The following is a 115,343-nucleotide window of genomic DNA, read 5'->3' on the forward strand; positions in this document are numbered from 1 at the left end:
TATTCCTAATAAATCTACTTCTGGAAATATAGGGACTAACATCAAAGCTATGAAAATAAGAAATATTACAGTATCAGTTTGATTAGAGTTTCCATTAATAATCTCATTGATTCTATGACATAAAATATATCCTGATACTAAAATAAGTATTAACCACCAAGTAACCTTAAACCAATTAGGAAATTTCATAACTTACTATTTTTTTGCAAAAATACGATAATCGATTAAACCCTTAAAAATGATGAGTATAAAAAATCATCCATAATACAGAATTTATCCAATTTCCATTTGGAATCTAAGGTTTCACACATAAATCTGACTCCTTCTCCAAGTATAATAGGTACAGTATAAACGGTTAAACAATCTAATAAATTAGTTTTTATCAAAGACGTGAGTAATTTACTACTGCCTATAACTAATAAATCATTTTCTTGTTTTAATTTATATACCTGATTTAGCGGTTTATTTGTCAGAAAATCCACACCACAATTTGGTGTAACATTAATATCATTGCTGGACACAACAAAAGAACGCTTTCCTTTATATGGCCATCCTCCCCAATGTTCGAAAATGTAGGTGTAAGTATTTGTTCCTATCAAAAGTGTATCAGCAGCTGCAATTTCTTTTCCAATCTGTGATTTTACTGACTGTGGTATCCAGTCCAATTCATAGTCTGGGGTTGCAATAAATCCGTCAAGAGATACGGCAATGTGCGCTTTTATTTGTTTCATACTATCAGGTATTTAACAGTTTAATATTCGTATTCAACTGTCCGCCAGTACCCCAAAAAAGCGTGGTTCTTACACTGCTTCAATGCGAGGTACTGGCATACCCAAATGTGGAAACAGGCAAGACCACGCTATGACAAAGCATAGCATATCCTGCGCTGAATATCCCCACATTTTGAAAAGTGCCAGTTTTCGCATCGGGACGTTCGGCGGAACGCTAATTTTCAATATTATATATAAAGACGAAATCACAGTCAAAACTGTTCAATCGCCGCTATTCTCTTGTACTACTTTTGCAAATGTAGTGAAAATCATTGAGAAATCATGGCGTATAATAAAAAATCCCGCCGTGTTATCACAACAAGGCAGGACAAGGTTAATTGAATGATGACAAAAAACACTGTCTAATCCGTGCGCTCACGAATAAGCCTGTGTATGTCGCTTGCCCGATAGTAATATTTTCCGTCCAGAAGAAGATAGGGCAATATGCCTTTCTTCCGGTAACGCTGCAAGGTCTTGACGCTCACTTTGAGCATAAAGCATAAGTCCTGATTGTCGAGCAGCTTTTCACCGTTCAGGCAGTTGTGGCTGTTCATCAGACGGTCTATCTTTTTATCCTGCATGTCGAGCCTGTCCATGATACGCTCCATCCATGCCACGAAGTTGTCATTGTCTATATACATAAGCTACCCCCGATTGAAATTAAATGAGACCTATCATAAAATAACTCTGGTTTGCTGGGTCTTTCAGGATGATTTCTTTCTCCCGCATGAAACGGATATAGTTCTTGGCTGTCCGCTCCTTGATGTCCAGCACCTGTTGCAACTGTTCGCAAAGGTCAATGTAGGTGATGTGTGTCTGCCGTCCGAAAATATCACGGGCTACACCCACCAGTTCCCTTTCCTTGCGTTTCTCTTTTTCTTCACGTGGCTTTTCGCCCCGGTACGTGTGCATCCCGGCTTTCTTGTCCCATGCGAAAAGCATCAGCGGCACGTCCAGCGGGCTTCCGTCCCTTACTTTCAGGGCTTTCACTACCGATTGCGTGGGTTCATCGTCTTTTTCGATTGACAGGATGGTAGCTGCCTTCCTTTGTAGTTCGCTTCCAAGATGTCCACGCAGCTTTAATCCGTTCGGGACAAAATGAAGCACGCAAAGTATGCAAGTGTTATAGATACCCGCCAACCGATACAGTTCATCTATCACCGCCACGCTTTCCGCTTCATCGTTGGCACTCTTTACGAGGTCGGCGATGCCGTCAATGACAACCAACTGGATGCCGCCATACTGGTAGTAGAACTTATCCATGCTTTGTATTATAGCGTTCAACCGTTCCTTTCGGGACATTCCCGTAAGGCAGAACGCTTTCAGTTCTTCCGGCTTTTCCTTTTGCCCCGCACGTGCCAGCAGGTTGCTTACGTTCTTGAAAAGCTGTACTTCCGACTGTTCGGTATCATAGAACAAGACCGCCTTGTGACTGTCGTTAGCGGTTATCCGTATGCCCAGCGTGTCTGTTTCCGTATCGGGAGGGCTGATACAGCCTGCCACGATTGCGGCTACATAGTTGCTCTTGCCAGTTCCCTCGCCCCCGGTGATGCCGAACAGGTTGCCTTGTGTTCCCAGTGGAACATCGCCCGCCGATATGATGACCTGTGCTTTGACGGGCGGATTGTTGAAGTCTATCTCGCATGATTTAAGCATAATCAGTGTGTCGCTATATAGATCGTCTAAAAATCTGATAAACAGTTTCAGGAAATCTTCACGGGTGTTACCCGCCTTGAAATAATCCGATATGTCCTTTTCCTCTTTCGTGCCCGGAAGCGGTAGAGAAAGGCGTTTCACGCCAAATTCCCCCAGCAGTCTTTCCTGCCTGCTTGAACTCTCCCTGCCTGTCTTGTCCATGTCGAAAAGCAGGACAATGTGCTTGAAACGGAACGTCAGCCGATAAACCAGCGTGGACGGTATCGTTACCGTTTCACTGTTGAAGCAGATGGCATGAAAGCCATGTGCCGCCAGTGAAAGTACGTCCTTCTCGCCACCCGTGATAAACAATGTGTCACCTTTGGCGGGCAGTTGCTCCAATCCGAAACAGTAGTTTTCCCCGAAGCTGCCGCCATATAGGAAACGGGGTGTGGAAAAGGGACGGTACAGCTTAATGTACTGTTTGCCCTTGTAGCCGTACATCGGTTCTGTCGCCGATGAAATGTAGGTGTATGGCTTTCCCTCTGCCGTTTCACTGCTGTATTCCCGGAGTGAGCAGACCTTGTAATGCTCCAACACTTCGGGAGTGATGCCGTACTGCCGCCAGTATTCCATTTCTGCGGTGGAAAATTTCTGCTCCCTGAACTGGTAAGGCTTGACAGGCTTTTCGGGCGGTTCAACAGGTGTGTTCGCCACAATACGTTTGTCGGTAGTCTGGGATATAGGAACGGGTGTCCCGGAAGATAAGCCCAATCCCAAGTCCCGGTCGATGGTTTCCAGTATCTCAATGAAGTCCAAAGCCCGATTACAGTCCAACCCTTTCAGTTGTCCCACGAGGAAAAAGCAGTCGCCGCTGTAATTGTCGTTGCCGAAGTCTTTCATCTTGTACATACCGCTATGGCGGTCGAAGTAGATGTTGCAGGAAGCCTTGCTGTCTTCATACAATGGATTGAGAAAGTTTCTACCGATGCGCCAGTTGCCGGACAGGTAGTGTTTGAACACCGACAAGCCGTTATTTGTCCTGCTTAGTATTTCTTCTTTCCTTAGCATACAATTCATGATTGGTTATCAGGTTACGCATACATTCGTCATTACTCTTTATCAGCCGTTCTTCCAGCAGGCGTTTCAGTTCGCCTATCTTGTAATAACACCGTCCTCCAATGTTAGAAAAAGCGACTACACCTTTTGCACGCAAACGTTGCAATGTTCGGTCGCTGATTTGGAGAAATGTGCAGACCTCGTAACTGTCCACCCAGATTTCATCCTCGTTTTTCGTGTCCTCCTGTGAAAACACATAATTGGCTATCACATCTATCTTAGCCACTATCTCCTTATAGGCTTTTGATTCAATTGTAATCACATCCATATTGTTAACTAATTGATTTTGCTGCAAAGTTCGGGATATGAAAATGATTAAAAGTCATGGTTCATACCGTCATGGTAAAAATATTTTTAGTGTATTTTAGGACTGTTTTTAATGAGATTTCAGCTTAAAGAAGTACAGCCAAGCTAGTTTTGAGAACAAAACAAGATGAAAATAAAAATACCGTGTCGGTATGAACACGGTATTTTATAGATAAGAATATCAGATGATTATCTCTTATTGTCATCTTCTCTCATTCGTTTGGATAGTTTTTCTGCCAGCAAATTCAAGTAGGCAGTCTGGTCTTTTCGTTCTTTCATGGCGATATACGCATCATAATAGCCGCCTAAGTCTATGTTGAATATGGAACTAAGGTATTTCATAAACTCCTTAATCTCTATATTGCCGTGATTTATATCTCCGGAAGAAACGAGGGCATAGCCTAATTCTATCAAGGCATTCTTTTTCCCTGTAAAACGAATTGGAATCTTTGTTGTAACGGTTTGTTTATCCTCTATGTAACTGTCGCATTCAAGTTTTTGTAATCTCTTGTTCAGATAAATGCGTAACATTTCATTAGCAAGTATTTTTGCGACTTTATAATCATATCCGGTTGAAAAATTAGGGTCTTTATCAAATTGCGCACTATCGGTACATAAACGAATGTCTGTTCTACCACGCAAAAAATAGTGCTCATCATGGATTGTTGAATGAGAACGGTAATATTGGTAGAAGTCTAAATTTCGATTGAAAAAATAAGTCAGACTATCCAGTTCTTTATTGATATAGAGCCTTATTACTTCATTACTCCCTGTCGGGCATTGCGTTTCTATACGATATATTTTATAGAAATACAATAATCTACCTAATAATTCAGGTTTCTGATTTTTGAAAAAGAATATTTCTTCCTCTTTTGAGGAAAACACATAGGTTTGTAGTTGGTTTCTCAAATCAGTTAGAACACTTTGTAGCCGAAGTACCATTGAAAGAGAAGTTTCGATAATATCGAAGTCGTAGAGATCGATTTTATCAATCTCTTCATTAACTTGTGCCAATATTTTATCAAACACTTCTTTCATATATATTTATATCATGATTGCTTGCTCCATTTTATAATAGCTCGTTTGAATAAATAAGCAATAATAATCCTATGAAATAACCATATTGCTGCAAAATAAATTCTACCTAAAATATTTTCATATTTAACAAATGTACTTATGCTTATTATTTGTTTATTATCACTCAAATTGGAACAAAATAATGAAACATGAAATGTCAAATGCTTGTCATTTGTTCCTATAATTATTTCATTATTATTTTGCTCTACAATTATATCCTCAAATGATTTATTTGTTTTTAATCCAAACGGTTTCACTATTATATCACGTAACTTTAATAACCATAATACCCATTGAGGATATTGGCGAAATATCAAGTTAAATAAATCTTTAACAGACATATACGGTTTATTCACCATCGTTTGGCTGAAGCAATCTTCATAATTTACAGGTAAATACTTCTTAATTAAGCTATTCTCTTGTATCATTATATGAATATTATTCGACATTTGTTTCAAATCTTTTAATTAACATATTTTGAAGCTCATTGAAATCACTGATAGGAATTTCAGAACATATATGTTGTAAACCTATTAATAAACCGTATTGTATTATGGCTCTTTTATGCGCATATTCAGCCTCATATCCACAATTCTGAAATAACTTTGTCAAATAGTCTAATCTCAATTTATCTACTTGCTTTACATGTTGTTGCACGATATTATTTGTATAGCTCCATCCTCTAATTCTTCCCTCACATTTATATTTAGAGGAAGCTGACATGTGCGATAAAGTATATAGCTTCTCTTTTACAGTATCTAATTTCTCGACATCCTCTATAAAATTAAGTGTATTCTCTTTTACCCAAAAAGTCATAAGAGCATCTATATATCCGTCAATATTCTTAAAATGATGATAAAATGCTCCTTTTGTGATTTCTAATAGATTACATAAGTTATCTATTGTAATTTTAGAAACTCCTTCATTTTCTATGATTTGAAGCCCCATAATGAACCATTGTTTTTTCTCTACTTTTTTCATATTTTCTTTTTTGTAGTACCATACTGTATGGTATGCAAATATATCAAGTAAATGCTAAATAAGCAAATAACAATACAATAAAAATAATTAGTAGGAGAAACTTTAGTGCAAGGTGCAAGTCTATATTTATATATATAGCTTGCACCTTGCACTAACCGTAGAATATTTATTTTCAATAATTTGTGTATTTGAAAACAAAGTAGTATCTTTGAACCGAAGATAAAGGCAGACACAATCCTGACAAGGGAAGTCAAATGTTCTTTGAAAAAAGTGCCTAATTCGTACCCCCCTTAAAGATTGAGGTACGCTAAAATATTGATTTTAAGACTTGTGAGCCGCATGGTTCAAGACCCAAGCGGATCACCAAAAAGAGTTACTTCTTAGTAACTCTTTTTTTATTTACTCTTTTTACATTCCAAATCAGCAAACCAATACGTAAACTGCCGTATACTGCCATCTTCCATCCGAATATCATAACTTTCAGAAAAAGGTCTTCCCAACTGAAACGGCACAGGCCAGCGATACATCGGACCATCATAACAAAAAGTATGATACTCCCCATTTTCTCCATTCGGGTCTACATAATCCGGTAAAGAATCTACAAAACAACGGTCAATCAGTTTTCCTATAGCAGCTTCCCCCAACCCGTCTGCCATAGTGGTAACAACAACAGTTTTCAGACCTGAAGATAGAAAGTCATCCATTATCTCTTTCGAAGTTTTTCCCCAAAGCGGTTCTACCACTTCAATGCCATAAGGAACAAGTTGCCGTTCTCTATAACCACGTACATCCTGCAAAAAGATATCACCGAAAATAAAATGTGTAACTTCCTCTTCCTTAAAATGCCTTACCGCATTTTCCATAGCCGAAGAATAATCCTCCATTCCTCCTTGAGGAGTCAAATCGACTATATATAAAGGTAATCCTATACTTTCCGCCTGTTTTTTCAGTAGAGACAAAGGAATACCATGCATAGTAGAACGATGTGTATCACGATTTACAGTGGTAAGTAAAGCTACAACTTCATACTCTCCCGTCTGCATTATTTTCCACAAAGCATGAGCAGAATCTTTTCCTCCACTCCAATTGAATACAGCTTTTATTTTATTCATCATCAAAACTTTTATAGTGTACAATCAGATACGAATATAAAAAAATTTGACGACCAAGAAAACATTTCTACACTTCAGACTGTCTATTTATCTGAAAATACAGTCAAAACAACGTATTCGGAGAAAACTCTAAAAAAGAATTATGTGCTTTGAATAATAATCAATAAATTTGCCACCCATAAATAATTTTTGCTACATGAATATAAAAAGCAAGCATATTACGTATATTCTTAGTTTTCTGTTTATCCTAACAAACATTCCTTTTTCTTTACAGGCCCAACAAACATTCACCAACCGGTACGAATCCGATATTCTTCCGTCCGATTCGATATTTGCCCGGTATCTTCACAAACAAAATATTCCTATTACAGCCAACAACGAACTAACTTTACTAACTAGCGGAAAGGCCAAATTCAATCATCTGTTCAAGGAAATAGACAAGGCAAAAGATCATATTCATCTGGAATACTTCAACTTCCGTAATGACTCCATAGCTAAAGAACTTTTCACCCATCTTGTACACAAAGCTAAAGAAGGGGTAGAAATCAGAGCCATGTTCGACGCGTTCGGCAACATGTCAAACAATCGTCCGCTCCGCAAAAAGCACCTACAAATGTTACGTGAACAAGGGGTAGAAATCGTTACATTCGACCCAATCCGTTTTCCCTATCTCAACCATATAGGCAGCCGTGATCATCAGAAAATTGTAGTAATAGACGGTATAGCCGGATATACGGGAGGTATGAATATTGCCGATTATTACATCAACGGTCTTCCTAAAATCGGAGCATGGAGAGACATGCATGTCTATATAAAAGGTCCTGCAGCCGAAGAGCTACAAAAGGCATTTCTTACAACTTGGAACAAAGAAACCAAAGAGCATATTGAAGGAAGTGAATTTTTTCCTTACACACGCGACTCACTGATTCTTCCACCGGCTCATGCAGGCGGGCAAGTGGCTATTGTACAGCGTATACCCAAGAAGGCTCCTAAAGCTATACGCCATGCTTACATTGCAGCAATTGATGCAGCTCAATATAAAATTCAAATTATCAACCCCTACTTTACCCCAACAAGAAGCATCCGGAAAGCTATCAAACGAGCCGTTGAACGGGGAGTACGGGTCGAAATTATGATTCCGGGGAAATCGGATATTCCATTCACCCCAGATGCAGCCTTCTACATTGCTAATAAACTGCGAAAAAAAGGAGCACACATCTATGTATATAACGGAGGATTCCATCATTCCAAAGTCATGACCGTAGACGACCGCTTCTGCACAGTAGGTAGCACAAACCTGAACAGCCGGAGTCTGCGATACGACTATGAAATCAATGCATTCATTTTCGACCTTAATATCACAGATGAGCTGAATCAGCTATTCAAAAAAGACAAGTTGAATAGCACAATATTGACAAAAGAGGAATACAAGAAACGCAGTACATGGAAACGGTTCACAGGATGGTTTGCCCATCTGTTTACTCCTGTACTTTAAGTTCAATATAATCTTCTAAAAACATACAGACAGAAAGACCGAATACCTCGGCTTTCTGCCTGTATGTTTTCTTTTATAAACCCGGACACGTCTTTCGATGTCACCCTTTAGGCTTAAGCCGGATATAACAAAGTCCTTATCTCCCGCATGAAAACTACAGAATCGCTATATAAATAATTACACAACTCTCATTCTGTAGCCAAAGAGTATCATCCACAAGCAGCTGAAGGTCTGCTTATTCTTTACAGTCCGCATTTTTTAGCTGACATATCCCCTATAAATATAATATTTTTCTTATTTTTGCCTACTATGTTATATTAGCCTTAACAGGCACAAAGATGATAGAATGAGAGTTATAGATTTAATAAAATCAACAGAAAAAACAGCATTTTCTTTCGAAGTACTGCCCCCTTTAAAAGGAACAGGAATAGAAAAACTATATCAAACCATTGATGCATTACGCGAGTTTGACCCTAAATATATCAACATTACTACTCACCGAAGTGAATATATCTATCAAGAATTGGGAGATGGATTGTATCAACGTAAACGTATTCGCCGTCGCCCGGGAACAGTAGCAGTAGCTGCTGCTATCCAAAACCGCTACGGTATTACAGTAGTACCCCATATATTGTGTAGTGGCTTCTCTCGCGAAGATACAGAATATGTACTGCTCGATCTGCAGTTTCTTGGCATTACCGACCTGCTGATACTCCGTGGCGATAAAGCCAAACATGAAAACGTATTCGTACCCGAACCAGGAGGATACTCACATGCATTGGAGCTTCAACAGCAAATCAACGATTTTAACCAAGGAGTATTCGTGGACGGTTCTCCTATTAAAGCACCGGTACACAAATTCAGCTATGGAGTAGCCTGTTATCCGGAAAAACATGAAGAAGCCCCTAACATCGATCAGGATATCTACTGGTTAAAAAAGAAAGTAGAAGCTGGGGCAGAATATGCTGTTACCCAATTGTTTTATGATAATCAGAAATATTTCGACTTTGTAGAACGAGTTCGTAAGGAAGGCATTCAGATTCCTATTATTCCGGGTATCAAACCATTTTCCAAGCTGTCTCAGCTTACGGTTGTACCCAAGACCTTCAAGGTAGATCTTCCTCAAGAACTGGCACAAGAAGCATTGAAATGCCAGACTGACGAACAAGCCAAAGCTTTGGGTATAGAATGGTGCATCAACCAATGCAAAGAATTGATTGCACACGGAGTTCCCAGTATTCATTTCTACACAGTAGGTGCTACTGACAGCGTACGCCAAGTAGCTGCACAAATATATTAATATAGCTCATGTTTTTTAAGGACGTAACAGGACAAGAACAGGTCAAAAGACAATTAATAGAATCAGTACAACATAAAAAAGTGGCTCATGCCCTTCTGTTGTGCGGACGACAAGGGAGCGGGAAACTGCCTCTTGCTCTTGCCTATGCCCGATACTTGTGTTGTGAATCTCCTAACGAACATGATGCCTGCGGAGTATGTCCTTCATGTGTAAAAATGAATAAACTGATTCATCCCGACATACATTTTGCTTTCCCCATCGTCAAGCAAAAAGCCGGAAAAGATAGTGTATGCAATGACTTCCTGCCTGCATGGAGGGAAATTATCTTACATTCTCCTTACTTCGGTCTTCCCGACTGGTTGGAAAAAATGGGAGCAAGCAATCAACAGGCACAAATTTTTGTACGCGAAAGCGACGAAATACAACGGAAGTTGGCACTAAAGGCCAGTCAGGGACAATTTAAGGTGATGCTTATCTGGCTTCCCGAAAAAATGAATGCCGAATGCAGTAACAAACTACTGAAATTACTGGAAGAACCACCCGCAGGCACCGTTTTTCTCTTGGTAAGCGAAGAACCGGAATTATTGCTTCCTACTATTCGAAGCCGTACACAACGCATCAATCTGCCTCCACTGTCTGAACACGAAATCGCTCAGGCTTTGGAAGAGCGATATAGAATTCAGCCCGATGATGCACGTGAAATAGCTCACCAGGCTTCCGGTAGCATGCTACAGGCACTAGAAGCCATCCACCTGAGCGAAGAGCACAAGGTATTCTTCGATTTGTTTATCAGACTCATGCGCTCCTCATATGCACGGCGTATTGTAGAGATGAAACAATGGAGCGAGCAAGTAGCATCTATGGGAAGGGAAAGACAGAAAAACTTTCTTGTTTACTGCCAACGCATGATACGAGAAAACTTTATCTACAACTTCCATCTTCCGGATATGAATTACATGACGCAGGAAGAACAGCAGTTTGCCGTACGTTTCTCTCCTTTTGTCAACGAGCGAAATGTGATTGGCATTATGGAAGAACTGGCAGAGGCTCAAACACACATCGAACAGAATGTAAACGCAAAAATAGTATTTTTTGATTTTGCACTGAAAATGATTGTATTACTGAAAGGCTGAAAAACAAATTATAGACAGAAAGCCGACCATATCGGCATTAAAATATATAAACTATGAGCAAATTCTTACTAAAAAACGGAAGCGGCTCCTTGTGTTGCAAAGGCTGCGGACGACAAGATAACAAACTCAACACTTACGACTGGCTGGCGGATATACCCGGAAATGCCGAAGAACAGGATATGGTTGAGGTACAATTCAAAAATACCCGAAAGGGATATTACAAAAACAGCAACCGCCTTCCATTGGAAAAAGGTGATATTGTAGCAGTAGAAGCCAGTCCGGGACATGATATCGGCACCGTAACACTGACGGGCCGACTGGTTCCTCTACAGATGAAAAAGGCTAACATCAAACCGGATGCAGAAATTCGCCGCGTATACCGAAAGGCTAAACCGGTAGATATGGAAAAGTACGAAGAAGCCAAATCGCGCGAACATAATACCATGATTCGTTCACGTCAGATTGCAGCCGACTTGGGCTTGCAAATGAAAATTGGTGATGTGGAGTATCAGGGAGACGGTAACAAGGCTATCTTCTATTACATTGCAGACGAACGTGTAGACTTTCGTCAGCTGATTAAGGTGCTGGCAGAAGCGTTCCGTGTGCGTATCGAAATGAAACAAATCGGTGCCCGACAGGAAGCCGGACGAATTGGAGGTATCGGTCCCTGCGGACGTGAATTGTGTTGTGCAACCTGGATGACAAACTTCGTATCAGTATCTACCAGTGCAGCTCGTTATCAAGATATCTCGCTGAATCCACAAAAATTAGCTGGGCAATGCGCAAAACTGAAGTGTTGTCTGAATTACGAAGTAGACGCCTACGTAGAATGCCAGAAACGTTTACCAAGCAAAGAACTGACGCTGGAAACTCTGAATGGCACATATTATTATTTTAAGGCAGACATTCTGAAAGGTACCATCACCTACTCTACCGACAAGAGTTTCCTTGCCAATGAAGCCACTATTACAGCCAAAAGAGCTTTCGAAATCATCAATATGAATCGCCGTGGTGAAAAACCAGAAAAGCTGGAAGATATTTTCAGACAGGACAATGCTCGTCCAAAAGATTTGCTTGAACAGGAAAGTCTGACCCGTTTTGATAAGAGTAAAAACAGCAAAAACAAAAAGAAAAAGAAAGCTGAAGCTGCTCCTATAGAAAAAAGCGGTAATAAACCTGCAACTCAGCCAGTAAAAGAAGCACAAGCAGATAAACCCAAAGAAAACCGTACACGGGATAATCAGCCAAAAGAAAAGAATCGTCCTCCACAGCCCAAAAGTAATAAGAACAAAGATGATGTGACAATAAAAGCGGCAGAAAGACAGGAAACTGCAGGCGAAAGTACAGAAGAAAAGACACAACGTCCAGTACGCAATAACCGTAACCGTAATAATCGCCGCCCGAAAAACAATAATCGCAATCAGGACAAGGAAAAGAACAATTCCGGACAAAATACAACAGGAGCCTCTGAACAAGGCAATACAAACCATGAAGAATAAATGGATATTCTGCCTCTTCTCAGTACTGTTTGGTATCATAGGATGTAGAAACAGTACGGTTTATCATACTTACCAGCCAACCACCGAAAGGGGTTGGCTGAGTAAGGATACACTATATTATGCTTTACCTACTGATATTCTTCCAAACAACTTCAAGCTAAATATCGGTATACGACATACAGAATTATATCCATACAAGGATATATGGGTTGCAGTAGGATGCAAGGAAAATCCAGCAAAAAAAGATACATTTCATTTATATCTGACCGACCAGAAAGGACGTTGGACCAGCAATACCACCGGACGTTTATATCAGTGCAATTTTGATAAAGGAAATCTGAATCTATCTTCTCAAGACAGTACTCTATATATTATCCACTTGATGAGCGACTCGATACTGACAGGTATTCATGATATGGGAATCCGTTTATCGCTCCCGAGCCGCATCAATACGGAGGAAAACAAAAAGTAAGATTGTAAATCCCCATAAAGAAGAACCTCCATAACTGAAGAAAGGAAGCGGAATACCAATTACAGGTGTCAATCCAAGCACCATACCGATATTGACGAACAGATGGAAAAAGAAAATACTCAATACTGAATATCCATAGATACGCCCAAACCGGGAAGTCTGCCGCTCTGCCAACATAATGAGGCGACAAATCAAAATAACAAACAGAAGAATAACAGCAGATGAGCCCAAAAATCCTTGTTCCTCACCTACAGTACAAAAGATAAAGTCTGTATCCTGCTCCGGTACATACTTAAGTTTTGTCTGAGTTCCATTCAGAAAACCTTTGCCAGCAAATCCTCCAGAACCAATCGCAATCTTACTTTGGTTTACATTATATCCGGCTCCGGTAGGATCATCTTCCATCCCTAACAAAACTTCAATACGAATCTGCTGGTGCGGCTCCAGTACATTATTGAATACATAATCAGCCGAGAAGAAAAAACCTATCGAACAAATAGAGAACAACATAACATACAGATAGTTGGCAAATCGTTCACGCAAAAAGAGATACAGTAAATAACCCACTAAAGCCACACAAACAAAACCCTGCAACCAAGCCACATCGAATGGAATGACATACAAAGAAAAAAGAAGTCCCAGAAACACTGTTCCCCCTCCATAAAGTAGAATTATATTTACCGCTTTCTGATTACGGCAATAAGCCTTAACCAATAAAGCAGAAAATAAGATTATCAAGCTAAATACCGAAAAGGCTCCCCACGACGTACATTCATCCGGCATCATCACTGCGTTAAATCGTATTCCTACAATAAAATAAATGACAGCACAAACTCCTGCAAATAGTACAGAACCCGTCATTCCTTCACGATACAAAACCAAAAAGAAGGCAAAATAGACCAATGCAGAGCCTGTTTCCCGCTGAAGAATAATCAAGATCATCGGAACAAATATCATACCCAAGCATATCAGCATATGCTTAGTACGCTCAATTGAGAAAGTATATTCGCCCATAAACTTGGCCAATGCCAAGGCCGTCGTAAACTTTGCAAATTCAGCAGGCTGCAAACTGACAGGTCCCAATACAATCCACGACCTGGAGCCTTTAATTTCGTGAGGATTGAAGATTGTACCAAAAAGCAACAGCAGCAGAATACCATAAAATAAATAAGCATACGTATCGTAAAAACGAGCATCCAGCATCAGAAGAACAAAGCCAAGCCCCAACGAACAGCCAATCCACATCAACTGTTTACCGGCACGTGTCGTAAAGTCAAAAAAGTTAGGCTCTCCATAATCATAACTGGCTCCACACACACTCAACCATCCACATAAGACAAGAATCAGATAAAGTCCGATTGTCCACCAGTCTACTGTTTTCCAGATACTATCTCTCGTGTATACCATAATCTATTCTTCGTTGTTGGATGTCAGTAGCCAACACCTCATCTTCCGGTGACAGCTTTCCTTTTAAATATTTCTCAATCATCAGTTTTCCGATAGGAACTCCATAAGTAGCTCCCCATCCTCCATTTTCAACATACACGGCAATGGCTATTTTCGGATTGTTCATCGGAGCAAATCCCATAAAAGCAGAGTGGTCTCTTCCATGGTTTTGTGCAGTACCGGTCTTACCACAAACTTCTATATCCGGAAGATTCGCAGCCCGACAAGTTCCACCCAATACTGCATTTCGCATTCCTTCGACTACCTCATCGTAATGCACCTTATCTACCATGGTATATCGCTTTTCCTTATATTCTGGAGCAAGAGGCTCTCCTTCTATCTGTTTTACCACATGAGGGGTAATAAAATAACCCCGATTAGCAATGGTAGCTCCCAAGTTAGCAATCTGTAAAGGCGTTGCAGTAACCTCCCCCTGTCCGATAGCAATACTAATGATGGTCAGTCCATTCCATGATCCTCGATAAGCCTTGTCATAATAACCCGCATTAGGAATCATACCTCGCTTCTCTCCTGGAAGATCAATACCCAATGTATATCCAAATCCCATCGACACCATATAATCACGCCATGTATTCATTGCTTTCTGTACAGAGCCATATTTTTGGCGTGCTCCTATCATATAGTACAACCCCCAGCAAAAATAGCCGTTACATGAAGTAGCAATAGCCGGAATCAGCGATAGTGGAGAAGGATGACCGTGACAACCTACGTGCAGACCTCTATACGAAAAGCCACCTACACAAGAATAAGAAGTACCTGTCGTAATGATTCCTTCCTGAAGAAAAGTCAACGCCTGAGTAGTCTTGAAAGTAGAACCCGGAGGGTAAGTTCCCATAATAGCACGATTCAGCAAAGGTTTCCATGGATTGCGCGCCATTTCCAGATGATTTTTCCCTCGGTTACGTCCCACCATCAGACGAGGATCATAAGTAGGAGAAGAAACCAGACACAAAACTTCACCTGTAGAAGGCTCAATAGCCACAATACTGCCAATCTTACCTTCCAGCAATCGTTCTCCCAGCATCTGCAGCTCAATATCCAAGCTTAATGTCAGATTCTTTCCCGGAACAGATGGTTTATCGAAAGCACCATCCATATAGTTTCCCTGAATACGTCCATGAGCATCACGCAGCAAAACTTCTACACCTTTTTCTCCTCGCAGTTGTTTCTCGTAAAAACTTTCCACTCCCAATTTCCCGATAAAATCTCCTGGAGCATAGTATTCATCCGCTTCCATTTCCGATTTAGAAACTTCTGCAATATCGCCTAAGATATGAGCACCCGCATTGTAATTGTACTGCCGTATCGTTCTTCGCTGTATATAAAAGCCCGGAAACTTAAATTGTTTCTCTTGAAAAACGCCACATTCCTCGGCAGACAACTGAGACAGGAAGACCTGATTAGTATAAGGAGAATAGCCCGGATTAAGTTTTCTATTCTTCAAGTCACGAAAACGTTTCCTCAGAAAATCGGGTGTTATCTGCAATGTACGACAAAGATCCAATGTATCCAAAGAAGTGATTTCTTTCATCACCACCATAATATCATAAGCCGGCTGGTTATAAACCAACAGTTTATCAGTACGATCGTATATCACCCCCCGACTGGGATATTGCACTTTTTTCAGAAAGGCATTGCTGTCTGCATGTTTCTTATAATCATCGCTCATAATCTGCAAGACGAACAGACGCACAATAAAAAGCAGTGCTACGACAAGCACCGCACCACCTATCACGTATTTTCTCCGTTCCAGATTATAATCTCTTTTCACTTCTTTCCCGAAATATAATTAACACACAAAATAAACAAAACAGTCATAGCCACATCGGATACCACTTTCAGCATAAACAATTTCCAGCTGAACAAAGAAAATGTATCGAGAAGATGCAAAATAAATACATAGAGAAACGTACAAGTCAATACATACCTAAAATAAGGCAAGAAACCTATTTGCCTCATATCAGGAGCTGCTTCTTCGGGTATATCACGTACTGTCTGTATACGCAGAAGAGGATGACGTACAAAAGCAAGAAAAGTAGCTGCTGCAGCATTCATCCCCGGTGTATTACAAAAAAGATCGATAGTCAATCCAAGGAAGAAAGCCCAACACAGCAATGCGTTTCGAGACACATTTACATCCAGACTAAATATAAAATAGATGTAAAATAACGGAGTGGCATATTCATAAATATGGATATGATTGAGCACCAGTACCTGAAGCAGTACCAAGCCCACAAACCATAATAAGCGTTGCATAAACTGTACCATCGCTATCTATCCGTTTTTTTAATTCTTTTCTACACTTCGTTCCAATTCATTCAACTCTTCTCTGCCGGTAGAGGCTATCACTTGTACACTATTCAGACGTGCAAAGTTAGTGAAAAGCTTGACTCTCAGCCAATATGTCAGACCATCATGACTATCCTTCATATCATCCACAACTCCAATTGGAATACCTTCAGGGAATACCGCACTATGCCCACTTGTCACTATTGTATCTCCCAAAGAAAACTCAGAATGACGAGGCATATCTTTTACTAATGCATACTGAGAAGACCCTCCTTCCCACTTTAAAGCACCCAAATATTCTGTACGCTTAATCTTACAACTGATACTACTCTTGGCATTCAGTACGGAAAGTATCAACGAATAATGAGAAGAAGTCTGATACACAATACCGACAACTCCATTCCCATCAATCACTCCCATTTCCGGGCGGATTCCATCTTTCTCTCCTTTATTGATAGTAATATAGTTATTCAGACGAGTAATGCTGTTATTCACCACGTCTGCCGGATAGCATTGATAATCCCGTAACACATCTTCTTGCAGGCGTGCAATGGAAGTAGTATCGGCTGTATAATGAGCCAGTTCCTTTTTCATTTGTTCGACCAGTAATTCCAGCTCCGTATTTCTTGCAACCAATGCCTTGTTTACTGAACGAAGTCCAAAATAAGAAGTAATATCACTTACTTCTTCACAAATCATGCCAGATAATGAGTTTGCCGAAGTAAAAAATACGCTTCCCTGATAGCTGTTAAAACGAAACAACAAGACAAAACTGATCACTTCCAAGAGAAAGAAAAGTAACCAGTAATTATATTTCAATAAGAAGCGTAGCAGATTTTGCATAAACAAAAAAGATTTTAATCACTTTAAGCAGTGCAAAGGAGATTATCATGCAATCTCTTTTACACTGCTTAAAGAAAAAAGGAAGAAGAAAGATTATCTCATCAAGAATGAGAAACGGTCTACATTCTTCAATGCAATACCCGTACCCTTTGCTACACTCAGCAACGGATCTTCAGCTATATGGAAAGGTATGTTAATCTTCTCTGTCAGACGTTTGTCGAGTCCGCGAAGCAAAGCACCTCCACCAGCCAAATAAATACCATTGCTTACAATATCTGCATAAAGTTCGGGAGGAGTATTTTCCAAGGCATTCAGAATAGCTGTTTCTACCTTTGCAATGCTCTTTTCCAGACAATGTGCAATTTCCTGATAACATACAGGAATTTCCATAGGCAAAGCTGTAATACGATTCGGTCCTCTCACGATATAATCTTCCGGAGCATCATCACCCAAATCGGTCAACGCAGCACCTACATGCAATTTGATACGTTCAGCCATACGTTCACTGACCTTGACATTATGCTGACGAGCCATATATTCCTGGATATCAGCAGTCAGATCGTCTCCAGCAACACGGATTGAACTATTCGAAACGATACCACCCAAGGAGATGACAGCAATCTCCGTAGAGCCACCACCTATATCAACAATCATATTACCTTCAGGAGCTTCCACATCAAGACCAATACCTATTGCTGCAGCCATCGGCTCAAAAATCAGATAGACATCACGTCCACCTGCATGCTCTGCGCTATCACGTACAGCACGAAGTTCAACTTCGGTAGAACCGGAGGGAACCCCAATCACCATACGAAGTGAAGGAGTAAACAAGCGGCGTCCGGTGCTGGCTTTCTTAATCAAACCACGCATCATCTGCTCACATGCATTAAAGTCTGCAATCACTCCATCTCTCAACGGACGTACAGTACGGATATTCGGATTTTCTTTTTCATACATCAGTTTTGCACGTTCACCTACCGCAATCATTTTTTCCGTACGGCGGTCGAGTGCTACTACTGAAGGTTCATCTACTACAATCTTGTCGTTGCTAATAATAATGGTATTAGCAGTTCCAAGATCCATTGCTATTTCTTGTGTAAAGGAGAATAAACCCATTTTTTATCTTTTGAACTATTTACAAAACAGACAATGAAAGTATCTTGTTCAAATGCACAGGCAATTAAAACAAGACACTTTCACTGCAAATATTAATGTTTAAAGTGACGAACTCCAGTGACCACCATGGCTACCCCATGTTCGTTGCAGTACTGGAATGTCAATTCATCTTTTACTGATCCACCCGGCTGAATCACTGCCTTGATACCTTCTTTATCTGCAATTTCCACACAGTCTGGGAAAGGGAAGAAAGCATCGCTGGCCATCACAGCTCCATTCAAATCAAAGCCAAATGATTTAGCCTTTTCAATAGCCTGCTTCAAGGCATCTACACGTGAAGTCTGTCCCACTCCACTTGCTACCAGCTGTTTGCCTTTTGCCAAAACGATAGCGTTACTCTTGCTGTTCTTTACAATCTTATTTGCAAACAACATATCATCAATTTCAGCTTCCGACGGAGCCTTTTCTGAAACCTGCTTCAAGTCTTCACGAGTTTCAATGCGAGTATCTTTATCTTGTACCAATACTCCATTCAACAAAGAACGGAACTGTTTGCGAGGCATTTCAGCTGCTTTACGTACCAAAATAATACGGTTCTTCTTCTGAGTAAGAATCTGCAATGCATCCACATCATAATCCGGAGCAATAATCACCTCGAAGAACAATCCGTTGATTTCTTCTGCTGTAGCACGATCTATCGGAGCGTTTGTAACCAACACACCACCAAAAGCAGAAACCGGATCGCCAGCCAAGGCAGCCTTCCATGCTTCGAGTACAGTTTCACGTGAAGCCAGTCCACAAGCATTATTATGTTTCAGAATTGCAAATGTAGTTTCGTCGAATTCATCAATCAAATCAATAGCGGCGTTGATGTCCAACAAGTTGTTGTAAGAAATTTCCTTACCGTGAATCTGATCGAAAACCTTGTTTAAATCGCCATAGAAATAACCTCTCTGATGAGGATTCTCTCCATAACGTAAAGTTTTCTGATCTTCTACCGCACAACGGAAAGCTGAGCCTTCTTCTCCATCGAAATAGCCGAAAATAGCAGAATCATAATGAGAAGAAACGGCAAAAGCCTCTTTCGCAAACCAGCGACGTTCTGCCAATGTAGTGACTGCACCGTTTTCATTCAGGATATCGGCAAATGGTTTATATTGAGCCTTGCTGGCAACAATTACCACATCATTGAAGTTTTTGGCAGCTGCACGAATCAAAGAGATACCACCTATATCAATCTTTTCAATAATAGCCTGTGCATCGGCACCCGAAGCCACAGTATCTTCAAACGGATACAAGTCTACAATCACCAAATCAATCTCAGGAATCTCATATTGTGCAATCTGCTGAAGGTCTCCTTCCAGGTCACGACGACACAGAATACCTCCGAAAATTTTAGGGTGAAGAGTTTTTACACGTCCTCCTAAAATAGAAGGATAAGTAGTCAAATCTTCTACTGCCTTACAAGGATATCCCAGTGACTCGATAAACTGACGGGTACCTCCTGTGGAAAGGAATTCTACACCTTCTGCATGCAACTTTGTAATAATCTCATCCAGACCATCTTTATGATAAACCGAAACTAATGCGGTTTTGATTCTTTTTGACTCTGCCATCGCTATAACTTTTTAAAATATTTGGGCACAAAGTTAGAAAAAATCGGTTGTATCTCATATAGTAATAAGGGGAAATATTATTTATTAAACATCATTATGGAAATATCCATCAATTTTAATATACTCAAAGAACGGATTTACCATTTAAACACCTTATCTATAATTATATATTCTGTATCCGACGGGTTTTGTAACACAAATGTAACACATATGACACTTCAATATAATATGCCTGAGATATTTTTGCACGCATAAAAACAGTACTAACAATATTATATGGAAACAGTTTATCTAGGAATTGTGATATTCCTTTTCATGCTGGCAGTATTCGACCTGCTGGTAGGTGTCAGTAACGATGCTGTAAACTTCATGAATTCCGCAGTCGGAGCGAAAGTTGCACGTTACAGAACAATCATTATTGTAGCAGCAATCGGAGTATTTGCCGGTGCAGTCATGAGTAACGGAATGATGGATATTGCCCGTCATGGAATCTTCCAGCCGGCCAATTTCAGTTTCTACGAAATCATGTGTATTTTATTGGCAGTCATGGTCACTGACGTGGTACTGCTGGACGTATTCAACACATTAGGTCTTCCCACCTCTACTACCGTATCCATGGTATTCGAACTCTTAGGTGGTACATTTATCTTAGCTATTCTTAAAATAATCGGCGACGAAAGCGGACTTCTTTCACTGGGCGATATGATGAATACAGAAAAAGCGCTGTCCGTCATTATGGGTATCTTCCTGTCCGTAGCCATTGCTTTCATTGCCGGAACATTCGTACAATACATTTCCCGTCTGATTTTCAGTTTCAATTATAAGAAAAAACTTTCCTGGACAATCGGTATCTTCGGAGGTATTTCTGTAACCGCTCTTTCTTACTTCGTCCTGATAAAAGGTTTGAAAAGCGCTCCTTTCATGACACCGGAGTCATTAGCATGGATTCAGGAAAACACCACCATGCTTGTTATCGGATGTTTTGTATTCTTTACAGCCTTAATGCAAATCTTGCACTGGTGTAAAGTGAATGTATTCCGTATCATCGTCTTATTGGGTACATTCTCTCTGGCTCTGGCTTTTGCCGGAAATGACTTGGTGAACTTTATCGGTGTGCCTTTGGCTGGTTTTTCTGCCTACACAGATTATGTGGCCAACTCAAACGGTGCAGATATACACAGTTTCATGATGACTTCGCTCATGTCGTCAGCCAAAACTCCGGTAATCTTCCTGTTTGCTTCGGGAGTTATCATGGTATATGCTCTGGCAACTTCTAAAAAAGCCAAGAACGTAATCAAGACTTCTGTCGATTTGGCCCGTCAGGAAGAAGGTGATGAAATGTTCGGTTCATCGGCACTGGCCAGAACCATTGTACGTCGTGCAACCAACATTAACGAATTCCTGACTCGTGTAATTCCGGCTAACGTACGCCAGTGGATAGACAGCCGTTTCAACAAAGATGAAGTGATACTGGAAAATGGTGCAGCATTCGATATGGTACGTGCTGCTGTCAATCTGGTATTGTCTGGTCTGCTGATTATTATCGGTACAACCATGAAACTTCCTCTTTCTACTACATATGTAACCTTTATCGTAGCCATGGGTACTTCATTGGCAGACCGTGCCTGGGGACGTGAAAGTGCAGTTTATCGTATTACCGGTATGCTGTCAGTTATCGGTGGATGGTTTATCACTGCATTCGTAGCATTCACCATCTGTGCTCTGGTTACAGCCATCATGTTCTACACAAGTTTCGCAGGTATGTTTGTCTTCATCTGTGTAGCAGTCTTCCTCCTTGTGCGCAGTAACATCCAATACAGCAAGAAAGAAAAGACCGAACAACAGGACGATACATTCAAGCGTATGATGTCTACTAAAGACAAGAGTGAAATCCTTTCACTGTTACGCCAGCATGTAAAAGAAACCATGACAGACTACATCGAATACAGTCGCAACGCATACATTCAAGTAACAGATGGCTTTATCAATGAAGACTTGAAACTTCTGAGAAAAGTCATCAACTCAACCGACGAACAGAAAAAGATGCTGAAGAAACGTCGCCGTAAGGAAATTCTGGGATTACGACGCATTCCTATCACCATCGCAATAGAAAAGAACACTTGGTTCCACTTGGGAAGCAACAGCTGCGAACAGATGCTTTACTGTTTGAAACGTATCGGCGAACCTTGTAAAGAACACGTGGATAACAACTTCAACCCTATTCCACAAGTTTGTATCGAAGAATTTATGCCTATACGTCAGGAACTTTCCCAACTGATGGAACGCACTCGCACTGCTATCGATCAAAACAACTACGACAGTGCAGACGAAATTCTGAAGCAGGGAGATGATTTGAAAAACAAAATTTCAGCTCTCCGCAAGCAACAAATGAACCGTATGCAGGAAGCAGACACGACCAATCTGAAAGCACTGATGGTATACTTGAATATCTTGCAGGAATCACAAGAGTTGGTAAGCATCTGGCGTCATTTGCTGCGTGCAAGCCGCTTCTTCCAGCTGGACTATGTACCACAGGAAATGCCTCATCTTGCCGCCACAGAATAAACACACAATATCCCTAAAAAGAGAAACCCTGTAAAAGTTGTAAAGCTTTTGCAGGGTTTTCTCTTTATGCATCTCCTTGATATCTTACTGACAAAATGTAAATATCCAATTTATTCTGCTGGTGCGATTATAATGAATGACAAAATGTCAAATCAGAGCCCCACAGGCAAGCAAATCTGGAACTATATACAGAGTTTGTGAAAACGAAGGCCGTTTTTTAACAGATACGATTTTCCATAAATTAAGCGGAAATCGAACTCACGCAGCAAATGTATAGAGCACATGGCCACTTTCCTCATAAACGCCACAAAATGCACAGATATCAAGTACAGATTATCATGATAAAAATCACCTGATTTATCGGCAAAAAACATCAAAAAACGGCCTTATCAAAATAGAAAATCAGGAATTCATAGAAAAAACGAACATTTCAGAGGAAGAAGTCGACGTGACTAATCACATAAGCCTGCGCGATTAGTTGCGTAAGCCACCGATACTTGTATCGTCAGGCATCGATTCAAGTCACAAATTCGTTTATTTCCAGTCCCAAAACATGCCATACAGCATATTTCAAGCGTGTTATAAAACAGGAAAAGCCCTCTTTTAAATACAAGAGTCGCATTTTTCTTCAAAATGCCGGTTAGCTAAAACCAAGAATAATCAGAATAATGACACATAAATTGCGTTTCCTCTATCAATATAACATTCATCTATAAACAAAAAAACGGCTGCCTTTTACAGACAGCCGTTTCTCTATAATGTGGAAATATTATTCTTTAACTTCCCATCCCAATGCAGAAGCACCCAATACAGCAGCATCCGCATCTTTCAATTGAGAAAGCAACAACTTAGTCTTACCTTCGTAAATCTTAAGTACATTCTTATCGATAGCTCTCTGGATCGGTTTCATCAGATAATCTCCAGACTTAGCCAAACCACCGAACAGGATAATAGCTTCAGGGCTTGAGAATGCGATGAAGTTTACCAAAGCTTCACCCAGGATAGTACCTGTATATTCGAAGATATCCAAAGCCAGTTTATCACCTTTTACAGCAGCATCGTATACGTCTTTTGATACGATATCTTCTACCGGAATGTTTCTCAGCAAACTTGGTTCAGTACGCTGTACCAGGAATTCACGTGCTGTACGTGCTACACCGGTAGCCGAGCAGTAAGTTTCAAGACAGCCTTTACGACCACAACCGCACTGACGTCCTTCCGGATTCACAATTACATGTCCCAATTCACCGGCAAAACCATCGTGACCGTAAACCAACTGACCGTTGATTACAATACCACTACCTACACCAGTACCCAATGTAATCATGATAAAATCTTTCAAGCCACGTGCTGCACCATAAGTCATTTCACCGATAGCAGCTGCGTTTGCATCGTTTGTCAAAGCTGTAGGAACACCTAACTTTTCTTCGAACATGGCAGCCAATGGAATAATTCCTTTCCATGGAAGGTTTGGAGCAAACTCAATTGTACCATTGTAATAGTTACCGTTCGGAGCACCTACACCCATACCTTTGATTTTTTCAGCACCACCTACTTGCTGCAACAGAGGAAGAAGTTTTTTGCAGACAGCATCTACATAATCTTCTACTTTGTCGTACTCCTGAGTCTTTACAGAATCAGAAACCAATACATTTCCACGAGAATCTACGATACCGAACACTGTGTTTGTACCGCCGATATCCATACCTACCACGTAGGGTTTTTCCATGTTTATTGTCATGACGATATATTATTTTAGGGTTAATTTATTGCGACAAATGTAACGAATACGTAAAAAACGCGCAAATTTTTTATTCATTTTATGACAGACTCTTGTAACTTTTCCTACCTTAGCAACGTCTAATGAGGTATAAAACGAACAGAAGACAGAAGTATGATACACTTACACGAAATCAACAAAACCTATCATAACGGAGCACCGTTGCATGTTCTTAAAGGTATAAACCTGGATATTGAAAAAGGAGAGTTTGTATCGATTATGGGAGCATCCGGCTCGGGAAAATCTACTTTACTTAACATTTTAGGTATTTTAGACAACTATGATTCGGGAGAATACAGACTGAACGGAGTATTAATCAAAGACCTAAGTGAAAACAAGGCAGCCGAATACCGTAACCGGATGATTGGTTTCATATTCCAGTCATTTAATTTGATTTCATTTAAAAATGCCATGGAAAATGTGGCATTACCTTTATTCTATCAAGGGGTAAACAGAAAGAAACGGAATGAGCTGGCGATGGAATATCTTGAAAAACTCGGACTGAAAGAATGGGCTCATCACATGCCCAACGAGTTATCGGGTGGACAGAAGCAGCGTGTAGCTATTGCCCGTGCCTTGATTTCCAAACCGCAGATTATTTTGGCAGACGAACCAACCGGAGCATTGGACAGCAAAACGTCGGTAGAAGTTATGAACATTCTGAAAGAACTTCACGAAAAAGAAGGACTTACCATTGTGGTGGTAACCCATGAAAGTGGTGTAGCCAACCAGACCAATAAGATTATCCACATAAAAGATGGAATAATCGAACGCATCGAAGACAATATTGACCACAACGCTTCTCCATTCGGACAAAACGGATACATGAAATAACATTATGCTCGACCTAATTCAAGAAATATATGCGACCATTATGCGCAACAAATTGCGCACGGCACTGACCGGTTTTTCCGTAGCATGGGGAATTTTTATGCTTATTGTGCTTCTGGGCGCCGGCAACGGACTGATTCATGCATTTGAAAACAGTTCGAAGGACATGAAAATGAACTCTGTCAAAATTTATCCCGGATGGACTTCCAAACCATATAAAGGATTAAAAGAAGGAAGAAAAATTTCCCTCAACGAAAAAGACCGCAAACTGACTGAAAGATCTTTCTCCGATCATGTAATCAGTACCGGAGCTACAGTCAGCAAAAGTGATGTCGTTCTTACTTACGAAAAAGAATTCCTTACCATCAATACGGATGGAGTTTTCCCAAGCTATCCGGAACTGGAGGCTATAAAGCTAAAGAAAGGACGTTTCATCAATGAACGGGATATGCAGGAAAAACGTAAAGTCATGGTACTTCACGAAAAGTCGGCTCGTATTCTGTTTCCCCAAGCAGAACCTATAGGGAAATATGTCAATGCACAAGGAGTTGCTTATCAAATTATAGGAATCTATACAGACAAAAACAGTTTTTCTCCGTCTGCACTGGTGCCTTTTACGACCCTGCAATTAGTATACAGCAAAGGAGACAGTATTGATGATATCGGTTTTACCACCAAAGGGCTGACCGATATGGCCACTAACGAGCAATTCGAAAAAGACTATCGGAAAGCACTTGGAGAACAAAAATTCTTCGATGCAGAAGATGACGGAGCCATCTGGATATGGAATCGCTTTACCCAATATCTCCAACAGCAGCAAGCCAATGGCATACTTCATACCGTGATTTGGGTAATCGGAATCTTTACTCTACTAAGCGGTATCGTAGGGGTCAGCAATATTATGTTGATTACCGTACGAGAACGCACACACGAATTCGGTATCCGCAAAGCACTAGGTGCCAAACCTTCCTCCATTCTTTGGTTGATTATATCAGAAAGTGTGGTAATCACTACTTTCTTCGGATACATTGGTATGGTAGCCGGCATTGCCACAACCGAATATATGAATGTCATTGCAGGCAAGCAGACAATGGATATCGGAGTGGCTTCTATTACGGTATTCGAAAATCCTACTGTGGATATCAGCATCGCTATTCAAGCCACACTGACACTTATCATTGCCGGTACGCTGGCAGGGTTATTCCCGGCAAGAAAAGCAGTAAAAATACGCCCGATAGAGGCACTTAGAGCAGATTAAGTATGAGAAAGTTCGATTTAGACACATGGGAGGAAATACTTGTCACCATCACCCGCAATAAAACACGAAGCCTGCTGACTGCATTTGGTATTTTCTGGGGTATCTTTATGCTGGTATGCTTAATGGGGGGTGCACAAGGTACACGGGATTTATTGTCAAGACAGTTCAAAGGATTTGCTACCAATTCCGGCTTTCTGGCCTCCAACCAAACCAGCAAGGCATACAAAGGTTTTCAGCAAGGACGGTATTGGGATTTGGAAAATAAGGACGTGGAGCGAATCAGACGCAATGTAATTGGTATTGATGTCATCACTCCTAACCTGACTCGCTGGGGCATCAATATAATACACAAGGAGAACAACATATCCGGTACTTTAAAAGGTTTATATCCTGTTTATGAAAAGATAGAAACGCCTCAAATAGTGTTCGGACGTTACTTGAATGATATGGATATCAGAGATAGAAGAAAGGTATGTGTAATCGGACAGCGTATTTATGAAAGTCTGTTTCCCGACAAGAGTGATCCTTGTGGAAAATACATTCAAATAGATAGTATTTATTATCGCGTAATTGGGGTGAATGCTGCATCGGGCAACATGTCTATCAACGGACAGTCGGAAACATCGGTAGTTATCCCTTTTACGACCATGCAACAAAATTATAACTTCGGGAAAAAGGTACAGTTGCTCTGCTACACGGCCCGTAAAGGATATCGAATCAGTGAAGTGGAAAAAGAAGTGGAACAAATAGTAAAACAAGCCCACATGATTCACCCAGACGACCAGCAAGCTATTATCCAGGTCAATGCAGAAGCCATGTTCAGTATGATGGACAATGTATTCGAGGGTATACGTATCTTGGGGTGGATGGTAGGACTGGGAACGCTGCTCGCCGGAGCCATCGGTGTAAGTAATATCATGATGGTGACAGTAAAAGAGCGTACTACCGAAATCGGTATCCGCCGTGCCATTGGCGCACGCCCCAACGATATTCTGCAACAGATTCTATCGGAGAGTATTGTATTAACTATTCTGGCGGGTATGATTGGTATCTCTTGTGCCGTATTCATACTTAACATTGTAGAAGAAGCGACAAGTACTCCTATAGATCCCGTTCATTTTCAAATCAGCTTTTGGACGGCCATTGGTTCCTGTATCTTATTGATGATATTGGGTGTACTGGCTGGACTGGCTCCTGCCTACCGTGCCATGGCTATTAAACCGATAGAAGCCATCAGAGACGAATAATTATAATTCAACTAATCCGAAAATCAAAACAATCTTAAATATGAAAAAGTACATCAAAATTGCCGTACTGGTTCTGATAGGAATCATCATTATCGGAACGTTTGTTTTCCTTTACCAAAAATCACAACCAGAGGAAACCATGTATCACACCATGAAAGCAGAAAAGACCAATCTGGTGCAAACTACCGTTGCGACGGGAAAGATAGAACCGCGCGATGAGGTACAAATCAAGCCTCAGATTTCGGGTATCATTTCTGAAGTCTATAAAGAGGCAGGTCAGACTGTAAAGAAAAACGAAGTAATAGCCAAGGTAAAGGTAATTCCCGAATTGGGAACACTGAATGCAGCCGAAAGTCGTGTCCGCCTGGCAGAGATGAATGGGAAACAGGCAGAAACAGATTTGCAACGTATGGAGAAACTCTACGAAAGCAAACTGGTAAGCAACGAAGAATACGAACAGACACTGCTTGCAGCCCGTCAGGCTCGCGAAGAAATACAGGCCGCTAAAGACAATCTGGAAATCGTAAAAGAAGGAATCACCAAAAACAGCGCTTCATTCAGCAGCACACTGATTCGTTCTACTATCAACGGATTAATTCTGGACGTTCCCATCAAAGTGGGTAACTCTGTAATCATGAGTAATACATTCAACGACGGAACAACCATTGCGACTGTAGCCGATATGAGCGACCTTATCTTCCGAGGAAATATAGATGAAACAGAAGTGGGACGCATCCATGAAGGTATTCCTGTAAAGATTACCTTAGGAGCTTTGCAAGACATGAAGTTCGATGCAATACTGGAGTATATATCTCCTAAGAGTGTAGAAAATAATGGTGCCAACCAATTCGAAATCAAGGCAGCCATTACCGTTCCGGACAGTGTAACTATCCGCTCCGGATACAGTGCCAATGCCGAAATAGAACTGCAACGTGCCGAGAATGTACTGGCTATTCCGGAGAGTGCTGTAGAATTCAGCAACGACTCTGCCTTTGTATATATACTGAAAGACAGTACCACTACACAAGTATTTGAACGCAGACTGGTCAAAACCGGAATCAGCGATGGCATAAAAGTGGAAATTAAAGAAGGACTGAAAGCCAATGAAGTGGTACGCGGAATGAAAAAAGAAGCCATATGAGAAAGCAATATATCACCTTTGTAACGATAGCAGTTCTGTCTGCCGGCTCTGCCATGGCACAAAAACAGTGGAATCTGAAGCAATGTATAGAGTATGCCATCGAGCATAATCTGACCATCAAGCAGCAGGAAGCAGCCAAAGACGAGAGTGCAGTAGACCTAAATACAGCTAAATGGAGTCGGTTACCCGACTTGAATGGTAGCGCATCGCATTCGTTCAACTTCGGACGAAGCCTGCAAATGGATAATACCTACCAACAGCTGAATACACAGAATACCGGTTTAAACCTCAGTACCAGTATTCCTTTATTCACAGGTATGCAAATCCCTAACCAGATTGCCCTAAGCAAACTGAATCTGAAAGCGGCTGTAGAAGATTTAAACAAAGCCAAGGAAGACATCAGTATTCAGGTCACCTCTGCTTACCTGCAGGTATTATTCAATGAGGAGTTAGCAAAAGTAGCTCACGAACAAGTGGCCCTCAGTGAAGAAATGCTCAAACAAAAGACCGCTTTCTTCAAGGTGGGAAAAGCTTCCGAAGCGGAACTCTACGAAGCCAAGTCGAGAGCAGCACAAGATCAGTTGTCTGCCGTACAAGCCGACAACGAATACCGTCTGGCTCTTCTGGACTTGAGCCAATTGCTGGAATTGCCAAGTCCAGAAGATTTCAGTATTGTCGCTCCGTCTATCGACGAAGGCAAAGATTTTTGCATACTCTCCTCTCCTGCCGATATATACAGCGAGGCCTTACTGATTAAGCCCAGCATCAAAGCTGCGCAATATCGTGTGGAAGGAGCTCAAAAAAGCATACGTATTGCTCAAAGCGGATATTATCCCCAACTCAGTCTGGGAGCCGGTATAGCCACCAGCTATTACAATGTTTCAGGAAGAGAGAACGGCAACTTCGGGTCACAATTGAGAGATAATTTCAGCCAATACATCGGATTATCACTCAATATCCCGATCTTCAATCGCTTCTCTACACGCAATCAGGTGAGAAAAGCCCGCATACAGCAAACGACTCTCAACTGGCAACTGGAAGATGCCAAGAAAGCCTTGTACAAAGAAATACAACAGGCATATTACAATGCAGTCAATGCAGAAAGTAAATTCGAAAGCAGTCGTACCGCTGATGAAGCAGCAAAGGCTTCATTCAATTTGATGAAAGAGAAATATGCCAACGGCAAAGCGACTTCAACCGAATTCAATGAGGCTCGTACAAACTGGCTAAAAGCTGTATCCGACCGTATTCAGGCTAAATACGATTATCTGTTCCGTACCAAGATTTTAGACTTCTATAAAGGAGTACCGCTGACCTTGGAATAAGCGATGTACACTCGTATCATCAGACCATATATTATACAATAAAATAATCCCTTCTACTGACAGTTTTTCAGCAGAAGGGATTATTTATTCTATCAATCATACCAAGGAAGCCCCCGTTACTCGCCCAGCAGACGAATACCTTCCTCCTCCAACACTATCAGGCGTTTCTTATACAAATCGCCGACAGCCTTCTTGAATGTTTTCTTACTGACTCCAAATGTATTATAAATGGTTTCGGCATCTGTTTTATCATGAATGGAAGAATAACCGTCATGATCCTTCAGATACTGCAACAAGACTTCTGTAAAATCATCTACCTTACGAGTTCCTCCCGGCTGAAGCTGCAAATCAATCTTACCATCTTCTCTCACATGCTTCACATAGGCTTTCAGCTTCATTCCCACTTCTACCGTCTGGAATATCTCGTTGTGGAATAACATTCCGCTAAAGCGATTGTCGGCTATTACCTTAAATCCCAAGTCAGTTTTCTGCCATACCAAGACTTCCACTTCTTCTCCGGCACGATAAACCGGACGTTCTTTCGACAGATAACGCTCTACCTTGGCCGAAGCGACAATACGGTAACTTTCCTCATCCAGATGCACATGAACAATATAACGGTTACCTTTCACCATCTTCATCTTTTGTTCGCGGAACGGTACAAACAAATCTTTCATCAGTCCCCAATCCAGAAAAGCACCAAACTGGTTTACCCATGCCACTTCGAGGCAAGCAAATTCGCCTACCTGTACATACGGATGAAGTGTAGTAGCAACCAGACGTTCATCCATATCCAGGTAAATAAATACATTCAGCATATCGCCCGGCTTGCAGCCTTCGGGCACATAACGTTTGGGTAAAAGGATTTCACCGTCTTCGCCGCCATCAAGATACATCCCGAAGTCGACTTCCTTTACCACCTCCAACTGATTATACTTTCCTAACTGTATATGACTCATATTTTCTTATTTTGCCGTAAAGATAACAAGAATTTTCATTTAATTTGCATGCCAATACATAGAGCATTTTTGTTTCCATGAAAAACATTAACTAATAAATACAACCTTATATGAAAAATCTGATTTTATCACTGACTGCCGGAGTGGCCTGCTTCATGGCTGCTTCTTGTACCCAACAACCCCAAACCACACAACTTAACTGGGGAACATTCAACATCCGTTACGATAACCCGGAAGACAGCCTCAACAACTGGCAATACCGCAAAGATACTGTAGCAGCTTTCATCAAAGCACAAAACCTCGACATCGTAGGTATGCAGGAAGTATTATATAATCAGCTTGAAGACCTGAAAGCACGTCTGCCGGAATATGCAGAAGTTGGTGTAGGACGTGAAGACGGAAAAACCAAGGGAGAATACTCTCCTCTGTTCTATAAAAAAGACCGCTTCGAAGTTCTCGACAGCAATACCTTCTGGCTTTCACAATATCCGGACAGTGTAGGCTTTATAGGCTGGGACGGAGCATGCTGCCGCATTGCTACATGGGCCAAGCTGAAAGATAAGAAAAGCGGAAAAATCTTCATGGCTGTCAACACACACTTTGACCATGTAGGAGTAGAAGCCCGCAGAAAAGGAGCATTACTCATTATCGATAAAATCAAGGAAATTGTAGGCGACCAGCCTGCTGTTCTGACCGGTGACTTTAATGTATCGGAAGAATCGGAAGCCTATCAGACTATTACCAGCAACGAATTTGTATTGAAAGATGCAATGAAAATTGCCAAAGAGACCGATGGTGTAAAATATACTTTCCACGATTTTGGACGGGTACCTCAGGCAGAACGCGAAAAAATTGACTTTATCTTCGTTACCCCACAGATCAATGTATTGAAGAACTATATTCCTGAAGAGGGAAAAGAAGCCGGCAAGATTCTGTCCGACCACAATCCTCAAGTAACTACATTGGAATTCTAAACATAAAGAACCGGCAAGGAAAAGATTGCATAACGCAACTTTCCTTGCTGATTTTATATTCAGTCACAATTTTCAAATTCTGTCAGCTCTCCTGTCACCGAGTTGATTATGAATCCTCGTACTACCACATCCTGAGGTACCAGCGGATGATGCTTCACCAGATGTACACTTCCGCGTACAGACTGCTCTACATTATCGAAACCACTCAACCAATGATGCAAGTCGATGTTACAATATTGCATCATCTCAATATGTTCGGTAGAAATGCCTCTCTCTTTCATATGGCGTAACATCACCTGACTGTCCATATGCTGTGCTCCACAGTCGGTATGCCCGATAATCATTACCTCTTTTACTCCCAATTCATAAATACCAACCAGCAGACTTCGCATCGCACTGCCAAACGGATGTGTGATGGTTCCTCCTGCATTCTTAATCATCTTGACATCCCCGTTTTTCAGTCCCAACGAAGCCGGTATCAGTTCTACCAAACGAGTATCCATACAGGTAACAATGGCAATCTTCTTATCCGGATATTTATTGGTCAGATACTTTTCGTACCCTTTACCGCCTACAAAAGCATGGTTAAATTCAAGTAATTCGTCTATCATACCCTTTTCTATTTTATGTTTGACACACAAATGTACGAAAAATTATATTTCAAAATATTTCAGCATATTGTTTATCCTTCTTACGATTCTATCCTTACCCTGTCACAAGACAAATATCATCATAAAACGATAACATCCTTCTTGTTTAATCGACGACGACACCTGTACAACCGACGATGCAGTCTGCATAGCCGGCGTCGTTGACTGTATAGCCGGCGTCGCCGGATGAAACACAATAATAAAGACCTTTGCTCTTACAACATTTATTCCAATAAAAAGGTCCGCCTCAAGAAGCACCCGACTTCTTTTGGCAGACCCAAAGGCAGATAGTATAAAATCGTGTTTTATTTTTCTATCAAAGTGATACCGTCCAGACAGAAGTAGGCAGGAGTATTCATTCCATACTCTCCTTTATCTGTAGAATCCAGTTCAAATGAAATAGATGCAGCTGAAGCCAATGCACTCCAATCGAACCATTCCCATGTATTGACAATCTTACTCTGTCCATTCCGGTAATCGGCCAAATAGAAATTCACCCTTCCTATTTCAGTGCCCTGTGCATCACGTCCTACAGCTGTCAGTATAAAATAATCTCCATCTGCAAATTGCCGTACGGCATTAAGTCCACCGTCATTACCATCCTTTATGGCTAAATAGGCATATGTCGTATTGGTTACCCAAGCCCCCTTAAACTGATATTTATCTGTATTCAAGATAGAAATGGAAGCAGGAGTATAACTATTTGTAGAGGAAGTGAGATATACTTTTCCAAACTTTCCCGCACCTGTAATGGCACTGATATTAACATATCCGGGAGTGGTTATATCGGTGGTATTGGTATAAGTAAATCCCCCTCCAAAACTTTTATCAGCACTATACCAATGGGGAATTTCAACTAACGAACTATTGTCGCGGAACGATGTTTTAGTATACCACCCATCTTGTTCACCTCCTTCCGGAACAAAGGAAGTTTCCGGTTGAGTAAGATTCTCTTCAAAACTCACCACTCTTTCTGTCTTTGGTGTGTCATCATTACTACAACTAAACAGTGCTACACTTAGCAGCACTACACATACATAAGCTAATTTTTTCATGTCTTTATTTATTTTAATCTGTTTATTATTTACTATGGTTCGAAATGAAGATTTTCTACTGTAGTAATTTCCGTAGAAGCCTCTCCCAACTGTCCGGCATCCAGATTCACTGCTGTATAGATTTTCACAAAATCAATTTCATCAAGTAATACCGGCTGTCCGTATGCATCTACCGCCCAATCAATCTTGAATTTTGCCATATCTGTATCATTCGGATGATTATCGGCATACCCCCAATCATATGCATATTCTATCCACATTCCGTTTTCCTTTACTGCATTATCTTTCAGACGAACTCCGGTAAAGGTCATTTCATCCTTCTCTATCCACAACGGATAGTACGACTCCTGTACATGGGCAAAATTGCGTAATACATAACCTTCATTACCCTGATTATCGGTCCAGCGCACATCCGAATCAGCCGGATTGGGCCGATAATACGTAATCTGATAATTGCGGATTTCAGAATCCTTGCCGTACTCGCTACCGGCCAGTTCGTACCATGTATCATCGGGAATTCCGTTTCCGTTTACATCTTTTGCTACCATCACAATACCCGGTTCCGCACTTCCTCCCGGCCGGTTCTGCCATGCATTGGGGTTATAATAGGCGTTACCATGAATCTTAAAATCGTATGCCCCCTCTATATTAGGAATAGGTTGCTGGAATCCAACGACAATATATCCCCCAAAACCTCCCAACGAGAGTAATGAATGTTTCTGTAAACGTTCTGTGGCATACTCCAAGACTTGTGCCTCTGTCGTAAACCCATCTTTATAGGCTGTAGTTGTAGTATTTACAAACTGTCCGGGTGCCGGACGATATTGAAATACTTTATTGGCATACGGAGTAGGTGCATCGGGATCTTCCGGCTCTTCCGGATCCGGATTATCAGATGACACATCCCGGAATATAATCGTATTCGGGTTCAATCCTACTTGTTTCAATCGGGAAAGCAATTTCCCTTCTGGAGAAAAACAAAGTACATCTCCTTCTAATGTATAACTATAAGCTTCGGATATATACACATTGCCACTATACGGATTGACTTCGATGGCATAAGGAGTTTCTATCCGGGTATCATCGGTAATAAATTCCTCTCTCAAAACTCTACCTTCCGTCAGACTGAACATCTTAAATCCGGTTTCCTGAGTCTGATAATTATAGTTATACAGATAAGCTACATCATTGTTTATGGCAAAATTCAGTACTTTTTCATTGAAAGTATTCGTAACACAATCCGTCTCTGCATCAATTTGCACAAACTGATAGTTTCCGGTTTCGATATGTTCTCCCCGCGTTACTACATACACTTTATCTTCTGGTCCGGCAAGAATCTTTCCCGGATTAGGTCCCACTTCTATCTTTTTCAATTCAGTAAACGAAGCCAAATCTACAACGGATACCGTACGGTCTACCCCTATTCCTTCTGTATCCAGTCCACCGGAATTGGACACATACAGTTTCCCATTCTGCACACAAAGGTCATCTGCATTACGTCCCACTTCTATCACTCCATCTACTTCCAGAGTATTCAAATCAATACGACTCACTGTTCCATCGAACGAACAGACATAAGCTTTCCCTCCTTGAAACGCTATGGCACGAGGCTGACGAGAACTACCATTTTCACATAATACAGGAATCTGCTTGACAGACAATCCGGTATACAAGTCTATCACCTCTACTGTGCTTGAAACATTAACCACAATGTAAAGCCTGTCATTATACACTGCCATATCATTGGCCGTATCTCCCAAACCCCGATTATTCATTGCAAGAAAATAATCGCGTACATAAGAAGAACTGTTAAACGAGTAACGGTATAATGAGCTGTTATTCAGATTAAACAGACCTTCGCACAATACATACATTTCGGCCGTTCCGGTTTCCTGTATAGAACCACCATCTGCATAGGGTTTATCTTCCATGTCATCACACGACATACACAGAAACAATACACAGGAAAGAAGTAATATTATAGTTGTTCTTTTTCTCCTCATTTTTTCTTTCTTCAATATTTTATGCCTACAGTTAGCCGAAACGAACGTCCCGGCATAGGAAAGTTCTTCACAATCTCATAATTTTTGTTCAAAAGATTAAGCACTTCTATCCGTAAAGAAGTAGTCATTTTTCGAAAACGGAAGTCACGGTATGCAGAAACACTATGATCTGTATATCCATCAAGTCGATTCTTGGTGATATTCTGTCCCAGAACATAACGTTTTCCAGAGAAAAGCATTGCATACGACAAGTTCACATAGGGTGTTTCCAGTACAGCCTGCCCCGAACCCGATACACGTGGGGTATAAGCAATCTGATGTTTATAAGTCATACTCTCGGGAGAATCAGGATTGGAACTGGTGACATCGAGAGCCCGCTGATATGTATAATTTCCGGAAAGAGTCAATAAATATCCCTCAAATGGCGTCAGACAAATATTGGCAGTGACATCTATGCCTTTAATATCAACCTTGCCTAAGTTCACCATACTCCATATAAACAGGTTTTTGGTAGGAGTAGCTACTATCTTATCGGTTACCCGATTGGCATAAGCATCAACGGTAGCCGACAAAGAAGAAACCAATCCCTCAAATTGTTTACCATAAGTCAGACCGATATTATATTGCTGCGCCTGCTCCGGTTTCAAGCGAATATTTCCAGTCTGCCCGTAATACAAATCATTGAAACTGGGCAAACGGAATATATCCTTATAAAAGAAACGTATTCTAAATTCTTCTCTGGGAAAAGGCTTGAAAGATGCACTGAAATAAGGGCTCCACTTCCGGTGTCCTCCCGCACTGCTTCCGACCGACACATCCTCGTTGATAACAGTTGCCAATACTGAAGCCGAAACTGTCATCCATTCATTTACGTATTTTCCAGCCAGGGCAGTCAGCCATGAATAACGTACCGGCTTAGCAAAATTATGTAAATCAGCATTCATCCGGTTGATACTTCCGTCAGTTGAAAGTGAAAAAGAAAGATTATCGAATGCCCGATACAGAGCTGAAGCTGAGACATAATACTCCTGCTGGTAATAATTATTTTCCGATTGTCCGGTACTCCCCTTATAATCCGGATCTAAATAACGCTGGTAACTCCAGTTCCATTTGGCTGAGGCCTGAACCGCCCATCGATGGTTCAATTCCTTTTTATAATGTCCCTGTACAAAAACATTCTTATCCCATAAATGCTGGGAGGCATAATCATAATAATAGGTAGTAGCATTAGGCAAGCCTCTCGACGACTGATAATAATATGCCTTGAGGCGAAGTTGTTCTTTATCCGAAAAATTCCCAAAGACATTGACCTCAGTCCGCAAATTCTGTACTTCGGTATTCTTTCGTTTTTCCCTGCTATGCTGATCATCTTTATCCCCATAATATAAAGTATACGGATAACGACCATCAGACGACATCCATTCTCCTTGAGCTGTCAGACTCCATTTGTCCGCTAATTGCTGCTCCCAATACAATGAAGGATTAACAAGTCCCCAAGAGCCCGTCTTCAGAGTACCTTTCAACAAAGAATTCTTCCCGTCCTCAAAATGAGGAGTTAAGGTTTGAATACTCAATGTCCCAGCTGAAGCAAACAAACGAGCTGGCTGAAAGATTTGCTCTCCCTGTCCATTATTCAATACTAATTTATCTACATTCTCCAATGAAAATCGTCCAAGGTCAATCTGTCCTGTCTGACAATCAGTCACTGCAATTCCATCATAAGAAACAGCAGTATGCTGAGCACCTAAACTGCGTACCGAAACAGTCTTTAATCCACCAATACCTCCATAATCTTTTACAGTAACTCCAGAGAAATGTTTTACCGCATCTGATACCTGCATTACATTTAAAGCTTTTAACTCTTCAGCAGAGAGTATCTGAACAGGGGCAGTTGCACGAACTTCCCTTATCTGATAACGGTCGGTTACTGTTACTTCAGGAATAGTGTATACTCGGGCTGTATCCAATACAGTTTGTGCAAACGAAGACCCCGTTACACTACTTATCCCCAATCCTGCAAGCCATATGATTTTAACAATACGCTTCATGCTGTTTTTCAATTCACTACAAACAAAAACAGCTTTCTTCCCCTAATATACGAATGAATGAAGATATAAAAACGAAAAATTCATTCTACGCTTTTTCCTCGAAAGCTGCGAAAAATATATGGCAGGTCTTCTGACTTGTTCTTATCAGCAAACGCCTTCCCAAACGAATTCAGTGGCATAAATGTCTGCTAACCTTATTATATAGAACTTACAGCAGCGGGACTGTTCAGGACTCTCACCTGATTCCCTTTTAATTGGTTTCGAAAAGAAATACGAAACTCAAACCATATGTAGCAAAGGTAAGAAAGTTTTTCAATAAGCAGAAAAAATTCCATATTTTTGTAAGAAAATCAATCTTAAATATATCAAACTATGATGAAGGAACTAGAATTAAAGTATGGTTGTAACCCCAACCAAAAACCGGCACGTATTTTCATGAAAGAGGGAGAACTTCCTATTGAAGTACTGAATGGACGTCCCGGTTACATCAACTTTTTAGATGCTTTAAACGGATGGCAATTAGTGAAAGAACTGAAAGAAGCCACTGGTATGCCTGCCGCAACTTCATTCAAACATGTCAGCCCGGCAGGAGCAGCTATTGGCCTGGAATTGGATGATACGATGAAACAAATTTATTTCGTAGACAATCTTCCGTTGTCTCCTCTGGCTTGTGCTTACGTACGTGCCCGTGGCGCAGACCGCATGTCTTCTTACGGCGACTTTATTGCACTTAGCGACATCTGTGACGAAGCAACAGCCCGTTTCATCAATCGTGAAGTTTCCGACGGAGTAATTGCTCCCGGATATACAGATGAAGCACTGGAAATTCTAAAAAACAAACGTAAAGGAACTTACAATGTAATAAAAATCGATCCGAACTACCAGCCTGCTCCCATCGAACGCAAAGATGTATATGGTATCACTTTCGAACAGGGACGAAATGAAATCAAGCTCAACAGCGACGAACTGTTCAGCAACATTCCGACTCAAAACAAGGAATTTCCCGAAGCGGCAAAACGTGATTTGATGATTGCTCTTATCACCTTAAAATACACACAGTCCAACTCTGTATGCTACGTAAAAGACGGACAGGCAATTGGTATCGGTGCAGGACAACAAAGCCGCATTCATTGTACAAGATTGGCAGGAAATAAAGCTGATATCTGGTATCTTCGCCAACATCCCAAAGTATTGAATCTTCCCTGGATAGAAAAAATCCGACGTGCAGACCGCGATAATACTATTGATATCTATATCAGCGACGACCATGATGATGTGCTGGCAGAAGGAACATGGCAGCAGTTCTTCACTCACCGGCCGGAAGTCCTGACCAGAGAAGAAAAACGCGCCTGGCTGAATACATTGAAAGGCGTATCCTTAGGTTCTGATGCATTTTTCCCCTTTGGAGATAACATCGAAAGAGCTCATAAAAGCGGAGTTGAATACATAGCCCAAGCTGGAGGATCTGTTCGCGATGACCATGTAATTGCAACCTGTGACAAATATCACATCGCAATGGCCTTCACAGGTATCCGATTATTCCATCATTAATACCACTCCTAAATGCAGCTGGATTTTCATCTTAATCATATGAATTCCAACTGCATTTATTTTTACAAATTCTTTTTCTCATATATTCCCCTTAAATAAATACAATATCCTTTATTAAAAAAAACACACAATCGTTTTCAATATTTAAAACATTACGTATATTTGCAACGACATCAAAAAAAGCCTTAATAAATACAAATAAAAAGAACCTTAACCGCAACTAAAATGAAAACACATTTTACAATCCAGTTCTCTGGGTAAAGAGAACGTACATCCTTCATGGACCTGTAAAAAACAGGATATCAACATTCAATTATCAAATAATTTTAAATCAAACCAAATCTATGAAAAGAAGCAGATTTTCACAATTGCTATTGCTTTTGCTGATGACTTCCGGTAGTGGTGCAGTTTATGCAAATGCCAATAGCTCATTAGGTTTCAATGGTTTACCCGTGTCCCAACAAGCCAACAAAATTACAGTTCAAGGTTCTGTAGTAGATGCAAAAGGAGAGCCATTAATTGGTGTAAGTATTCTTGAAAAAGGTACAACTAATGGTACTATTACAGATTTTGATGGTAATTTTACTTTATCTGTAAGTAAAGGTGCTACACTTGAAATCTCCTACATTGGTTATAAGACATTAAGTTTGACTGCGAAACCAGACTTTGGCAAAATTACAATGAAAGAAGATACCGAAGTATTGGATGAAGTAGTTGTAACAGCATTGGGTATCAAACGTGCTGAAAAGGCATTGAGCTACAATGTGCAACAGGTTAAATCAGACGAATTAATCCGTGCTAAAGACGCCAACTTTGTTAACTCTTTGAATGGTAAAATCGCAGGTGTTACAATTAATAAAAGTGCCAGTGGTGCCGGTGGTTCTACACGTGTTGTAATGCGTGGTGCAAAATCTATTGAAGGTGACAACAACGCTTTATATGTAGTAGACGGTATTCCTTTGTTTAATACCACATTAGGTACTGGTAGTGACGTCTTGGGGGATGGAAGAGCAACTACTGAAGGTATTGCCGACTTCAACCCTGAAGATATTGAAAGTATCTCTGTATTGAGTGGCCCTTCTGCAGCAGCGCTTTATGGTAGTAGTGCTGCCAACGGTGTAATTTTGATTAACACCAAAAAAGGTAAAGAAGGAAAACTTCAGATTTCATTCTCTTCTTCATCCGAATTCAGTAAAGCCTATATGACTCCTGAATTCCAAAACACTTACGGAAACAAAGAAGGTGTATTCGAAAGCTGGGGTAACAAACTAGCTACTCCTAACGATTATGATCCGAAAGATGATTTCTTCCAGACTGGTACTAACTTCATTAACTCATTGACATTAACTACTGGTAACAAGACTAATCAGACTTTTGCTTCTGTATCATCTACCAACTCTAAAGGTATTGTTCCAAACAACACTTACGATCGTTTGAACTTTACTATTAGAAATACCTCCACTTTCCTGAATGACAAATTACAATTGGATTTGGGAGCATCATATGTAAAACAGAAAGACCAGAACATGGTATCACAAGGACAGTATTGGAACCCTGTAATGGCTGCTTATCTGTTCCCACGTGGAGAAAATTGGGAAGATATCAAAACTTTCGAACGTTATAGCGACAGCCGTAATATTCCAGTACAATATTGGCCAGTTAGTGATGCAACTTACGGTAACCAGAACCCATATTGGACCGCTTATCGCAACTTGAGTCCAAGTGAAAAGAGCCGTTATATGTTCAATGTAGGTTTGACCTATAAGATTTTTGACTGGTTGAATATATCTGGACGTTATCGTATGGATGACTCATACATCCGATTTGAAAGAAAAATCTATGCAAGTTCATACGATGTCTTTACAGAAGGATCTCAAAAAGGTTTGTACGAATATAATGATTACAAAGACCGTCAGGAATACGCAGACTTCATGGTCAACATCAATAAGAACTTCAAGGACTTCAGTCTTTCTGCCAACTTAGGTTACAGTTACTCTAACTACTGGTCAGAAACTAAAGGATATAGAGGTCCACTGCAGTTAGTACCGAACTTGTTTGCAGTTAGCAACATTGATGCAACTAAAGCTCGTCCTATCGAAGACGGTGGATTCAGCCGTGTACGTAACAACGCTATTTTTGCCAACGTTGAATTAGGTTGGAAGAGCATGTTGTATTTGACCTTGACAGGACGTAATGACTGGAACTCACGCTTGGTTAACACTGGCAATGAATCATTCTTCTATCCTTCAGTAGGTTTGTCTGGTATTATTTCTGAAATGGTTAAATTACCAGAGTTTATCTCATACATGAAGGTACGCGGTTCATATACAGAAGTAGGTGCTCCTATCTCACGTTCAGGTTTGACTCCGGGAACTATTACTAGTCCTATCGTCGGAGGTGTTCCAGGAAATACTTACATCTATCCGTTTACTGATTTTAAGGCAGAACGTACTCGTTCTTATGAATTTGGTCTGAGTTTACGTTTGTGGAAGAAATTAACTGCGGAAGTTACTTACTATAAGTCTAATACTTATAACCAGACATTCCTTGGAGATCTTCCAGAATACTCAGGTTACAAACAGATTTATTTGCAGGCTGGTAACGTAGAAAACCGTGGTTGGGAAGCATCTTTGGGTTACAGTGATAACTTTAAAGACTTCGGATTCTCTTCTACATTGACATTCTCACGCAACGTAAATGAGATCAAGGAAATGGTTCATGATTTCTACACTGACTTAAGTTTGGAACCAATCAATATTCCAGAAGTATTGAAAGACAACGGACGTACTATCTTGAAAGAAGGTGGAACAATTCATGACATTTATGCTACTCAATTCTTCAAGAAAGACAGTCAAGGATTCGTTGCTGTTGACGGTTCTGGTAACTATAGTTTGGAAACAGTAGAACCTGTATATTTGGGCAAAACCACTCCTGATTTCAACATGGGATGGAACAACACCTTATCATATAAAGGTTTTGGATTAAGTTTCTTGTTGAACGGCCGCTTTGGTGGTGTAGTAACCTCTTCAACAGAAGCTATTCTTGACCGATTCGGTGTATCAAAAGCATCTGCAGAAGCTCGTGACCTGGGTGGTGCATTATTGCCTGGACAAGGTAGAGTAGACGCTGAAACTTACTACAAGATGATCGGTACCGGTAGCTATGAAACATCTGGATACTATGTATATAGTGCAACTAATATCCGTTTACAAGAACTGACATTGAGCTATACATTCCCAAATTCTTGGTTCAATAATGTATTGAAAGATGTAACTGTATCATTTATTGCCAACAACCCATGGATGATTTACTGCGAAGCTCCATTCGACCCAGAATTAACTCCTAGTACCAGTACTTATGGACAGGGTAATGACTACTTCATGCAGCCTAGCGTAAGAAGTTTTGGTTTCGGCATCAAAGTTAAATTATAATACAACTATGAAAAAAATGAATCAATATAAATTGTTAGCAGGAATTTGTGCATTGTCATTCTTGTCATCCTGCGATTACGAAGACATCAATACCAATCCCTATGAAATGACCGATGAGATGGGTAAAATGGATGGTATTTCTATGGGAGGTCCAATCCTGACAATGGAAAGACAAGTAGTACCTGTAGGTACTCAGGCAGATGGTACTGATGCAATCAACCAATACCAGATTGCTTATCACTTGTCTGCCGATCTTTGGAGTGGATACTTCAGTGAAAACAACAACTGGTATAGTGGAAATAACCACATGACTTATTATCTGGTAGATGCATGGGTTTCTTCTACATATAGTAACTCGTATACTAATCTCTATTCACCTTGGAAAAATGCCAAGATGGAATCTGAAAAAAGTGGTGACGTAGATGGTTTTGCATTGGCCCAGATTTTAAAAATTTCCGCATGGGTGAAAACATTGGAAACATTTGGTCCTATCCCATATACTCACGCTGGAGAAATGGCATTAGTTATCCCATTCGATAGCGAAGAAGAAGTATACGATACAATGTTCCAAGATTTGCAAAATGCCATTACTACTCTGACTCCGCTGGCAGAACAGGGAGGTACTGTAGTAGCAGACTTCGATGCTGTTTATGGTGGTAGTGCAAATAAATGGGTCAAATATGCTAACTCACTGATGCTTCGTATGGCTATGCGACTGAAGTTCGTTGCTCCTGCCAAAGCTAAACAATGGGCACAGACTGCATTAAATCATAGTGTAGGTGTAATGACAGTGAAAGACGATGCAGCCCAAATGAGTACAGGTGCTGGATATACTTTTGTAAATAACATCAGTTATTTGGCATCAAACTATAACGAAGCTCGTATGTGTACCAGCATGTACGCTTATTTGGCAGGTTATGAAGATCCACGTTTGAGCGTTTATTTCTTACCTTCTGAAACAAGCGGAGCCCTTTCTGCATTCGATGGAAAAACATACGCACCAGTACCTCCTGGACATGTACAAGGTAATAATACATATAAAGAATATTCTCAGCCTAATATGACCAGTGCTACTCCAACTTATTGGATGCGTGCTTCAGAAGTATACTTCCTGCGTGCAGAAGCAGCATTGGAATGGCCTGAATTTGGAGATGCTGAATCTTTGTACAAACAAGGTGTACAGATGTCATTTGAAGAGAATGGACTCAGCGCTTCTGAAGTTGATGCATACCTTGCAAACGGAAAGAAACCGGTAGCTGTAACAATCAACGGTTATTCGGCTTCAGCTCCTACTCAAGCTACAACAGAGTTTTCTGGAAGTAACGAAGAAAAACTGGAAAAGATCATGATTCAAAAATGGATCGCTCTTTATCCGAACGGACAAGAAGCTTGGACAGAATGGAGAAGAACTGGTTATCCTAAACTGAATCAGGTACAAGTCAACAATGGTGCTGGTCAAGGTATCACTAAAGAAGACGGTATTCGCCGTATGGTATACCCTATCAGTTTCTCACAGTCTGCTGAAGACAAAGCTAATTATGACGATGCTGTAAGTAAACTGAAAGACAAAGTGGATAAAGCTACTTCCAGACTTTGGTGGGATGCTAGAAATTAACCAATCATTAAAAGGATACAATAACTATGAATACATTAAAAAAATTACTCTATATCGTTCCTTTTACAGGACTTCTGTTCGCTTCGTGTACAGATGTAGAAAAAATAGAAGTGGAACATATTGGTGGATATAACACAATAGGTGACTGTGAGTATTACCAAAACCTGCGTGCATATAAGGCTACAGCTAATAACTATGGACGTCCAGTAGCTTTCGGATGGTTCTCTAACTGGTCTCCAGCAGGAGCTTACCGAAAAGGATATCTAACTTCAATGCCTGACAGTATGGATATCGTATCCATGTGGAGTGGAGCTCCCAACCGATTCAAAATTACTCCGGAACAGAAAGCTGATAAAGAGTTTGTGCAAAAAGTAAAAGGTACAAAGCTTTTGGAAGTAAGCCTTCTTTCTTATATGGGAAAAGGAAGAACACCAGACTGGGTGTATGAAGAAGTTGAGAAAAAAGGAGAAGAAGAAGGATGGGGTGAAAGTGAAATTGAATTGCAAAAGAAATTAGCTCGTTGGAAATTCTGGGGATTCGAAGGAGAATTTGAAAGTGAAAACCATTACGAATCACTGGCTCGTTTTGCTAAAGCTCTTTGCGACTCATTATACACCAGCGAATGGGATGGTTATGACATTGACTGGGAAATCGGTAGTGGTGTGTTCGATATGGATGGAACATTAAGTACCAACCAACACTTGATTTTCCTTGTAAAAGAAATGAACAAATACATCGGTCCAAAGAGTGACCCAGAAGGCAAAGGACATAAATTAATTTGTATAGACGGTAGAATGTCAGGCCTTGGAGAATTGGATGGATATGTAGACTATTGGATTGGTCAAAATTATGGAAGCCATAGACCTTCCATCAGTTCTCCAGACGGTCATCCGGAAAGATACATTGTAACAGAGAACTTTGAACAGTATGCTGTTTCTGGTGGAGGACTTTTAGATCAGGCTGCAACAATGCCTGCTAAAGGTTATAAAGGCGGAGTAGGAGCATATCGTTTCGACAACGACTACAACAATACTCCTGATTATAAATGGATGCGTCAAGCTATTCAGATAAACCAGCAAGTGTTTAATGAATGGAAGGCCAACCAAAGCCAATCAGGCAGTGAAGAATAATAGAAAGAAATCTAATTCTACAAAAAAAAATGATTATGAAACACATATTCAAATATTTAATGTTGGGTGCAGTTGCATTGCTCACACATGCATGTAACAATGAGAGTGAGAGTGACTTGCTTGAACCCAAAGTATATTTTGAGAACAAAACACAAATGCTCTCAATAGAAGGTGAAACGATGACTGTAGAGTTGTCTTCAAGACTTACAACCCTATCAGATTCACCTGTAGAAGTAACCTATGCCATTGCAGACAAGAGCGTAGTAGACGAATACAATGCAAAATACGGTACATCATACGAAATGTTTGATGCCTCTCATGCCAGTTTAAGTAGTACTTCATCTACTATTGCTAGTGGAGATATTTATTCAGAAATCATCTCTGTGGAACTTAGCAATTTGAGTACTGTAGAAGAAGGTAAATCATTTATTTTACCTGTTAAAGTACAATCTAATTCTGTTCCTACATTACCTGGTACTGATATGGTTTTCTTCTTCATCTCAAAACCAGTGAAGATTACAACTGTAGCTAAATTCAACAGTAACTATATCAAAGTACCGTTCCCCGCAGGAACTTATTTCAACTCATTTACTTACGAAGCATTAGTATACATTAGTAGATTTGGAAGTAACAATACGATTATGGGAACAGAAGGTATCATGATTCTCCGTATTGGTGATGCCGGAGGTGGTGTAACACCGGAAGATATCATTGAAGTAGCAGGACAACAGACATACAAAGTTTCAGATCCTGTACAAACAGGCAAATGGTATCACATTGCGTTGACTTACGACCAGCCCTCTGGTAAATCTGCAATCTATGTAAATGGCTCTAAATGGGCTGAAACAGGATGGGCCATCCCAGGATTTGATCCGAATGCAGATGTTGGTTTCAATATCGGTAAAATTCCGGGATTCCAGTGGGGAGAACGTCCTCTTTATGGTTACATGTCCGAAGTACGCGTATGGAGTGTAGCACGTACAGAAACACAGTTGAAACAGAATATGTTGACAGTAGATCCAAAATCTCCGGGATTGGAACTTTACTTCAAGCTGAACGGTACTGATGAACAGGCCGGTGGTTACATTAAAGATTGTGCAAAAGGACTAGAATGTACAACTAATCTCAGCATATTCGAAGAATTAGAAACTCCTGTAAAAGTTGAGTAAACTGAAAGATAATGCAACCCAACAACAATAACAATGAAAGGTTAAGGTTGAAAATGATAGATTAGTTTCTAAAAGAGAGAAACCTGCTTGCGAGGGATTATTCCCAAGCTCGCAGGTTTTTCTCTTTTTAGTTAATAATATAAACAAACGAAGGGTTCTTATTTGGCTCACCATAAACAATTACTGAACCTCTGTATTATCATCAGCACTATGAAATAAAGCCAAACAAGCAAGATAAAATTGATTCTATTTTTCCCTATCACTTTCAGTATAGACATATGGAATGTATCAAGTAGAAGCCGTATGATTCCCGTGATTAGAACACTTATACCCATCCACTAATACTCATACAGGAAGCGTACTAAAAATGGCATATGAAGCGATTATCATCTATCATCTTCACATGCCATTTTATTTGAAGGGAACATTTACCGAATAGCCCTTTTCAGTCGTCTCCCTCTAATGGTACGACCGTCTCATTAGAAAGAGACGAGTGTACCATTAGAGGGAGACAAGTGTCTCACTGCAAGGAGACGCCTTATATATCTGCTGTTTTTTTCTTTTATACCGAATATCTGCAATTCCTCCCAAATAAAACAGAAAGCAGCATTCTTCGGAATTGGAATAAAGTATTCTAAAAATAGAAATTATTCCTTTTCTTTGATTTTCTCTTTATAAGACTCAGGAATACCTTTTACATAATTCTCTTTACAACCTTTAGGAACCACAATATAATCTATATCTACAATAAAAGGCAGCACTTGATTCGTTAAAAATTTAGGGCATTCCTTTCCTGTAAATTCAATAGATTTCACAGGATAATTTGTTCTTATTCCATAGTTTCCTACCTCAATAAGATTCTTAGACAAAATAATTCTTTCAAGGCTCTTACATCCGATAAACGTATGTCCTTCAAGTTTTTTTATGCTGTCTGGAATCTTTATTTCTTTCAATGAAGTACAATTTTCAAAACATCCTATCTCCACAATAGTTTCTCCATTACCATCTACCGTTGCATCATACACTATAAAGTCTTTCAAATCGGCACAGTCTGCAAATGCTCTATATCCTAAACGAGTCACACTATTAGGAAGTTCTACTTTCACAATCGAAGAGCTACAGAAAGCACTATTTTCCACTACTTGGATACCCAAAGGCAATTTTACTTCCTTCAAACTCTTATTTCCATAAAAAGCCTGGTCTTGAATTTCCTTAAGTCCTTCCGGCAATGACAGAGTAGAGATTCCACAATCAATAAATGCAGAAACACCGATCGTTTCAATTTTTGTTCGTGACAAATCCACCTCAGACAAATTGATACAATCTTGAAATGCAGATTCTTCTATTGACACCAGAGTAGAAGGAAAGTTGATCTTTTGTATTTTACTATCCATAAAAGCAAATCTACCGATTCTTTCTATTCCTTCATTCAACACAACCTCTACAATCTTACTATCCCTAAAAGCAAATTCAGAAATAGCTTTTACATTATTTGGAAAAATAACTTTAGAAACGTTTTCATCTGAAATACCCTTTACCACTCCATCCTCTATAATGAGTGATTTAGTGGATTCATCCGGAATTGTTTGCCCATTTTTCACTACAATTTTAAATGCAGTATCTTTTCCTCTCATCACCGTACCTCCTGCCGATGACCATGAAACCTGACTGGCCGTCTGAGTTTCTATTACAACAAAGCTCAGCTCTCTCGTAGAAGAAGTTGAAAACCATGCAGCATTATCAATTGCAAAATAAGCGATTCCGCTTTTATCGGTTGTACTTTTATAAGGTGTTTCTGTTTTTACATCTTCCTTAAATTTTAAGAACGAAGCTTCATCAAACAATTTCACAATACAATCAGGTTGAACTTCACCTTTTTCATTCACCACTGAAATTCTTACAGCAGTGGTAGTGGCATCATTCATATTTTCTTTTTTGCAAGAAAACAACACCGTTGTACACAATAATAAAATTAAAAATGGATAAAAAAGTTTGTCTGTCATAACTACATGGTTTAATTTTTGTATTAATAATATCTTTTCTAATTCGTGATTCGAAGTATACTTATCTTATAGACACAATAGCCAATAAAAGTCAGTCAAGATCCAGTCATTCATATAAAACTAAAAAAAATAACAAATTGTTCAACAGAAGAAGTCACATACGGATGATTTTCAAAATAATATCACAGCTATCATGCCATATATCTGAAGGACAAAATAAAAATCAAACACAAAGCATTGCGTAAGAATTCAAAACTTAAAACTTATGCTTCCATATGGGAAACAGTTTTTAGAAATATGTATAGAATAGAAGTCTATAATATCTTCTTCAGGAGGATTACCTAATACATTATACAATCCACATCTGAGAACTAAAGATTTATCATCAAACTCTTTCTTAAATGTATATCCCACATCCAGTCTATAATTGAATTTTCCACGATCTGTCCTAAAACCTATTTTTTTATCTTCCTCAAGCCAATTATCCTCAACCTGAATCCTACCCGATTTCATAATACAACCTAAAGAGAAAGCAGATGATTTATTTAGCTTATACGACAAAGCACTCGCCGAATAATGAGGTATATCATACAATGACGGAAGTTTTCCCAAATGTTCAAGCCCATTAAACCATTCCCTGCTACGGGAATATGTATAAGACTGCTGGAACGTCCATCTGTCATACATATAATACAGAAAGAATTTTATACCATAACTATCTCCCTTCCCTGTTATCATATATTTACTCCAATCATTATCCACTACCACTGCACTTGGCCCCAAGGCCACAAGATTCCGTCTTGTTTTATAATACACAGATGTTTCTATCTTTCCTTTATTTCCCGCAAAGTTATTTTTCCATCCCACTTCATAATGTTCCGACGAGCGCGGTTTAAATCCTTCGATACTGGGCATTCTAAAATCTGTCGGAAGAGCAAATCCATTAAAGCTTATATAATGATAAAACTGTTCCATCTTTGAAAAATTAAGATAGAGCATATTATTATTATCCGGAGTATAGTTCAGCGCAAACCGAGGTTGTATGCTGTAATAATTCCGATAATTTACCGGACTGTAAGCCACAAAATGTACACCCACACGAGTGGAAATTTTATCAGACAATCTTAAATAATTATCATAGTAAACCGAATATTGGTTTATAGCCTCAGCCTGCTTCTGACGAGTTCCTCCAAAAGCAGCCATTTCATACCTCTCGTGTGTATATTTTGCCCCCAAACGGACAGAATAAATATTCTCCGGACTATAACTGAACTCTGTGGAAAGATTGAATGTTTTTATTCCATTACCTATTTCATTATCAACAATTTCAGAATTTACTGATTCATTGCCATTCCATTCATCTCCCAATTCGGCATCCCACCCCCCATCGGTACTTTCCTCGTTATCCGAACCAAAGCCAAGCACATCGGCATTGGCACGGCTTGAATATGCCGAATAATAAGCAGAAGTTACATTACCCAGTTTTCCCCACTGCCCATTATAAGATAGTTTATAAATCTGATTATTCCATTTCACCACAGGAATAGCTTCTTCAGTATATATGGGGATTCTAAACTCATCATACGTATTATATGCCAAAAGCTTTATCGAACTGGTAGGAGAAAGATAATACGAAAGTTTTGCATTAAAATCCAGTGAATAATGATTTTGCTTATTTTGCTCAGAAAGTAACTGATCAAAAAAATCCATCCAGCTTCTCCTTACACTGAACAGATAAGATAACTTATTTTTTATGAAAGGCCCTTCTAAAGTAAGTGATGCTGCCGGCATATCGATAGAAAATATCCGCAAATGCTCGTTTTTGTTACCATCTTTCAAGTTAAACTCAGTAACAGACGATAAGCCACCTTCCAGCCTGATTGGGAAAAAACCATTATGAAAAACGATGTTTTTGATGGCATCTCCACAAAACTGCGGCAACTGAGCACTGATATGTCCCGGATGAAATACAGGTACTCCATCCAGAAGAATGATATTTTCATCATAGCTTCCCCCGTTCACCATAAAATTGTTTCCGGTAGGGATTCCTGTTACACCAGGCAAGATCCATATTTGCGAGAACAAATCATTGCCATTGAACGAAAGCATTCCTGAAGATGTGATTTCCGACAACTCTACTTCATTTCTCATAGACTGTACTGTCACCTCACCAACCTCAAAAAGCATAGGATTTAATTTTATATTCACACTTTTCTCTCCATACAGATGAAGTGAAGTTGAATATTTTTCAAAGCCCATATAAGAAACCTCCAAATTATACGCTCCTTCTGTCAGCTCCTGATAAAAGATACCATTTTCATTACTTACCGTATAATACAGCTTCCCTTCACTATCTGTAATTGCAACCATGGCTCCATATAGTCTTTCAGATGTTGTATTATCTGAAATGATACCCGAAACCATATATTCGTTTTTTGAATCAATACGTATCACAATTTTTCTTCCGGGCATTTCTGTAAGACTGAATTTATAGTCTTTCAACAAAATAGAAAGAAGTTGCGATATAGTCATTGTGGCCGATTGCGGTACGATACAGTTCTTCTCAGAATCTACATTAGACGGATTGTACGAAATTGAAACTCCTTTTTGCTTTTCTATAAACCGGAACCATTGGAGTACAGAAGCCGATGAAGCTCTGACAAACAAAACTTCATCTACCAATTTTTTATCAGAACTTTGGATAGAATTGCCTGTGTTTTCCATGCTTATAAACTCAGTATTCCAGTCTTTTGTCAAATCCTCAGACCAGACATTGCTTATACTCAGAAAAACGAACAGAAACAATACTACCTGTATCGGCTTTTGCATCATGCCAGTAATCCCTTTTATTTATAAAGTTTATAATGTTTTCCCGGTTCAATCACCTCATATTTACAATCGCACAGAAAAGCTAATTCTACTACAATCGCGTCTACATCATCCAAGTTTATCTTACTTGTAATTTTATTATTCTGCAATTTCTTTTCTACATCAATTTTCAACCCGATAACTTGCTCTATTTTTGCAGCGACATCTGCTATAGCCACATTTGTAAACGAGAGAGAACGAGGTTGTTCTTCGAAAATCTGGAATGGATTTTCAATACTTCCAGTCTTTAAGACATTATGTTCTAATTCCGCTTTCTGATTGGCTTTTATCACGACCTTATTGTTCTCCGACTTGACACTTACAATACCCGTTTTGACATAGACTCCGGCTTTTCCGTCGTTTGCCGCATCTACAAGAAACGATGTACCCAATACCTCAACCAGAATGCGTTCTGCTTCAACTTTGAAGGCTCTTCCGTTCATTTTCCTTACATCAAAGAAAGCCTTACCATTTAACTTTATTTCTCGTGCATATTTATCTCCACGGGATTTATAGCTTACATTGGCATTCGGATACAATATAACAGACGAACTGTCCGGCAGATAGATTTTCTCTTTCACTGTAGAATGATTGGCATACCACATTTCCTCTGTCTGCTGACTTTTTAGGAAAAAGAGCGTAGAAACAACCATGAGAATTATTACTGAAGCAGCTACATAGAACACAGACATACTTACTCTCTTTTTCTTTCCGTCGGTTATGCTATAAACCTTTTTTTCCTGAGAAATACTTCTATCTATATGCTGTTCTATTCTTTCCCAAGCTTTTTCGGTATTGAAAACCGGCGGCTTCTGTGGAGAAACAAGCTTTACCAACCGATTGTATTCTTGCGTATGCGACGCAATCCATTCTTGAATATCATCAGTTTCTTGCCTGGACAATGTTTCTCCTGCAATATATTTAGCTAACAATTCATTAATATAGTCTTCTGTATATTTCATCTTTATTTATGGCTGGTAATGATTGATAGAACTAAAGTGATAAAAACTACAACTGTAACTATATAGGTCGCTGCAAATTCTCTAAGCAACTTAATGGCTTTTCCCATTTGATTTTCTACTGTCTTTTCGGACAAAGACAGCATTTGGGCTATTTCTTTATATTTCATCCCTTTGAGTTTCGATAACAAGAATATCTCTTTACACTTAGGAGGAAGCACGGAAAGTGCTTCTTTCAAGATTTCCTCAGGCGTTTTTTTCTCATCATCCATAGCCTCCTCATCCCATAAACAGGCTCCAGCCGACGGATTTTCCTCTATAGACATCACACACGAGTCTTTTTTACGCAAAAATGAAATACATGCATTTTTCACTGCCGTAGTAATATACGCAGCAAACTCCTTGTCGGGAAGAGCATCCTTTCCCTTATCCCATATAGTAATGAAAAGCTCCTGCACTATATCCTCCGAATCGTCTGCATCGGAAACATATTCATATGCAAGACTACAAAGTCTAGTGTAGTGTTCATTGAACCTGGACTTGAAAATTTCTTTTCTGTCAGTATTCATTGGACGACATTTATTTGTGAGTATCAGATGTATATTACAAATATACAGATTATGAATTTAAACCCTAATGATTGGAATCATTTTTTAATGACAGGCAAGCCGGATTTGTGATATACCATTCACTTCAGCTCCGTTTTGCCTGTCTGTGATATTAAATTGCAAGGTTTAAAACTTAAAACTTAATCCGGCAGTAAGAAATCCTTTATTTCCAAGACCGGCTTCAACAAAACCTCCTACACGTTCGTTTCCCACTCTCACAGCTATCGGATTTACCTGATAAGCAAAATCAGTACTGAAGTTTGCCTTTTTTTCAGATGTTTTTTTATCAACGGGAGTTTCACTGTGTCTTGAGAAGTTTACACCGGCTGCAGCCGTTCCATACAACTCCACTAGTCTGCGCTTGTAGTAAACAAATTCAGCAGTAGGAAGAACAAGTAAGCGCAAATCTTTCTCCTTTATCGATGGAGTCTTTTCTCCTGCTATAGAAAGTTTACTGCTCGACATTCCGAATCCCAGGTCAGCACCTACTCTGAAACGGTTGATAGAATATCTGTAGCCCAAGCCATATATCATACTGTATTTACTGTCCGAACGCTTCGTTCCAGTAATAGCCTCTTCTATTCCCATACCAAGGATATCTACACTCCCTTGTGTCAATCCATCGCTCACAGAGATTCTCAAATCGTGTTTTTTATCATTTGCCACAAAATCTTGTGTAGTACTCTGTGCATTTACTACATTAAAACCAGCTACCATAAAGAGAGACAATGCGAAAAATTTCAGTTTCATAATTCAATGTGTTTAGTTAGTTAATGATTCTTTTTTCTTTCTTTTCACTGACATAACGCAGGATTACTTAAAAACCCCTATGCCTCTCTTCAAAAAATATAAAAAAAATGTCCTCCCGACTTTCGTCAAGAGGACATTCCATTCTATAATTACCTTAAAGGTTATGTTTCTTACCAGATATTGACACGTTTTTCAGGTGCAATATACATCGAATCGTTCGGAGTGATACCGAAAGCATCGTACCATGCCTGGATATGAGGCAAAGCACCATTTACACGCCATTCTGCCAATGAGTGAGGATCCGATTTAGTATAAACACGAATCTGTTCGTCACGAATATTGCCAGCCCATACCAGTGCATACGACAGGAAGAAACGTTGTTCTGGAGTAAAGCCATTTTCAACACCCAGAGGAGATTCCTTCATGGCATGCTGCAACGCAGCGTATGCAATCTTCAAACCACCGTGATCGGCAATATTTTCACCCAATGTCAGTGCACCGTTTGCATACAATCCCGGCAATACTTCAATCTTGTTGAAGAAGTCTACCATAACTTTTGCACGTTCTGTAAAACGTTCTGCATCGCCTTCTGCCCACCAGTCTTTCAAGTTACCATATTTATCGAACTGACGTCCCTGATCATCGAATCCGTGAGTCATTTCATGTCCGATTACTACACCGATAGCTCCATAGTTACAAGCATCATCTGCATTCATATCGAAGAACGGATATTGCAGAATAGCAGCCGGGAAACAAATTTCGTTTGTAGACGGATTGTAGTATGCATTGACAGTCTGAGGAGTCATCAGCCATTCATCCTTATCTACCGGTTTGCCGATACGGCTCAACATATCATCCAATCCCCATTTAGCTGCACGACACACGTTAGCCCAATAAGAATCTTTTTCTACCTTCAAAGCAGAATAATCCTTCCATTTGTCCGGATAACCGATTTTTACATGGAAAGCATTCAGTTTTTCCAGTGCTCTCACTTTAGTACTGTCGCTCATCCATTCCTGTGCCTGGATACGTTCACCCAAAGCTACCTGTAAATTCTTCACCAGCTTCAACATACGTTCTTTTGCGGCAGCAGGAAAATACTTCTCTACATACATCTGTCCTACCAACTCACCCAACATTCCGTTTACAGAGTTGACCGCACGTTTCCAGCGAGGCTGATTTACCTGACGTCCAGACAATACCTTACCATAGAAATCGAAACGAGCAGCAACAAAGTCATCGCTCAGATAAGAAGCTGCTGCATCAATCAAATTATACTGCAAGTAAGAGATATGTTTAGATACAGGCAATGTATTCATCAAATCACCTACTTTCTGAATCGGTTCCAAACGTTCTACGTTCAGTTCTTTCACTTCCTGTATTCCCAATCCTTTCAGACAAGCATCCCAGTCTACCCCCGGAATGTTTTTCTTCAAGTCCGCATAACTCATCTTATGATAGTTGGCTTCCGGATCACGACGTTCTACCGCACTGAACGATGCCTGTGCAATGGCAGTCTCTATTTCCAACACATCATTCATTTTCTGCTGTGCTTCGGCCTCTGTAAAGCCAGCCAGACGGAACAACTTGCTGATGTATTGTTTATAATTTTCGCGGATATTAACTGTCACAGAATCCTGATCCAGATAATATTCTTTTTCACCCAAGTTGATACCTCCCTGAGCAATCTGGAAAATATTTACAGTACTATTCTTAGGATCGGCATACACATAACTGCTAAAATAAGTACCCACACCACAATTTGCCAGTTTTACCATCATCGGTACAATCTGACTTTTATCTGTGATAGCAGCTATTTCTTCCAACTGAGCCTTAATAGGAGTAACCCCGTCGTTGTTCAGTTTCACACTGTCCATAGCCAAAGTATATAAATCTCCTATCTTCTGTTCCTTGCTTCCGGGAGTTCCTTTCTGTGCGGCACAGCTTTCAATCAATTCGCGTACCTGCTTCTGACTATTCTCGAACAACATGTCGAAAGTGCCATAGCGCGAATACTCTGCAGTCAGCGGATGTGCGTCATTCCATCCACCACAAGCATAACGGAAGAAGTCCTGTCCAGGAGCTACCGTTGTGTCCATATTTGCCAGATCAATACCCGAAGTACTCTGTACTCCTTTCTGGCCTGTACAACTTGCCATTGCAGTAAGAGCAAACGCTGCAACAGCTACACAATGTTTTGTTTTCATACTTCAATATTATTAAAACAGTAAGTAATTTATTCTTTTACAGTGAGGCTTTCCTGCTCCATCAAGGCTGCCTCCCACTCTTCTTCCGCCTCAGAAATCTGCTGTTTCAGCTGTTGATGCTGTTCGTAAAGTTTCATATCCGAAGCACCTTCGGGTGTAGCCATCTTTAACTCCAGTTCTGCCACTTGCGATTCCAGTTTTTCTATACGATTCTCACAGTCGGCAATCTGTTTTTCTACCTTGCGGAGCTTTTTATTCAGCTCTTTCTGCGCTTCATAAGAAAGCTTGTTTTCGCTGGCCTGTACAGTTTCTTCTTTCTTGGATGCCACCGTAGGCGACTGGGAAAGCTGCAGTTCGTTCAGGCTCTCCATCTTCTTTTTCTGCAGAAAATCGTAAATACCACCGATGTGCTCCTTCACGACTCCCCCACCAAATTCGTAAACTTTGGTGACCAGTCCGTCCAAGAACTCACGGTCGTGTGAAACTACAATCACCGTACCATCGAATTCGCGGATAGCCTCTTTCAACACATCCTTTGAACGCATATCAAGGTGATTGGTCGGTTCGTCCAGAATAAGGAAGTTCACCGGCTCAAGCAGCAGTTTAATCATAGCCAGACGGCTGCGTTCTCCACCGGAAAGCACCTTGACTTTCTTTTCGGAAGCTTCTCCTCCAAACATGAAAGCCCCCAATATATCACGAATTTTCAGACGGATATCTCCTTTGGCCACACGGTCTATAGTGTCGAATACAGTAAGGTTTTCGTCCAAAAGCTGTGCCTGATTCTGTGCAAAATAGCCAATCTGTACGTTATGACCTATCACCAGTTTCCCTTCATACGGAATCTGATCCATGATGCACTTGACAAGGGTAGACTTACCTTCACCGTTCTTTCCTACAAACGCTACTTTTTCACCACGGTTGATAGTCAGTGTTACATCGTGGAATACTACGTGGTCGCCATAAGCCTTTTTCACTCCTTCACAAATCACCGGATAGTTTCCCGAACGCATGGCCGGTGCAAACTTCAGACGAAGCGAAGAAGTATCTTCTTCGTCGATTTCAATCGGCACAATCTTTTCCAGCTGCTTGATGCGGCTCTGTACCTGCACAGCTTTGGTAGCCTTATAGCGGAAACGTTCGATAAAGTCTTCTGTATCTTTTATTTCTTTCTGCTGATTCTCGTACGCACGGAGCTGCTGCTCGCGACGTTCCTTGCGCAACACCACAAACTCGTCGTATGCAACCTTATAATCGTAGATATGTCCGCAGGAAATCTCAATTGTACGGTTAGTGACATTGTTGATGAAAGCACGGTCGTGACTTACCAGCACGACTGCACCCGGACTGACTTTAAGGAAATTCTCCAGCCACTGGATACTTTCAATATCGAGGTGGTTGGTAGGCTCGTCGAGCAACAATACATCCGGACGACGCAACAACAACTTCGCCAACTCGATACGCATACGCCATCCGCCACTGAACTCGGAAGTAGGACGGTCGAAATCGCTCCGGCTGAAACCAAGCCCAGTCAGTGTACGCTCTATCTCAGCCTTATAATTGGTACCTCCCATCATCAGGAAGCGCTCATTATCGTGTGTAAAACGTTCTATCAACTCATGATAACTTTCCGAATCGTAATCGGTACGGTCTGCCAACTCCTGATTCATACGCGCAATACGATCCTGCAATTCGAATATATGCTCAAAAGCCATCTCGGCCTCAGCCATCACCGTACGCGTATCACTCAGAATCATTACCTGTGGCAAATAACCGATAGTCACTCCACGCTGTACGGCTACTACCCCCTCGGTAGGCTGCTGGAGACCTGCCAGAATTTTCAGCATAGTCGACTTTCCAGCACCATTCTTTCCAACCAGCGCAATACGGTCTTTCTTATTAATCACAAACGAGACATCCTCAAACAAAGGTGTCACTCCAAACTCAACTTTCAGTCCTTCTATTGAAATCATGGGCTTCAATTTCTTTACAAAGTGTTGGCAAAGTTATAATTTTTATCTGAGGATTGATATGCTAACGTCCTTTTTTTCAGACACGGAGACAATTCACACATCATTTTCCTCTGCATTTTAGTAAAAGGAAATTTATGCTTCTTAAATAGTGTTATAAAACAGCATTTTATTGAGCTTTTATTTGCAGATAAGCCGAAAGTCCGTACCTTTGCACTGTGTTTTTCATAGTATTAGATTTAAGGTTAACAAAGGTTGGAGTACAGCGGTACTCCTTTTTTTATGCCCTTTTGTAAACAGACTTCTTTTACCGGTATTCTTTAACCCAGTTTATCAGCAAGAAAAGCATTCATTACCATAGATATAAATCTATCCTTCCATTCGTAAATTCAAGACGACGACGTCGGCTGTACAACCGACAACGCTGATTATATATCCAACGACGGCAACTCTGCATTCAACGACGGCGATTAAAGCCTCCGACAGATCTCATTATTCCTCTGTGCTAAATCCTTCATATATCCATCCAAAAGCCACAAAATAAAAAGCCCGGCATACATCCATACGGATATTTGCCGGGCTTATCCCTTATTTAAAGACTATAAAGTCTGTTTACTCTTCTGTATAACGTTCGATAGTCTGTGCACGGTCGGGACCTACAGAAACAATCTTAATAGGTGTACCCAACTGTTCTTCCAAGAATGAGATGTATGCATTGAATTCTTCAGGGAATTCATCTTCACTGGTCATCTTAGTCATGTCGGTCTTCCATCCTGGCATTTCTACATATACAGGTTCTACACCTTCAGTGATATCGTATGGGAAGTAATCGATTTCTTCTCCATTCACCTTGTAAGCTACACAAGCCTTGATTGTATCGAAGCCATCCAACACATCGCTCTTCATCAAAATCAGCTGAGTAACTCCGTTCACCATGATAGAATAACGCAAAGCGACCAAGTCTACCCAACCACAACGACGTTCACGTCCGGTTACAGCTCCGTATTCGTGACCCAAATCACGGATTGTCTTTCCGGTTTCATCGAACAGTTCTGTAGGGAACGGACCTGCTCCTACACGGGTGCAGTATGCCTTCATGATACCATATACCTCACCAATCTTGTTAGGACCTAATCCCAATCCGGTACAAGCTCCTGCACAGATGGTATTAGAAGAAGTTACAAACGGATAAGAACCGAAGTCTACATCCAGCATTGTACCCTGTGCACCTTCGCACAACACGCTCTTTCCTTCTTTCAACAGGTTGTTGATTTCGTGTTCGCTGTCTACCAAGGGGAACTGACGCAGATATTCGATACCTTCCATCCACTGTTTTTCCACTTCAGTAATATCATATTCATAATTCAGACTCTTCAGAATCTGTTCATGGCGTGCCTTTGCAGCTGCATATTTTGCTTCGAAATTATGCAAGATATCACCTACACGCAAACCGTTACGGCTCACTTTATCTGTATAAGTAGGACCGATACCCTTACCTGTTGTACCTACCTTCGATGCACCTTTGGCAGCTTCGTAAGCAGCATCCAATACACGGTGAGTAGGCAAAATCAGATGTGCCTTCTTCGAAATATGTAAACGTTCTTTCAGTGGATGGCCACTTGCTTCGAGCGCTTCGGCTTCAGCCTTGAACAAAGCAGGATCAAGTACTACGCCATTACCGATAATGTTCACTTTATCTCCCTGGAAAATACCCGAAGGAATAGAACGAAGTACATATTTCTGACCTTCGAACTCAAGTGTATGACCGGCATTCGGACCACCCTGGAAACGGGCTACCACATCGTAGCGGGGAGTCAATACGTCGACTACTTTACCTTTGCCTTCGTCGCCCCATTGTAAACCTAACAAGACATCTACTTTCATGATTTCTCTTTATTTTATAATTCTTACTTACTTTTTTTACGTCTGGCTCCCATACACTTACTGCAGAGTCCGTAAATATACAACGAATAATGTTGTGCATGAAACCCTTTCATACGGGTTTGTGCTATCACCTGCTTTAAAGCCTCGTCTTCAAACTCCGAGACCTTACCGCACGAAGTGCATATCATGTGATGGTGGGTTTCATTGTTGTACGAACGTTCGTACTGGGAAGTATTGCCAAACTGATGTTTGATAACCAGACCGGCATCGATCAAAAGAATAATCGTATTATAGAGGGTAGCACGGCTTACACGGAACTTTTCTTTCTCTGCCATATGATAATATAGCTCATCAATATCGAAATGTCCCTTGATGGTATAAATGGTATCGAGTATAGCATATCGTTCAGGTGTCTTTCGATGCCCGTTCTTTTGCAGGTATTCTGTCAGAATCTGCTTTGCCTTATCTCTTATATCCTCTTCCATCTGAGTAATCCGTTCAGCCGTCAAAGATAGCCTTTTTTATGTAATTGGGAAAGATTATTTATAAATATTCTATCTCCAATCTGATTTCACCAGCCAGCAACCGTACATTCTCTTTCTCCGACTTTAGCAGGGCCTGCAAAGGTTTACCCATTTTGCGTGCATTGTCTTTCGACTGCAATGCAAACTTGCACAAGGCCAATGCTGCGGCCTTCTGCACACTTACGATATCTCCTTCCAAAGCCGTAAATGCCTGATCCAGGAATTCGGCCTCTGCCCGCTCGTTGAGTTTCTGACCTTTCATCAGCAGACGGGCCATCAGCAGGAAGCCGCATAACTGGAAGTACTCACGGTCATCGGCCATCCAACGGAATACCACCTCCGACGCGTAAGGCAAACGCTGGAAAAGATTCATTACAGTATATTCTGCCAATTCCGGATAGTGCATGTCTTCTATCCAGATATCTGCTATCTCCGGACAAAAAGAATCTACCGGCTGCAATAATCCTGCCAGAATCTTACATTCGCGGATATTCTCTTTCCACAAAGCCTGAGCTACTTCATGATTGGGTTCGTAAGCAGCAGCAATCTCCTTGATACGGGGAAACTCTATACCGAAATTCAGTTTGTATCCCAAGCCTTTCTCACGCATGCTTTGCGAAATTACTCCGTTCATAAACAAACGGAATTTCGACTTTATATCTTTTATTGTTTCATGTACATCTGCCATAGTTTTTCCTTTAAAAGCGCATTATAAATTTGAATATTCGCGGCTATAGCGTAACATCTGTTCGGCATAGCCTTCCCCGTAAGTAACCTTTACATCGGTAATATTGCCTTCGGCATCCAATACCGGTGTATAAACTGGATTCACAAAACCTTTATACGGAGCCAAATGCAGTTTGCGATAGCGTTCCAGTACCTCTGCATGCAGCACTGCATCTACTTTCACGGCATAATTTTCTACCAGCATACGGGCTGCTTCGTAATCGCCTTCGCTCTTGATACGCTGAATTTCGGCAAGAAGCTTACCGAATAGCATACGCAGTTTGCAGTAATCATTTATTTTTACATAAGTCTTTCCATCACGTACTACCATTTCCACTACCCGTTCTTCACGTCCCTGCTCCAATGCCCAACGTGCGATGAGTTGACGGTTACGCATGTGTGCTTCTTCTACCGTACATCCGGGCTCAATACGTACAAGCTGTGTCATCAGACCGTTCATCATATACGAATAATATTCTGCCTTATAAGCATCCGCATCGGGGACCAATCCCAATTCTACCATCTTGGCATCGGGCAGATAATACAGACCGAACAAATCGGCACGTGCTTCTTCTATGGTTGAGCCATGTGCTTTCAAGGCATCCGGATCGACACCGGGTAAAAGCTTTCCCGAACCATGTCCAAGACATTCGTGCAAGTCGGTATGCAAATCATCGGTAATATCTGCATACGTTTCCAGCAGCCTGAGTTCTTCCGGACCGTATACAAATTCTTCACGGAATCCATTGCCATGCGCTGCTTTATTGTATGCTTCTGTCAGGTTACCAATTGTAACCGATTTCGAACCATGCACACTACGTATCCAGTTGGAATTAGGCAAATTGATACCAATAGCCGAAGCCGGATACAAATCCCCCGCCAGCATTGCGGCTGTGATAACTTTAGCAGACACTCCTTTGACTTGTTCTTTCTTGAAACGGGCGTCTACCGGTGAATGGTCTTCAAACCACTGTGCATTCTCACTGATTGTCTCTGTACGGCGAGTTGCTTCAAGGTCTTTAAAGTTTACAATCGACTCCCAACTGGCTTTCATCCCCAGCGGATCGCCATAGCTTTCAATAAATCCGTTTACGAAATCGACAAGCGAAGATGTATCTTTAAGCCATTGGATAGAATAGCGGTCGAATGTCTTCAAATCACCAGTATGGTAGAATTCTATCAGCAAACGAATCACTTCTTTCTGCGTATCGTTTTCTGCCACATCCATAGCTTTCTCCAGCCAGTATACAATCTTCTCTAAAGCTGCGGAATACATACCTCCTATCTTCCATACTTCTTCCTGCACGACTCCGTCTTTTTTTACCAGCCGGCTATTCATACCGTACATTACCGGTTCTTCATCGTCTGCCAACTTCTGACTAGCATAAAACTCTTCTGCTTCCTGTTGGGTTACTCCTTCATAATAATTGGCAGCAGAAGTCAGAATCAAATCTTCCCCATCGGCCTGATTCACTCGTTTAGGCATCACCGAAGGGTCGAATATCACCGGGAATAATTTATGACAAAGTTCGTCTATGCTTTCTCCTTCTTCCAAGGGCAATACAGAACTGTCTAACGAATCGATCAGACTACGTAAATAAACTGCAGAAAATTCAGGTATAAATTTATCACAAGCATAATGGTGATGAATACCGTTGGCAAACCAAACCCGCTTCAGATATACTTCCAAAGCCTGAAATTCGGAAGTAGAACGTTCACCTTCATAATGAAGGTATATAGCCTCCAACAGACGACGAATTTGCAGATTATATTTACCATTCTGATCGAACAGAATATCTCTTCCCTCCAAAGCAGCTTGCGACAAATAATAAATCAGTTGTTTACGCGGCAATGAAAGCTCTTCAAACCCATTTACCCGATACCTCAACAACTGCAAGTCTGCAAACTGTTCCACTGTATAATTAAAAGAATTTTGTTCCATACTTTATCATTTCAAATTACCTACAAGAACAAATTAAAACAAAAAAACGAAGAATCCTGTATACATAAACGTATGATGTACACAAAATTCTTCGTTCTGTTCTGATTTACAAATATATAAATTATATATTACTTGTTTTCCAATTTACGTTTACGATAACTATTGGGTGTTTCGCCTACATTTTTATAGAATGCAGCATAAAACGATTGGCGGTTGGCAAACCCTACCATCGCACTGATTTCTTCTACATTCTTATCCAAATAGCGCTTATCAATCAACAAATGCAACGCATCTTTTATACGATATTCGTTCAGCAAGCATGAATAATTCATACCAAAACGAGAATTTATAACAGCCGATAAATAACGGGTATTTGTTTTTAACTCTTTCGCCAAATCTTTTGCCGAAAAATTCACATCCTTGTACTTCTTTTGCACTACTATTATATGCAAAATTTTATCGTACAATTCATCTGCCAACTCAGCCCTAATCATATTGCGATATGCGGCATCCTTAATCTTCTTTTCGCGCAAATTATAAGGTTTCTTCACAAGAACCTCATTCGTTGCCATTACACTCGTTTCGTCTCTCATCTGTCTTTATTAATTTAATTTTTTGCTATGTAGTACAAATTTGATAAGTTTTTTTTATTTAGCAATTAATTTAGACATCAAAAATACTTAAAAGCGATATTTTTATTTCATTATTTCTTTACTATGCAAACTTCATGGTAGAGTTCTGCTTTCTACACATTGCATAATTCAACAAAAATTAGTTTATCTTTGCCGCTTGAAATACCGGAAAAGAAAACATGATATTAAAGACTTTAAAAGCATATTTCGGATACACACATTTCCGTCCTCTACAAGAAGAAATTATTACCCGAATCTTAAGTAAAAAAGACACGCTTGTGTTAATGCCTACCGGAGGAGGAAAGTCCATTTGCTATCAGTTGCCGGCGTTGCTTATGCCTGGAACTACAGTAGTGGTATCACCTCTTATTTCACTGATGAAAGATCAGGTAGAAGCACTGCAGGCCAATGGTATCATAGCCCGGGCACTCAACAGCACTAACGATGAAACCACAAATGCCAACCTGCGCTTTGAATGTATGCAAGGCAGGGTAAAATTACTTTATATTTCCCCGGAAAGACTGATGTCGGAATTGAACTTCTTACTGAAAGATATCAATATTTCACTGTTTGCTATTGATGAAGCTCACTGTATATCACAATGGGGACATGATTTCCGTCCGGAATACACGCAGTTGAAAGCATTGCGCCAACAATTTCCACATATACCGATTGTTGCATTGACTGCAACAGCCGACAAAATCACCCGGCAGGATATCATCCAACAACTGGCAATGAAAGATCCTCAAATATTCATATCATCTTTCGACCGCCCCAACCTGAGTCTGGATGTGAAAAGAGGATTTCAGCAGAAAGAAAAAATCAGAACGATTCTGGATTTTATCGGACGACATAAGAACGAAAGTGGTATTATTTACTGCATGAGCCGAAACAATACAGAGAAAGTGGCCGACTTACTGGAAGCACAAGGCATACGGACAGCTGTCTATCATGCCGGACTAAGTACTGCTGCACGCGATGCTGCCCAAGATGACTTCATCAACGACCGAGTACAAGTGGTCTGTGCTACGATTGCGTTTGGAATGGGTATCGACAAATCGAATGTCAGATGGGTAATCCATTACAACTTGCCCAAAAGCATTGAAAGTTTTTATCAGGAAATAGGAAGAGCCGGAAGAGACGGACTTCCCAGCGACACCCTGCTTTTCTACTCGTTCGGCGATATTGTCATGTTATCGAAATTTGCGGCAGAAAGTAATCAGCAGGAAATCAATTTGGAAAAGCTGAACCGTATGCAACAATATGCTGAAGCAGACATATGCCGACGTCGTATTTTGCTGAATTACTTTGGAGAGACGATGACACACGATTGTGGTAATTGTGACGTATGCCGGAATCCTCCTGAACGGTTTGACGGTACCATCATCGTACAAAAAGCGTTGAGTGGTATTGCTCGTACTGACCAACAAGTCGGAATCAGCACTTTAATTGACCTTTTAAAAGGAGCCGCGACGCAAGAAATCATTGAAAAGAAATACGACCAACTAAAGACTTATGGGGTAGGAAGAGACATTCCTGCTCGCGACTGGCAAGACTATCTGCTCCAAATGCTAAACCTCGGTTATTTTGAAGTGGCCTACAATGAAAAGAATCACTTGAAAATAACAGAAGCAGGAAAAAAAGTTCTGTTTGGAAAAGAACGGGCACAACTGGTAGTAATCAAAAGAGAGGAACATCTGGGGCAAGAGTCAAAAAGAGGAAAAAAGAAAGCCAAAATACAAGAGCCACAAGCACCGGTACTTACTCCGGCTGTATTCGAAAACGAAGACGAATATCTGTTCGAAGAATTACGTGTGCTGCGAAAGAAGTTGGCAGACTCTCAAGCAATACCGGCCTACATTGTGTTGTCCGACAAGACCCTTCACCTCTTATCCTCTGCAAAGCCGACTACCATAGAAGCGTTCGGAGAAATCAGTGGTATCGGTGAGTTCAAGAAAGAAAAATACGGCAAAGACTTTGTAGAAGTCATTCGCCGTTTTCTGAATAAATCTAGTAAATAAGACTAATATGGAAGCATGAGTATATCTCATGCTTCTTCGTCTCCTTCGTCTTCACGTACTGGAGTTGTGGTAACAAGGACCTTGTCAATACGAGCACCATCCATATCTACTACCTCCAGCGTAAAGCCATTCCATTCGATGGTTTCTCCACTCGTCGGAATATGCTGTAACTGCTGAAGAATAAGTCCACCCACAGTATTATATTCTGAATTCTCGAATAAATCCAAACGGTTAAAATAGTATAGAAAATCATAAAACGGACATTGTCCTTCTACCAGCCATCCCTCTTTATTTACCCGCTTGATGATATCCGGTTCTTCCTCTGCATTGTCCATCGTTCCAACCAGTCCTTCCAAAATATCTTTCAATGTAATAATACCGGTACAAGCACCAAACTCATCACAAACCAGCGCACGGCTAACGCGCTGAATTTTCATCTGTTCCAGCGCCTTATAGACATTCATACCTTCGTGAAAATAAACAGGTTCGCTGATTAATGAAGCAAGATCAAAATCGGGTTTGTACAAATGAAGAACCAAATCTTTCAGCAAGACAACTCCTTTGACATGGTCTAAATCGCCTTCTGCTATCGGGTAAAACTCATACAGTTCACTTTGTACCACTTCTTTCACTTCTGCCGGAGTCATTTCAGTATCCAGCCAGACAATGTCGTTTTTATGAGTCATGATTGACTCAATCTTCAAATCACCCAACAAAAAGACACGTTGCACAATATCCTGTTCTACCGGCTGTACCTCTCCATCTTCTGTACCCTCCTGGATAATCGATTTAATTTCTTCTTCGGTTACTTTGCTGTCCGTATCCTTTATACCCAATAAATTGAACATGGCAGAAGTACTCTTTGAAAGCAACCACACAAAAGGAGAAGCAACAATAGAAAGAACATTCATCGGTCGGGACACCAGTTTTGCAGCCTTTTCGGCAACACTTAATCCAATACGTTTAGGAACCAGTTCTCCGAAGATAATAGTCAAATAGGTCACCACAACCACAATCACACCTTGTGCCAGTGCAGAGGCATAAGTAGCAGACACTCCCCATGCAAGCATTGTATCGGTCAAAGATACTGCAATCTTATTTCCCGAATAGATACCGGTAAGAATTCCAATTAAAGTAATACCGATTTGTACGGTTGAAAGAAAGCGGTCAGGCTCGTTAGCCAGTTTCAAAGCTATATTAGCAGCTTTATTTCCTTTTTTTGCATCAGTAGAAAGTCGTGATTTACGTGCAGAGATTAATGCCACCTCAGACATGGCAAAGATTCCATTTAAAATGATAAGTCCAATAATTATAAAAATTTCATCCATAGATAAATAACATGTTTATGTCGAAACAAATTTAACAGAATGTTCATTGACAAACATGGAATAGTCTAGAAATTATATTGTTTTAACAGAATTTTCAACACAAAATATTTACTACACCTTATAACACCTTACAATTTGGATACTCCATTACCCATATACAATATATATATCCTTCTCCTATGCTTCCACGAATACCATATAAAAAAATACTTTACCCCATTCTTCTACCGAGGATATTCTCCTGTGAAGCAGATAGACAAATATTACCTGCAAACAAAAAAGAAAATTCACTATCTTTGCCGGAGTACTCTCATAAAAACAAATATGAAGCGGATAAAAATAACACCACCCGATACAGTACATGCTACTATCCAGTTGCCTTCATCGAAGAGCATCTGCAACCGCGCCTTGCTTATTCATGCACTGGCTCAAGGGAATTGTACATTAGAGAACTTGTCGGATTGCGACGATACCCGCGTGATGGTACGCGCCTTGCAAGAACTTTCTCCTACTATCGATATCATGGCTGCAGGTACAGCCATGCGCTTCCTTACAGCCTTTTTATCGGTGACAGAAGGTACGCATCTTATTACCGGTACAGAGCGGATGCGCCAGCGCCCCATTCAGATACTGGTAGACGCTCTCCGTTCGTTGGGAGCCGACATCGAATATGCCGAAAATCCTGGTTTCCCTCCGCTTCGCATCACAGGACGCAAGCTTACAAACAGAGAGATTACCTTACCCGGACACGTCAGTTCGCAGTACATCTCTGCCTTGCTGATGATTGGTCCGGTACTTCCCCAAGGACTTCATCTGAAACTGACGGGAGAGATTGTTTCACGCCCGTACATCAATCTTACCTTACAACTGATGCACGACTTCGGAGCAGAAGCCGGCTGGTTGTCGGATAATGAACTGGAAGTAAAGCCTCAGCCCTACAAGGCTCGCCCTTATTACGTAGAAAGTGATTGGAGTGCAGCTTCATACTGGTACGAAATAGCCGCATTGTCTTCAAAAGCTACTATCCAACTTCCCGGTCTGTTTGAAACCAGTTACCAAGGTGATTCGAAAGTAGCAGAACTGTTTCGTATGTTAGGAGTTGAAACAAGCTTCGACAAACAGACTGTGACGCTCACCCATACAGGAAAATGTGTAGCACGTATGGAATACGACTTCGTAAACCAGCCCGACCTGGCACAAACATTTGTCGTTACCTGTGCATTCCTTGATATTCCCTTCCGCTTTTCCGGACTGCAAAGTCTGAAAATTAAGGAAACAGACCGAATGGCTGCACTTATTACCGAAATGAGAAAGTTAGGATATCTACTGAAAGAAACCGACGGCTCCGTACTCTCTTGGGAAGGCGAACGTACACAAGCCGATGAAAATCCCGCCATCGATACCTACGAAGACCATCGCATGGCAATGGCTTTTGCACCGGCGGCTATCAAATTAAATGAATTGCGGATAAACAATCCCCAAGTCGTATCGAAATCATACCCACACTATTGGGAAGACTTACAAAACGCAGGATTTCAACTAACAGAAGAATAACAGATTATGTGGATACTTGTACTTATATTAATCGGAGTAGCATTGTTCGGCCTTGCAGCCGGTTATTTCTACAACCGAAACATTCAAAAGAAAATAGAACGCGGAGAACTGACCGAAGCTCCCGAAATTGTAGAAGTAGACAGTGAATGCTGCGGCCAGCATCAGATTTGTGAAAAAGAAAGTCTGCTGGCTGCCGTCAGTAAACAGATAGAGTATTACGACGACGAAGAGCTGGACCGATTTAAAGGACATGCTTCCGACAGCTACACAGCAGAAGAAATAGATGAATTCCGCGAAATACTTTTCTCGATGAAAGAAGAAGAGGTAGCCGGATGGAGCCGGAGCCTGCAGTTAAGAGGAATCGAACTGCCGGATGAATTGAAAGACGAACTCTTCCTCATTGTAGGAGAGCGCCGTTTCCACTAATTCCATTATTCCATCCTTTATCCCCAAAACCCATTATGCAATGATAGATTTATTCCAATACACTTTTTTTCAAAATGCCCTTTTGGGCAGTTTGTTTGCAAGCATAGCCTGTGGTATTATCGGAACCTACATCGTAACACGCCGGCTGGTTTTTATCAGTGGTGGAATAACCCATGCATCTTTTGGAGGTATAGGTATCGGACTGTATACCGGAATATCCCCTATACTGGCAGCAGCAGTCTTTTCCATCTTATCGGCCTTTGGAGTAGAATGGCTGAGTAAACGCAACGACATGCGTGAAGATTCGGCCATAGCCGTATTCTGGACATTCGGTATGGCTGTAGGTATTATTTTCAGTTTCCTGGCTCCGGGATTCAAGCCGGATTTGTCTTCTTTTCTGTTTGGTAATATTCTGACTATCACTTATGCCGACATTTATCTTTTAGCCGGACTGAGTATCGCACTGACAGCATTCTTTACCCTGTTTATGCGACCGATTGTCGCCATCGCTTTCGACCGGGAGTTTGCGCGTTCCCAACGGCTTCCTGTAGCATTGTTCGAATATATTCTGATGGGATTCATCGCTCTGACTATCGTATCATGCCTGCGTATGGTAGGAATCGTATTGGCCATTTCGTTACTGACACTTCCACAAATGACAGCCAATCTGTTTACTTACCGTTTTAAATATATCATCTGGCTGTCCATTGCTATCGGATATTTCAGTTGTCTGGGAGGGCTGTGGCTTTCCTACCAGCTTCAAGTGCCTTCCGGAGCGGCCATTATCTTTACCTCTATACTCATTTATGCTGCAGCCAAAGTATACAAGAGTTGCGTAAAACAAAAAGGCTAAACTTAGCAACCTAATAAATCAACCTGATAACCATATATAAAAAAGGAGGCCAGATAATTAGTCCGCTTATGAGCTGAGGACACAACACCGTCCTTAATTTATATCCTTTTTTATACAATCGTATACTCCAATATACAGCCCCTATCAGAATAAAAGAGTATGAATTCAAAGCCAAAGCAATTAATGCCGTTAACAGAAAGTTCGATGGGTTATCGAAAAGAAAAGCAGAGGTTAAGGCCACAAGAGGAGCAGCCAAGACAGGCAGTAAAAAAACAATATTAAAAAGAATCATCACAAACGGGACTTTTATCTTTCCTGCTTGATTCCTACAGATTTTATTTTCTTTCTCCATACCACTCAAAAAGGTTTCAATAAAAGTAAGAAAAAACATCTATACTTCTTTCCTTCCATTGCTTTTTAACGTTACATATAAAAAACACCTCCAGAAAACAACAAATCACTCCCCAAAAGCAAAAAAATATCCGTACATTTGCTTTTACTAAAAACGTAATATAGAAATAATATGGAAATCAAAATCAATTCCCTCGAACAAATCCACGATGCAGCCAAACAGTTTATCGCAGCAATGGGCGACAATACCGTATTTGCATTCTATGGTAAAATGGGAGCAGGAAAAACCACTTTTATCAAAGCTGTATGCGAAGAGCTGGGAGTAACTGATGTCATCAACTCACCAACTTTTGCCATTGTTAATGAATACCGTTCGGAAGATGCCGGCGAACTGATTTACCATTTCGACTTTTACCGTATCAAAAAACTGGAAGAAGTATACGATATGGGATACGAAGACTACTTCTACAGCGGTGCACTTTGCTTCATTGAATGGCCGGAACTGATTGAGGAACTTCTTCCTGGAAATTCTGTCAACGTAACCATTGAAGAAAACGAAGACGGAACCCGTACAATCCGATTTGAAGAGGCCTGATCATGACAATGCATTATATCATACAAGCGATATTTGTGATAGTAGGACTGCTGGCTATTCTGGCAGCCCTATTCAATTGGGACTGGTTTTTCAATGCTCACAATTCGCAATTCATCGTTTGCAATGTAGGACGCAAACAAGCACGTCTGTTCTACGCACTTTTGGGATGCATGATGGTGGCAACCGGAATATTCTTTTTTCTCTCACTACAGGGAATCATCTGATCTCTGCAGAAGGCATAGTAACAGACTTTGCCGTATATCTACTATAATCTTGCAGCCCATCCATACAAGTCGTATCGTGTAGCCGACGGCACCGGCTGTACAACCGACGACATTGGCTCTTCATCCGACGGCGTCGGCTCTACATTCACCGACGACGGATTCAAGGAAATATCTGTACAACCAACCGGCTATAACTGTAGCAGATCTATACACTATTCTTACAAACAGAGAATGTACACATAAAAAAACGTTACTAATACCGTAAATCACGATAGTAGTAACGTTTTTCCTTGCAATAGGAACGGGTCTCCCCTCTTCTCCGATTAATCTACCTGTCCAAGAGAATTTCCGTATTCCATTTCTCCCTGTACGACAAAGAACACATCATCGGCTTCGAAAGGTCCCATACCATCTTTCTGAGCTTCCTTCATGATGTAGCTTACAATTTCATCCTGGTCGATATTGATGTAACCTTCTTCATCAGGCTGCGCGTCCAGACATCCGCTGGTTGTATAATACTCTACAATCAGATCGAGCATGTAGTACAAATCGTCGTCTGAGAACTTATCTTTCAAATCTTGAGGCAGATAGTTCTTGATGAATTCTACACATCTTTCATCGTCCTCATCTTCCAATAAGAAATCGTCTTCCAAGCTCATAGTCTTTATTTTTTATTTTAACAATGCTTCTACTTTTGCCTGCAAAGCAGCTTTTGTTGTAGCACCTACCTGTTTGTCTACTACTTCACCGTTTTTGATGAACAATACAGTAGGAATATTACGTACACCGAACTGACCCGGCAATTCAGAGTTTTCGTCTACATCGCACTTACCGATGTTTACGCTGTCTTTGTATTCTTCAGCCAATTCTTCAATGTATGGAGCAATCTGCTTGCAAGGACCACACCAAGTAGCCCAAAAATCCAACACCACAGGTTTACCTTCTGCTACAATCGCTTCAAAGTTATCGTCTTTAATATTCAATGCCATAGTTTTATTATTTTATTGTTTAACAATCATTTTGATTACAAATATAGCTAATTTATCTTATAGTCCAACATCGGCTGGCTTTTTAAATAATTTATCAACTCTTTTCCCACACTTACCTTTATAGTGTGCGACAAAAGATTGACATGCATCTGTCCGTCTTCATCTTGAATAAAGAAGCCCAGTTCGGCATTTCCGGGATGTTCTTTTATAAGAACAGACAATTCCAAAATCATCTCATCGGTAATAGCAGACAATGGAGCTGTTACGGTAAGTTTTTCTACCACTTTCTCCTTTACCTCCGGAAGTAACTCAATCTGGTTGATTTTAACCTCCCACTCTTCCTGCTTCCATTTTTTGGGCTGACATTTACCGTGCATATACAAGAACATACCTTCGGAAAAGAAGTTCTTTTTCTCTACCCATTCGTTTCCAAAGAAAGCAAACTCGGCTGCTCCCGAATAATCTTCCACTTTGGCAACTCCATAAGGCTTTCCGGTCTTGGTATAACCTTCGCGCACAGCTGTTACAATACCCCCCAACACCAAATCGCGATTCTGCAGAGGAGTCAAGTCGGCCAGTTCGGCCATATGGGCATTGCAGACATTTTCCAATATGACAGCAAATTCATCCAGCGGATGGGCAGACAAATAGATACCAACCAACTCACGTTCTTTATTCAAACGTTCCAAAGCTCCCCACGATGGAGCTTTTACAATTTCCGGAGTAGCCATCTCGACCTGATGTTCTCCTCCGAACAATGAATTGACTGCAGCAGCCTTGTCCATCTGATACTTGTTTCCGTAACGTACCAGGACCTCCACAAATGTTTCATCTTTTGCATTTTTCACAAAGAAGTCTTCGCGCTTGATGCCATCGAAACTGTCGAATCCTCCGGCCAAAGCCAAGTTTTCAATATTCTTACGGTTGCAGGCAGAGAGATTGACACGCTGGACAAAATCAAATATATTTTTGAAAGGTCCACCTTTTTCACGTTCAGTCAAAATACTCATTACCGCCGATTCGCCCACTCCTTTAATTGCTCCCAAGCCAAAACGGATATCTCCCTTACGGTTGACAGAGAACTTCAGGCTACTTTCGTTGACATCCGGTCCCAATACATTTACCCCTGTAGCCTTACATTCGTCCATTAGTTTCGTGATTTCGGTAATGTTCGAAATGTTACGGCTCATCGTGGCTGCCATGTATTCAGACGGATAGTTAGCCTTAAGATAAGCAGTCTGATAAGCCACCCACGAATAGCAGGTTGCATGCGATTTGTTGAAGGCATACGATGCAAACTTCTCCCAGTCTGCCCAAATCTTCTCCAGCACCTGAGGGTCGTGTCCGTTCTTCTTTCCGCCTTCGATAAACTTCGGTTTCATATGATCCAGCTTGTCGCGCAGCTTCTTACCCATGGCCTTACGCAAGGCATCCGATTCGCCTCGAGTAAAATCGGCCAACAAACGCGACAGCAACATCACCTGCTCCTGGTACACCGTAATACCGTATGTATCTTTCAGATACTTTTCCATTACCGGAATATCATACTCGATAGGCTTGCGTCCATGCTTACGGTCGATGAAATCCGGAATGTAATCCATCGGTCCCGGACGATACAAGGCGTTCATCGCAATCAAGTCTTCGAAGGTACTTGGCTGCAATTCTCGCAAATATTTCTGCATACCGGCAGATTCGAACTGGAACGTACCGATGGTTCTTCCTTCACTATATAACTTATAAGTAGCCGGGTCATCAATAGGAATTTCGTCAATATTCAGCACAATCTGTTTGCTGACCTTAATATTCTCCAGAGCCTCCTTGATAATGGACAGTGTCTTCAGTCCGAGGAAGTCCATCTTGATAAGTCCCGTATCTTCAATGACCGATCCTTCGTATTGGGTAACCAGCATCTTTTCTCCGGTTTCCTTGTCATCAGCAGTACTGACCGGCACCCAGTCTGTGATATCGTCACGGCAAATAATGGTACCACAGGCATGTACACCGGTATTACGCACGTTGCCTTCCAACATTTTGGCATACTTGATGGTATCGCGCAAAACCGGATCGGACGAAACTTCTGCGGCCTGCAGTTCGGGCACGTATGCAATGGCATTGGGCAAGTTCAGTTTCTTATCCGGAATCTTATCGGGTACAAGCTTACACAAACGGTCCGATTCCGACAAAGGCAACTTCTGTACACGTGCCACATCCTTAATGGCCAGTTTGGTAGCCATTGTACCATACGTGATAATATGTGCCACCTTTTCCTGTCCATACTTTTCCGTTACCCAGTTCAAGACGCGTCCTCGGCCATCATCATCGAAATCGACATCGATATCAGGCAAAGAGATACGGTCCGGATTCAGGAAACGTTCGAACAGCAAATCGTATTTGATAGGGTCGATCTGAGTAATACCCAAACAATATGCTACAGCAGATCCCGCAGCCGAACCACGTCCCGGTCCTACCGACACATCCAGTTTCTCGCGAGCTGCCGTAATGAAGTCCTGCACAATAAGGAAGTAGCCAGGGAAACCCATTGTCTTCATAATATGAAGTTCAAACTTGATTCGTTCCTGCACTTCTTCATTCAACACTTCCCCATAGCGACGGCGTGCTCCGTCGTAAGCCAGTTTTGCCAGATAATCGGCTTCCAGTTTGATACGATACAATTTTTCGTATCCTCCCAAACGCTCAATTTTCTTCAATCCGTCTTCTTCACTCATGACTACATTTCCGTTTTCATCACGAGTAAACTCATCAAAAAGATCCTTTTCAGTAAACTTCCGTCTATATTCTTCTTCGGTTCCAAACTCTTCGGGAATGGCAAAGGTAGGCATGATGGGCGCATGGTCAATAGAATAGAATTCTACCTGATCGCAGATATCTGCCGTATTGGCCAATGCTTCGGGCACATCCGCAAAGATTTCATTCATTTCCTCCCGCGTTTTCATCCATTCCTGCTTGGTATAAAGCATACGTTTAGGATCGTCCAAATCCTTACCTGTGCTTAAACAAATCAGACGGTCATGCGCCTCGGCATTTTCTTCATCGACAAAATGGACGTCGTTTGTACAAACCAGTTTGATATCATACTTTTTGGCAAGCTCTATCAGCTTCTGGTTTACCACTTGCTGCATGGGATACACTTCATGGTTGGCGCGTGGAACAGTAGCCTTATGACGCTGCAACTCCAGATAATAGTCGCTGCCAAACAGATTCTTGAACCAGCGGATTGTTTCTTCTGCCTCTTCTATCTGACCTGCACTGATTTTCCGGGGAACTTCACCACCCAGACAGGCCGAACAGACAATCAATCCTTCATGGTATTTCTCCAGTTCCGCACGGTCGGTACGCGGACGCATATAAAAGCCTTCAGTCCACGCTTTCGACACCAATTTGATTAAGTTATGATAACCTTTCAGATTCTTTGCCAATACAACAAGGTGATAACCGCTTTGGTCTTGCTTTCCATCTTTATTGAAAAGCCGGCGACGTGCCACATACATCTCACAGCCAATAATCGGCTTAAAAAGACGTTTCTTTGCAGCTTCCAGTTGCTCCTTGCAGGCTGCAATCTCCGCTTCCGGATTGTCTGTCTCTGTTTTTCCCGCCTCCAATGCAGCCAGTTTCTTCTTCAAATCTTTTATCTCACCATTTGTACCTCCGTTCTTCTTGTTCACATAGTTAAAGAACTCCTTGATACCAAACATATTTCCATGATCGGTAACAGCAATACCACGCATTCCATTTGCTATGGCCTTATCGACCAGCCGGGAAATGGAAGCCTGACCATCCAAGATAGAATACTGGGTATGTACGTGCAAATGAACAAAATCTTGCATATTGTTGTAAAAAAATAAAATCGTATCAAAGATACCGAGGTTTTACAGAACGAACAAAAAGTAACATATAAACTTAACCATCATGAATACTTTTTAGCGAAAAAAGGAAGAAAGTTGCAATTCTAATCAATGTTTATTTGCAGAGTTTTCAAAATAACGTTATTTTTGCACGATAAATGTAGACTTTGTTATGACCCGATTGAATAAAATAAAAAAAATCAGAATACATCACGAAGGCACTCACATCCTTATTATCAGCGCAGCTTTATTATTGCTTATCAATGCCGCACTATATTGGGGATTGGAGTGTAAAATTCCATTTTATGTGGTTTCGGTCATCAGTTTAATTCTTTATTTACTGATGGTCAATTTTTTCCGATGCCCAATCCGTTTATTCAACGGTAATACAGAGAAGATTGTCGTTGCTCCGGCGGATGGAAAAATCGTTGTAATCGAAGAAGTAGACGAACATGAATATTTTCATGATCGCCGACTGATGATTTCTATATTCATGAGTGTGACCAATGTGCATGCCAACTGGTATCCGGTAGATGGTACCATAAAACATGTAGATCATCATAACGGACGTTTTATGAAGGCATGGCTTCCCAAGGCAAGTACCGAAAATGAACGCTCAATGGTAGTTATTGAAACTCCGGAAGGCCATACTGTCATGGCACGCCAAATTGCCGGTGCAATTGCCCGTCGTATTGTTACCTACGCTACAAAAGGAGAAGAATGCTACATCGACGAACACATGGGATTCATCAAGTTCGGCTCACGAGTTGACGTATATCTTCCTGTAGGAACAGAAGTCTGCGTAAAAATGGGACAGGCTACAACAGGAAACCAAACCGTAATTGCTAAATTAAAATAAAAAGACAAGGAGGAGGTACGATTATGGCCAATGTTATCATCCGAAACATTCCAAATACAATCACTTGCTGCAATTTGTTCTCCGGATGTATTGCCAGTTACATGGCACTGCAAGGCTGTTATACGCTTGCATTCCTCTTTATCGTAATTGGGGCAGGCTTTGATTTTTTCGATGGAATGACAGCTCGTCTGTTGCATGTATCAAGTCCGATAGGAAAAGAATTGGACTCATTGGCCGATGATATTACTTTTGGATTTGCTCCTGCTGCGATTGTTTTTTCTTTATTCAAAGAAGTATATTATCCCGAGTTTCTGACTCCAATTGCCGAATATATACCTTATACTGCTTTTCTGATTTCAGTCTTTTCGGCATTGCGATTGGCCAAATTCAATATCGATGTACGACAAACCAGTTCATTCATCGGTATGCCGACTCCTGCCAATGCTTTGTTTTGGGGTTCACTGACCGTAGGAGCCCACAATTTCTTGGTATCTCAATACTTTAATGCAATCTACCTTTTTCTGTTGGTAGTTGTCATGTCATTATTGCTGGTTGCTGAACTACCCATGTTTTCATTGAAATTTAAAAACCTTTCATGGAAAAGCAATAAAATCAGTTATATCTTCCTGGCTGTCAGCATCCCTTTACTGATTATCTTCCAGCTCAGTGGTTTTGCAGCAGTTATTTTATGGTATATCCTACTCTCTATTGTAACTCGTAAAAAATCATAAAACAACAATTATGGCACGGTTGTTGTTAATATCATTATAAAATATAACGACAATAACTATGTTTGGATTTTTGAGTTTCATATTCATATTTATATTTATTATTCTTATTCTTTTACTGTCGGCCGCAGCTAAAGTTGTAGGAAGCATATTCCGTACAGGAAAGCGTATGACAGAAAAGATGACATCTTCTTCACAGTATACAGAAAAAGAAAGCACTTATCAGGAACGTTCTTCTTACGGTTCTTCTTCACAGTCTCCTGCACGAAAAAAGAAAGTATTTGATAGTGATGAAGGGGAATACATCGAGTTTGAAGAAATAAAAGATTAAGCCAAGACTAATCAGACTTATTATAATGTGTATGCAGTACACCGTTTTCAACTTTAAGATTACTGCATACACAACTACAAATCATCTCATCTTTTTGGTCTTTAATTCTTCCAAAAATGTTTCCAAAAGGCTATTATATAAAAGAAGGAATATTACAAGAAATAACGGAAGAATTTCTAAAAAGAAAAACCATTTTAAATTACAGTTATCCATTTACCCCATTCAAACACATTCTAAGAACGTTTTTACTGGAATTTTATTTCCCAATTTAGACAACCAAGAGATAGTCTATTTTATCAAGCAAAACTCTTTTTCTATCTTTGTACAGCTTTTAATGGTAACACAAGCGTTTCAAAAGGGAATATCGTGAAAATCGGTAACAGTACCCGCTGCTGTGATTTCCAAAGAACCAAGGCCAAGTATCATATACAGCCACTGCAATACACTTGCGGGAAGGTCGCCTTTGGGGAGGAATCAGTCAGAAGACCTGCCATGAAAAAGCCATTTATATCCATTACTTTTTCAAAAAGCTGTTATGAACACAAAAGAAATCTGCATTATCAAACGAGACGGAAAGCGGGAAGACTTTTCGGCAGTAAAAATCTCTAATGCCATAGGCAAAGCATTCGAAGCCACAGGCCTCAACGACCACCGTACCTTAATAGAAGAGATTACCCAGCGCGTTATCCTCCAAATCAACCAACCTACCATTGGAGTAGAGGATATACAAGACATCGTCGAGACTGAGCTAATGAAAGTACAACCAGAAGTGGCAAAAAAGTACATCATCTATCGTCAATGGCGAAACACCGAGCGCGAAAGAAAAACGCAAATCAAGCATATCATGGACGGCATTGTCGCCATCGATAAAAATGATGTCAACCTGAGCAATGCCAATATGTCAAGCCATACTCCGGCTGGGCAGATGATGACATTTGCTTCGGAAATCACCAAAGATTATACTTATAAGTATCTTCTTCCTAAAAAGTATGCAGAAGCACATCAGTTGGGAGATATCCACATCCACGATTTGGACTATTATCCTACCAAAACAACAACTTGCATCCAGTACGACCTTGATGATTTGTTCGAAAGGGGATTCCACACCAAAAACGGCAGCATCCGTACTCCTCAATCAATCCAGAGCTATGCAACACTGGCTACAATCATTTTCCAGACCAATCAGAACGAACAGCACGGAGGACAAGCTATCCCTGCTTTCGACTTCTTTATGGCAAAGGGAGTATTGAAAAGCTATCAGAAAGCAGTCACATCCATTCTGTCCTTCTATCTGGAAGTAAAAGGAGAAACAACCGTAAAAGAAGAAAGTCTCTCCGAAGCCATACATCAATATCTGATCTCCATTGAACCTAACTCCGAAATGAAAAAGGGGTTAGTAAAAGCATTACAGGCATCTGCAATTACAATCAATGCTGAAGAACTTGAACATATTCTGCATAAAGCATATGCTCAAACCAGAAAAGAAACCCATCAGGCCATGGAGGGATTCATCCATAACTTGAACACCATGCACTCGCGAGGAGGAAACCAAGTTGTATTCAGTTCTATCAACTACGGAACTGATACATCAGCCGAAGGACGCATGGTGATAGAAGAACTGCTGAAAGCTACCGTAGAAGGTTTGGGACAAAGAGGAGAAGTTCCGGTATTCCCTATCCAGATTTTCAAAATAAAAGATGGAGTATCTTATTCAGAAGCCGATTACCAGTTGGCTATCCAGGATTTTGATGCAGCACTTGAAGGAAAAATACAGTTCGAAGCTCCCAACTTTGACTTATTCTTAAAAGCATGTCGTACCACAGCCAAGGCACTGTTCCCTAACTTTATGTTCTTGGATACTCCTTTCAACCAGCACGAGAAATGGGACAAGAACGACCCGAAGCGCTATCGTTACGAACTGGCAACCATGGGATGCCGTACACGTGTATTCGAAAATCTGAACGGAGAAAAGACATCACTGGGACGAGGCAATCTCTCGTTCACCACCATGAACCTACCCCGACTGGCCATTGAAGCACGCATCAAAGCTGAAAACATGGCCGAACACACGCATCCTACCGCCATCGAACAACTGGCCAAGGACATCTTCCTTCAGTCGGTACACGAGATGTCGGAACTCATTGCCGAACAACTTTATAGCCGGTATCAATACCAACGTACTGCACTGGCCCGCCAGTTTCCTTTCATGATGAGTAACAATGTATGGAAAGGAGGAGGAAGTCTGAACCCGAACGACGAAGTGGGAGACACCTTGAAACAAGGAACACTGGGTATTGGTTTCATTGGCGGACACAATGCAATGGTAGCACTTTACGGACAAGGACACGGTCATAATCGCAAAGCATGGGAAACGCTTTACGAAGCAATTGAAGAAATGAATAAAGTAGCCGATGAATACAAACAAAAATACCATCTGAACTACTCTGTACTTGCTACTCCAGCCGAAGGACTTTCCGGACGCTTCACACGCATGGACAAACGCAAATACGGCCTTATCCCAGGAGTTACAGACAGAGACTATTATGTCAATTCATTCCATGTAGATGTGAAAGAGCCTATCAGCATTATCGAAAAAATCAAATGCGAAGCACCGTTCCATGCGCTTACCCGCGGAGGACACATCACCTATGTAGAGTTGGACGGTGAAGCCCAGAAAAACATCAAGGCTATTGCTAAGATTGTAAAAGTAATGCACGATGAAGGTATAGGATATGGTTCCATCAATCATCCTGTAGACACTTGTCACAACTGCGGATACAAAGGAGTAATTTACGATAAATGTCCAATCTGTAACAGTGAAAACATCATGCGCATGCGCCGTATCACCGGCTATCTGACCGGAGACCTGAACAGTTGGAACTCGGCCAAACGCGCAGAAGAAAAAGACCGCGTAAAACACGGTTAACCCGAATATGCTACATTATCTTTACACTTATCCAGAAACAATTGTCGACGGTGACGGCATCCGGTATTCCATCTATCTTGCCGGATGCAGCCACCGTTGCAAAGGATGTCATAACCCCTCGTCGTGGAATCCCGCAGCAGGCTTTCCACTGACAGAGGAAAAGCTCACTGCCATCATCCGGGAAATTAAGGCCAACCCTCTACTCGATGGAATCACTTTCTCCGGAGGAGATCCTTTTTATAATCCACAAGAGTTTTTACCTCTCATTCGCCGTATCAAAGAAGAAACCGGCATGAATGTATGGTGCTATACCGGATATACATACGAAGAACTGATTGCCTGCCCCGAAAAAGAAGCCATCCTGCACTATATCGACGTGCTGGTAGACGGACGTTTTGAGGAAGCATTATATTCTCCTTATCTGGAGTTTCGGGGAAGCAGCAACCAGCGAATTCTAGTGCTGAAATCAGGAAAAATAAGTTCCCATTTCTAAAAGAATTGATATAAATCATGAAAACGCACAAAACATGCAAAAACATGTTATTAAGCATTGTTTTTAAACAAAGAAGCCTTACCTTTGCATCGTGGTTGTGAAACCGATAAGATATTAAAACAATAAGAAAAAGCACAAAAGGTATTAGACTTACTTAGTTTAAGGTAAAATAAGGTATTAGATTAAGGTAAAAAAGCAATTTTATTCAAAGGTATTAGAATTTTGATAAGGTTTAGTTTTTTAAGGTATTAGTAAAAAGGTAATTGTTTTCAGGAATAGTTGATATAGGTATTAAGATGTAAAATTGCTTAAGGTATAAGAGAGAAAAGGATAACAAAGACAACAACTGAACGAAGAAGAGATGAAAAGAACCCTTAAATGGGGGTTCTTTAGGAGATCGGCGGGTTCTTAAGAACTTCGCTTTTTTTGTATCCCTATGTATCAAAAAAAAAGAATCGTCGCACACAGGCTGCACCACGGCCTTATAAAGGTCCAACAACCTCCGCGCGACGTCACTAAAATAATCCACAATATTATCCTACTGTAGTTTCTCCCTCAATGTATTGTTCAAGAAAAAGATTCTCCCCATCGAATACAGCATACGAGAACTCCGTAATCCAGTCTCCCAGAATCATCATCCGTACAGAACGACTTAACATCAGGTCGAGCATGATATGCCGGTGTCCATAAATAAAATAGTTAATATCCGGATGAGTCTTCAGGTAATCCTTAGTAAAGAGCACCAAAGCTTCCTTATCCTCTCCCATATATTCCGGCTCTCTTCCTCCTTCCCGTTTCATTCTGCTATGCTTCGCCCATTCCAAGCCGAAGTCTATACTCCATCTCGGATGCAACATGGAAAACATCTTCTGCAAAGTCTTACTATGAAACATTGTCCGCAGCAACTTAAACTTCCGGTCGCCGTCACCCAATCCGTCTCCATGAGCCAGGAAAAACTCTTTCCCGTAAATTTCACAAGTCAGCGGTCTGCGGTGAATAATTACCCCACACTCCTTCTCCAGATAGTCTCCGCACCAGATGTCATGATTTCCAATGAAGAAATGCACTTCAACCCCCATATCCGTCAGTTCCGACAATTTTCCCAAGAAGCGGGTATAACCTTTAGGAACCACCAGTTTGAATTCATACCAGAAGTCAAACATATCACCCAACAGATAAACAGCTGCTGCCTGATGCTTGATACTATCCAAAAAGTTGACCAGCCGGCGCTCCTGAGTACGTCCATGAGGAATAGCCCTGGAACCTAAATGAGCATCCGAAAGAAAATATACATTCTTCATTTTATCCGATTTTTATAACCACATCTGTTTCTTCAGGAAGAATTCTGTCTTGATTACAGAAATCCAAGTTCAAGTTTTGCCTCTTCGGTCATCATATCCTTATCCCATTCCGGTTCGAATACCAGATTGACCTGTGCAGACACCACACCCTCCACCGATTCTACTTTCTGGCGGATATCCTCCATGATGAAATCGGCAGCCGGACAATTGGGAGCAGTCAGCGTCATATCCAGAATCAGTTCTCCATTGTCCTGCAAATCAATTTTATAAATCAATCCCAAATCGTATACATTCACCGGAATTTCAGGGTCGTATACAGTCTTCAGTATTTCTATAATTTTTTCTTCAATCTTCAGTTTTGTTTCGTTATCCATCATACGTTGAATATTTAAAAATGTATAGCTGCAAATATAGTGAAAGGCGAGCGCAGTACCAAGGCAAAAGCTTGCTTTTGAACGAAGGTAATGCCAAGCCGCATCCTATATTCTTCAAATATAGTGAAAGGCGAGCGCAGTACCAAAGCAAAAGCTTGCTTTTACAATCTCCCTTCATCGGCATAACTATAATAAGCCCCGTCGGATATTATCACATGGTCGAGCATACGGATATTCATTGTTTGGGCAGCCTGAAACAACGATTGCGTCAAGCGGTCGTCCTCCCTGCTGGGAGCAATATTTCCCGAAGGATGATTATGACAAAGTACCAGCGAAGAAGCCCGTTTCAGAAGTGCTTCCCGCAATACACAACGCACATCGACCACCGTCGACGCCAGTCCTCCCTGCCCTATCCGCACACGGTCTATTACCCGAGAAGCCTGGTTCAACAGTAAAACCCAACATTCCTCCACCGGCAAATCGCACATAAAAGGATGGCAAAGCGAATAAATATCCTGTGAACAACGTATCTGTTTACGTTCACCCGGTTCCTCCGCCTTTCTCCTCTTGCCCAGTTCCGAAGCCGCTAAAATAGTAACGGCTTTCGCTGTTCCGATTCCCTTGTACCGGCACAAGTCTTCTACCGTACATTTTCCCAGTTCGTTCAGGCTGTTCCGGTAATCGCTCAGTACTTTCCGCATCAGTTCTACGGCCGATTCTTCCACATTACCCGAACCTATCAAGATAGCAAGAAGTTCTGCATTACTCAGTGCAGCCGCCCCATGCGCCATCATTTTCTCCCTCGGACGGTCTTCTTCCGCCCAATGGTTGATTGACAGTTTTTCTTTCATACAGTTATTTATAGAAATTCTTCTCGAAGGCAGAAAAGGCATCCTTTCCCAAGACACAGCGTTTCCACCATGCACGCAGGAAGCCTGTTCCATACCCCGTCAACTGTATAAATGAAGCTACGACAGAAAGTATACCAATTACAACACTTTTATTGCTAAGAGAAGCATCTATAAACACGATGAGTACAAACAAAGCCAAAGGCAGCAGACTCCACACACAAAGCAGTGAGCAAAGCAGCAAAAAGACGACTCCTACCGTAAAGACAGCAGGAAGCAGATGTACCAGTTTCAATGATTCCGGATATTTTTTATACAGATTGATACGAGCGATACCCGAATTGTGCACCTGCTTGAAGAACTTCTTCAAATCGGTACGGCGCTTATGCCACACCCACGCCTCCGGAAACAGACGACAGCGGTAACCGGCTTTGAAGATACGGATACTAAAGTCGATGTCTTCGCCAAAACGCATGTTCGAAAAACCTCCCAAAGCCCGATATGCTTCTGCACGTACACCCATATTGAAGCTGCGCGGATAGAATTTATCCATCTTTTTCTTTCCTCCCCGGATCCCCCCCGTAGTAAAGAAAGAGGTCATGGCATAATTAATGGCTTTCTGCACACGGGTAAACGAATCGTGCGCACGGTCCGGGCCGCCAAAGGCATCCGCTTCTTCTCTATGAAGTTCATCCTCTATTGCCTGCAAATATCCTTCCGGCAAAATACAGTCCGAATCCAGTATCAACAGAAACTCTCCTTTGCTGCGTTCTGCTCCATAATTGCGTGTCTGTCCAGGACCGGAATTGGGTTTACTGTAATAATGCACATCCAGTTTATCCCGATATTTGTTTACCACATCCTCGCAAGGCACAGACGAACCGTCTTCTACTACAATCACTTCAAAATCTTTCAAACTCTGGGAAACCAGACTTTGCAAGAGTTCGTCCACTTCATCCGGACGATTATACACGGGAATAATTACAGAATATCGCATAGTATCTTACATTTATACAAACAAAGATAAAAACTTTCTTTCCTATCCCTATCTTCTGTCAGCATTTATTTCAAGAAAGATGGCAGAAGCGGTCCACATTCCCGACATCCATATTTGAAAACAAAGCTCCACACGACTCCTTGCATCTCTTCCCACTACAGAATTCATGCTTCGTCCGACGTCGTCGGCTGTACAGCCGACATCGCTGTCTGCATAACCAATGCCGCCGGCTGTACAGACAACGACGGTGAATAAAGTATGCAACTGTTCATACACAAAAAAAACGGCTGTTACCTTTGCAGATAACAGCCGCTCTCCATTTATTTATTAGTCTCAGGCTTTTACACGACCTACGTATGAACCGTCACGAGTATCAACTTCGATTACTTCATCCTGGTTGATGAACAAAGGAACACGTACAGTTGCACCAGTTTCTACAGTAGCAGGTTTAGTAGCGTTAGTAGCAGTATCACCCTTCAATCCCGGTTCAGTGTAAGTAACCTTCAACTGAACTTTAACAGGAAGTTCTGCAAACAGGATAGTTTCAGTAGAAGCATCAGAAACCACTTCAACTACCATTTCTTCTTTCAAGAAATCTACACCTTCGATCAAATCGTGAGCGATAGGTACCTGTTCGAATGTTTCCTGATTCATGAAGATATAATCTTCTCCTTCTTTATACAGATACTGATAAGGACGACGTTCTACACGTACATCTTCCAGTTTTTCACCGATGTTGAAACGACGTTCCAATACATAACCGTCTACCACATCTTTCAGCTTAGTACGCATGAAAGTGTTACCTTTACCCGGTTTTACATGCAAGAAGTCAATACAGAAATACAGCTTGCCATCCATACGGATTGCTGTTCCGATTTTAATGTCTTGAGCATTAATCATAACTTTAAATCTTTATATTTATATTCTAATTACTGATTATTCTATTTCGAACGCAGGTGCAAAATTAATCTAAATCGAGAAAAAACACAAAAAGATTTGTCTAAAAATGATTTAGCTCTTGGTTTATTTAAAAAAAGTCACTAATTTTGCAGCCCGAACGCATAGAATAATAACATAAATAGTATATACGAAAATGAAAAGAACTTACCAACCCTCTAACAGAAAGAGAAAAAACAAACACGGTTTCCGTGAAAGAATGGCTACTGCTAATGGTCGCCGAGTATTGGCTGCACGTCGCGCTAAAGGCCGTAAAAAATTAACTGTATCTGACGAATACAACGGAGTAAAGGCTTAATCCTTTCTTCGAAATAAGATTTAAGTAAAGCCGCAAAGAAACGATATAAAGTTCTTTGCGGCTTTTTCTTCGGTCATCCATCCCATAACCCAGCAACCTTATCCTGTCGAAAAAGTCCTCCGCATTGCATAAGACGTAACCTCCAAAAGACAAAAGCCTGACAAAATGCAAAAGCCTCTCTCAAGAATCAACGACTTCGAACGTTTGTATAAAGAAAATTATACCCGACTATATTATTATGCATACCGCTTTATACCAGATGCAGAAGCATGTAAAGATATAGTGAATGATGTGTTTGAAAAAGCCTGGACAAACTTCGACAATCTGAAACCGGAAACGGCAAGCACTTATCTTTATATTCAGACGAGGAACAAATGCATTGATTATTTAAGGCATTTGCAGGTAGAAGAACAATACGCCGATTTTTACAAAGCCGTAACAAAAGAGGATATTGATACTTCTTTCGAAGAAAGAGAAAAACGAATTCAGAAAATTGAAAGTTTCATCGAAGACTTGAATGATCCGACTAAAACCATTTTGAAAAAATGTTATTACGAAAACAAAAAATATCAGGAGGTAGCAGACGAGTTCGGTATCAGCGTAAATGGCATCAAAAAACACATCATGAAAGCTTTACAATTATTAAGAACTGAATTTGGCACTAAAAAGGTACCTCAAAAGAACTCTTAAACGTATTATAATACAAAGAAACAATTATAAAGATGGAAGATAAAGACAAAAAAATACTACAAACGCTGGAAGCTATAAAACATCCGGAAAATTTTTCTCAGGAGGAGCTTGATGTCTTATTGAGCGATAAGGAGTGTGTAGAAATCTGCCAAGATTTACTGGACAGCCGTGAAGCTTTTGCACGTCTTCACTCCATAGCGCCTGATGTAGAAGCCGAATGGGAATCCTTCAAATCGAAACGGCTTTCTTCCCAAGTCTTATCACATTCCAAAAGGAGCACACACATATTACAAATTGGAGCTGCATTGTTAATTGCAGCCTCCATTGCCCTATTCTTCCTGTTGCATCCATTCGAAGCTTCATCCTACACAGTCTTCGAAGCCAGTCATACTGCACAAGTCATTTCAATTGAAAAAGAAAAAGGAATCAACACCATACATATTCCAAGAGGAATGACCAAACAGCTGACATTATCAGACGGCACCCGAATATGGCTTAATGCAGAAAGCTCACTTAAATATCCGGATACCTTCGAAGGAAAGGCACAACGTGAAGTGTATCTGGAAGGAGAAGCTTATTTTGAAGTAAGCAAAAATCCCCAGCACCCCTTCCTTGTCAAAACCACAGCTATTGAAACCCAAGTTCTGGGGACTTCTTTTAACATAAAGGCCTATTCTAAAAAAGATGTTCAGGTCACACTCTTGGAAGGAAGCATCAAGGTAAGCGACAAGCATCATAACAACATATTGTTGAAACCAGGTGAACATACCAATGAAAAATTACATAAAAGTCAAGTTGAGAATGTCAGCCAATATCGCGCCTGGACTACCGGAAGTTTCTATTTTGACAATACAGAGCTTATAGAAATCATGCGCGAATTAGGCCGATGGTATAACATTGACATTGTTTTCACCAACAAACAAATCATGGCAGAACGTTTACATTTTCAAGCAGATAGAAGCAGCTCTCTTCAAGAGGTATTGGAGTTGCTCAACAGCATGCAAAAGATAAAAGCTCAAATAGAAAACGATAAGGTCATTGTAGGAATTTGAATATCCTGAAAAATTTTATGTTTTTATGGTACCCGATTCTGGACAGCAACCGTATTACAGACAAAAGAAATCAAATACCTAAAAACAATGAGAACAAAAATTATTTTTCTTTTGCTGATATTCATAAGCATTGAATTAACCTTATCGGCACAAACAAACAATCGCATCAACATCGAGTTCAAGGATGAAGCCTTATCTACCGCGCTGAAGAAACTCGAAAAAATTTCGGGTTATCACATCCTTTTTACATATAGTGACATACAGTCCTATCGGGTGACCGCATCAATTAAAGAAGACGACATTACCCGAGCCGTAGAAAAAATATTAGAAAACAAGCCTCTTACTTATACACATAAAGGAGAGAAGTATATCATTATTTTACCCCAACATACCCACAGAAAAGCTACGGCCATTTATGGTACGGTAATTGATGAAAGAAATCGGCCCATGCCATATTGCAATGTCTTATTATTGACACCCGATTCTACATTCGTAAACGGATGTGTGACCCAAGAAGATGGAACATTTTCAATGTCGGGAGAAGCAGACAAGCCTTATCTGCTGAAAATCTCTTACATAGGATATACTACAGCTATACAGGCTGTGCATACGAAGAATATAGTACAGCTCTCTCCCGACACACAGATTCTGGAAGGGGTTACGGTGACGGCACAACGTCCTTTGATAGAGACACAACCCAACGGACTAAAGGTTAATGTTTCCGGAACATCACTTGCTCAAATGGGTACAGCCAATGAAATGCTGACACACCTTCCTTTTGTTACCAGCAAAAACGGAAACATATCCGTATTGAATGGGGGAAGTCCTGAAATTTATATCAACAATAGAAAAGTATACGATTCCAGTGAACTCGACCGCCTTCGTGCCACGGAAATTCTTTCAGCCGAAGTAATTACCACCCCAGGAGCTGAATATGATGCAGATGTAACTGCCGTTATTCGTATCCGTACCATCAAACAACGTGGAGAAGGATGGAGTGGTAGCGTCAATTTGGGATACGACCAGGGACGATGGGGAAGAGCCAACCAACAAATCGCCTTAAACTACCGGGTAAAAGGGCTGGACATCTTCGTAAACGGATATATTGACGAAAACAACTCATACGGCCAGACCACAGCTGTCATCCAAACAAACGGTAAAAATCAGTGGACAACAATAGCCAATGATACACAGACATCCAAAAGTAAAAATTTATCAATCGAAACCGGATTCAATTATGAAATAAACGAACACCACTCTTTGGGTATGAGATATACTCCTAACAGCAGTTTGGGAACAATCCATCAACAATCGTGGGGCGAAACCACTACATTCTGTAATGGAAACGAAACAGAGCACTCCGAATTTGAACAGCACTCTGAAGTTAAAAATGGAATCAATCATGCCATCAACACTTATTATGTAGGTGAAATAGGGAAATGGACTGTTGATTTTAATGCCGATTATCTGAACAGTAAAATGAATAACCACCAAAATGCAATGGATGGCAACAGTAAGGATATCAGCAGTACCTCCAATTCAGAGAGTAAACTTTATGCGGTTAAACTGCAGGCAAAAGTAACCTTAGGAAAAGGAGAGTTTGTCCTCGGATCGGAGGGAACATTAACAGAACGTAATGCGATTTTCACCCAAAACGGATTTTCTGAAGATGCAGATAACTTTATCCGTCAAAAAGCCATAAGCGCATTTACGGGCTATTCCGTTACGTTAGGAAAATGGAAAGCGATGGCTGGTTTACGGTACGAGCATCGTAAAACCGACTATTATGACAATGGTATATACCAAAGCGAACAAAGTCCGACTTATAATGAGCTTATTCCTACGGCAACCATAAACTGGAATCATCAAGATGTCAGCTTTGCCCTTGCCTACAAGATGCTGAGAGGAAATCCTTCTTACCAGATGCTGACCAACACCATCAGCTATCGGACACAATACTCCTATACTACAGGAAATCCTCGATTAGAGCCAAGCCAAACGAATATTCTGTCACTTAATGCATCCTATAAGTGGTTATTTGCCAATATCCAATATATTCGTGCAAAAAACAGCTTAGCCAATATCACCATGCCTTATAACGATGATACACACCCAGGTGTATTATTATTCTCTTCCGCGAATCTTGCCACTTATAATGGTTATTCGCTCAATCTTACAGCCTCCCCTAAAATCGGTATTTGGCAACCACAGTTCAGTGCATCAGCCCAGCTTTCCGCTCCCGATGGGCGAAATTTAGGAATTGAAGTGTATCACAAACAACCTCTCTTTGCTTTTGGCTGGGATAATAGCTTCAACTTACCCCACGGATGGTTTCTAAATCTACAAGCCAATCTACATACCGGCGGTCGCATGGGATTCTTTGTAGCTCATACAGAAGGACAAATTAACGCCCGACTCAGCAAATCCATGCTAAAAGACAATTCACTTACCTTAGCTCTTATAGCCAACGATATCCTCCGAACGGGCTATTACCACTTCAATGTATATGGAATAGACTCGTACAACGGGAATCGTATCTATCGGGACTGGCAACGTATCGGAATTCAGTTCTCATACAAATTCAATGCCACCAAGAGCAAATACAAAGGAACTGGTGCCGGTCAGGATGAAAAGAACCGTCTGTAATTTTTCCATAAATAAAGGTTGTCTGTCAATGGTATAAATCTGTCCATGGATAGACAACCTTTTTGTTCTCATCTTCCTGATAAATATAGTATGTTCATAAAGCAGTCACCTCATGCTAATTACATAAAAAATTATATCTTTGCAGAAATAATTGGTTTATCAAGATGGTAACATTGAAAGAATTTTTCTCATTTAAGAACAACCGGTTCTTCTGGTTGAACATAATAGCCATGATTGTCGTACTGATTGGCTGTATTTGGGGTACATTGACCTGGCTGGATATATACACTCACCATGGTCAGTCACACATCGTACCCGATGTAAAAAGCCAACACATTGCTCAGGCAAAGGCACTGTTGGAGAGCAAGCAGATGAAAGCTGTAGTAATTGACTCCAACTTTGTAAAAGGACTTCCTGCCGGCATAGTACTCGACCAGACTCCTATAGGAGGGGCAAGAGTAAAAGAAAACAGAACGATTTATCTTACAATTAATACACTTGAAGTTCCTAAAGTAAAACTTCCCGACCTTATCGACAATAGTTCGGTGCGTCAGGCAGCAGCAAAGCTAAAAGCGATGGGCTTCAAACTGACAGAACCGGAGTTCGTTCCCGGAGAACAGGATTGGGTATATGGCATCAAATACAGAGGACGTCAGCTCCGTTCGGGAGAAAGCGTACCTCATGAAGCATTGCTCACCCTTTGCATAGGTAGCACTGCCATGCAAGATTCACTTCGTGTTGACTCTATCGGTATGAATACACAGAAAATTCCGACAGAAAACGAAGCGGAAGTAGACGACTCATGGTTTTAAAATCTATCAGATTCATGGCAGAAGATTATATTGATGATGAATTGGAGGATTCACTGGAAGACATAGAACCAGTAAACGAATCTCCTGAACTATATGAACATTTCCGTACGGTAGTAGACAAGGGTCAGACTCCCGTACGTATCGATAAATACCTTTTCGAACGCATTGTCAATGCATCGCGCAACCGTATACAAACGGCAGCCGACAATGGTTTTGTGATGGCCAACGGCAAGCCTGTAAAAAGCAGCTATAAAGTAAAGCCGCTGGATGTACTGACCGTGATGATGGATCGTCCGCGTTACGAAAATGATATCATTCCCGAAGACATTCCATTAGACATTGTATATGAAGACGACGACCTGATGGTTATCAACAAGCCTGCAGGTTTAGTCGTTCATCCGGGATGCGGTAACTATCATGGTACATTGGTCAATGCCATCGCATGGCATTTGCGTAACGTGCCCACCTACGATCCTAACGATCCTCAAGTAGGACTGGTACATCGTATCGATAAAGATACTTCCGGACTATTGGTCGTAGCCAAGACTCCGGATGCAAAAACGAGCCTAGGCCTTCAGTTCTACAACAAGACTACCAAGCGGGAGTATAACGCACTGGTATGGGGAATTGTAGAGCAGGATGAAGGTACCGTTACCGGCAACATCGGCCGTAATCCTAAAGACCGCATGCAGATGGCTGTCATGACCGACCCTACACAGGGTAAACATGCAGTTACTCATTATCAGGTATTGGAGCGACTGGGGTATGTCACACTAGTGAAATGCGTACTCGAGACCGGACGTACACATCAGATTCGTGTTCATATGAAACACATTGGCCATGTGCTGTTTAACGATGAACGCTATGGCGGACATGAAATTCTGAAAGGTACTCACTTCAGCAAATATAAACAATTCGTAAACAACTGCTTCGATATCTGTCCGAGACAGGCTTTACATGCCAAGACACTGGGATTTGTGCATCCACGCACCGGAAAGGAAATGTTCTTCACTTCCGAACTTCCCGAAGACATGACTACCCTATTGGACAAATGGAGAACCTATATTAGCAACAGAGAATCAATATGAAACGTATTATTGCAATTGTAGCCGGAGGCGACTCTTCAGAACATGGAGTATCCATGCGCAGCGCCGAAGGTATCTACTCTTTTATTGACAAAGATAAATATGACCTTTACATTGTAGAGTTGACTAAACAGAAATGGGAAGCAATTCTTCCTGACGGTGCTCGCTCTGCAATCGACAAGAATGACTTCAGCTTCACTGATCAGGGAAAGAAAATCATTCCCGATTTTGCATACATCACAATCCATGGTACTCCGGGTGAAAACGGAATCTTGCAGGGTTACTTTGAACTGATTGGTATCCCCTACTCTACTTGCGATGTACTGATTTCAGCTCTTACTTTCAGCAAATTTACACTGAACCAGTATCTGAAAGGATTCGGTGTTCGCGTAGCGGAATCCATGTTGGTCAACAAACGTCATGGTATCAGCGACGAGGAAGTCATTGAAAAGATTGGTTTGCCTTGCTTTATCAAACCCAATGCCAGTGGCTCCAGCTTCGGTGTGACCAAAGTAAAAACTCAGGAACAGATTCAGCCGGCTTTACAGGCAGCCTTTGCAGAATCGGACGATGTGATGATTGAAGCTCTGATGGACGGTATCGAACTGGCTAACGGATGTTACAAGACTCGCAATAAATCGGTGGTATTTCCTATCACAGAAGTAGTTCCAAAGAATGACTTTTTCGACTATAATGCCAAATACAATGGCGAAGTAACTGAAATCACTCCTGCCCGTCTCAGTCCGGAACTGACTGCACGTGTGCAACAACTTACTTCTGCCATCTACGATATTTTAGGTTGTAAAGGCATTGTACGTGTAGACTACATCATCACTGAAGGAGAGAAGATTAACATGCTGGAAATCAACACGACTCCGGGAATGACTGCTACCAGCTTCATTCCGCAGCAGGTACGTGCGGCAGGACTCGACATCAAGGAAGTGATGACCGACATTATAGAAGATCATTTTATTGCAGAAAAATAAAAAATCCGTATCTTTGGAATACGTATAAACGTCGTAAAATTTATTATTATGAATATACCTGCCGAGTTTGACGAGATTCGTCCTTACAGCCCTGAAGAGCTGCCGCAAATATTCAAGGAACTGACAGAAGATCCTGCATTCCAGCAAGTATTGGCTTTCATTATGCCGGGAGTATCCATAGAGATGTTCAAGCTGCAGTTGCAGCAATGCAAAACCAATCTCGACTTTCAGAAAGCATTCTGCTACAAATTCCTACACGACCTTATTGCCAAACGTACTGACGGATTTGATATGGACTGTACAGCTTTGACAGACAAAACCAAGAACTATACATTCATATCCAACCACCGCGATATCGTACTCGACTCAGGACTTCTTTCGGTCGGGCTCCTCGACAATCAGTTCCCCACAACCGTAGAAATTGCCATCGGTGACAATCTGCTTATCTACGACTGGATCAAGAAACTGGTACGCGTAAACAAAGCTTTTATCGTACAGCGTGCATTGACCATGCGCCAAATGCTCGAATCATCGGCACGTATGTCGCGCTATATTCACTTTGCGGTTACACAAAAGCACGAAAATATCTGGATCGCACAGCGTGAAGGACGAGCTAAAGACTCAAACGACCGTACCCAGGACAGTGTATTGAAAATGTTGGCTATGGGTGGCGAAGGTGATATCATCGACCGTCTTCAGGAACTGAATATTGTCCCGCTGGCATTATCGTACGAATACGACCCATGCGATTATCTGAAAGCACAGGAAATGCAACAGAAACGGGATATTGAAGGTTTCAAAAAGAGCAAGCAAGACGATTTGAACAACATGCAGACAGGTATCATGGGATACAAGGGACGTGTCCACTTCCAGGCAGCATCGTGTATCAATAGCGAATTGGAAGCTCTTCGCGGATTGCCCAAAACAGAGGTGTTTACAAAAGTATCCGAACTGATAGACCTGCACATACATCGTAACTACCGCTTATATGCGGGTAATTATGTGGCACATGATCTGTTGACTGCTACCAACCGATTTGCAGACCGCTACACAGCAGAAGAGAAAGTACACTTCGAAAACTACCTGCAGCAAAGAATTGAATTGGTCAACCTGCCGGAAAAAGATGAAGCATTCCTTCGTCAATGCCTGCTCACCATGTATGCTAATCCGGTTATCAATCACCAGAAAGCCCTCGAAGCATGAAGTTATTGACCCGATTTTCCTTTCTTCTTCTCTGCATGAGCCTGTTTGGAGCATGCAAAGAAGAAGAGTATGTATACCCCGATGTGATAACCGAGTTTATCGGTGCAGCAACTGATGAAAACGGTACGCTTACCCGTTTGGTAGCCGATAATGGAGAAGAATATCGGATACAAGCAAGAAGTGGTTTGGACGGCTTGAAGAAGGATACGCTGTACCGCACAATATCCATTTATCAACCTCTGGAAAACCAGACCGTACAACTGTATTCCAGCGAACTGGTTCTTTCAATGATTCCAGTCAGTGCCAAGCAGATAATCGGTGATATCAAAACCGACCCGGTAGACATTGAACGCATGTGGTTATCGGGTAAGTATCTGAATATGGTATTGCTGGCAAAGGTAAAAGAAGAAAGCCACAGTTATCATTTTATCGACCAGGGGATACAGAAAGAAGCAGATGGTACACAGACCCTTCATCTCCAACTCTATCACAACCGGAACAACGACTACGAAGCTTTTACGCGTAAAGTATACTTGTCTGTTCCGTTATGGGCTTACGATGGAAAGCTGAAACAAGGAGACAAAATTGTATTTCATATTTCCACATACGAGGAAGGAGATACACAAAGAGAATTTATCTACTAATTTATTAACAACTGTTCATTTCCTATTTCAGATATGATAAAGACACTCTATTTCATGTTCTTCGTCTGCGCTTTTGCACTCGGACTCATCGCATGCAACAGCAAGGCAAAAGATAATTTCAAGAATCTTTCTGCCGATGAATTCGAACGTCTGATACAAGACGATGACATACAAGTAGTAGACGTACGGACAGTAGCCGAATACAGTAAAGGACATCTTGCCGGAAGTATCAACATCAATGTACTAGATGATAATTTTCCGGAGGTCGCAGACGATTTATTGGAAAAAGACCGTCCTGTAGCCGTATATTGCCGTAGCGGTAAACGCAGCCGGAATGCTGCACGCATTTTGGACAAGAAAGGCTTTAAGGTATACAACATGGACAAGGGATTTGAAAACTGGAAAGAACTGGGTAAAGACATCGCATACTAACCCTATATTATATACAATAAGGAAAGTACAATTTCTTTATATCATCAGTTTTCCCCTTCACACCAATTGCAGCATACTATAGCTTGTATATTGAAATACAAAGACAGATTGAATCTGTCTTTTTTTATTTTCTACGCATCTGTCCCAAAGAAAGAAAACGTACAAAAAGGACCGAATCGCAATACCAGAATCGGCACAAACAGAAGAACAGAAAAAGCGAAAGAATGAACTCTTGTGATTAAGCTTGGTTCATACTTTCGCTTTATAGAGACTCCCCGTTTCACTCATGAATGCAGGGAAACAAAATAAAATCAGCAATTAAAGATTTTCCAGCATGCGCTTCAACACTACGGTAGCAGAAATCTCACGGTTAGCTGCTTCCGGAATAACCAATGAAGTAGGCGCTTCGATTACTTCGTCTGTCACAATCATATTACGGCGCACAGGCAGACAGTGCATAAAGTACGCATTGTTGGTTACTGCCATATGCGCAGCATCTACAGTCCAACTCATATCCTTACACAGAATCTTACCATAGTCTTCCGGATTGGTTACTCCCGGACACGCCCAGTTCTTGGCATAAATGAAGTCAGCTCCTTCAAAAGCTTTCATCTGGTCGTATTCCACCTTAGCTCCACGCACAAATTTCGGATCCAACTCATAACCATGAGGATGCGTAATGACAAAATCCACATCAGCCTCGTTCATGAAGTCGGCAAACGAGTTAGGTACAGCCTGCGGCAATGCACGCGGATGCGGTGCCCAAGTCAATACAACTTTAGGACGTTCCTTCTTCTTATATTCTTCGATGGTAATCAGGTCGGCAAAAGCCTGCAGAGGATGTCCTGTAGCTGCCTCCATAGAGAATACCGGCTTACCCGAATACTGGATGAACTGATTCAATATTTTTTCTGTATAATCATCTTCACGGTTCTGAAACTGTGCAAACGAACGTACTCCGATAATATCGCAATACGAAGCCATCACCGGAATAGCCTCCAACAAGTGTTCACTCTTGTCACCATCCATCACTACCCCACGTTCAGTTTCCAGTTTCCATGCACCCTGATTTACATCCAGCACAATGACATCCATACCCAGATTACGGGCAGCTTTCTGTGTACTAAGTCGGGTACGCAAACTGTTGTTAAAGAATATCAGCAAGCAAGTACGATGCTTACCCAATGTTTCATATTTATAACGGTCATTCTTTATTTCGAATGCTTCGGCCAGAGCGGTCTTCAAATCTCCTAAATCAAATACGTTCGTGTAAGTTTTCATAGGAATAATGTATATTAATTAATTTAGCGCAGCAAATATACTATAAAAATACAATATATCGTTATTTTTACAGCTTTTAATGAAAGAATATTACGGACGGATTTGTCCATCACCCTCAATCAGCCATTTATAAGTTGTAATTTCCCTCAATCCCATCGGTCCGCGAGCATGCAACTTCTGTGTACTGATTCCAATCTCAGCACCAAGGCCAAACTGCGCTCCGTCTGTAAATGAGGTCGGTGCATTGACATATACACAAGCTGCATCAACCTGTCGGCAAAACAAATCGGAAGCTTGTTTATCTTCTGTCACAATACACTCACTATGTCCAGAGCCATATGCATAAATATGCGATACAGCTTCTTCTATATTTCTTACTGTCTTTATCGCCATCTTGTAATCCAGAAACTCTGTTCCATATACCTCCGGCAAAGCCTGTACAAGTAAAGAAGCAGGATAATGCCCACATAAAGCTCCATAAGCTGCTTCATCGGCATAAATTGTCACCTTGCTTTCCTGCAAGGGTGCACACAACTGCGCCAAATCATTGATACGCGATTCATGCACCAACAGACAGTCTAATGCATTACATACACTGACGCGCCGGGTCTTGGCATTATTCACAATACGAATACCTTTTTCCAGGTTTCCCGATGCATCGAAATACGTATGACACACACCCGCACCGGTTTCAATGACAGGTACCGTTGCATTCTGGCGGACATAATCTATCAGTCCACTACTTCCACGGGGAATAATCAAGTCTACCCACCCGTTGGCATGAAGCAACTCTTCCGCCGCTTCCCTTCCCGGAGGAAGTAAAGTAACCAAACGGGTATCTGCACCCAAGTCAGCCAGCACCTTATGCAAGAGATCCACAATAGCCCGATTCGATTCTGCCGCATCGCTTCCCCCTTTCAGCACACAGGCACTTCCACTTTTCAAGCACAAGGAAAACACATCGAAAGTAACATTAGGACGTGCTTCGTAAATTATGCCAATTACGCCAAAAGGAACCGACACTTTCTTCAATCGCAGTCCGTTGGGACGTACGCTCTCCTCCAACACCTGATTTAAAGGCGATGGCAGTGCAGCCACATTTCTGATATCCGACGCAATATCCAGCAAGCGCTGCTCTGTCAACCGAAGACGGTCGTACTTCGGGTTATCAGGATTCATCCGGGACAAATCGGTTTCATTTGCTTCTAGAATACGATTCATATAATGGGGTATAGCTTCTGCAACAGCCATCAATATTGCATTAATCTGTTTCTCTTCCAGCAAAGCCAATGTACGTGAAGCCAGACGCACAGCTTTCCAATCCTCAATCCTCATATTATTACTTTTTCACATGTTAGCAGAACACAAAAGTATCATTATTTCTGTTATCTTCTCTTTTTCCCGACAAATTATCTTGATATTCAGATTTTTTAATTATCTTTGAAATACAACGAAGAGTGTAAAAAACTGATTTATTAACCTAAAACAAACAGACTATGGGAGCTAAGATGTATGGTTCATTAGTAGAGGTTTTCCGAGGTAGTCTTTGGGAAGCCGAATTGGTTAAAGGCTTGCTTAACGCAGCGGGTGTAGATGCCATGATCAAAGACGAGACATTGTCTGCGGTCACTTCTCCTTATTCCAATACAGGAGGAAAAGTACTTGTAATGGTTAATAAGGAAGAAGAAGTATTTGCAAGAAAAGTGGTAGCAGAAAGAAAAGTATGAGAAAAAAGGGATTTGCAGCATTTGCCGCCTTATCTTTTATCGCATTCCAGCTGAGTGCACAGGATTTAAAACCGACTCAATGGAAGGCTTATGGGGTATCGTTTAAAGCTCCGTCCGACATCAGCATAGAGGATGATTCGGAAGAAGGTTATATTGTATACAACGATACATATTATATTACCGTTCAAATGCTGGACGGAGAAGGTATCAAACAGTCGGAACTGGCTACAGAGTTGAAAAACATCGCAACCGACGATGAAGTGACAGAACAGACTCCTGTAAAGACATTCGAACTGCCGCATTTTTACGGTGTACAGTTGCAGGGAAAATGTGAAACAGACCGATGTATATACAGCTATCTGCTGGCTCGTGACGGAGGAAGCGGATTTTATGTATCCATTGTATATAAACAGGAGAACGATCCTAATCCGGAGCGTATATTGAAAAGTTTTGCACTGGAAGATTAAAGGTAAGGTAAAAACAATCCGATATATATAATAGCCTTGTAAGAGTATTCTCTCGCAAGGCTATTATATATATCGGATTGTCCTTTTCTGCAAAATCCCAAAAGAAAACGAGCTTTTTTAAAAATATCCTTAACAAGTTCTTCGGATACCAAGGTTTATGCGTACCTTCGGAAAAGATAAAACAACATACACTATGAAAATAACCCATTTTATACATACAAGCATCTTCAATTTATTTCTTTGCAGTTTTTCTTTTCTCAGTACGGCATGCGCTTCTGCGCAAGAGGCATCCCCTGTCAATACATATCATTATAGCTGCATAGAAGTTCCAAAAAGTATTGTTTTCTGTGATGAAACCATCGACCTGACGCGATACGATCGCAGAGAGCGGATGGACAGAGAACTTCTGGCCTTTACTTATATGCATAGTACCTCCATACAGATGATAAAACGGGCCAACCGCTACTTCCCCATTGTAGAGCCTATCTTAAAGGCAAATGGGATTCCTGATGATTTCAAATATCTGATGGCGATAGAGAGCAGTTTAAACCCACTGGCACGTTCCGGAGCAGGCGCAGCAGGACTGTGGCAGTTTATGCCGGCTACAGCCAAAGAGTTCGGACTAGAGGTAGCCCATACGGTGGACGAACGATATCATGTGGAGAAATCAACAGAGGCAGCCTGCAAATACTTAAAACAAGCCTACAAGCGTTTCGGCAACTGGATAAACGTAGCAGCATCTTATAATGCCGGACAAGGACGCATTTCCCAGCAACTGGAAAAGCAGTTCGAAGAAAATTCACTCGACTTACAGCTTGTAGAGGAAACATCTCGCTATGTATATCGCATTTTTGCTGCAAAAATCATGTTCAGCAACCCACAGCAATTTGGATTTTACCTGAAAGCATCCGACTTGTATCCAATCATTCCTTATAGAGAAATAAAAGTGACAGAAGATATTGATAACCTTGCACGCTTTGCCAAAGGAAGAGGAATCAATTACGTACTGCTCCGCAATATGAATCCCTGGTTAAGAAGCAGTGAACTCCATGTACACGGAAACAAAGCTTACTATCTCCGAATACCGGATGAAGAAGGAATGCACTACAATCCACGCATCATTATTCCATACGATAAACGCTGGGTGGTAGAATAATCAGGCATATATTATGTGGCAAGAATAGAAGGGCTACGATAAGTGTAGAAGGATTTAATCGCCGTCGCCGATTGCAGAGTTGTCGTCGTTGGCTGTATAATCAACGCTGACGATTGTACAGCCGACGTCGTCGACTGAAGTTCGCGAATAAAATTATGAACATACAACTATGATAATAAATGCCTCTTCCTACAGATAATCGGGATGAGACCAATCACACACTCAAAGGAAATTCCAATTATTCCCTCTGAAATAAAAAGACAAAGGCCATCTCAAAATGAATTTGAGATGGCCTCTTCCTTTATCTTACAGAATAAATCAGATTATTCAGCACGCAAAGTGAAACGTTTGAATTCTATGATAGCCAATTCTGGATCAGCAGCTTTCAATACTTCTGAAACTGTCTTCTTCGGATCCATGATGCTTTCCTGGTTCAACAGACAAACTTCTTTCAAGAATTTGCCCAAACGACCTTTAGCAATGTTTTCGATCATAGCCTGAGGCAAGTTAGCAGCTTTTTCTGCAGCAACAGTTTCTTTGATTTCTTTAGCTTTAGCTACATCTTCAGCAGTAATCCATCCCTTAGCCATGTTGCTTTCCATGTGCTCTTCGCTGTCTACGTGAGCCGGGTTGATACCAGCTTTCTTCAAAGCAGCTTCTACAGCTTTCTGTACCTGTTCTGCTTTAGTCTTTTCAACAGCAACCTTGATTTCTTCTTCTTTTACTGATTCAGGAACACCTGCTTCGTCGATAGCAATCGGGTTCATTGCAGCAATCTGCATACAGATTTCGTGAGCAACTTTTTCATCACAAACCTTGTTGAAAGAAACGATTGTACAGAGCTGGTTCTTGTTCATGTGGTTGTAAACAGCTGTGCAAGCACCTGAAACGAAGTTATAACCATCCAATTCAGTCTTTTCACCAGTGATACCACTACGTTCTACAATAGCGTCAGCAACTGTACCGCTACCCATCGGAAGAGCCTTCACTTCATCCAAAGTCTGACATTTGTTTGCGATAGCAGCATCCAGGATAGCCTGAGTCAAAGCAACGAAGTCAGCATTCTTAGCAACGAAGTCAGTTTCGCACTTCAAAGCAATCATTGCAGCATAGTCGCCAGTTGATTTTGCCAATACACAACCTTCTGAAGTTTCACGGTCAGAACGTTTTGCAGCAACAGCCTGTCCTTTCTTACGGATAATTTCTACTGCCTTGTCGAAATCGCCTTCAGATTCTGTCAAAGCGTTTTTACAGTCCATCATACCAGCTCCAGTCATTTTACGAAGCTTGGTGATATCAGCCATACTTACAGCCATAGTAATTTCTTTTTTATTGAGTTAATAAATCTATTTAAAGCAAAAGAGAGCTGAGAACAGAGAGTTGAGAATCGCTTTATTATAGTAACTCTCAACTTTCAACTCTCAACTCTCCACTTAAAGTATATTAAGCTTCTTCGTCTTTACCGATGAAAGCGGCAGCTTTAGCAGCATTGATTGCGTCTTCTTCAGCTTTATCCATGCGTGCTTTGGTAGTTTTTTTCTTAGCAGCTTTCGGTGCGTTTTCACCAGCAGCTTCCATATCTACCTTTTCAGCTTTTCTTTCTTCCAAACCTTCTGCCATAGCAGCGCAGCAAGCATCCAAGATAACTTCTACAGACTTAGTAGCGTCGTCGTTAGCTGGGATTACGAAATCTACGTTTGAAGGATCTGAGTTTGTATCAACGATAGCAAATACAGGAATACCCAAACGGTTAGCTTCGCGAACTGCGATGTTTTCTTTCAATACGTCGATAACGAACAATGCAGATGGCAAACGAGTCAAATCAGCGATAGAACCCAAGTTCTTTTCCAACTTAGCACGCTGACGAGAAATCTGCAGAACTTCTCTCTTAGACAAGTTAGAGTAAGTACCATCGTTAGTCAACTTATCGATAGTAGCCATTTTCTTGATAGCCTTACGGATAGTCGGGAAGTTAGTCAACATACCACCCGGCCAGCGTTCGATAACATAAGGCATGTTTACAGAAGCAGCTTTTTCAGCTACTACCTGTTTAGCTTGTTTCTTAGTAGCGACAAACAGGACTTTCTTTCCTGATTTAGCGATTTGTTTCAAAGCTTCAGCAGCTTCTTCTACTTTTACAACGGTTTTGTTCAAGTCGATGATGTGAATACCGTTGCGTTCCATGAAAATATAAGGAGCCATTGCAGGGTTCCACTTTCTCTTCAAATGTCCGAAGTGGCAACCAGCCTCCAATAATGTATCAAAATTTACTCTTGACATTGTTTTAATCTTTAAATCGTTTACTTTCTTTTTTGTTAATTAAACCAACTATCGGGTAGTTTCTCCACAAACCCTTGTAAGGAAAATCCCGATGGTTTAGATACTAAACGCTTTCATTTAAGTTTTTGAGTTTCTAAGTTTTCTGAGTTAGTCATAAGTGTATACAAACCGATTACTTGCAACAAACTTATCAACTTACAAACTAATAAACTCAAAAGCTTAACGTTTACTGAACTGGAATCTTCTACGTGCTTTAGGACGTCCTGGTTTCTTACGTTCAACTTCACGAGGATCGCGAGTCATGAAACCTTCAGCACGAAGAGTTTTCTTATCTTCCGGGTTGATTTTAACCAGTGCACGAGCAATTGCCAAACGCAAAGCCTGAGACTGACCAGTGAAACCACCACCGCAAAGATTTACTTTGATATCATATTTTTCAGCCACTTCCAGTTTATTCAACGGCTGTTTTACTACATACTGCAGAATAGTTGATGGAAAGTACTGTGCAAGGTCTCTCTTGTTAATAGTAATCTTTCCTGTACCTTCGCTTACGAAAACGCGTGCGATAGCGCTTTTACGTCTACCTAATGCATTTACTACTTCCATTCTTTATTATTTAAGTGTGTTAATATCAATTACTTTCGGAGTCTGAGCTTCGTGTTTGTGTTCAGCACCTTCGTACACATACAAGTTACCCAGCAACTTAGCTCCCAGACGATTCTTAGGAAGCATACCTTTAACTACTTTCTTCATCAATTTTTCAGCGCCATTCGGTTTAGCCATCAAGCGAGCAGGAGTGATTTCACGCTGACCACCTGGATAACCAGTGTAGCTCAGGTAAACTTTATCATTCCACTTATTACCTGTAAATTTCACTTTGTCTGCATTGATGATAATTACGTTATCACCGCAGTCTACATGAGGGGTGAAGTTTGGTTTGTACTTACCTCTCAACAACTTTGCAACTTTAGCACCGAGACGGCCTACAACCTGATCGGTAGCATCAACTACAACCCATTCTTTTGTTGCAGTTTCCTTGTTTGCAGAAATGGTCTTGTAACTTAAAGTATCCACTCTTAAATTCTTTTTTAAATGTTACTACTAAAAAACAATTTCCTCCTACCTCATCCTTCCGGACAATGAAGAACAAGATGCTCAGAATTAAAAATTTATCACTATTTGATAATAATCGGCTTGCAAAGGTACGACTTTTCCTTGAACCCTCAAAGATTTTATATATTTTTTTCTTTCTGCAAATGATTGAGTTTTAACGAATACACAATTTCAGCACAGATTGCAGACACTCTTCTTTCCTAAAGGCGCTCCTCCCTATGTACCAATCTAAAATATCTCATTTCAAATTGCATATTTCACTTTTTTTCCTTATCTTGCTACAAAGATAATTTAACAGATATGTTTGTTACATCTGTGCTTTATCTTAATACAAGGTCATTCCATCACACCATTCTTATAAATGCAATTGCAATTTTAAATACACCGCAGATACAAACAAACCTTAAAATATTTCACCATGCCAAATTACAGTATTTTTATACTTATCTTATTCTTGTTTCTGGCAGTCCTCATCATTGCCATCCTTGACATCATGAAGAATACGAAACTGAGTAATGGTGCCAAAGCGCTATGGATTGCAATAATCCTGCTTTTTCAAATCATAGGAGCAGCCATCTATTATTTATTAGCTCCACGGGACAATCCATCTCATGCATAACCTATCCTCCTTTCCAGCATAAAAAGAGCGAAGTACATTCCCAAGACTTTTGTACTTCGCTCTTTGCTTATTTTATCAACGGATAATGTTCTCCGGATATTCTTCCGGCATTTCTACCCGCTTCCATATTTCATAGCACCATGAATCCACCTGATTCCCATCCTTATCTTGAGCCAGGAAATATTTTATATACATCAAATTTCCATTATCCTCTAATTTAAAGTGAAGCTCATTCTTTTTTCCATCCAATTGAGGAAGATGAATATTCTTTTCAATTGTTTCAGAATACACTTCAGGCGATTCTACCTTATAAGTGCCATAACCTATTATAATAGCCCCCTGCGGCATCATCACCAAATTACAGAAACGTCCGTCGTCGGAAAGAATCTTAAGAGAATTACTTGTTTTTAATTCACCTGGTATATCGGGCGAACTTGAACGATAAAAACACATTTGCCAAACACCATTCAGTGTTACCGGCACTTTTTCCTCAATATCCTGTGCTACTACCGTACTCATTGTACCCAGCAGCATAGCTACCATCAATGATAAGAAATAACGGATTTTCATAATTATATGTATTAGAGTTCATCTGCTAACGGAGCACACACAAATATAACAAAAACATTTTAAAATACGCTGTTTTTCATTAAATTATTAGCAATAAATTCATTTCTCTTTTCAACATATACCCAATCCTCTTTTTCCCGTACAGCCTTCTGTTTTCTCATCCAGAAAATATAAAAGGCGTCTTACCGGCCTTTCAGCCAACAAGACGCCCTAACAGTTTATTCAAAAAAAACGATTATTAGAATTCTGCGTTACGTGGAGTACGTGGGAATGGTATTACATCACGAATATTAGCCATACCTGTTACGAAGAGCAACAAACGTTCAAATCCAAGTCCGAATCCAGAATGAGGACATGAACCGTACTTACGAGTATCCAGATACCACCACATATCTTTCATTGGGATATTCAATTCCTGAATACGAGTCAGCAGTTTGTCATAATCAGCTTCACGTTCAGATCCACCAATGATTTCACCGATTTTCGGAAACAAAACATCCATTGCACGGACAGTCTTACCATCTTCGTTCTGCTTCATATAGAATGCCTTGATTTCCTTCGGATAATCAGTCAGAATAACCGGACGTTTAAAGTGTTCTTCCACCAAATAACGTTCGTGTTCCGAAGCCAAGTCTACACCCCAATATACCGGGAATTCAAACTTATGTCCTTTCGCAACAGCCTCTTCCAAAATCTTGATACCTTCTGTATAAGGCAAGCGTACGAATGATTCTTTCAACACACCCTGCAAACGCTCAATCAAGCCTTTATCAAACATATCATTCAGGAACTTCACATCATCGTAGCAGTTGTCGAGTGCCCACTGCACACAATATTTGATAAATTCCTCAGCCAAATCCATGTTATCATTGATATCATTGAAAGCCACTTCCGGTTCAATCATCCAGAACTCAGCCAAGTGACGCGGTGTATTCGAGTTTTCTGCACGGAATGTAGGGCCAAATGTATAGATAGCGCCCAATGCAGTAGCAGCCAACTCACCTTCAAGCTGTCCAGATACAGTCAAACTTGCCTGTTTGCCGAAGAAGTCGTTGTCGTAAATGATAGAACCGTTTTCATCTTTCTTCAAATCATACAAGTTCATGGTAGTAACCTGGAACATCTGTCCTGCACCTTCACAGTCGGATGCTGTAATCAGCGGAGTATGAAAATAGAAGAATCCGCGTTCGTGGAAGAACTTGTGAATAGCAATCGCCATATTGTGACGGATACGGAACACAGCTCCAAAAGTATTGGTACGAGGACGCAAGTGAGCGATTTCACGAAGGAACTCCATAGAGTGTCCTTTTTTCTGAAGTGGATAAGTATTATCACAAACGCCCAGCACTTCGATCTCACGAGCCTGAATTTCGGCAGCCTGTCCGGCACCTACCGATTCTACCAATTCACCGTTTACACTGATACATGCACCGGTTGTAATCTGTTTCAGCATATCTTCATCAAAGTTAGCCAAATCTACTACCACCTGTACATTATTTATAGTAGAACCATCATTCAGCGCGATAAAGTTTACCTGTTTGCTACCACGACGAGTACGCACCCAACCTTTCACATTGACCATTGCACCGAAATCACGGCATTTCAAAAGGTCTACAATTTTTGTTCTACGAATTGTTTCCATTTGTCTGTTATTTAATGATTGAAATAAAACAACTCCACTACAATCCTCATCGTTACGAACGCCAACGAAGAATCTGCAAAACCAACCAATGATCTACAGACTCTTCGTTACCGTTTTTCAATATAGTGAAATCATTTCATATATTAATAATTATTCAAAAGATCCCATACGAAGCATGTTCACTTCCTGCTCTGTCAGATAACGCCAATCGCCACGGCGCAAGCCCTTCTTAGTAAGTCCGGCAAAATATACGCGGTCCAGTTTAATGACGCGATAACCGAGCGATTCAAAGATACGGCGCACGATACGGTTCTTTCCTGAATGGATTTCGATACCCACCTGAGACTTGTCCGTATCAGAAGCATAACTGATAGCATCTGCATGAATTTCTCCATCATCCAGTGTGATACCCTGCACAATCTGATCCAAATCAGCCTTTGTTACATTCTTATCACAGTATACATGATAGATTTTCTTCTTCAGATATTTAGGATGAGTCAGTTTAGAAGCCAGATCACCATCGTTTGTCAGCAACAGCACACCAGTTGTATTACGGTCCAGACGACCTACCGGATAGATACGTTCCTTGCAGGCACCCTTCACAAAATCCATTACAGTCTTACGTTCCTGTGGGTCATCCGAAGTAGTTACGCAGTCTTTCGGTTTGTTCAGCAACACATACACCTTACGCTCTACGCTTACCGGCTGGTCGTGGAACTTCACCTCATCCGTACGTTTAATCTTAGTACCCAATTCTGTAACTACCACTCCATTTACAGAAACAACTCCTGCTGTAATGAATTCGTCCGCCTCACGACGAGAGCAAATACCAGCATTAGCCAAAAATTTATTCAAACGGATCGGTTCGTTCGGATCAGTCAGAATATCCTTGTACTCAATCTGTTTCTTCATGCTATATTTTGCATTCGGATTGTAATCGGCAGTACGTGGGCGGAAATTACCCTGCTGACGACCATATCCTCCCTGCTGTCCGGGAGCAAAGCGCGGACGCGGCTGACGGTTTCCATAACCCTGCTGTTCGCCACCATTGTTAAAACGCGGACGATAAGCACGCTGTGCCTGGTCACCTCCTTCATTATTATTAAAGCGTGGATTATAAGAACGCTGCGGACGGTTACCATTGTTAAAGCGCGGATTATAAGAAGAACGCTCACCGTTTTCATTATTACCATAAGCCGGACGATTTCCGTAAGAGCGCTGCGGACGATTGTTACCGTAAGAACGCTGCGGACGGTCCTCATTATTATTATTGAAGCGAGGATTATAAGAAGAGCGATAAGGACGATCTCCATTCTCACGATTCGCACCATAAGAACGGCGGCCATAGCTGTTTCCACCTTCACTTCTGTTGTATTTGTTATATCCTTCTCTGTTGTAAGACTTGTAACCATCACGGTTATACTGGGTGTTTTCACCTCCGTCTTGTCTGTTTTCTCTTTCTGGCATCATAATTTCTTTTTCTTATATAATTAATATTAAACCCTCTCGGGCTGTTTTTTTACATACCTGTATAGTTATGAGGAGTAATTGCACGTAATTCTTTCTTCACATCCTCGCTCACTTCCAGTGTTTCAATAAAATCTTTAATTGAAGCTTCATTGATAGCCTGATTAGTACGAGTCAGCGCTTTCAGTGCTTCATAAGGATGAGGATAAGCCTCACGGCGCAAAATAGTCTGTATAGCTTCGGCTACTACACTCCAGCAGTTATCCAGATCTTCATAAATCTTATGCTCGTTCAGCAGCAGTTTGCCCAATCCTTTCAAAGAACTCTGAATAGCAATGATAGTATGTCCGAACGGCACACCGATGTTTCTCAATACTGTAGAGTCTGTCAGGTCGCGCTGCAAACGAGATACCGGCAACTTGCTTGACAAGTGTTCAAAGATTGCATTAGCCATACCCAAGTTTCCTTCTGCATTTTCAAAGTCAATCGGATTCACCTTGTGAGGCATTGCACTCGAACCTACTTCTCCGGCTTTAATCTTCTGTTTAAAGTATTCCATAGAAATATATTGCCAGAAGTCGCGGTTCATATCAATCATAATGGTATTGATACGCTTCATTGCATCGAAGATTGCTCCCAAGTTGTCGTAGTTGGAAATCTGGGTTGTATATTCTTCACGTTCCAATCCCAATTTTTCAGCCACGAAACGATTACCGAATGCTTTCCAGTCGAATTCCGGATAAGCCACATGATGTGCGTTATAGTTTCCGGTTGCACCACCAAATTTCGCGGTGATAGGACAAGCTTTCAATACAGCCAACTGACGGTTCAAGCGATATGCAAAAACCATAATTTCCTTACCCAGACGAGTCGGAGAAGCCGGCTGTCCGTGAGTTTTAGCCAACATCGGAATATTTGCCCATTCTTCTGCATATGCGGTAAGCTGAGCAATCAGTTTTTCGATTTGAGGATAATACACTTCTTCCAGTGCATCCTTGATTGACAAAGGCACTGAAGTATTGTTGATATCCTGTGAAGTCAGGCCAAAGTGGATAAACTCCTTATAAGCCTCCAGTCCTCCCAGTTTATCAAACTGTTCCTTGATGAAATACTCAACCGCTTTTACATCATGATTGGTTACACTCTCAATCTCCTTGATACGTCCGGCATCTGCTTCCGAGAAATTACGATAGATGTCACGCAAAGACTCAAAGCGAGCAGGATCCAATGATTTCAACTGCGGCAAAGGCAGTTCGCATAAAGTAATAAAATATTCAATTTCTACCTGCACACGATATTTAATCAGTGCATATTCTGAAAAATAAGCAGCCAAAGCTCCCGCTTTGCCTCTGTATCGCCCATCAATAGGTGATATAGCCGTGAGTAAATCAAGCTCCATTATAATACTTTACTTTACAAATTAAAATTCGGTATACAAAACTGCCTTTCATTTGCAGTCTATGAGGTTGCAAAAATAATGCTTTTTCCCGAGTTAACAGCTCTAATACAGAAAACTTTAGTATTTATTTTACAATTATTTCCATTTGTTGTAATGAACCCGAGTTTCATCCCACTTATCCTTAGGAGTAAAAGAGCCGTCGGGATAGCCTACCGGTATGACGCACAACGGACTGATTTGCTCAGGCAACTGCAGGTATTTTTTCACAATTCCCATTCTGTCCTGATAAGGATAAGCCGCTGTCCATACAGTTCCCAAGCCCAGAGCCTTAGCAGAAAGAAGAATATTCTGAGCTGCTGCAGAGCAGTCCAGATACCAATATTCCGACTTGGTTGTATCAGCCGCTACCACAATAGCCATCGGAGCGGTAGCCAGCATCTTGGCATTCGATAAAGAAGCTGCCAGAGAATCCAGCAAAGCACGGTCGTTCACCACCACAAACTCCCAAGGCCGGCGATCCATTCCGCTGGGTGCAGCCATTGCCGCACGCAATATTTTATCCACCTTTTCCTGCTCTACCGCCTTTCCCTGCACATATTTACGCACACTGGTACGCTGTGCTATGGTTTGTAAAGCATCCACCGGTTGAGACTCCTGATTTTTCTGTTCAGACTGGCAGGAAACCACCAGACACAAAGCCGCCGCAGCAGCAAACATAAGAATATTCTTTTTCATAGTCGTATATTTTACTCAATGGAATGTAAATATACGCATAATACTCCAATTATCCATTTATCCACAAGTTATTAACAAGTAGCACAAACCTGTTAATAACTAAAAATCCATTGTTTATCTGATACTTATAAAGTTATCAACCGATTTATCCACTCTACTTATCAACAAAAAAGCACACCCCTGTTAATAACTATATCAGATATCAACAGGGGTGAATCTATCAATTAGAGGTAGCATCAGAAGCCAACGGCATCCTATTTAGTCATTTTCATGATCCATGTCAATCAAGTTGTACTTCAAGTCAAACTTCAGCTCCCAGAAATTCGAGAGTCTTACTTCGTATTCGTAGCGGTCTTTTTCAATGGACAATACATTTGCATCCGGATAATTGGTTTTTACATGATTACGGATTTGAGCCGGCACAACCTGCATAGGCACTGTGCTACGGCGGCATTTAATTTCTTTCCACTGACCATCTTTTTGGAAATCAATTTTATCGCCATTCAGGAACATCACGCTATATTCGGTATCGAACCAATCTTTTTCCATCTTGACAAAAGCAATTTTCAAATCCGGGAAATTCTGTTTTACAAACTGCTGAGCAGTCTGGGGCAGTTGCTCAAAAGTAATCGGCTTGTCATTATCTGCCATAGCTACTTGCATTGTCAACACACACATCAGTAAAAACATAAACTTTTTCATATCGCTTTTCATTTTTAAATTAATACTCGTTTTATTTTTCATACTGCAAACTAAAGCACCAATTCTGAAAAGAAATAGGAATAATCTACTTTTTCTCATCCTCATCAAAAATAAATTTGCTACTTTTGCACGGTTTTCAATAAAAAGGTACAAAGAATATGGAATTACCCAAAGATCCGATGATGCTGTTCAGCCTCATCAACATGAAGCTACGCGACTTCTACCCTTCACTCGACGCGTTGTGTGAAGATTTAAATGTCAGCAAAGAAGAAATTGTAAATCAATTGAAAGAGGCCGGATTTGAATACAATGCAGAAATGAATAAATTCTGGTAATCTTTCCTTTTTTTGCAAGACAAATGTGGAGTACCGGCTTTTCAAAGTGTTATTGAAAAGCCTTTCTTTATATCATATTTTCCCGATTTCGTTTTTTCCGCTAACCGACACTTTGAGCAAAAATCTCCTTCCTGAGGGGAAAGGATGCTTTTCTTTACGAAAAGTTCTCTTAAATTCATGCTATTCAACATATTTCTCATACGGTTTCCTAATTGAAAAAAAACTGGTATCACAAGGTTTTTCTTCTTGTATCGTTGGGTAACGCGACTTGTATCGTCGGGCAACGTGACCCGTCGCGTACGCTCACGCGATCAGTCGCATAAAATCCCCCTTCAGCACCCCACTTTTTATACCTTTATTAACAATTCATATCACAAACCCAGCCTGCAATCTATACAATTTCAATTTAACACAATGTTTGTTTTTGCCCCAGTTGCCATCATATAAAAAGAATATCCCCCTATTTTCCTACATGAAAACACAAAAATACGAGCGAAGCTATCTTTTTTCAATTTCACCAACTTCCAAAAACGCCCTTCTTTTTCACCAGCCTCTCATCCGAGGACAAATAACGCCATATACAAGCCTCTGATTTGACATTTTGAAATTTCTATTTCTCCAGCTTTTCCCTTCGCACAACATTGACAATTTGTAATTTTTACCCCTAATCAGCAGAAAACAAAAAAAAAGAGGAATCGCCGTCATTACACCGACCGGCAACCCCTCTCTCATATAAAGCCAACAAACACTTACTGATTATCCTTCGCACGTATTTCTACACGGCGAATCTTTCCACTGATTGTCTTAGGCAATTCGTCTACAAATTCAATCACACGAGGATATTTATACGGAGCTGTTACACGTTTTACATGATCTTGCAATTCCTTCACAAGTTCAGCCCCAGCACGTTCCTTATAATCTTTTGCCAATACGATAGTAGCCTTTACCACCTGTCCACGTATTTCATCGGGAACTCCAGTGATAGCACATTCTACCACAGCCGGATGAGTCATCAAGGCACTTTCTACTTCGAACGGGCCGATACGGTATCCAGAACTCTTGATTACATCGTCTGCACGACCGACAAACCAGTAATATCCGTCTTCATCACGCCAAGCCACGTCACCTGTATAATAAATACCATCGTGCCAAGCTTCACGGGTAAGCACTTCGTCCCGATAATATTCTTTAAACAAGCCCAATGGTTTTCCCTTATCTGTGCGCACTACAATCTGACCTTGTTCTCCGTCCTCTGCCGAGCGGCCGTCCGGTGTCAGCAAATCAATGTCATACTGCGGATTTGGTACACCCATACTTCCCGGTTTCGGTTCCATCCACGGGAAAGTGGCCAAAGTCAAAGCTGTTTCTGTCTGTCCGAAACCTTCCATCAGGCGGATACCGGTAATCTTCTTAAATGTATCGTATACAGAATAGTTCAACGCCTCACCTGCTGTAGTACAATATTCCAATGAAGACAAATCGTATTTTGTAATATCCTCACGAATCAGAAAACGATAGATAGTAGGAGGCGCACACAGAGATGTGATATGATAATCCTGAATCTTCTGCAAGATATCGGCAGGAGTAAATTTCTCATGATCGTACACAAAGATATTCGCACCGGCAATCATCTGTCCATAAAGTTTTCCCCATACGGCTTTTCCCCATCCCGTATCGGCAATAGTCAGATGCAAACTGTTTTCGTGCAGGTTGTGCCAGAAACTTCCGGTTGCAATATGTCCCAACGGATACGTAAAGTCGTGAGCCACCATCTTAGGTTCTCCTGTTGTTCCCGAAGTAAAATACATCAGCGAAATATCGTCGTTTGTATTGACCTGTGCAGGACGTACAAAAGGAGCAGCCTGCTCTATTCCCTTATGGAAATCTTCGAAACCTTCCGGATATTCCGGACCTACGCTCACCAGTTTCTCTACACTGGGCGATTGCGGCATGGCATCTATAATATGTCGGGTAATCACATCTTCACCGGCAGCAACAATCATCTTGATAGTGGCAGCATTACAACGATACACAATATCCTTTTTAGTCAGCAAGTGAGTAGCCGGAATCACCACTGCACCCAATTTATGCAAAGCGATAATGGAAAACCAGAATTCATAGCGTCTTTTCAGAATCAGCATCACCTTATCGCCGTGTCCGATACCCAGACTCTGAAAATACGAAGCAGTACGGTCTGTCTCGCGCTTCAGGTCTGCATAGGTAAACTGAATATGTTCTCCTTTATCGTTTGTCCAAAGCAAAGCATTTTTGTCCGGACACTCTGCAGCCCATGCATCTACTACATCGTAACCGAAGTTGAAGACCTCCGGAACCTTGATTTTAAAATGTGCAATAAAATCTTCCTGAGAGGTAAAATGAGTTTGTTCTACAAATCTTTCTAACATATACTCTTTTAAATTATATTATGACATGACTACGGCCAGAAACTTAACAGCCTTGCCATCGAGAGCTTTCATCCCATGAGGCAAAGACGAGTCGAAATAAAGACTGTCTCCCGCTTCCAACACCAATTCTTTTCCATTTATACTCAAAAGCATGCGCCCTTCGATAACCAAATTAAACTCTTGTCCGCGATGGGTATTGTAAAACATCGGTGTATCTTCCGGCTTCGGTTCTACCGTAACCAGGAAAGGATCTGCCTTACGGGCTTTAAAACCCGAAGCCAAAGCCTGATATTTATAGGCCTTTGTACGCTCTACCGAAACTCCGGTTCCCCAACGTGTCAAGAAATAAGAACTCATTTTAGGTTCTTCACCAAACATCAGCACATCCAGAGGAATATCAAAGTGGCGGGCCACTTGCTGCAACATACTTACAGAGATATCACCTTCCCCCGACTCCATCAGCTGATATTGCTCAATACCCAATCCACACTGGGCTGCCATTTCTTCTACACTCAGATCAAGTGCATCCCGCAATCCACGAATGCGTTCTGCTATTTGTTTTATCTGTTCGTCCATAGTTCGATCTTTTAGTTTTCCGCTCAAAATTACGAAAGATTACGGGAAATCAAGAAAAATATTCCGAACTTTGTCGTATTAAAAAACAAAATGATGATAAAACAGGACTATTTAATACGAATTATTCAAGAAATATTCACTGCCATTGCCAACATGCTGCTAAAACGAAAGAAAATAACACAAAAGGAATGGAGTGAATATGAAGATACAGCCCAGAAAATATTGGGGGTAAACATGATGCAACTGCAAACCATGAGGGCCGAAGATATTCTTTCTTTATATGATACACAGGCCGACTTGGAGAAGATAGAACTGGCTGCAATGATAATGCTGAAGATAGCCGATGAAACCAAAGACGACCTGCTGCTTAAAACCAAACTGCAACAAGACGGTTTAAATCTTTTGGAATATGTACAGACACACGGAACAACTTATTCTCTGCAACGGCAATTGCTTATCAATCTCTTGAAGATTCCCCGATAAGCCTCCGCTCCGCTTCACTTCCAGGCATCGGCTATCCGAATAACGTTTTACATTGCTTTAAAATGACTCCAAATACAGATAGTCGTAATGCACCAGCGGCTTCTGGCCGTGCTTACCTATCATCTGCAAAGCCTGCTCCGCATCGATGGAGATTCTTCCCAAGCCGATTTGTTCGCCTTTTTCATCCATCACGGAAACCAAATCGTCTTTTTCAAAATCACCTTTTATACTTGTTACTCCCACCGGAAGAATACTGACAGCTTTTTCTCCCTTTACTGCCTCTACCGCCTGCTTACTTAAATGAATCTCTCCTTTAGTAAATCCTTCGCTATGGGCAATCCATTTTTTCAGGCTTGAAACGCTTTCTGCTGCTGGCAGAAAACGGGTGCATACAACTTCTTCCGGATTCTGCAGCAAATCGGTCAGAATATGGTCTTTCTTTCCGTTTGCTATCATTACTGTAATACCTTCTGCGGCTACCTTTC

The 115,343-nt window shown here is 41.0% G+C and carries 102 protein-coding genes and 2 riboswitches (2 of these 104 cut by a window edge); of the genes, 44 read left to right on the forward strand and 58 right to left on the reverse strand.

Annotation, left to right across the window (positions count from 1 at the left end; genetic code table 11):
* From O6P32_RS04810 to O6P32_RS04850, 9 genes are all read right to left on the reverse strand, one after another.
* Nucleotides 1-189: the beginning of a hypothetical protein gene (locus O6P32_RS04810; RefSeq protein ID WP_249053071.1), read on the reverse strand. The gene continues 498 nt to the left of window position 1, outside the view; 189 of the gene's 687 nt are visible here — the first part of the coding sequence; it begins with the start codon at nt 187-189; its stop codon lies off the left edge, out of view.
* Nucleotides 190-224: 35 nt separating this feature from the next.
* Nucleotides 225-731: a dihydrofolate reductase family protein gene (locus O6P32_RS04815; RefSeq protein ID WP_269877117.1), complete on the reverse strand. Its 507-nt coding sequence runs from the start codon at nt 729-731 to the stop codon at nt 225-227.
* Between the two features lie 401 nt (nt 732-1,132).
* Entirely contained in the window at nt 1,133-1,411 is a 279-nt protein-coding gene (locus tag O6P32_RS04820; RefSeq protein ID WP_055095680.1) for a helix-turn-helix domain-containing protein, read from the reverse strand.
* A 19-nt stretch (nt 1,412-1,430) separates the two neighbouring features.
* Complete coding sequence (locus tag O6P32_RS04825) at nt 1,431-3,476, reverse strand: bifunctional DNA primase/helicase (RefSeq protein WP_269877118.1); 2,046 nt, start codon at nt 3,474-3,476, stop codon at nt 1,431-1,433.
* A complete protein-coding gene (locus O6P32_RS04830; RefSeq protein ID WP_055095684.1) occupies nt 3,439-3,792 on the reverse strand; it encodes a helix-turn-helix domain-containing protein in 354 nt (117 codons plus the stop codon). The genes O6P32_RS04825 and O6P32_RS04830 overlap by 38 nt, the downstream gene beginning before the upstream one ends.
* Before the next feature lie 227 nt (nt 3,793-4,019).
* Complete coding sequence (locus O6P32_RS04835; RefSeq protein WP_269877119.1) at nt 4,020-4,868, reverse strand: RteC domain-containing protein; 849 nt, start codon at nt 4,866-4,868, stop codon at nt 4,020-4,022.
* Nucleotides 4,869-4,879: 11 nt separating this feature from the next.
* On the reverse strand, nt 4,880-5,335 hold the full coding sequence (locus O6P32_RS04840) for a DUF2867 domain-containing protein (RefSeq protein WP_269877120.1): 456 nt from the start codon (nt 5,333-5,335) through the stop codon (nt 4,880-4,882).
* A gap of 10 nt (nt 5,336-5,345) precedes the next feature.
* Nucleotides 5,346-5,888 (reverse strand): TetR/AcrR family transcriptional regulator, encoded by a 543-nt coding sequence (locus O6P32_RS04845; RefSeq protein WP_269877121.1) that lies wholly within the window; start codon nt 5,886-5,888, stop codon nt 5,346-5,348.
* A 395-nt stretch (nt 5,889-6,283) separates the two neighbouring features.
* On the reverse strand, nt 6,284-7,000 hold the full coding sequence (locus O6P32_RS04850; protein ID WP_269877122.1) for an adenine nucleotide alpha hydrolase: 717 nt from the start codon (nt 6,998-7,000) through the stop codon (nt 6,284-6,286).
* 196 nt (nt 7,001-7,196) lie between these two features.
* Here O6P32_RS04850 and cls point away from each other — a divergent pair, with 196 nt between their 5' ends.
* The 5 genes from cls to O6P32_RS04875 all read left to right on the forward strand — a co-directional run bounded on the left by cls (nt 7,197) and on the right by O6P32_RS04875 (nt 12,899).
* On the forward strand, nt 7,197-8,495 hold the full coding sequence (gene cls, locus O6P32_RS04855; RefSeq protein WP_269877123.1) for a cardiolipin synthase: 1,299 nt from the start codon (nt 7,197-7,199) through the stop codon (nt 8,493-8,495).
* 346 nt (nt 8,496-8,841) lie between these two features.
* Nucleotides 8,842-9,795 carry a methylenetetrahydrofolate reductase [NAD(P)H] gene (metF, locus tag O6P32_RS04860; RefSeq protein WP_269877124.1) on the forward strand — a complete coding sequence of 318 codons (954 nt, stop codon included), beginning with the start codon at nt 8,842-8,844 and terminating at the stop codon, nt 9,793-9,795.
* Nucleotides 9,796-9,803: 8 nt separating this feature from the next.
* On the forward strand, nt 9,804-10,928 hold the full coding sequence (locus tag O6P32_RS04865; RefSeq protein ID WP_269877126.1) for a DNA polymerase III subunit: 1,125 nt from the start codon (nt 9,804-9,806) through the stop codon (nt 10,926-10,928).
* 53 nt (nt 10,929-10,981) lie between these two features.
* The gene (locus O6P32_RS04870; RefSeq protein WP_269877127.1) at nt 10,982-12,427 is read left to right on the forward strand and encodes a PSP1 domain-containing protein; all 1,446 of its coding nucleotides are present in this window, start codon (nt 10,982-10,984) and stop codon (nt 12,425-12,427) included.
* A complete protein-coding gene (locus tag O6P32_RS04875) occupies nt 12,417-12,899 on the forward strand; it encodes a gliding motility lipoprotein GldH (protein WP_269877129.1) in 483 nt (160 codons plus the stop codon). Before O6P32_RS04870 ends, O6P32_RS04875 begins: the two co-directional genes overlap by 11 nt.
* Here O6P32_RS04875 and rodA read toward each other — a convergent pair.
* The 6 genes from rodA to purH form a co-directional block, all read right to left on the reverse strand.
* Entirely contained in the window at nt 12,855-14,306 is a 1,452-nt protein-coding gene (gene rodA / locus O6P32_RS04880) for a rod shape-determining protein RodA (protein ID WP_269877130.1), read from the reverse strand. The two genes, O6P32_RS04875 and rodA, sit on opposite strands and share 45 nt — an antisense overlap.
* Nucleotides 14,287-16,137: a penicillin-binding protein 2 gene (gene mrdA, locus O6P32_RS04885; protein WP_269877131.1), complete on the reverse strand. Its 1,851-nt coding sequence runs from the start codon at nt 16,135-16,137 to the stop codon at nt 14,287-14,289. The genes rodA and mrdA overlap by 20 nt, the downstream gene beginning before the upstream one ends.
* The gene (gene mreD / locus O6P32_RS04890; RefSeq protein WP_269877132.1) at nt 16,134-16,634 is read right to left on the reverse strand and encodes a rod shape-determining protein MreD; all 501 of its coding nucleotides are present in this window, start codon (nt 16,632-16,634) and stop codon (nt 16,134-16,136) included. The genes mrdA and mreD overlap by 4 nt, the downstream gene beginning before the upstream one ends.
* Before the next feature lie 18 nt (nt 16,635-16,652).
* Complete coding sequence (gene mreC, locus O6P32_RS04895; protein WP_269877133.1) at nt 16,653-17,498, reverse strand: rod shape-determining protein MreC; 846 nt, start codon at nt 17,496-17,498, stop codon at nt 16,653-16,655.
* Nucleotides 17,499-17,591: 93 nt separating this feature from the next.
* Nucleotides 17,592-18,614: a rod shape-determining protein gene (locus O6P32_RS04900; protein WP_269877135.1), complete on the reverse strand. Its 1,023-nt coding sequence runs from the start codon at nt 18,612-18,614 to the stop codon at nt 17,592-17,594.
* A 92-nt stretch (nt 18,615-18,706) separates the two neighbouring features.
* Nucleotides 18,707-20,230 (reverse strand): bifunctional phosphoribosylaminoimidazolecarboxamide formyltransferase/IMP cyclohydrolase, encoded by a 1,524-nt coding sequence (gene purH / locus O6P32_RS04905; RefSeq protein WP_269877136.1) that lies wholly within the window; start codon nt 20,228-20,230, stop codon nt 18,707-18,709.
* A 276-nt stretch (nt 20,231-20,506) separates the two neighbouring features.
* Here purH and O6P32_RS04910 point away from each other — a divergent pair, with 276 nt between their 5' ends.
* A complete protein-coding gene (locus O6P32_RS04910; protein ID WP_269877137.1) occupies nt 20,507-22,795 on the forward strand; it encodes an inorganic phosphate transporter in 2,289 nt (762 codons plus the stop codon).
* A gap of 769 nt (nt 22,796-23,564) precedes the next feature.
* On the opposite strand, the gene O6P32_RS04915 is transcribed toward O6P32_RS04910, so the two are convergent.
* Nucleotides 23,565-24,536: an ROK family protein gene (locus O6P32_RS04915; RefSeq protein WP_269877138.1), complete on the reverse strand. Its 972-nt coding sequence runs from the start codon at nt 24,534-24,536 to the stop codon at nt 23,565-23,567.
* 153 nt (nt 24,537-24,689) lie between these two features.
* On the opposite strand from O6P32_RS04915, the gene O6P32_RS04920 reads away from it, so the two are divergent.
* The 5 genes from O6P32_RS04920 to O6P32_RS04940 are packed head-to-tail and all read left to right on the forward strand — an operon-like array spanning nt 24,690 to nt 30,377.
* Nucleotides 24,690-25,409 carry an ABC transporter ATP-binding protein gene (locus O6P32_RS04920; protein ID WP_269877139.1) on the forward strand — a complete coding sequence of 240 codons (720 nt, stop codon included), beginning with the start codon at nt 24,690-24,692 and terminating at the stop codon, nt 25,407-25,409.
* Nucleotides 25,410-25,413: 4 nt separating this feature from the next.
* Nucleotides 25,414-26,664, forward strand: a complete 1,251-nt coding sequence (locus tag O6P32_RS04925; protein ID WP_269877140.1) for an ABC transporter permease — start codon at nt 25,414-25,416, stop codon at nt 26,662-26,664.
* A 2-nt stretch (nt 26,665-26,666) separates the two neighbouring features.
* Nucleotides 26,667-27,911 (forward strand): ABC transporter permease, encoded by a 1,245-nt coding sequence (locus tag O6P32_RS04930; protein ID WP_269877141.1) that lies wholly within the window; start codon nt 26,667-26,669, stop codon nt 27,909-27,911.
* Nucleotides 27,912-27,951: 40 nt separating this feature from the next.
* A complete protein-coding gene (locus O6P32_RS04935; RefSeq protein ID WP_269877142.1) occupies nt 27,952-29,052 on the forward strand; it encodes an efflux RND transporter periplasmic adaptor subunit in 1,101 nt (366 codons plus the stop codon).
* Nucleotides 29,049-30,377 carry a TolC family protein gene (locus O6P32_RS04940; RefSeq protein ID WP_269877144.1) on the forward strand — a complete coding sequence of 443 codons (1,329 nt, stop codon included), beginning with the start codon at nt 29,049-29,051 and terminating at the stop codon, nt 30,375-30,377. Before O6P32_RS04935 ends, O6P32_RS04940 begins: the two co-directional genes overlap by 4 nt.
* 116 nt (nt 30,378-30,493) lie before the next feature.
* On the opposite strand, the gene O6P32_RS04945 is transcribed toward O6P32_RS04940, so the two are convergent.
* Nucleotides 30,494-31,336 carry a CvfB family protein gene (locus O6P32_RS04945; RefSeq protein WP_269877145.1) on the reverse strand — a complete coding sequence of 281 codons (843 nt, stop codon included), beginning with the start codon at nt 31,334-31,336 and terminating at the stop codon, nt 30,494-30,496.
* A gap of 110 nt (nt 31,337-31,446) precedes the next feature.
* Here O6P32_RS04945 and O6P32_RS04950 point away from each other — a divergent pair, with 110 nt between their 5' ends.
* Nucleotides 31,447-32,310: an endonuclease/exonuclease/phosphatase family protein gene (locus O6P32_RS04950; RefSeq protein ID WP_408636045.1), complete on the forward strand. Its 864-nt coding sequence runs from the start codon at nt 31,447-31,449 to the stop codon at nt 32,308-32,310.
* Nucleotides 32,311-32,369: 59 nt separating this feature from the next.
* On the opposite strand, the gene O6P32_RS04955 is transcribed toward O6P32_RS04950, so the two are convergent.
* The 4 genes from O6P32_RS04955 to O6P32_RS04970 all read right to left on the reverse strand — a co-directional run bounded on the left by O6P32_RS04955 (nt 32,370) and on the right by O6P32_RS04970 (nt 38,066).
* Nucleotides 32,370-32,921 carry a beta-class carbonic anhydrase gene (locus O6P32_RS04955; protein WP_269877146.1) on the reverse strand — a complete coding sequence of 184 codons (552 nt, stop codon included), beginning with the start codon at nt 32,919-32,921 and terminating at the stop codon, nt 32,370-32,372.
* Nucleotides 32,922-33,265: 344 nt separating this feature from the next.
* Complete coding sequence (locus tag O6P32_RS04960) at nt 33,266-34,015, reverse strand: DUF4465 domain-containing protein (protein WP_269877147.1); 750 nt, start codon at nt 34,013-34,015, stop codon at nt 33,266-33,268.
* 32 nt (nt 34,016-34,047) lie between these two features.
* Entirely contained in the window at nt 34,048-36,018 is a 1,971-nt protein-coding gene (locus O6P32_RS04965) for a YncE family protein (RefSeq protein ID WP_269877149.1), read from the reverse strand.
* Nucleotides 36,019-36,029: 11 nt separating this feature from the next.
* Nucleotides 36,030-38,066, reverse strand: a complete 2,037-nt coding sequence (locus O6P32_RS04970; protein ID WP_269877150.1) for a TonB-dependent receptor plug domain-containing protein — start codon at nt 38,064-38,066, stop codon at nt 36,030-36,032.
* Nucleotides 38,067-38,169: 103 nt separating this feature from the next.
* A riboswitch (cobalamin riboswitch) is annotated at nt 38,170-38,370 on the reverse strand.
* A gap of 68 nt (nt 38,371-38,438) precedes the next feature.
* On the opposite strand from O6P32_RS04970, the gene O6P32_RS04975 reads away from it, so the two are divergent.
* The 5 genes from O6P32_RS04975 to O6P32_RS04995 all read left to right on the forward strand — a co-directional run bounded on the left by O6P32_RS04975 (nt 38,439) and on the right by O6P32_RS04995 (nt 46,962).
* A complete protein-coding gene (locus O6P32_RS04975; protein ID WP_269877151.1) occupies nt 38,439-39,617 on the forward strand; it encodes a phosphoribosylaminoimidazolecarboxamide formyltransferase in 1,179 nt (392 codons plus the stop codon).
* 344 nt (nt 39,618-39,961) lie between these two features.
* Complete coding sequence (locus O6P32_RS04980; RefSeq protein WP_269877153.1) at nt 39,962-43,048, forward strand: SusC/RagA family TonB-linked outer membrane protein; 3,087 nt, start codon at nt 39,962-39,964, stop codon at nt 43,046-43,048.
* A gap of 7 nt (nt 43,049-43,055) precedes the next feature.
* Nucleotides 43,056-44,663, forward strand: coding sequence for a RagB/SusD family nutrient uptake outer membrane protein (locus O6P32_RS04985; RefSeq protein ID WP_269877154.1), 1,608 nt, complete (start codon nt 43,056-43,058; stop codon nt 44,661-44,663).
* Between the two features lie 26 nt (nt 44,664-44,689).
* Entirely contained in the window at nt 44,690-45,793 is a 1,104-nt protein-coding gene (locus O6P32_RS04990; RefSeq protein WP_269877155.1) for a glycoside hydrolase family 18, read from the forward strand.
* A gap of 29 nt (nt 45,794-45,822) precedes the next feature.
* Complete coding sequence (locus O6P32_RS04995; protein WP_269877156.1) at nt 45,823-46,962, forward strand: DUF1735 and LamG domain-containing protein; 1,140 nt, start codon at nt 45,823-45,825, stop codon at nt 46,960-46,962.
* A 647-nt stretch (nt 46,963-47,609) separates the two neighbouring features.
* On the opposite strand, the gene O6P32_RS05000 is transcribed toward O6P32_RS04995, so the two are convergent.
* The 12 genes from O6P32_RS05000 to O6P32_RS05055 form a co-directional block, all read right to left on the reverse strand.
* The gene (locus O6P32_RS05000; RefSeq protein ID WP_269877157.1) at nt 47,610-48,965 is read right to left on the reverse strand and encodes a leucine-rich repeat domain-containing protein; all 1,356 of its coding nucleotides are present in this window, start codon (nt 48,963-48,965) and stop codon (nt 47,610-47,612) included.
* Between the two features lie 249 nt (nt 48,966-49,214).
* Complete coding sequence (locus O6P32_RS05005) at nt 49,215-51,797, reverse strand: TonB-dependent receptor (RefSeq protein WP_269877158.1); 2,583 nt, start codon at nt 51,795-51,797, stop codon at nt 49,215-49,217.
* A gap of 14 nt (nt 51,798-51,811) precedes the next feature.
* Complete coding sequence (locus O6P32_RS05010) at nt 51,812-52,795, reverse strand: FecR family protein (RefSeq protein ID WP_269877159.1); 984 nt, start codon at nt 52,793-52,795, stop codon at nt 51,812-51,814.
* A 2-nt stretch (nt 52,796-52,797) separates the two neighbouring features.
* Nucleotides 52,798-53,361 (reverse strand): RNA polymerase sigma-70 factor, encoded by a 564-nt coding sequence (locus O6P32_RS05015; RefSeq protein ID WP_269877160.1) that lies wholly within the window; start codon nt 53,359-53,361, stop codon nt 52,798-52,800.
* A gap of 165 nt (nt 53,362-53,526) precedes the next feature.
* Nucleotides 53,527-54,150, reverse strand: coding sequence for a hypothetical protein (locus O6P32_RS05020; protein ID WP_269877161.1), 624 nt, complete (start codon nt 54,148-54,150; stop codon nt 53,527-53,529).
* 170 nt (nt 54,151-54,320) lie between these two features.
* A complete protein-coding gene (locus O6P32_RS05025; RefSeq protein WP_269877162.1) occupies nt 54,321-56,357 on the reverse strand; it encodes a M13 family metallopeptidase in 2,037 nt (678 codons plus the stop codon).
* A gap of 29 nt (nt 56,358-56,386) precedes the next feature.
* Nucleotides 56,387-58,330, reverse strand: coding sequence for an ABC-F family ATP-binding cassette domain-containing protein (locus O6P32_RS05030; RefSeq protein ID WP_178266982.1), 1,944 nt, complete (start codon nt 58,328-58,330; stop codon nt 56,387-56,389).
* A gap of 609 nt (nt 58,331-58,939) precedes the next feature.
* Entirely contained in the window at nt 58,940-60,211 is a 1,272-nt protein-coding gene (locus tag O6P32_RS05035; protein WP_178266983.1) for an adenylosuccinate synthase, read from the reverse strand.
* A 23-nt stretch (nt 60,212-60,234) separates the two neighbouring features.
* Complete coding sequence (locus O6P32_RS05040) at nt 60,235-60,720, reverse strand: Fur family transcriptional regulator (RefSeq protein WP_405370785.1); 486 nt, start codon at nt 60,718-60,720, stop codon at nt 60,235-60,237.
* Between the two features lie 34 nt (nt 60,721-60,754).
* On the reverse strand, nt 60,755-61,423 hold the full coding sequence (locus tag O6P32_RS05045; RefSeq protein WP_178266984.1) for a DNA alkylation repair protein: 669 nt from the start codon (nt 61,421-61,423) through the stop codon (nt 60,755-60,757).
* Between the two features lie 21 nt (nt 61,424-61,444).
* Nucleotides 61,445-63,403 (reverse strand): dipeptidyl-peptidase 3 family protein, encoded by a 1,959-nt coding sequence (locus O6P32_RS05050; RefSeq protein ID WP_269877164.1) that lies wholly within the window; start codon nt 63,401-63,403, stop codon nt 61,445-61,447.
* Nucleotides 63,404-63,531: 128 nt separating this feature from the next.
* Nucleotides 63,532-63,996 (reverse strand): helix-turn-helix domain-containing protein, encoded by a 465-nt coding sequence (locus tag O6P32_RS05055; protein ID WP_269877166.1) that lies wholly within the window; start codon nt 63,994-63,996, stop codon nt 63,532-63,534.
* Nucleotides 63,997-64,217: 221 nt separating this feature from the next.
* Between O6P32_RS05055 and recQ the strand changes: the two genes are divergently transcribed.
* Nucleotides 64,218-66,056 (forward strand): DNA helicase RecQ, encoded by a 1,839-nt coding sequence (gene recQ / locus O6P32_RS05060; protein WP_269877515.1) that lies wholly within the window; start codon nt 64,218-64,220, stop codon nt 66,054-66,056.
* A gap of 26 nt (nt 66,057-66,082) precedes the next feature.
* Here recQ and O6P32_RS05065 read toward each other — a convergent pair whose 3' ends face one another.
* The gene (locus O6P32_RS05065; RefSeq protein WP_178266987.1) at nt 66,083-67,384 is read right to left on the reverse strand and encodes a hemolysin family protein; all 1,302 of its coding nucleotides are present in this window, start codon (nt 67,382-67,384) and stop codon (nt 66,083-66,085) included.
* Between the two features lie 324 nt (nt 67,385-67,708).
* Between O6P32_RS05065 and O6P32_RS05070 the strand changes: the two genes are divergently transcribed.
* The 5 genes from O6P32_RS05070 (at nt 67,709) to O6P32_RS05090 (ending at nt 71,387) form a co-directional block, all read left to right on the forward strand.
* Nucleotides 67,709-68,938, forward strand: coding sequence for a 3-phosphoshikimate 1-carboxyvinyltransferase (locus O6P32_RS05070; protein WP_269877168.1), 1,230 nt, complete (start codon nt 67,709-67,711; stop codon nt 68,936-68,938).
* 6 nt (nt 68,939-68,944) lie between these two features.
* A complete protein-coding gene (locus O6P32_RS05075; RefSeq protein WP_269877170.1) occupies nt 68,945-69,364 on the forward strand; it encodes a phospholipase in 420 nt (139 codons plus the stop codon).
* A gap of 40 nt (nt 69,365-69,404) precedes the next feature.
* Nucleotides 69,405-70,217, forward strand: a complete 813-nt coding sequence (locus O6P32_RS05080; RefSeq protein WP_178266990.1) for a metal ABC transporter permease — start codon at nt 69,405-69,407, stop codon at nt 70,215-70,217.
* A 523-nt stretch (nt 70,218-70,740) separates the two neighbouring features.
* On the forward strand, nt 70,741-71,163 hold the full coding sequence (tsaE, locus tag O6P32_RS05085) for a tRNA (adenosine(37)-N6)-threonylcarbamoyltransferase complex ATPase subunit type 1 TsaE (protein ID WP_178266991.1): 423 nt from the start codon (nt 70,741-70,743) through the stop codon (nt 71,161-71,163).
* Nucleotides 71,164-71,165: 2 nt separating this feature from the next.
* On the forward strand, nt 71,166-71,387 hold the full coding sequence (locus O6P32_RS05090) for an immunity 17 family protein (RefSeq protein ID WP_178266992.1): 222 nt from the start codon (nt 71,166-71,168) through the stop codon (nt 71,385-71,387).
* 323 nt (nt 71,388-71,710) lie between these two features.
* Here the strand turns inward: O6P32_RS05090 and O6P32_RS05095 are convergent, their stop codons facing one another.
* From O6P32_RS05095 to dnaE, 3 genes are read right to left on the reverse strand one after another with little or no spacing between them, the layout of a single operon-like run.
* On the reverse strand, nt 71,711-72,046 hold the full coding sequence (locus tag O6P32_RS05095; protein WP_178266993.1) for a hypothetical protein: 336 nt from the start codon (nt 72,044-72,046) through the stop codon (nt 71,711-71,713).
* 12 nt (nt 72,047-72,058) lie between these two features.
* Nucleotides 72,059-72,376: a thioredoxin gene (gene trxA, locus O6P32_RS05100; protein WP_178266994.1), complete on the reverse strand. Its 318-nt coding sequence runs from the start codon at nt 72,374-72,376 to the stop codon at nt 72,059-72,061.
* Nucleotides 72,377-72,423: 47 nt separating this feature from the next.
* Nucleotides 72,424-76,221 carry a DNA polymerase III subunit alpha gene (gene dnaE / locus O6P32_RS05105; protein ID WP_269877171.1) on the reverse strand — a complete coding sequence of 1,266 codons (3,798 nt, stop codon included), beginning with the start codon at nt 76,219-76,221 and terminating at the stop codon, nt 72,424-72,426.
* Between the two features lie 190 nt (nt 76,222-76,411).
* Between dnaE and O6P32_RS05110 the strand changes: the two genes are divergently transcribed.
* From O6P32_RS05110 to nrdG, 5 genes are all read left to right on the forward strand, one after another.
* Nucleotides 76,412-77,098, forward strand: coding sequence for a phosphatidylserine decarboxylase family protein (locus O6P32_RS05110; protein WP_178266996.1), 687 nt, complete (start codon nt 76,412-76,414; stop codon nt 77,096-77,098).
* A 23-nt stretch (nt 77,099-77,121) separates the two neighbouring features.
* On the forward strand, nt 77,122-77,829 hold the full coding sequence (locus O6P32_RS05115) for a CDP-alcohol phosphatidyltransferase family protein (RefSeq protein ID WP_269877172.1): 708 nt from the start codon (nt 77,122-77,124) through the stop codon (nt 77,827-77,829).
* A gap of 58 nt (nt 77,830-77,887) precedes the next feature.
* Entirely contained in the window at nt 77,888-78,157 is a 270-nt protein-coding gene (locus tag O6P32_RS05120) for a DUF4834 family protein (RefSeq protein WP_178266998.1), read from the forward strand.
* A gap of 319 nt (nt 78,158-78,476) precedes the next feature.
* A riboswitch (cobalamin riboswitch) is annotated at nt 78,477-78,666 on the forward strand.
* Nucleotides 78,667-78,692: 26 nt separating this feature from the next.
* Nucleotides 78,693-81,083 carry an anaerobic ribonucleoside triphosphate reductase gene (locus O6P32_RS05125; protein ID WP_269877174.1) on the forward strand — a complete coding sequence of 797 codons (2,391 nt, stop codon included), beginning with the start codon at nt 78,693-78,695 and terminating at the stop codon, nt 81,081-81,083.
* Nucleotides 81,084-81,090: 7 nt separating this feature from the next.
* Nucleotides 81,091-81,576: an anaerobic ribonucleoside-triphosphate reductase activating protein gene (gene nrdG, locus O6P32_RS05130; protein WP_269877175.1), complete on the forward strand. Its 486-nt coding sequence runs from the start codon at nt 81,091-81,093 to the stop codon at nt 81,574-81,576.
* 533 nt (nt 81,577-82,109) lie between these two features.
* Here nrdG and O6P32_RS05135 read toward each other — a convergent pair.
* The 6 genes from O6P32_RS05135 to efp form a co-directional block, all read right to left on the reverse strand.
* Nucleotides 82,110-82,877, reverse strand: a complete 768-nt coding sequence (locus tag O6P32_RS05135; RefSeq protein WP_178267001.1) for a UDP-2,3-diacylglucosamine diphosphatase — start codon at nt 82,875-82,877, stop codon at nt 82,110-82,112.
* 53 nt (nt 82,878-82,930) lie between these two features.
* Nucleotides 82,931-83,251, reverse strand: coding sequence for a metal-sulfur cluster assembly factor (locus O6P32_RS05140; RefSeq protein ID WP_178267011.1), 321 nt, complete (start codon nt 83,249-83,251; stop codon nt 82,931-82,933).
* Between the two features lie 161 nt (nt 83,252-83,412).
* Nucleotides 83,413-84,102: a RadC family protein gene (gene radC / locus O6P32_RS05145; RefSeq protein WP_269877176.1), complete on the reverse strand. Its 690-nt coding sequence runs from the start codon at nt 84,100-84,102 to the stop codon at nt 83,413-83,415.
* Between the two features lie 4 nt (nt 84,103-84,106).
* Complete coding sequence (locus O6P32_RS05150; protein ID WP_178267003.1) at nt 84,107-85,096, reverse strand: glycosyltransferase; 990 nt, start codon at nt 85,094-85,096, stop codon at nt 84,107-84,109.
* 48 nt (nt 85,097-85,144) lie between these two features.
* The gene (locus O6P32_RS05155) at nt 85,145-85,372 is read right to left on the reverse strand and encodes a hypothetical protein (protein WP_269877178.1); all 228 of its coding nucleotides are present in this window, start codon (nt 85,370-85,372) and stop codon (nt 85,145-85,147) included.
* A gap of 57 nt (nt 85,373-85,429) precedes the next feature.
* The gene (gene efp, locus O6P32_RS05160; RefSeq protein ID WP_178267005.1) at nt 85,430-85,996 is read right to left on the reverse strand and encodes an elongation factor P; all 567 of its coding nucleotides are present in this window, start codon (nt 85,994-85,996) and stop codon (nt 85,430-85,432) included.
* 193 nt (nt 85,997-86,189) lie between these two features.
* Between efp and rpmH the strand changes: the two genes are divergently transcribed.
* The 10 genes from rpmH to O6P32_RS05210 all read left to right on the forward strand — a co-directional run bounded on the left by rpmH (nt 86,190) and on the right by O6P32_RS05210 (nt 95,901).
* On the forward strand, nt 86,190-86,351 hold the full coding sequence (gene rpmH, locus O6P32_RS05165) for a 50S ribosomal protein L34 (RefSeq protein WP_022038806.1): 162 nt from the start codon (nt 86,190-86,192) through the stop codon (nt 86,349-86,351).
* Nucleotides 86,352-86,516: 165 nt separating this feature from the next.
* A complete protein-coding gene (locus O6P32_RS05170) occupies nt 86,517-87,041 on the forward strand; it encodes an RNA polymerase sigma-70 factor (RefSeq protein WP_178267006.1) in 525 nt (174 codons plus the stop codon).
* 32 nt (nt 87,042-87,073) lie between these two features.
* Nucleotides 87,074-88,093, forward strand: coding sequence for a FecR family protein (locus O6P32_RS05175; RefSeq protein WP_178267007.1), 1,020 nt, complete (start codon nt 87,074-87,076; stop codon nt 88,091-88,093).
* Nucleotides 88,094-88,180: 87 nt separating this feature from the next.
* The gene (locus tag O6P32_RS05180; protein ID WP_269877181.1) at nt 88,181-90,739 is read left to right on the forward strand and encodes an outer membrane beta-barrel protein; all 2,559 of its coding nucleotides are present in this window, start codon (nt 88,181-88,183) and stop codon (nt 90,737-90,739) included.
* A 164-nt stretch (nt 90,740-90,903) separates the two neighbouring features.
* A complete protein-coding gene (locus O6P32_RS05185; protein ID WP_269877182.1) occupies nt 90,904-91,551 on the forward strand; it encodes a PASTA domain-containing protein in 648 nt (215 codons plus the stop codon).
* 14 nt (nt 91,552-91,565) lie between these two features.
* Nucleotides 91,566-92,639 (forward strand): RluA family pseudouridine synthase, encoded by a 1,074-nt coding sequence (locus O6P32_RS05190; protein ID WP_269877184.1) that lies wholly within the window; start codon nt 91,566-91,568, stop codon nt 92,637-92,639.
* Nucleotides 92,636-93,622 carry a D-alanine--D-alanine ligase gene (locus O6P32_RS05195; protein ID WP_269877186.1) on the forward strand — a complete coding sequence of 329 codons (987 nt, stop codon included), beginning with the start codon at nt 92,636-92,638 and terminating at the stop codon, nt 93,620-93,622. The genes O6P32_RS05190 and O6P32_RS05195 overlap by 4 nt, the downstream gene beginning before the upstream one ends.
* Nucleotides 93,623-93,670: 48 nt before the next feature.
* On the forward strand, nt 93,671-94,825 hold the full coding sequence (locus tag O6P32_RS05200; RefSeq protein ID WP_269877188.1) for an acyltransferase: 1,155 nt from the start codon (nt 93,671-93,673) through the stop codon (nt 94,823-94,825).
* A complete protein-coding gene (locus O6P32_RS05205; protein ID WP_269877190.1) occupies nt 94,822-95,469 on the forward strand; it encodes a NigD1/NigD2 family lipoprotein in 648 nt (215 codons plus the stop codon). Before O6P32_RS05200 ends, O6P32_RS05205 begins: the two co-directional genes overlap by 4 nt.
* Before the next feature lie 33 nt (nt 95,470-95,502).
* Nucleotides 95,503-95,901 (forward strand): rhodanese-like domain-containing protein, encoded by a 399-nt coding sequence (locus O6P32_RS05210; protein WP_178266391.1) that lies wholly within the window; start codon nt 95,503-95,505, stop codon nt 95,899-95,901.
* Nucleotides 95,902-96,219: 318 nt separating this feature from the next.
* Here O6P32_RS05210 and O6P32_RS05215 read toward each other — a convergent pair whose 3' ends face one another.
* Both O6P32_RS05215 and O6P32_RS05220 read right to left on the reverse strand, forming a co-directional pair.
* Nucleotides 96,220-97,182: a Rossmann-fold NAD(P)-binding domain-containing protein gene (locus O6P32_RS05215; protein WP_178266390.1), complete on the reverse strand. Its 963-nt coding sequence runs from the start codon at nt 97,180-97,182 to the stop codon at nt 96,220-96,222.
* 90 nt (nt 97,183-97,272) lie between these two features.
* Nucleotides 97,273-98,517: a glutamate-5-semialdehyde dehydrogenase gene (locus tag O6P32_RS05220; protein ID WP_269877192.1), complete on the reverse strand. Its 1,245-nt coding sequence runs from the start codon at nt 98,515-98,517 to the stop codon at nt 97,273-97,275.
* A 161-nt stretch (nt 98,518-98,678) separates the two neighbouring features.
* Between O6P32_RS05220 and O6P32_RS05225 the strand changes: the two genes are divergently transcribed.
* The 3 genes from O6P32_RS05225 (at nt 98,679) to O6P32_RS05235 (ending at nt 100,532) form a co-directional block, all read left to right on the forward strand.
* Complete coding sequence (locus O6P32_RS05225) at nt 98,679-98,909, forward strand: DUF2007-related protein (protein WP_178266388.1); 231 nt, start codon at nt 98,679-98,681, stop codon at nt 98,907-98,909.
* Nucleotides 98,906-99,376 carry an amidohydrolase family protein gene (locus tag O6P32_RS05230; protein WP_178266387.1) on the forward strand — a complete coding sequence of 157 codons (471 nt, stop codon included), beginning with the start codon at nt 98,906-98,908 and terminating at the stop codon, nt 99,374-99,376. The genes O6P32_RS05225 and O6P32_RS05230 overlap by 4 nt, the downstream gene beginning before the upstream one ends.
* 193 nt (nt 99,377-99,569) lie before the next feature.
* Nucleotides 99,570-100,532 (forward strand): lytic transglycosylase domain-containing protein, encoded by a 963-nt coding sequence (locus tag O6P32_RS05235; RefSeq protein ID WP_269877194.1) that lies wholly within the window; start codon nt 99,570-99,572, stop codon nt 100,530-100,532.
* Between the two features lie 323 nt (nt 100,533-100,855).
* On the opposite strand, the gene tsf is transcribed toward O6P32_RS05235, so the two are convergent.
* The 4 genes from tsf to rplM form a co-directional block, all read right to left on the reverse strand.
* The gene (tsf, locus tag O6P32_RS05240) at nt 100,856-101,848 is read right to left on the reverse strand and encodes a translation elongation factor Ts (RefSeq protein ID WP_269877195.1); all 993 of its coding nucleotides are present in this window, start codon (nt 101,846-101,848) and stop codon (nt 100,856-100,858) included.
* 127 nt (nt 101,849-101,975) lie between these two features.
* A complete protein-coding gene (rpsB, locus tag O6P32_RS05245; RefSeq protein ID WP_178266384.1) occupies nt 101,976-102,812 on the reverse strand; it encodes a 30S ribosomal protein S2 in 837 nt (278 codons plus the stop codon).
* 219 nt (nt 102,813-103,031) lie between these two features.
* Complete coding sequence (rpsI, locus tag O6P32_RS05250) at nt 103,032-103,418, reverse strand: 30S ribosomal protein S9 (RefSeq protein ID WP_178266383.1); 387 nt, start codon at nt 103,416-103,418, stop codon at nt 103,032-103,034.
* Nucleotides 103,419-103,424: 6 nt separating this feature from the next.
* Nucleotides 103,425-103,886, reverse strand: coding sequence for a 50S ribosomal protein L13 (gene rplM, locus O6P32_RS05255; RefSeq protein ID WP_154043086.1), 462 nt, complete (start codon nt 103,884-103,886; stop codon nt 103,425-103,427).
* Nucleotides 103,887-104,343: 457 nt separating this feature from the next.
* On the opposite strand from rplM, the gene O6P32_RS05260 reads away from it, so the two are divergent.
* Nucleotides 104,344-104,544 carry a PLD nuclease N-terminal domain-containing protein gene (locus O6P32_RS05260; RefSeq protein ID WP_269877197.1) on the forward strand — a complete coding sequence of 67 codons (201 nt, stop codon included), beginning with the start codon at nt 104,344-104,346 and terminating at the stop codon, nt 104,542-104,544.
* Nucleotides 104,545-104,619: 75 nt separating this feature from the next.
* Here O6P32_RS05260 and O6P32_RS05265 read toward each other — a convergent pair whose 3' ends face one another.
* From O6P32_RS05265 to O6P32_RS05290, 6 genes are all read right to left on the reverse strand, one after another.
* Nucleotides 104,620-105,114 carry a DUF4488 domain-containing protein gene (locus O6P32_RS05265; RefSeq protein WP_178266381.1) on the reverse strand — a complete coding sequence of 165 codons (495 nt, stop codon included), beginning with the start codon at nt 105,112-105,114 and terminating at the stop codon, nt 104,620-104,622.
* Nucleotides 105,115-105,352: 238 nt separating this feature from the next.
* On the reverse strand, nt 105,353-106,756 hold the full coding sequence (asnS, locus tag O6P32_RS05270; RefSeq protein WP_269877198.1) for an asparagine--tRNA ligase: 1,404 nt from the start codon (nt 106,754-106,756) through the stop codon (nt 105,353-105,355).
* A 150-nt stretch (nt 106,757-106,906) separates the two neighbouring features.
* Entirely contained in the window at nt 106,907-108,226 is a 1,320-nt protein-coding gene (locus tag O6P32_RS05275; RefSeq protein WP_269877199.1) for a pseudouridine synthase, read from the reverse strand.
* Nucleotides 108,227-108,275: 49 nt separating this feature from the next.
* Nucleotides 108,276-109,622, reverse strand: a complete 1,347-nt coding sequence (purB, locus tag O6P32_RS05280) for an adenylosuccinate lyase (protein ID WP_178266066.1) — start codon at nt 109,620-109,622, stop codon at nt 108,276-108,278.
* Between the two features lie 135 nt (nt 109,623-109,757).
* Nucleotides 109,758-110,357 carry a nitroreductase family protein gene (locus O6P32_RS05285; protein ID WP_269877200.1) on the reverse strand — a complete coding sequence of 200 codons (600 nt, stop codon included), beginning with the start codon at nt 110,355-110,357 and terminating at the stop codon, nt 109,758-109,760.
* Nucleotides 110,358-110,615: 258 nt separating this feature from the next.
* Nucleotides 110,616-111,059, reverse strand: a complete 444-nt coding sequence (locus tag O6P32_RS05290; protein WP_178266064.1) for a PepSY-like domain-containing protein — start codon at nt 111,057-111,059, stop codon at nt 110,616-110,618.
* 158 nt (nt 111,060-111,217) lie between these two features.
* Between O6P32_RS05290 and O6P32_RS05295 the strand changes: the two genes are divergently transcribed.
* Entirely contained in the window at nt 111,218-111,394 is a 177-nt protein-coding gene (locus O6P32_RS05295) for a DUF4250 domain-containing protein (protein WP_178266063.1), read from the forward strand.
* A 749-nt stretch (nt 111,395-112,143) separates the two neighbouring features.
* On the opposite strand, the gene O6P32_RS05300 is transcribed toward O6P32_RS05295, so the two are convergent.
* Both O6P32_RS05300 and O6P32_RS05305 read right to left on the reverse strand, forming a co-directional pair.
* Nucleotides 112,144-113,799: an AMP-binding protein gene (locus tag O6P32_RS05300; protein ID WP_269877201.1), complete on the reverse strand. Its 1,656-nt coding sequence runs from the start codon at nt 113,797-113,799 to the stop codon at nt 112,144-112,146.
* Nucleotides 113,800-113,817: 18 nt separating this feature from the next.
* Entirely contained in the window at nt 113,818-114,375 is a 558-nt protein-coding gene (locus tag O6P32_RS05305) for a helix-turn-helix domain-containing protein (protein WP_178266060.1), read from the reverse strand.
* Nucleotides 114,376-114,465: 90 nt separating this feature from the next.
* Between O6P32_RS05305 and O6P32_RS05310 the strand changes: the two genes are divergently transcribed.
* On the forward strand, nt 114,466-114,858 hold the full coding sequence (locus O6P32_RS05310; protein WP_332909934.1) for a hypothetical protein: 393 nt from the start codon (nt 114,466-114,468) through the stop codon (nt 114,856-114,858).
* Between the two features lie 57 nt (nt 114,859-114,915).
* Here O6P32_RS05310 and proB read toward each other — a convergent pair whose 3' ends face one another.
* Nucleotides 114,916-115,343 carry the end of a glutamate 5-kinase gene (gene proB, locus O6P32_RS05315; RefSeq protein ID WP_269877204.1) on the reverse strand. 661 nt of this gene lie beyond the right edge of the window, so the window shows 428 of its 1,089 coding nt (coding positions 662-1,089); the start codon falls outside the window, past its right edge; the stop codon is at nt 114,916-114,918.

Source organism: Phocaeicola acetigenes (genome assembly GCF_027529745.1).
GTDB lineage: Bacteria > Bacteroidota > Bacteroidia > Bacteroidales > Bacteroidaceae > Phocaeicola > Phocaeicola acetigenes.

Coding starts and splice junctions, on each gene's coding strand:
- O6P32_RS04815 (WP_269877117.1), bottom strand. CDS start 731: ATGAAACAAATAAAAGCGCACATTGCCGTATCTCTTGACGGATTTATT.
- O6P32_RS04820 (WP_055095680.1), bottom strand. CDS start 1,411: ATGTATATAGACAATGACAACTTCGTGGCATGGATGGAGCGTATCATG.
- O6P32_RS04825 (WP_269877118.1), bottom strand. CDS start 3,476: ATGCTAAGGAAAGAAGAAATACTAAGCAGGACAAATAACGGCTTGTCG.
- O6P32_RS04830 (WP_055095684.1), bottom strand. CDS start 3,792: ATGGATGTGATTACAATTGAATCAAAAGCCTATAAGGAGATAGTGGCT.
- O6P32_RS04835 (WP_269877119.1), bottom strand. CDS start 4,868: ATGAAAGAAGTGTTTGATAAAATATTGGCACAAGTTAATGAAGAGATT.
- O6P32_RS04840 (WP_269877120.1), bottom strand. CDS start 5,335: ATGATACAAGAGAATAGCTTAATTAAGAAGTATTTACCTGTAAATTAT.
- O6P32_RS04845 (WP_269877121.1), bottom strand. CDS start 5,888: ATGAAAAAAGTAGAGAAAAAACAATGGTTCATTATGGGGCTTCAAATC.
- O6P32_RS04850 (WP_269877122.1), bottom strand. CDS start 7,000: ATGAATAAAATAAAAGCTGTATTCAATTGGAGTGGAGGAAAAGATTCT.
- cls (WP_269877123.1), top strand. CDS start 7,197: ATGAATATAAAAAGCAAGCATATTACGTATATTCTTAGTTTTCTGTTT.
- metF (WP_269877124.1), top strand. CDS start 8,842: ATGAGAGTTATAGATTTAATAAAATCAACAGAAAAAACAGCATTTTCT.
- O6P32_RS04865 (WP_269877126.1), top strand. CDS start 9,804: ATGTTTTTTAAGGACGTAACAGGACAAGAACAGGTCAAAAGACAATTA.
- O6P32_RS04870 (WP_269877127.1), top strand. CDS start 10,982: ATGAGCAAATTCTTACTAAAAAACGGAAGCGGCTCCTTGTGTTGCAAA.
- O6P32_RS04875 (WP_269877129.1), top strand. CDS start 12,417: ATGAAGAATAAATGGATATTCTGCCTCTTCTCAGTACTGTTTGGTATC.
- rodA (WP_269877130.1), bottom strand. CDS start 14,306: ATGGTATACACGAGAGATAGTATCTGGAAAACAGTAGACTGGTGGACA.
- mreD (WP_269877132.1), bottom strand. CDS start 16,634: ATGGTACAGTTTATGCAACGCTTATTATGGTTTGTGGGCTTGGTACTG.
- mreC (WP_269877133.1), bottom strand. CDS start 17,498: ATGCAAAATCTGCTACGCTTCTTATTGAAATATAATTACTGGTTACTT.
- O6P32_RS04900 (WP_269877135.1), bottom strand. CDS start 18,614: ATGGGTTTATTCTCCTTTACACAAGAAATAGCAATGGATCTTGGAACT.
- purH (WP_269877136.1), bottom strand. CDS start 20,230: ATGGCAGAGTCAAAAAGAATCAAAACCGCATTAGTTTCGGTTTATCAT.
- O6P32_RS04910 (WP_269877137.1), top strand. CDS start 20,507: ATGGAAACAGTTTATCTAGGAATTGTGATATTCCTTTTCATGCTGGCA.
- O6P32_RS04915 (WP_269877138.1), bottom strand. CDS start 24,536: ATGACAATAAACATGGAAAAACCCTACGTGGTAGGTATGGATATCGGC.
- O6P32_RS04920 (WP_269877139.1), top strand. CDS start 24,690: ATGATACACTTACACGAAATCAACAAAACCTATCATAACGGAGCACCG.
- O6P32_RS04925 (WP_269877140.1), top strand. CDS start 25,414: ATGCTCGACCTAATTCAAGAAATATATGCGACCATTATGCGCAACAAA.
- O6P32_RS04930 (WP_269877141.1), top strand. CDS start 26,667: ATGAGAAAGTTCGATTTAGACACATGGGAGGAAATACTTGTCACCATC.
- O6P32_RS04935 (WP_269877142.1), top strand. CDS start 27,952: ATGAAAAAGTACATCAAAATTGCCGTACTGGTTCTGATAGGAATCATC.
- O6P32_RS04940 (WP_269877144.1), top strand. CDS start 29,049: ATGAGAAAGCAATATATCACCTTTGTAACGATAGCAGTTCTGTCTGCC.
- O6P32_RS04945 (WP_269877145.1), bottom strand. CDS start 31,336: ATGAGTCATATACAGTTAGGAAAGTATAATCAGTTGGAGGTGGTAAAG.
- O6P32_RS04950 (WP_408636045.1), top strand. CDS start 31,447: ATGAAAAATCTGATTTTATCACTGACTGCCGGAGTGGCCTGCTTCATG.
- O6P32_RS04955 (WP_269877146.1), bottom strand. CDS start 32,921: ATGATAGACGAATTACTTGAATTTAACCATGCTTTTGTAGGCGGTAAA.
- O6P32_RS04960 (WP_269877147.1), bottom strand. CDS start 34,015: ATGAAAAAATTAGCTTATGTATGTGTAGTGCTGCTAAGTGTAGCACTG.
- O6P32_RS04965 (WP_269877149.1), bottom strand. CDS start 36,018: ATGAGGAGAAAAAGAACAACTATAATATTACTTCTTTCCTGTGTATTG.
- O6P32_RS04970 (WP_269877150.1), bottom strand. CDS start 38,066: ATGAAGCGTATTGTTAAAATCATATGGCTTGCAGGATTGGGGATAAGT.
- O6P32_RS04975 (WP_269877151.1), top strand. CDS start 38,439: ATGATGAAGGAACTAGAATTAAAGTATGGTTGTAACCCCAACCAAAAA.
- O6P32_RS04980 (WP_269877153.1), top strand. CDS start 39,962: ATGAAAAGAAGCAGATTTTCACAATTGCTATTGCTTTTGCTGATGACT.
- O6P32_RS04985 (WP_269877154.1), top strand. CDS start 43,056: ATGAAAAAAATGAATCAATATAAATTGTTAGCAGGAATTTGTGCATTG.
- O6P32_RS04990 (WP_269877155.1), top strand. CDS start 44,690: ATGAATACATTAAAAAAATTACTCTATATCGTTCCTTTTACAGGACTT.
- O6P32_RS04995 (WP_269877156.1), top strand. CDS start 45,823: ATGATTATGAAACACATATTCAAATATTTAATGTTGGGTGCAGTTGCA.
- O6P32_RS05000 (WP_269877157.1), bottom strand. CDS start 48,965: ATGACAGACAAACTTTTTTATCCATTTTTAATTTTATTATTGTGTACA.
- O6P32_RS05005 (WP_269877158.1), bottom strand. CDS start 51,797: ATGATGCAAAAGCCGATACAGGTAGTATTGTTTCTGTTCGTTTTTCTG.
- O6P32_RS05010 (WP_269877159.1), bottom strand. CDS start 52,795: ATGAAATATACAGAAGACTATATTAATGAATTGTTAGCTAAATATATT.
- O6P32_RS05015 (WP_269877160.1), bottom strand. CDS start 53,361: ATGAATACTGACAGAAAAGAAATTTTCAAGTCCAGGTTCAATGAACAC.
- O6P32_RS05020 (WP_269877161.1), bottom strand. CDS start 54,150: ATGAAACTGAAATTTTTCGCATTGTCTCTCTTTATGGTAGCTGGTTTT.
- O6P32_RS05025 (WP_269877162.1), bottom strand. CDS start 56,357: ATGAAAACAAAACATTGTGTAGCTGTTGCAGCGTTTGCTCTTACTGCA.
- O6P32_RS05030 (WP_178266982.1), bottom strand. CDS start 58,330: ATGATTTCAATAGAAGGACTGAAAGTTGAGTTTGGAGTGACACCTTTG.
- O6P32_RS05035 (WP_178266983.1), bottom strand. CDS start 60,211: ATGAAAGTAGATGTCTTGTTAGGTTTACAATGGGGCGACGAAGGCAAA.
- O6P32_RS05045 (WP_178266984.1), bottom strand. CDS start 61,423: ATGGCAGATGTACATGAAACAATAAAAGATATAAAGTCGAAATTCCGT.
- O6P32_RS05050 (WP_269877164.1), bottom strand. CDS start 63,403: ATGGAACAAAATTCTTTTAATTATACAGTGGAACAGTTTGCAGACTTG.
- O6P32_RS05055 (WP_269877166.1), bottom strand. CDS start 63,996: ATGAGAGACGAAACGAGTGTAATGGCAACGAATGAGGTTCTTGTGAAG.
- O6P32_RS05065 (WP_178266987.1), bottom strand. CDS start 67,384: ATGGATGAAATTTTTATAATTATTGGACTTATCATTTTAAATGGAATC.
- O6P32_RS05070 (WP_269877168.1), top strand. CDS start 67,709: ATGAAGCGGATAAAAATAACACCACCCGATACAGTACATGCTACTATC.
- O6P32_RS05075 (WP_269877170.1), top strand. CDS start 68,945: ATGTGGATACTTGTACTTATATTAATCGGAGTAGCATTGTTCGGCCTT.
- O6P32_RS05080 (WP_178266990.1), top strand. CDS start 69,405: ATGATAGATTTATTCCAATACACTTTTTTTCAAAATGCCCTTTTGGGC.
- tsaE (WP_178266991.1), top strand. CDS start 70,741: ATGGAAATCAAAATCAATTCCCTCGAACAAATCCACGATGCAGCCAAA.
- O6P32_RS05090 (WP_178266992.1), top strand. CDS start 71,166: ATGACAATGCATTATATCATACAAGCGATATTTGTGATAGTAGGACTG.
- O6P32_RS05095 (WP_178266993.1), bottom strand. CDS start 72,046: ATGAGCTTGGAAGACGATTTCTTATTGGAAGATGAGGACGATGAAAGA.
- trxA (WP_178266994.1), bottom strand. CDS start 72,376: ATGGCATTGAATATTAAAGACGATAACTTTGAAGCGATTGTAGCAGAA.
- dnaE (WP_269877171.1), bottom strand. CDS start 76,221: ATGCAAGATTTTGTTCATTTGCACGTACATACCCAGTATTCTATCTTG.
- O6P32_RS05110 (WP_178266996.1), top strand. CDS start 76,412: ATGACCCGATTGAATAAAATAAAAAAAATCAGAATACATCACGAAGGC.
- O6P32_RS05115 (WP_269877172.1), top strand. CDS start 77,122: ATGGCCAATGTTATCATCCGAAACATTCCAAATACAATCACTTGCTGC.
- O6P32_RS05120 (WP_178266998.1), top strand. CDS start 77,888: ATGTTTGGATTTTTGAGTTTCATATTCATATTTATATTTATTATTCTT.
- O6P32_RS05125 (WP_269877174.1), top strand. CDS start 78,693: ATGAACACAAAAGAAATCTGCATTATCAAACGAGACGGAAAGCGGGAA.
- nrdG (WP_269877175.1), top strand. CDS start 81,091: ATGCTACATTATCTTTACACTTATCCAGAAACAATTGTCGACGGTGAC.
- O6P32_RS05135 (WP_178267001.1), bottom strand. CDS start 82,877: ATGAAGAATGTATATTTTCTTTCGGATGCTCATTTAGGTTCCAGGGCT.
- O6P32_RS05140 (WP_178267011.1), bottom strand. CDS start 83,251: ATGGATAACGAAACAAAACTGAAGATTGAAGAAAAAATTATAGAAATA.
- radC (WP_269877176.1), bottom strand. CDS start 84,102: ATGAAAGAAAAACTGTCAATCAACCATTGGGCGGAAGAAGACCGTCCG.
- O6P32_RS05150 (WP_178267003.1), bottom strand. CDS start 85,096: ATGCGATATTCTGTAATTATTCCCGTGTATAATCGTCCGGATGAAGTG.
- efp (WP_178267005.1), bottom strand. CDS start 85,996: ATGATTAATGCTCAAGACATTAAAATCGGAACAGCAATCCGTATGGAT.
- rpmH (WP_022038806.1), top strand. CDS start 86,190: ATGAAAAGAACTTACCAACCCTCTAACAGAAAGAGAAAAAACAAACAC.
- O6P32_RS05170 (WP_178267006.1), top strand. CDS start 86,517: ATGCAAAAGCCTCTCTCAAGAATCAACGACTTCGAACGTTTGTATAAA.
- O6P32_RS05175 (WP_178267007.1), top strand. CDS start 87,074: ATGGAAGATAAAGACAAAAAAATACTACAAACGCTGGAAGCTATAAAA.
- O6P32_RS05180 (WP_269877181.1), top strand. CDS start 88,181: ATGAGAACAAAAATTATTTTTCTTTTGCTGATATTCATAAGCATTGAA.
- O6P32_RS05185 (WP_269877182.1), top strand. CDS start 90,904: ATGGTAACATTGAAAGAATTTTTCTCATTTAAGAACAACCGGTTCTTC.
- O6P32_RS05190 (WP_269877184.1), top strand. CDS start 91,566: ATGGCAGAAGATTATATTGATGATGAATTGGAGGATTCACTGGAAGAC.
- O6P32_RS05195 (WP_269877186.1), top strand. CDS start 92,636: ATGAAACGTATTATTGCAATTGTAGCCGGAGGCGACTCTTCAGAACAT.
- O6P32_RS05200 (WP_269877188.1), top strand. CDS start 93,671: ATGAATATACCTGCCGAGTTTGACGAGATTCGTCCTTACAGCCCTGAA.
- O6P32_RS05205 (WP_269877190.1), top strand. CDS start 94,822: ATGAAGTTATTGACCCGATTTTCCTTTCTTCTTCTCTGCATGAGCCTG.
- O6P32_RS05210 (WP_178266391.1), top strand. CDS start 95,503: ATGATAAAGACACTCTATTTCATGTTCTTCGTCTGCGCTTTTGCACTC.
- O6P32_RS05215 (WP_178266390.1), bottom strand. CDS start 97,182: ATGAAAACTTACACGAACGTATTTGATTTAGGAGATTTGAAGACCGCT.
- O6P32_RS05220 (WP_269877192.1), bottom strand. CDS start 98,517: ATGAGGATTGAGGATTGGAAAGCTGTGCGTCTGGCTTCACGTACATTG.
- O6P32_RS05225 (WP_178266388.1), top strand. CDS start 98,679: ATGGGAGCTAAGATGTATGGTTCATTAGTAGAGGTTTTCCGAGGTAGT.
- O6P32_RS05230 (WP_178266387.1), top strand. CDS start 98,906: ATGAGAAAAAAGGGATTTGCAGCATTTGCCGCCTTATCTTTTATCGCA.
- O6P32_RS05235 (WP_269877194.1), top strand. CDS start 99,570: ATGAAAATAACCCATTTTATACATACAAGCATCTTCAATTTATTTCTT.
- tsf (WP_269877195.1), bottom strand. CDS start 101,848: ATGGCTGTAAGTATGGCTGATATCACCAAGCTTCGTAAAATGACTGGA.
- rpsB (WP_178266384.1), bottom strand. CDS start 102,812: ATGTCAAGAGTAAATTTTGATACATTATTGGAGGCTGGTTGCCACTTC.
- rpsI (WP_178266383.1), bottom strand. CDS start 103,418: ATGGAAGTAGTAAATGCATTAGGTAGACGTAAAAGCGCTATCGCACGC.
- O6P32_RS05260 (WP_269877197.1), top strand. CDS start 104,344: ATGCCAAATTACAGTATTTTTATACTTATCTTATTCTTGTTTCTGGCA.
- O6P32_RS05265 (WP_178266381.1), bottom strand. CDS start 105,114: ATGAAAATCCGTTATTTCTTATCATTGATGGTAGCTATGCTGCTGGGT.
- asnS (WP_269877198.1), bottom strand. CDS start 106,756: ATGGAAACAATTCGTAGAACAAAAATTGTAGACCTTTTGAAATGCCGT.
- O6P32_RS05275 (WP_269877199.1), bottom strand. CDS start 108,226: ATGATGCCAGAAAGAGAAAACAGACAAGACGGAGGTGAAAACACCCAG.
- purB (WP_178266066.1), bottom strand. CDS start 109,622: ATGGAGCTTGATTTACTCACGGCTATATCACCTATTGATGGGCGATAC.
- O6P32_RS05285 (WP_269877200.1), bottom strand. CDS start 110,357: ATGAAAAAGAATATTCTTATGTTTGCTGCTGCGGCGGCTTTGTGTCTG.
- O6P32_RS05290 (WP_178266064.1), bottom strand. CDS start 111,059: ATGAAAAAGTTTATGTTTTTACTGATGTGTGTGTTGACAATGCAAGTA.
- O6P32_RS05295 (WP_178266063.1), top strand. CDS start 111,218: ATGGAATTACCCAAAGATCCGATGATGCTGTTCAGCCTCATCAACATG.
- O6P32_RS05300 (WP_269877201.1), bottom strand. CDS start 113,799: ATGTTAGAAAGATTTGTAGAACAAACTCATTTTACCTCTCAGGAAGAT.
- O6P32_RS05305 (WP_178266060.1), bottom strand. CDS start 114,375: ATGGACGAACAGATAAAACAAATAGCAGAACGCATTCGTGGATTGCGG.
- O6P32_RS05310 (WP_332909934.1), top strand. CDS start 114,466: ATGATGATAAAACAGGACTATTTAATACGAATTATTCAAGAAATATTC.